The sequence below is a fragment of the Sphingomonas sp. genome (assembly GCF_041661885.1).
Lineage (GTDB): Bacteria > Pseudomonadota > Alphaproteobacteria > Sphingomonadales > Sphingomonadaceae > Sphingomonas.
On sequence record NZ_JBAZTL010000009.1, the window covers coordinates 1 to 84620 of the forward strand.

The following is an 84620-nucleotide window of genomic DNA, read 5'->3' on the forward strand; positions in this document are numbered from 1 at the left end:
CATCGCCAAGATCGCCGACAACTGGCCCGCTGCCCGCTGGGATGAACTCATGCCGTGGAACTGGCGACCAGATCAGCAACCGATCGCCGAAGCCGCCTGATCTGCGGCCTCCAGCCCACGCTTACGGTTGATCGCATCGTACAGCTTCTGCACCGTCTTGACGTCCACCGTCGCGGTAGAAGTGGTCGCGACGATATCCTCCTGTTCGACCGCAGCGACACCGTCGCCATAGGGAATCGTCGCCAGGACTGCGGAATCGGGCTGCAGGCGGGGACATTTGCGGAAGGAGTAGCGGTCCCCCCGTGCCGCATCGCTGTTGAAGAGATAGCGCTCGGCATTGGGCGCGGCTTTGGTCACCAGCAACACCGTGCCCGCCGGGCTGAGATCGACGATCTTGCCGCACGTGTTCCACAGCCGGTCGTCCCAACGCGGCTCAAACTCTGGCTGGTTGGGGTTCTGGGTCCAGGACAGCACGGTCAGCGGCGGCACCGGGTCCGGTCCGCCACTCTGGCCCTCGCCAACGATGTCCATAAAACCATAGGCCGCACCGACAGTGGTGGTTCCATAACGGCAGCCCAAGGTCTGATTGAAGATGTAATTTGCCTCAGCGGTGGTCAACGGCATAACGGCTTCCCTTCGCAGTCCAGTCGCGGACGGAATGCCCCTCGCGACATCGGTAGCCAAAGATGAGCCATCCGACCGGTGCGCAAAAGCGAAGACGCCTCCATAATGGCTCAAGCGCGATCCCAGTCTGCCTGGCGATTGGGTGCAGCGATGGGGAAGGTGCCTCTATCCCAAACCCGCCGGTCCGCTCACCCCATCCGCACCACGCGCGTGCCCAATCGTTCGGCTTCTTCGGGATCGTGCGTCACCATCAGGATCGGCAGGCGCAGCACGTCGCGGATATGTTCGATCGCCTGCATCACCTCCTCCCGACGCGGACGGTCGAGCGAGGATAAGGGTTCGTCGAGCAACAGGAAGCGCGGGTCGCTGAGCAACACCCGCCCGATCGCCACACGCCGTGCCTCTCCGCCCGAAAGCGTGCGCGGCCAGCGATCGAGCAGGTCACCAATACCCAGAAAATCCAGGCGGTTGCCAATCTCCGCCCCCCGCCCCGCGCCGTATAACACGTTCCCACGCACGCGCAGATGCGGAAACAGCCGCGGCTCCTGAAACACATAACCCGCGCGGCGGCGCTCGGGCGGCACGTCCACGCCGTCGCCGAACAGCGTCTCGCTGCCGACCCGCACATGCCCGCTATCAGGGCGCAGCAACCCTGCCACCATGTTGAGCACACTGGTCTTGCCCACACCCGACCGGCCGAACAGAATCGTCGCGCCGACGCCGGGTTCGAGCCTCACGGCGATCTCGGTCGCGCCGATTCGCTTGGTCAGCGCGACATCAAAGGACATGGTGCCCCTTTCCCAGCCGCCGCGCGAGCAGCTCGGATGCGACCAACGCCGCCAGCGACAGCGCGATCGATATGCCCGACAGCCGCCACGCCATCGCCTCGCCGCCCGGTTGCTGCAACGCGCTATAGATTGCCAGCGGTAGCGTCCGCGTTTGCCCCGGCACGTTGGAAACGAAGGTGATCGTCGCGCCGAACTCGCCGATCGAGCGTGCGAAGCCCAGCACCGCGCCCGCCAGGATGCCGGGCACGCTCAGCGGCAGCGTGATCGTCCAGAACACCCGCGCGCGCCCCGCCCCCAGCGTCCGCGCAGCACTTTCCAGCCGCTGGTCGACCGCCTCGATCGACAGCCGCATCGCCCGCACTGTCAGTGGCAACGCCATCACCGCCGCCGCAATCGCCGCCCCGGTCCAGCGGAACAGCACCGACACGCCGAATAACGCATCAAGCGGCGCGCCGATCACCCCGTGCGGGGCAAAGGCCAGCAACAGCACCCAGCCCGTCACCACCGGCGGCACCACCAGCGGCAAATGCACCACCGCATCGAGCAGCACCTTCCCCGGAAATGTGGTGCGTGCCAGCACCCAGGCGAGCGCAAACCCGACCGGCAGCGTCACCACCATCGCCACCGCGCCGACCTGCAGCGACAGCAGCACGATGCCCCATTCCTCAGGCGCGAACATTACCGCGCGTCGAAGCCGAAGCGCGCGAAGATCGCCCGCCCGCTGCGCGACAGCAGGAAGCGGCGAAACCCTTCCGCCTCGCGGTTGGTCGAGCTTTTCAACCGCGCCAGCGGATAGGTGATCGCAGGATAGCTGCGCGGCGGAAACACACCCGCAATACGCACGGCGGGCGCGGCGCGGGCATCGGTTGCATAGACGATGCCGAGCGGGGCTGCCCCGCGCTCAACCAGCGCCAATGCCGCGCGCACGCTCTCTGCGGCGACGACATGCGGTCGCGCCTGCGCCCACACGCCGAGCGCGGTGAGCGCGGCCTTGCCATAGCGTCCGGCCGGCACGCTGTCGGGGTCAGCCATCGCCAGCGGCCCCGCCGCCAGCAACCGCGCCAGCGCTGCCGGGGCCAGCGGCACCTTCACCGGGTTGCGCACGCCCGAGACGATCACCAGCCGATTGCCGAGGAAGGGCGCGCGCGTGCCCGGCACGAGCAGCCCCCTGGCGGCGACATCATCCATCCACGCCTGATCGGCGGAGACGAACAAGTCGGCGGGCGCCCCTGCCGCGATCTGCCGCGCAAGCGCCGAGGATGCGGCGAAGGACAGCACCGGTTCGGCATGGCCCTGTGCGGCCCAGGCATGGCCCGCCGCGGTCATCGCCTCCTGCAAGCTGGCGGCGGCCAGCACCAGCGGCCCTTGCGGCGCAGGCTTTGCCGCCGCCGGGGGGATTCCGGCGAGGAGCAGCAACAGAAGCAAAACACGTTTCATAGCGCGTCCATACGATAGCCGTATCGACGGGCATATAGCCAAACCCGCTTGCCCGCGCCTTAGCCCGTCTGCACGCGCCCGGTGCGCACCAATTTGCCCCAGCCGACGCGCGGACCGCGCAAGGCCTGCGCAATCGCCTTGATGACGACATAATACATGATCTGTCGATAACCGATGCGCTGCGGGATCAGCAGCCACAACAGCCGCCAATTTTCGCGCCGCTCCAGGGCGAAGGCAACCGTCGCGGCGAGCAAATCGATCGCGGTGAACACGAGCCAATAAAGCAGCATTTTCTCGACATCGTGCTGCGTCTGCTCCCAGCCATGCGCCTGCACCGCCAGATAGGTCGTCACGAAGCTGACGAGCAGCGCGAGATCAATGATCGGCGAGATCGCGGCGAACACGATCTGGAACAGGATCGCCTGCGGCAGCCCGACCCGCGCCAGCCCGCGCGGCTTGCCCGTCGCCATAATGATTCCGTGCTTCCACAGGCATTGCAGCGTGCCGAACGCCCAGCGGAAGCGCTGCTTGGCGAGCCCCTTGATGCTCTCGGGCGATTCGGTCCAGGCGACGGCATATTGGTCATAGGTCACCTTCCAGCGCGCGCGCTGAATCGCGATCGTCAGGTCCTGATCTTCCGCAAGCGTGTCGTCCGGGTAGCCGCCGACTTGCTGGATCGCGGCCAGCCGCCAGGCACCGACTGCACCCGGCACCACCGTCACCGCATCCAGCCGCGCCAGCGCCCGCCGCTCAAGATTCTGTGCCGTGATATATTCGACCGCCTGGAATTTGGTCAGCAGGTTGACGCGGTTGCCAACCTTGGCGTTGCCCGCCACGGCACCGATCTTCGGGTCCACAAACCACCGCGCCAGCCGCGCAATGGTGGTCGGTTCGAATTGGGTATCGGCATCGAGCGCAATGACGATCTCGCCCGTCGCCAGCGCGAGCGCGTGGTTGAGCGCGCGCGCCTTGCCGCCATTTTCGAGCGTCAACAGCTTTACCCGCGGGTCCTGTGCAAAGGCGGACGCGACGACTTCGCTGGTTTCGTCGCTGGAGCCATCGTCGATCACGATCACTTCAACGCGCACGTCGGTCGAGGCGAGCACACCGCGCACCGCCCGCTCGATCACCAGTTCCTCGTTAAACGCAGGGATCATGACGGTGACGAAGCGAGTCGGGTCGATCTCGGGGAAGATCGTCCGGCTCTCACGCCGTGCCTGAATCAACGCCAGCGCCGACAAGATCACCGCACGCGCGATACCGATGGCGATGGCAAAGAAGAAAATCCACCCCAGGGCGATAACGATCCCGCCGAGTGCGCTGAAGATGAACAGGTCGGTTGCCGCCGCTGCCTGGTCACTCGCGGACAGCTTCGGCATCACGATATCGCGCGGGAGGCCAGCCAGCGTCGACACCGGCACGAAGGTATAGCCCTTGCCGCGCAATTGATCGATGATTTGTGGCAAAGCCTCGACCGTTTGAGAGCGCTCCCCGCCGGCGTCGTGGAGCAGCACGATATTGCGACTGCATTGCGGTTCGGGATTGCTCAGGTCGCACTTTGCCGCAGGATCGGTTACCTGCGCCACCGTCGAATCGATGATATTCTGGACGCCCGGGCGCTTCCAATCACCCGGATCGACGTGCAACCCGACCGAGATATAGCCGCGGTCCTGCGCTTGCAGCGCCGGTTCGATTTCGTCCGCCGTGGTCGGTTCGGCATCGCCAAAATAGGGGGCACGGAACAGCCGGAGCGAATGGCCGGTAAAGGCCTGAAACAAGCGTTGCGTGGTGTTGAGCTGGAAGGTCGTCTCGGCAAGCGACGCGCCCGCCAGATTGGGGTGGGTGTAAGTGTGGCTGCCGATTTCGTGGCCCTCGCGGACCATGCGTTCCAGCAACGGGCGCTGGGTCAGCGCATTTTCGCCGACGATGAAGAAGGTTCCCGGCACCTTCTTTTCCTTCAGGATGTCGAGCACCTTCGGGGTCCAGGTCGGATCGGGGCCGTCATCGAAGGTCAGCGCGACAAGTCCGGGCTTATAGCCCGTGCGCGCCACGATATAGGGTGAGGGCAAGGTTTCGAACACGGTATTGGCAATCGCGCCGCCCTTGGTGGTCTGGACGCGGCGCACGCCTTGCACGGGCACGCCTGCAATCTTCAGGATCTCGCCACTGCCGTCGATGTCCACATCGGTGCCAGCCGGAATTTTTTCGATCGAGGACGCGGGCGGCAAGGTGCGGTGCGAGCGGCCAAAGATCGACCAAAGCCCCGGATCCTCCGATCCCAATCGCCACACGGCAACCCCGTCCAGCCCCGACCGCTCCAGGAAGCGCAACTGGTTGTAGGCGGATGCGGCATCCAGCATCCACACCTCATGACGACTGCCGTTTTCCTCATAGGCAAAGCCGGAATTGCCGCTGGCCTTGTCGAACACCGGCATCGCGTTCGATTGGCGCGCCGTCTCCCACGCTTCATCGACGGCGAGGGGCTCGCCGGTATGGTCGTGCCAATTATAGGCATAGCTGCCGATCGCCACCACGATCTTGCTGCGGGGCAAACCGTGCGCCGCGCGGGCGACGGATTGTTCGAACCACGCCTGCGACGCAATCGGCCCAGCGTCGCCGCCAACTTCATGCTCGTCATAGGCCATCAGAAAAATACGATCGACCACCGGGGCGAAGGCCCGCAGGTTCCAGCCATTCTGCCCATCGGCCTCGCCAATCGGCACCGCGATCGCGATGACCCAATTATGCTTTGCAAAGCGCGCGCGCGCTTCGGCCAGAAAGGTGCGGAAATCGGCCTGCCCCTTTGCCGACAATTCCTCGAAATCAAAAAATGCGCCGCCAGCCCGGTTTGCCACCAGCCACGGTTCGAGCTTGTCGAGAAGGGCCTTGCGCTGCGTAGGGGTGCGCAGCAACGCCTCCATGCCCCGCGCGTCCCAATCGCCGTTCACCGCATTTTGGATCATCGGCAACAGCAACGGACGGTGCGGCGAGTGGTTGATGATCTCCCGCCCCGCGACATCGCGGAACACGGTAACCTTATGATTGGGCCCGGTGACCGAAACCCAGCCAGGAATCAGCCAGTCAAGCTCGGCGATATTGCGGCGCAGCGACGCTGAAGAGGATTCGTCCCACGGCACATGAAAGGCAATGGCCAGCGGCTGGTCAACGCCAACGCCGCGCGGGCGGGCACCAAGCAGCCGCGCATAATCGGTCAGGTCACCGCGCGCGCTCTTCAACAGCGGTTCGTGTGGCGGCGGAAGCCTGGTCAATGCGGGGTGTTCGGCTTCGACCGGCAGCAACGGCGCGCGCGGAACCGCGCCGATCGATATGCCAAGGGCGACTACAGCCACCACGATCAACAAAATAAACGCTGCCACCGCGATCGCGAAGCGGCGGCGGCGCCGCCCCGAAGCATCGTAGAATACGGGGGCACTGCTCATCGGGTTAGGTGTCCTCGGGGTAAAATCTCATGATCGCATCGGCCCTTTCGCATGGCCGAAACACGACGCCAACATGACATTCATTTCATTCGGGACTGTACCTTCATCGTGACACACAAGGCTAGGGGTGAACGCGTGCTTGCCCCTGCCAAGCCCGACGCTAGGATATGGCCAACAGGAGGGCCCCCATGCGTCACATCGCCATCATTGGCTCCGGCCCGGCGGGATATTATACGGCGGAGGGTTGCCAAAAAACGTTCGGCGATACCGCGCGAATCGACATTCTCGATCGCTTGCCCGTCCCCTACGGCCTCATCCGCAGCGGTGTCGCACCCGACCATCAATCGATCAAAAACGTGGCACGGCGGTATGAAACGGTTGCCTTGAGCGACACGGTCCGTTTTGTCGGCAATGTTACCGTGGGAACCGATATTTCGATTTCCGAATTGCTCGATCGCTACGATGCCGTCGTCCTTGCCACCGGCGCGCCCGCCGACAAATCGCTGGGCGTGGCGGGCGACGATCTTCCAGGCGTCATCGGCTCTGCCGCCTTCGTCGGCTGGTACAACGGCCATCCCGACTTTGCCGACCTTGCCCCCCCACTTGGCGGCGGCGATGCGGTGGTGATCGGCGCGGGCAACGTCGCGCTCGATGTCGCCCGCATCCTGGCCAAGGCGGAGGACGAATTTGCGGGGTCCGACATCGCCGCCCACGCGCTGGGGCGATTGCGCGACACACACACCTCCACGATCACCTTGCTCGCGCGGCGCGGGCCACAGCAAATCGCGATGACCCCAAAGGAGCTTGGCGAGCTTGCCCATCTCTCGCGCGCGCTGCCCGTGGTCGATCCCGCCGACTTGCCGCCGCCGGAGAGCGATGCCGCACTGGAACCCGGTTTGCGAAAATCGGTCTCGCATTTGCGCGCCTTCGCCGAACGCCGCGACGACAAGCCGATTCGCATCGCCTTCGATTTCTTTGCCCGACCGCTGCGGATTGAAGGCGACGGCCAAGTCGAGCGCGTCATCGTCGCCCGTACCGCGATCGACGATGCGGGAGAGGTGCGGGACACAGGCGAAACCTATGCGGTGCCTGCCAGCCTTGTCGTCAGTTGCATCGGCTATCGCACGCCGCCGATCGCGGGTGTGCCCTATGACGAAAAGCGCGGGCGCTTCGCCAATGTCGATGGACGGATCGCGCCGGGATTATACGCGGTGGGCTGGGCACGGCGTGGGCCAACCGGCACGATCGGCACCAACCGCCCCGATGGCTTCGCCATTGCGGAGTTGATCGCTGCGGATATCCCGCCGAACAGCGGCAAGCGCGGGCGCGCCGATCTCGACGTGCTCCTGGCGGAACGCGGCGTTGCGGTGGTCACCTTCCGCGATTGGCAAAAGATCGAAGCTGCGGAAATCGCGCGCGCGCGCAGCGGGGCTCCGCGCGAAAAATTCGCGACGATCGATGCGATGCTCGCCGTGCTCCGGTGACAAAGCGAGCCGTGCCGCCAACACCGCGCGCGATCACTACGTTTTTTTGACTTGCTACCGCCGCGCCCTGCGGCTACGCGCTGCGCCCTGCAATGTGTCGGGGCGTGGCGCAGTCTGGTAGCGCACTGGTCTCGGGGTCCAGGGGTCGTAGGTTCGAATCCTATCGCCCCGACCATTGCTGGGCTGAATCGAGGATGTGCGCTCCAGGCGCTGCTCGATAATGAAAGCGGGTTGTCGCGATGGCATGTCGCCGCGACACACTATGCCGCTCCAGTCATCCCCGCATCGTTGAGAACGTGCTGAGCCGCTCAGCGGCCACCGCGTGACGCGGCGCTTCCCCCTCACAGTCCGGACCAACGTTGCAAAACCGCAACATATCACCATTATCTTGAATTATTACAAAATATAGCCGTTTCGGCCTCGATGGGCCTTGAGCTTTTTGCGCCCCATATTTAGCGTCTACGGCACGATGGCGCGGCAGGGGCAGCCCCATCTGGGGGGAATATCGATGATCACATTTCGCACTCGTGCATTTGCGGCACGCTCGACGCTTTTGGCGTCTGCTGCGACATGGTCGCTCTTGGCCAGTGGCGCGGTACAGGCCACGACGCTCAACGACACGCCCGTTGCCGGCAGCAATGGGGCCTATGTGCTTGAGGCGCAGACCAACAAAACCACGCTCCCGGCATCCGACCCCAGCATCGTCATCGCGCCCCCCGGAACCTCGGTAACCGATCGCGATCCGGTCAACGTTACCGGCATCGGGCAAATGATCATCGACCAGAGAAATGGTTTCATCGGCCTGTGTACCGGTACGCTCATCAACCCGCGCACGGTGATCTTTGCGGCGCACTGCGTGAACGAAAGCCCGACCGGTTCCGCGATGAATCCGTGGGGTTATGGCACTGGCGCGGGCCAATTGCCGATCGCATTTGGATTTCAGGCCAACAACAATCTCGCGGGGAATTCAGCCTTCGGCCATTGGCTCAACGGCACGGCGGGCGGGGCCAAATATCTGACCTCGGTTTCGGAATATCTCTACAACGTCAACCAGGTTCAATATAACGCGCACTCGCTCGACCTCGGTCTTGCCAACAATTTCCTGCAGGCCGATGTCGCGATCGCATCGCTCGATACACCTGCGGCGAACGTGCCGACCTGGGCGTTGCTCTTCTCCGCACTGCCTGCGCCAGGATCGATTAGTGATACGACCGGCACCGGTTATCACGTTGCGCTTGCCGGCTATGGCAACACCGGAACGGCGACCAGCGGCACCAATGTCGGCGTCGATTACCGCCGTCGGCTTGCTGAAAACTATCTTGGCCTGCTGGGCTCGCTGGATGACATCGACATCGGCCTGTTCGGCATCACGCCGCGCGGTCGCCCACAGAATCTTTACCAGATCGACTTCGACAGCAGCGGTGCTCCAAATGCACGCAGTAACCGTTTCGATTTCAATATCTTCAAGGATAACGCGCTCCCCGGGGAGGGCATTACCGGCCCCGGCGATTCGGGTGGCCCGCTGATTCTCGACCGCACCTACGCCAAACAATTGGTGATCGCCGTGCTCTCCGGCGGCACCCGCTATTTCGGCGCGCAGCCCTCGGGCAGCTACGGCACCAGCGCCTTCTATCAGCCGCTATATCTATATTGGGATTATATCGCCGCTGCGAACCCGTATCGCTACGTCAGCACGCTGGCGGGTGACGGCAATTGGACCGACCCGACACACTGGGTGACCAATATCGATCCAGCGTACAACATCATCGTCAACGGTGCGCTGGTCAACGGTGTGCCGACCACGCCCGGTGAAGGTATAGCGGGCACTGCAGGCAAATTCGGGCAAATCTGCGATCAGGAACCCAATTTCGCCTCCGATGTCTGCTACGATGTAAGGACCGGTGTTTATTACGACCACGGCGTCGCGGTCACCGACCCAGTTCCCGGCACTGCCGCTGGCTCGGCTGTTCTGCCTGCAGCCACGCTCGCCAATGGTTTGCCCGGCGCAACCAACTTCGTCCCCAACAACATCAACCCCGATTCGGTAAACCAGATCAACGCACGTTATTTCGACGTGACGCTGGCCGCCGCTGGCACCACCACGCTTGGCACATCTGTGACTATCGACCGGCTGACGCTCAACGGCACCGCCGCCAAATTGACCGTCAATAGCGGGGCATCGCTGACCAGCCTCATCAACATCAACCATTTGCAGGGCCTTGTTACCAACAACGGCACCATCACCTCGGTCGGCGATTATTTGTTGCTGACGGGCGGCATCACCGGTTCCGGGCGGTTCAACGCCCCGTATTTCACCAGCGTGAGCGGCATGATCCTACCGGGAACCGCCGGGACGCTGGGCACCATCACCTTCGGCGGCAATCTGGTCCTCTCGTCGGGAACGGTGCAATTCATCGACCTCGGCCCGGCGGGCACGTCCGACAGGCTCGCCGTCACGGGTGTCGCAAGCGTTGGCGGTGTGGTGGGCTTTGCGCCGGTTGCTGGTCACACCATTCGCTATGGCGATCTCTACACGATCCTGACCGCGCAAGGCGGCGTGACCGGGACCTATGCCGCCCCGATTCCGCTCAGCGCGATCCTGACGCCGCGCTTCGTCTATTCGGCCAATGCGGTACAGGTGGCAATCGACGCCGGACTGTACGCAAACGTCGTCGGCAGTTCGCCGGTACAGCGCGCTTATGCGCAACTGCTCGACCAGAACCGGACGATCTACAACACCTTTGCCGATGTTTATGGTCCGCTCGATCTGCAGAATGCCGCCACCATTCAAGGTACGCTCGACAGTCTTGCGCCGCGTGAGCAGACGCTGAAGCGCGCGCTTGGCACGGTGGCGGTGGACAATATTCAGCGCTTCAACGCCGCTCGCCTGGCCAATCTCGATCATGGGGATGCCGACGGGACGCTCGCGATCATCGGCAATCCGCTTCTCTTCGCCGCAAGCCGCGCGTCGGGAGAGGTCGCCGCGGGTGGCGCTGGCCTTGCCACCAACGACACGACACTGCGCCCAGGCAAGTTGCCCGACACGATCAACGGCTTCATCGCCGCTGGCTATCTCAACGGTAGCAGCCGCCCCATGCCAACCGCCGTTCCCCTTGGCGCGCGGGACCGTTTTGACGGCTTTTATGTCGCAGGCGGCATTGAGGGCGAGCTTAGCCGCCGCACCCTTGCCGGCCTGTCCTTCTCCTACACCAATGCCAGCGGTTCGACGACGGGCGGCCAATATGCCCGCGCCGACCTGTTCCAGACCAGCGCCTATGGCAAGGTTACGCTTGCTGGCCCGCTCACGCTCGACGGCCAGGCCAATTTGGGTTTTCTCGATACCACAACGCGCCGCAACGTCGGGCTGGTGGGAACGCCCTTCACGCTGCGCGGGCATGAAAGCTCGCTCACCTATTCAGGCCAAATCGGGCTCGGCTATGCGGTCGGCGTGGGCGGTGGCGTGACGGTGACGCCACGGGCAGCGCTCCGTGCCGGGCGGATCGACTGGGCGGGTGCGAACGAGACCGGTCACGGAACCGCGCTGCGGATTGCTCCCCTTCCGGCGGACAGTGTCCAGGCATTGACCGGGCTTAACCTGAGCGGGGGCAAGGCGATCAAGCCGTACCTTTCCGCTTATTATGTCCACGATTTCGTCGACCACCCGACCTCTTTCGGTGCCAATTTCGTCGGCGGCGTCGGGCCGAACGCGCTGTTCGCACTGGGCGCGCAGGACAAGGACTGGGGCGAAATTGGCGGTGGCCTGTCTTATACCACCAAGGACGTCACACTCTCGGTTGGGGCCGACACCACGGTTGGTCGTGGCGATATCTCAAACCAGAGCTACCGCGCGGCGATCAAGATCGCTTTCTAAACCACGCGCCGCGCAAACACACGGGGCCGTCCGGACAACCGGGCAGCCCTTTGTGCATCGATGCTCGACGCGCGGCGGCGCACCCTGCTACCGCTCCGCACCATGACCGTTCTCGAAATCGTTGCGTTCCTGCTTGGCCTCGCCAACGTCACGCTGGTCGTGCTGCGCAGCATTTGGAACTATATCTTCGGCCTCGCGATGGTTGCGCTTTACGCGATCATCTTTCTTGACGCGCGGCTGTACAGCGATGCGCTGCTGCAGGTGTTTTTCTTCGTCGTGCAAATCTATGGCTGGTGGAACTGGTCCCGCGTCCGCGCGCAAGCAGGCGAAGTGACGATCGGGCTTCTGACCAACCGCACCCGCTTGCGCTGGGCGATCGGATGCCTGATTGCGGCCGCCCTGTGGGGATTTGGGATGCACCGCTTTACCAATGCGGCCCTACCCTGGGCCGATGCGACGCTCGCGGTGATGAGTATCGCAGCGCAGACGTTGCAATCGCGCCGCACGGTTGAAAGCTGGTGGTTGTGGATCGCGGTCGATATCGGCTCGCTTGGCCTTTATGCCGCCAAGGGATTATGGCTGACAATGCTGCTCTACGCCATCTTCCTGGGGCTGGCGATTTGGGGCCTGCTCGACTGGCAACGCGTTGCGCGACGGACCGTTGCGGCATGACCGTGATTTGCCTGCACGGGCCCGAAAGCACAGGCAAGTCGACGCTGATCGAACAGCTCGCCACGCACTATGCGACGGTGTTCGTCCCCGAATATGGCCGCACGTTCGCCGAACAGCATGGGACCGATTTTACAATGGCCGATCTGGTTGAGATCGCGCAGACGCATGATGCGATGACGCAAGCCGCGCTCAGCACCGGTGCCGACCCCGTGTTGCTCGATACCGACCCGCTGATGACGGCGGTGTGGGCCGACATGCTGTTCGGCACGCGCGACCCGTGGTTCGACGCATGGCACAATACCGCCGACCTGTACCTGCTGCTCGACATCGATTTGCCGTGGATCGATGACGGCACGCGCCTGTTCGGCAGCACAGCGGAGCGACAGCGCTTCTTCGACCTGTCGCGCGCCGAGTTGGAGCGGCGCCACCTGCCCTACACAATCGTCGCCGGTCGCGGCCCCGCTCGCCTTGCCGCCGCATGTACGGCGATCAGGGCGGCGGGGTTCGGCCTTGGTTAGCGGCTTCAGCCCTTATGCTTGGCGCGCCAATCCTTGACCGCCTGCAACGTTGCCTCGACATGCCCAACCGGGTTGTTCTGCGTCAATTCGTAGATAACCGTGCCATCGGGCGCGATGACGTAAGAGGTGCGGCTGGTGATCGAGGCACCCGCTTTATACGGCACGCCATAACCCGTAATCATCGCAGGCGTTGCGGCCGCGACCGGAAACTTATTGCGACATTCTTCCTTGGAGAAGGCGGCGATCTTGTCGACATTACCCGCCGTCAGCCCGATCAGGGTCGCGCCGTTCTTGGCATAATCCGCCGCCGCTTCGGCAAAATTATGCGCCTCGATCGTGCAGCCGGTCGTGAAGGCGGCTGGGAAGAAATAGACGACGACCGGCCCCTTTTTCAGCGCCTTGGCCAGCGTGAAGCTGAAAGGCGCTCCGGCAAGCGCCCCCTGCGTGGTGAAATCGGGAGCCTTCGCTCCAACCTTGAGCGCAGCGGTGGCGGGCGTCGCCATCGCGAGGGCGAGGCCGACGACGACAAGCGGGGTGGCGAACTTCATGGCACTGTCTCCTAAATCGGAGGATCACCCTAGCCCGTCGCCGCTATCGCCGCCAGCCCGCTCCTCCGCTCCGTTACCGTGACGGCGCGAGCTTGGTGTTGAGCACCCAGCCGACATTGTCATTCTCGTCAGCGACTTCCCACCACAGGCCGTTCTTGTTGCCGGTGGGGTAAACGATCGCCCCGGCAGGCAAGGTCCGCAACACGCGACCGGTTGCGCTCGCACTCGTGCGCAAGGCGAGCGGGCCTTGCGCCGTGAAGGTCTTGGCGGGAGCGGCTTCGGCGGTGCCGGTGTCACCCGGCGTCACGTAACCGAGATCGTTGACGAGCTTGGCATAGGCCTGAATGAACGCCAGCGTTACGATCCGGCCAATATCGGTATTGTCATAACCGCCACCGATTACGCCGCCACCGACACCCCCGCCAAACACGCCGCCACCACCGCCAAAGCTGAGGCTGTTCTTCGCAGCATAGCCATCTTCGGTTGCCAGCGTCTCCGTGGTACGCACATTGGTGATCGACAGCACGACATTGGCTTCCATCTTTCGGCTGCGCACGCCGCCGACGATCCCGCCGATCGGTCCGCCGATCAAGCCACCGAGCCCCGCCGCAACGCCGCTGCCGCTGGCGTTGCTGTTGGCACCCTGCACTTCGGCCTGCAGGACATAGTCGGCGGCCTTGATCTGGCCCTGGCCGACATTGGAACCGCGCTGCAGCCCCAAATTCCCGCCAATATCGCGCTCACGCTGCGCTGCCTGCAGACCGCTGCCGCGATCGACGATGTTGAAACAGCCCGAACGCTGCACCAGCACCTTGAGCAATTTCTGGGGCGGCGCGAGGTTATATTGCGTCCAGCCGCGCGAATCGTCGCCATCGACAATCGAGATCGTGCCATGTTTGCGCGCGCAATGTGGCACGTCGTTCATGGTCGCTTCCTGCAACTTCTGCGTACCCGACGGCTTCGCCAGTCGCTGCGCCTCAACCTGCACCGGCACGCTACCGATGATCGCCGCCATCGCCATTCCGGTCGCGAATTTCGACATACTCTGCCCCCCCGCTTAGAGTCGTTACACTGGCTGGATATCCGATTTGCGGCGAGTGGCATAGGCCATCGCGACGATGATGACGGGCTTTGTGCCCACGCGCTGGCGATGCTATGGGCCGCTTTTCCTTTCCGCAGCATTCATCCGGGCGAATTCGTGACCCCTCTCCAAAACATCCGCAATTTCAGCATCATCGCCCATATCGATCATGGCAAGTCGACGCTTGCCGATCGCCTGATCCAGGCGACCGGTGGCCTCAGCGACCGTGAAATGTCCGAACAAGTTCTTGATAACATGGACATTGAGAAAGAACGCGGCATCACCATCAAGGCACAGACGGTGCGGCTGCGCTATACCGCCAAGGACGGGATCGAATATGCCCTCAACTTGATGGACACGCCGGGCCATGTCGACTTCGCCTATGAAGTCAGCCGCAGCCTCGCCGCGTGTGAAGGCGCGCTGCTGGTGGTCGATGCGGCGCAAGGCGTCGAGGCGCAGACGCTCGCCAACGTCTATCAGTCGATCGAGCATGACCATGAGATCGTGCCCGTCATCAACAAAATCGACCTCCCCGCCGCCGACCCGGACAAGGTGAAGGCCGAGATCGAGGAAGTGATCGGCCTCGATGCCAGCCAGGCGGTGCTGACCAGCGCCAAGGCCGGCATCGGCATTGCCGAAGTCCTCGAAGCGATCGTCACGCGCATCCCGCCGCCCAAGGGCGATGCCGATGCGCCGCTCAAAGCCATGCTGGTCGATAGCTGGTACGACCCCTATCTCGGCGTCGTCATCCTCGTCCGCGTGATGGCGGGCGTGCTGAAAAAGGGCCAGCAGATCAAGTTCATGCAAGCGGGCACGCTGCATCTGGTCGACCGCGTCGGCTGCTTCCGCCCCAAGATCGAGCAATTGACCGATCTCGGCCCCGGCGAGATCGGCTTCATTACGGCGCAGATCAAGGAAGTCGCGCAGACCCGCGTCGGCGACACCATCACCGACGCCAAGCGCCCCGCCGCCGAGCCGCTGCCGGGCTTCAAGGAAGTTCAACCGGTGGTGTTTTGCGGCCTGTTCCCGGTCGATGCGAACGATTTCGAGAAACTGCGCGAAAGCATCAGCAAGCTGCGCCTCAACGACGCGTCGTTCAGCTTCGAGATGGAAACCTCGGCCGCGCTCGGTTTCGGCTTCCGCTGCGGTTTCCTCGGCCTGCTCCACCTCGAAATCATCCAGGAGCGCCTCACGCGCGAATATGATCTCGACCTCATCACCACAGCGCCGTCGGTGGTCTATGAAATCGAGCTGACGCATGGCGGTGGGCAAATCGAGCTGCACAACCCCGCCGACATGCCCGATCCCAACAAGATCGAGAGCATTTCCGAACCGTGGATCGAAGCGGTGATCTACGTTCCCGACGAATATCTCGGCAGCATCCTGAAGCTGTGCCAGGACCGGCGCGGCATCCAGAAGGACCTGACCTATGTCGGCGGGCGCGCGCAGGCGACCTATGAGCTGCCGCTCAACGAAGTGGTGTTCGACTTCTATGACCGGCTGAAGAGCATTTCGCGCGGCTATGCCTCGTTTGATTATCACCAGATCGGCTATCGCGAGGGCGACCTCGTCAAGATGAGTATCCTCGTCAACAACGAGCCTGTCGATGCGCTGTCGATGATCGTCCACCGCGGCACCGCCGAGACGCGCGGGCGTGGGATGTGCGAGCGCCTCAAGGATCTGATCCCGCGCCATCTGTTCAAAATCCCGATCCAGGCGGCGATCGGCGGCAAGGTGATCGCGCGCGAGACGATCGCGGCGATGCGCAAGGACGTGACCGCGAAATGTTACGGGGGCGACGCCAGCCGCAAGCGCAAGCTGCTCGACAAGCAGAAAGAGGGCAAGAAGCGGATGCGCGAATATGGCTCGGTCAGCATCCCGCAGGAGGCGTTTATCGCGGCGCTGCGGATGGGGGATGAGGGGTAGCGCTGGACTGGACGGCGGCGGCTACGGCGGACACCGGGCGATGGGGATTTGATGGGCCGCTATGCGCCTCAAATTTGGTGATTTGGATCGGTAAATTTCCGGTCGAGGGACGCCAAGATTGCGGGTTGTTACCCGAGCGCCGCGCAACGCACTTCATCGCGGCTCCATGCGAGGAAGGCGGCTTCGTCCATTGGCTGGGCGATCACATAGCCCTGGATCACGTCGCAGCCGATGACGCGCAGAATGTCGGCCTGGGCGTGGGTTTCGACGCCTTCGCCAACGGCTTCGCAACCAAGGCCGTGGATCAGCCCGATCACTGCATGGGCAATCGTGCGTGCGGCGGCATCGTCGACGATATGTTCGACCAGGCTGCGGTCGAGCTTGATCCGGTCGAGCGGGAGCGCGCGCAGCCGGGCGATGTTCGAATAGCCGGTGCCGAAATCGTCGATCGCGATCGTCGCGCCATCGGCACGCAACAGCGCAATCGCCTCCAGCACGTCGTCGCTGCAATGCATCGCCAGCGTTTCAGTGATTTCGAGTTCGAGCAGGCGCGCGGGTGCGTCGGCGCGGTGCATCGCCTCGCGCAGGCGGCGGAAGAAGCTGGCATGGTCGAGCTGACGCGGCGAGACATTGACGGCGAGCCGCTGCTCGATCCCCATCCGGCTCCAGCGCGCGATCGTCTCGGCAACACTGTGGACGACCCATTCGCCGATCTCAACGATCAGCCCGGTTTCCTCGGCGCGCTCAAGGAAGGTGCCGGGCAGGCGCAGCCCGTCACGCGGATGGCGCCAGCGCAGCAGCGCCTCGGCGGCGACGATCTGGCCCTTGCCGGTGCTCACCTGCGGTTGAAAGACGAGGGTAAATTCATCGCGGTCAATCGCCTCGCGCAAATCGCTTTCGAGGCCGGCGCGCTCCTCGATCTGCGCGGCCAGTTCCGCCGAGAAATGCTCGGTCCGACCGCGACCACTGCCCTTAGCGTGATACATGGCGGCGTCGGCAGCGCGCATCAGGTCAGTCAGCGTCTCGCCGTGGTCAGGCCGCAACGCAACCCCGATCGACGCGCCGATCGTGACTTGCGTGCCCGCCAGATCGAACGGCTCGGCCAGCGCGAACAAAACCGCGCGCCCGATCCGCGCCGCCTCGACCGTGTCGACATGCGCGAAGAACATCGTAAATTCATCCCCCGCCAGGCGACCGATCAGCGGCGCCGGCCCCGCGTCGGGAATTGCGACGCCATCGGCAACCGCGCGCAGCCGGTTGGCAACCATCCCCAGCAGCATGTCGCCGCAGGCATGGCCCATCGTATCGTTGACGCTCTTGAAGCGATCGAGGTCGATGAAGAACAACGCCCCGCCAATGCCCGGCTGGACAATCGACAACAGACGCTCGCACGTCCGGCGGAAATTGGTGCGGTTGGCGAGCCCGGTCACCGGATCAAACATGGCCAGCCGTTGCACGCTGTCGAGATTGGCGTTCAACTGCGCGAACAGGCCGTGCATGGCGGCGGCGAGTTGCGGTACATTGTCGCCGATTTCCGCGGGAATCTGGTCGCTGAGGTCGCCATGCGCGGCTTGCGACAAGCGCGCAATGGCCGCGTCGATCGCCGAGGCGATGCCCGAAATGCTGCGCTCGGCCGACGCCCAGCACATGATCGCGCACACGATTGCCGGGATCAGCGCGCGCGAAATGTTGCTGATATCGACGCCGCCGGACGAGGTGGCGGCCAAAGCGAGGATGAACGCCACCGCACCGGCGCTGATCGCAAAGACGATCGCGCGGCTCTTGAGCGTTACCCCTTCCATTGCGATGTCGCAAACTCCCCCTAGCCGGATGCAAAACGCACCGGCGCGAGAGGAACATGGCAGCGAAAGGTTAAGACTTTCGCGAGGCCCGCGCGCGTTTCAGCACGATGTAGAGCGCGCCACTGCCGCCGTGACGCGGATGCGCCGCGCGCACCGCCGCGATTGCATCGGCGTGGCGCGATCCGGCGAGCCAGTCTCCCGTCGCCGCGCGGATTGCACCGCGTGCGTGCGGCCGCTCGCTGGTCGGGCGCGGCGGTTTGCCGGTCACCAGCAGGATCGTACGATCGCCCGCCCGGATCGCGGCATCCAGGGCACCGTCCAGCACAGTATAGGCCGATTGCAGCGTGTGCCCGTGCAAATCGATCGTGCGATCGGGCGACACCAGCCCGCGCGCAATCTGCTTGTCCCATGTGCCGTCGAGCGTGTTGGCAGGGGGTTTTGGCGCGGCGAGCGGTCGCACGGTTCTGGTGGCGACCGGAACAGCGGCGGAAGGGCGGATGGCGGGGCGTTTGGCCGGTTCCACGCGGGCAGCCTCGGGCACGGCAACCGGCTTGGCTGCGCTTGCTGTGGCGGGCTTGGGCGGGGCGGGCTTGGCCAACGGGCGTACCCCCGCCATCACCCGCGCCCATAGCGCCGCTTCATCAGAACTGAGGCGACGCGTTCCCATCGGGCCTCTCACCAAACCGACGGGCGCCCGTCAGCCGCTGAATCGTGCCCGTCGGCAGCAGCAGAAAGGCGGTTCCGCGCGCCGCCATGCCGCCGGCGATCGCCTCTGCATCTGGCCCCGCGCCCCAAAAGGTGTCGATGCGATTGGCACCCTTGATCGCGCCCCCGGTATCCTGCGCAATCCACAGGCGGCTGGCATCGGTACGGTCCATCGACAACAGCACCGGCGCGCCCAGCGGCACGAAATGCGGATCGGCGGCGGCACTGACTCCGCCTGTTACCACAATCCCGAGCGCACCAAGCGGCGGCCCGGACAGTTCGCGGAAGAACACATAGCTCTTATTCTCGCGCATGATGTCGCGGCCCTGCTCGGGATGATCGTGCAGCCATTGCGACAGGCCCTGCATTGAACTTTGGCCGGGTGCGAGCAGCCCGCGCTTCTTCATCAGTGCGCCAATGCCCGTGTAATCACGCCCGTTCTGATTGTCATAGCCGATCCGCAGGATCGAGCCGTCGGGCAAGCGCAACCGCCCCGAGCCCTGCACTTGCAGGAAGAACAAATCGACCGGGTCCGCCGCCCAGGCCAGCACCGTCGCGCGCCCGGCAAGTGTACCGGTCTCGATCGCGGTACGATCATCATAGGGTATGAAATTGCGACCATCGACGCGGCCACGAATCTTCTTGCCCTTCAGCGTATCGTTGAACTGCCCGAGATCAACCTCGATCAGATCGTTCGGCCGGGCATAAACCGGCACTTCATACCCGCGCCGCCGCTCGCGCGCACCGCGGATTTCGGGTTCGTAATAACCGGTGGCAAAGGCCTTGCCGTCGCCGATTTGCGCCGTTTCGAAATACTCGGCGAAGAAAGCACGCGCTTCGCCGGCACGCACGCTTTTCGCCGCGCTGCACGCCGGGGCCCAATCCTCGCCCCGCGTCAGCCCGGACACATCGGGACGGCGCATCAGGGACGGGCACGACGCCTGAAAGGCAAGGAGCGCACGCGCCGCCGCATCGTCATCAATCGGTAGCGTGTAAACCGGCGGGCCAGCCACAACCCCGGCACCGACGGCGGTTGCGGTGCCGGGCGCAATCGGCGCGGCTGGGAGCGGCGTAATCGGGGTTGCCGCCACGGGTTTGCGAACCGGAACCGGACGATTGCCGACAGGGCGCGGACGCTCGACCTGGCCACCACAGGCAGCAAGCAACATGGTGAGCACCCCCGCCAGCAGGATCCGCCCCGACCGAAAACCACCGGAACGGCGGGAAACCGCCGACCGTGCCCCGTCCCTCGCCGCTACCGACGCGAACGCAAGATCGTCGATGCTTCTGCCCCCCAGCATTGGCGTTATGCCTCGTCGGTGTCGGCGAGTTTCCAATTCGGGTCGCTGCTCTTGAGCGTGCGCACGAAGGTCCACACATCATGCGTTTCGACCGCATCGGTCATCGAGCCCGCAATCACCGTGCCATCGGCATCGCGCGTCACCGCAGCAATATCGGCATCGAAGCGCACCGTGACCCGCGCGACCTTGCCCTCAAGCGAAGCGTCGGAGATGATCGCGCGTTCGATCGAAATGAGCCGGTTGTCGAGCACATGGCCCGCCGTGTTGCGCGCCAGAATTGCGGTGGTGAAGGCATCGCGCACCGAATCCTCGGCCAGCCAGCCAAGCTGTTCCTCGTCGCCCTTCCAGAACGCCTCCAAGATCATGCGATAGGCGGCCTGTGCCCCCCCCAGAAAGCGCGTGACGTCGAAGGTGGAATCGGCGGCGATGATCGCGCGGATACCGGCCTCCGCCTTGGGTTCGATGTTGCGGATAACAGGTTCGCGTACCTCGCCGATTGCCTCAACCTGGCGCGGGACCACCGTCAACGGCGCGCGTTCTTCGGCGGGCTTTGGCATGGGCTGTTCATGCCCCGTGCGCTTGCCCAGCACCCGGTACAGGTTGAGCGCGAGGAACGCGGTCAGCATTACGAGAATAACGGTCAGGAACACGCGGCCTCCGGGGCTTTCAATAGAGGGGACACATAGGCCGATCGCGCCCAGGATTCAAATCGTGCAATGAGATGACGCGTCGCACCGAGTTGAACTCGGCCCACCCCCCTGCTAGGCGCGCGCTTTCGACGAAGCCACGGAAGTGTGGCGCTTATACGATCAGGGTAAGGACGAGTTCCATGAGCGAGCAGGACGACGGCTTCATCACCACCACGGTTCCGACGACCGACCCCTATGGCAATGGCGCGGACACGACTCCTGCCGCCGGCCTCATCTCGCAATATGTGAAGGACTTGTCGTTCGAAAATCCGAACGCGCCGGCCATTTTCCAGAACCAGACCGCGCCTGCCATCGACGTGCAGTTCAATATCGCCTCGGCGCAAGTTGGCGACGATGTCTATGAAATCGTGTTGCGCATCGAGGTGAAGGCAGAGGCAGAGGGCACCGTCGCCTTCCTGGTCGATCTTTCCTTTGCCGGGCTGTTCGGCCTGCGCAATTTCCCCGCCGAGCATCTCCAGCCGTTCCTGCTGGCCGAAGCGCCGCGCCTGATCTTCCCGTTCGCGCGCCGCGTGTTGGCCGACGCGATCCGCGACGGTGGTTTCCCGCCGCTGCTGCTCGAACCGATCGATTTCGCCAGCGTCTTCCTGCAGCAGCAGGAAGCCGCCGAAGAGGCGATCGGCGAGACGGTCGGCAACGCATAAGTGGCCTTGTCATCCCCTTCCGCCACGGTTTGCGCTGAAGGGGATGTTTTTGTGAAGACAGCGCCATGAACCTCGTCAAGTCGCTTGGCTCGATCGGCGGCCTGACGCTGGCCAGCCGCGTGCTCGCTTTGGTGCGCGATTCGCTGGCGGCGCGCTATGTCGGGGCGGGCTTCGCGTCGGACGCGTTCAACGGCGTTGCCTTCCGTTTGCCCAACATGTTCCGCGCCTTGTTTGCGGAAGGCGCGTTTTCCGCTGCCTTCATCCCGATGTTCAACAAGAAGGCCGCCGGGCCCGACGGCATCGCCGGCGGCTATCAATTCGCCGAGCGCGCGCTGGCGGTGCTGCTGCCGATCCTGATCCTGTTCACAGGCGCGCTGATCCTGGCGGCCTGGCCGATCACCTGGCTGCTCTCGGGCGGTTTCGCGCGCCAGCATCCGACCCACGAGCAATTCGCCTTTGCGGTGATGCTCTCGCGGATCACGCTGCCTTATCTGGCGCTGATTTCGCTGGCGTCGCTCTTGGGGGGCATCCTCAATTCGCTCGACAAATTCTGGGTCAATGCCGCCGCCCCGATCCTGCTCAATCTCGCGATGATCGTCGGGCTGTGGTTCTTCCACGGCACCGACGTCTATCAGACCGCGCGCGTGCAGGCGATCTCGGTAACGGTCGGCGGCGTGTTGCAATTGCTGTGGCTGATATGGGCGTGCCACCGCGCTGGAGTCGACATGCGGCTGCGCTTGCCCCGCCTCGATGCCGATGTGCGCGAGATGTTGCGGTTGATCGTCCCCGCCGCCGCCGGAGCGGGTGCATCGCAGATCAATTTGCTGATCTCGACCTCGCTCGCGGGCAGCCTGCTCGCCTCGGGCTCGATCACCTATATCTATTATGCCGACCGGCTGAACCAGTTACCGCTCGGACTGATCGGGATTGGCCTGGGCACGATTCTGTTGCCGACCATCTCCCGCCTGCTCTCGACCGGGCAGGACAGTGCCGCGATGGAAACGCAGAATCGCGGGATCGAGTTGGCGCTGTTCCTCACCCTCCCCGCCACCGTCGCCTTCATGGTCGCCGCCGAGCCGATCGTGCGCGGGCTGTTCCAATATGGGCATTTCACCGCGATGGACGCGCGCCGCTGCGGCTGGGCGCTCAGCGCCTTCTCGATCGGCCTGCCATCCTATGTGCTCGTGAAGGTGCTGACGCCCGGTTATTATGCGCGCGGCGATACCAGGACGCCGGTGCGCTACGCGATGATTTCGATTGCGGTGAACATCGTCGGCAACCTCATCCTGATCCCGCTGATCGGCCATATCGGCCCGCCGCTCGCCACCGCGCTCGCCTCGACTGTGAATGTCGCGATGCTGTATCGCACACTCGTTGCGCGCGGCCATTTTACAGCGGACAGCGCTCTGCGCCGCAAGGTCCCGCGCCTGCTGCTCGCAGCATTACTGATGGGCGCCACCGTTTTCGCGTTCGAGCGCTTGCTCACTCCCTATCTCGGCGGCGCGCTGATCGTGCGCTATGCCGCCCTTGGCGTACTGGTCGGCGCGGGCAGCGCGGTCTATGGCGTGGCCTGTTTCGTCACCGGTGCTTACCGGATCGCGGACCTGAAGGCGCTGATGCGGCGGCGCGGCGCCTCCAACACCCCCAAGCCCGCCCAGGAATAAGCGTATGCGTGTCGTCTCCGGCATCCAGCCAACCGGCAACCTTCACCTCGGCAATTATCTTGGTGCGATCAAGCAGTGGGTGGCCCTTCAAGATTCAATGGGGCAGGATGCGATGCCGGAAGGCGATGATTGCCTGTTCTTCCTGGCCGATCTCCACGCGCTGTCGCAGCCGGTCATCCCGGCGGAACTCAACGCCCACACCACCGAAATGGCCGCAACCTTGCTCGCCTGCGGCATCGACCCCAAACGCGCGATCCTGTTCAACCAGGCGCGTGTGCCCGCGCACAGCGCGCTCCATTGGATTCTGGGCGGCACCGCACGCATGGGCTGGCTCGGCCGCATGACGCAGTGGAAGGACAAGGCCGGCAAGAAGGGCGAGACGCAAAGCGTCGGCCTGTTCACTTACCCCGTGCTGCAAGCCGCCGACGTGTTGCTCTATCAGGCGACGCATGTGCCGGTCGGCGAGGACCAGAAGCAGCATCTGGAACTCGCGCGCGACATCGCGGTGAAGTTCAACACCGATTATGGCGACACCTTCACCCTGCCCGAGCCGTTCATCTCCAAGGCCGCCCCGCGCATCATGAGCTTGCGCGATGCGAGCGCGAAAATGTCCAAGTCCGATCCGTCGGACGCCAGCCGAATCAATCTGGTCGATGACGACGACACGATCGCGGGCAAGATCCGCAAGGCCAAGAGCGATGCCGATGGCTTGCCGGGCGAAGTTGCCGGCCTCGCCGAACGCGCGGAGGCGCGCAATCTGGTGACGATCTACGCAGCCCTTGCCGGCGTGACGCCCGATACGGTGCTGGCGCAATTTGCGGGGCAAGGCTTCGGCGCGTTCAAACCCGCGCTGGCCGATCTGGCAGTGGCGACGCTCTCGCCGATCCGCCAGCGGCTGACGGGGTTGCTCGACGATCGCGCGGCGGTGAGCGCCGTGCTGGCCGAGGGCGCAGCGCGCGCGAGCGTGCTGGCGGCCCCGACGCTGGCGGCGGCGCAGGCGGCGGTCGGGTTGCAGGTGTAACCTCCGCCGCAGGCCGACCCACCCCCGGCCCCTCCCTTCCAGGGAGGGGAGGAAGATGGCCGCGCACGTCTCCCCTCCCTGAAAGGGAGGGGTTGGGGGTGGGTTGCTCTCCGTATCGTGAAACGCCAGCCTAACGGAAAATTCTCTCTCCCAGCGGGAGAGGGAAAACCTTACCCCTCCAGCTCGCGCAGCAAATAGCGCACGGCGGTGTCGATCTCGCGATCCTTGTCGCGCAATTCCTCGATCCGACGCACCGCGTGGATCACGGTCGAATGGTCGCGCCCACCGAACTTGCGCCCAATCTCGGGCAGCGAGCGCGTCGTCAGCCGCTTGGCGAGGTACATGGCGATCTGGCGCGGCCGTGCCACCACCACCGCGCGCCGCGCCGAGACCAGATCGACCGGCTTCAGCTCGAAATGCGCCGACACCGCCTTCTGGATCTCGTCGATCGTCACGCGACGTTCCGCCCCGCGCAGCACGTCGCCCAGCGTCGCCACCGCGAAATCCAGATCGATCTCGACCCCGGTCAGTTGTGCATAGGCCACCACGCGGTTGAGCGCGCCTTCCAGATCGCGAATGTTCGCGGTGATGCGCGACGCCAGCAAATCGAGCACCTCGCCCGGCACCTTGGCCCCCGGCATGTCGACCAGCTTGCGCGCCAGCACCGCGCGGCGCAGCGCCAGATCGGGTGCCTTGATGTCGGCCACCAGCCCGCACGACAGCCGCGAAGTGATCCGCGCCTCCACGCCGTCCAGCCCCTGCGGGCAGCGATCGGCCGAGATGACCAGCCGCTTGCCCGCCCCCATCACTTCGTTGATCGTGTGGAAGAACTCTTCCTGCGTCGAATCCTTGCCCGCGATGAACTGCAGATCGTCGACCAGCAGCAGATCAGCCGAGCGCAGCCGCGTCTTGAAGCTGTGCGTGTCGCGGTTGCGCAGCGCCTGCACGAAATCGAACATGAAGCGTTCCGCCGACATCAGCAGCACGCGCGCACCGGGCACCGCCGCAAGATAGGCAGCACCAATCGCATGCATCAGATGCGTCTTGCCCTGCCCGGTGCCGCTGTGGAGGAACAGCGGGCTGAAGCGCGGCACGCCGGGCTCGGCCAACGCGCGCGCGGCATTGTACGCGACCATGTTGGACGCATCGACCACGAAACGATCGAAGGTGAAGCGCGGGTCGAGCGCGGGGCGATCGGCCACGACCACCGGCGTTTCGACCGGCGCGGGGAGCGTATCGACCGTCAGCACCGCCGGGGCCGCAACCGTGGCGGCTCCCGTCTCGATCGACACGGCGCGCACGCCCGGCAATACCGCGCGGAATTCCTGCAGCAGCCGGTCGGCATAATGGTTGCGGACCCAATTGGTCATAAACGCCGACGGCAACGCCAGCCGCACCACACCGCCACCGCTGGACGGCAACAGCGCCATCGGCTTCAGCCACTGATCGAACAACCGCGCCCCGGCTGATTCGCGCAAATGCGCGCGCACGGTGTTCCAGGCCTGCACGACGGAATCATCGCCGCGCACGCCATCCACGTTTGTGCCGTTCGCGCTCGCCCCCCCGTTCAACGTCACGACCACACCAAAAACCTTTGTTTCGCCGCGATGGCTTTCGCCCCGCCGCCGGAATTACACAGACAAAGCCCCCCACAGCCGGAATCACCGCCTGCATGACGTTGCCATTCGAATTGAGTCGCGAGACGCTCGGTCTGCGCGTTGGGAGGTCAGTTATGAAGATCGCAGCGAGTCGATCAAGGCCTCGCCCTGTCAGATTATTGAAATAATCTGGATTGACTCGGTTTCTGCCACGGATTCGCGTCGAATTTCTTATAAGTGATTGTTATATAACAATTTCACTCGTGACACTTTCGTGTCGGTTTTGCGAATCGCGGTGAATCCGTGGGTTGTGATCTTTTGCGGTGCGCGCGGTCCCGGAACGTTCCATGCACGCGCGATCGGGATCGGATAAAAGCGACACCAACGACAAAAAGCCCGCCAGATTTGCATCCAGCGGGCGTTTTTACCGCAAAATCGGCGAGAATCAGGCCAGCGCGGAGAGGCGCTTGGTCAGGCGCGAGAACTTGCGGCTCGCAGTGTTCTTGTGCAGCACGCCCTTGGCAACGCCACGCATCAGCTCGGGCTGGACCAGCGCCATCGCAGCGGTGGCTGCGGCCTTGTCACCCGCTTCCAGTGCATTCTCGACCTTCTTGACGAAAGTCCGGATGCGACCGGTACGGTTGCCGTTTACCAGTGTCCGCGCGGCGTTACGACGGATACGCTTTTTCGCCTGTGGCGTGTTCGCCATGAAGCCCTCTGATTCTGCAAATAAGAAAGGGCGGGAGAAAGCTCCCGACCCCGGAAGCCGTGCGCCTTAGCGAGAACACGCGTGCCGGTCAATCACCGCTGGCATTTTGGACACCAAAATGTCGAGCGTCCGCCCTCGGCGTAGCGCGCCACCGTCCCGCCACAGCCACAGGCCTGCCCTTCACGGCCATAGACCGCGAATTGCTTGGAGAAATAGCCGAGTTCCCCATCGGGCCGCGCATAATCGCGCAAGGTTGATCCGCCCGCCTCGATCGCTGACTGCAACACCGCGCGAATCGCCGCGATGAGTCGCTCCAGCTCTGTATGCGACAGCTCGCCCCCGCCCCGCTTGGGTGAAATGCCGGCGAGATGAAGTGCCTCGCACACATAGATGTTGCCGAGCCCGGCGACGATTCGCTGGTCGAGCAGCAACAGCTTGATCGAGGCCACCCGCCCGGCGAGCGCGGCTTGCAGCGAAGCCACGGTCAAATCCGGACCGAGCGGTTCCGGCCCCAAGGCCTTGAAGGCCGGAAAATCGGGGAGCGCGGTCGTCGCCAGCAAATCGACCGAGCCGAAGCGCCGCGCGTCGTTGAGCGCGAGCCGCCGTGTCGCGGTTTCGAGAATCAGGTGATCGTGCGGCAGCACCTCGCCAGGGTCGATGCGCCAGCGCCCCGACATGCCGAGGTGGAACACCACCGTGTCACCGCGATCGGTTTCGATCAGCCCATATTTGGCGCGCCGCGAAAGGCCCGTAACCGTCGCCCCGGTCAGGCGCTGGCCGAGATCAGCCGGAAAGGGTCGCCGCAAATCGGGGCGGCGGAGCTGGACCAATATGATGCGCTGACCCTCCAGCACGGGCCGCAGCCCGCGCACGGTGGTTTCGACTTCGGGTAATTCGGGCATTCCCCGCTTTTGCCCGAACGGTGCCAGGGGTCAACGTGCCTACCGTGCTATTGCGTCTCTGCGTCCTCTGCGCCTCTGCGCGAACCAATTTTGTTCGCGCAGAGGCGCAGAGGACGCGGAGAAGAAGAGATTCCTCGGCCACGCGCGGAGCAATTTGACGGAGCAGCAACGCGATGGTTTGCGCCGCCGCTTCGCTCGGCTAGAGCGTGCGGCATGACCGACACCCATTCCGGCTCCGATAGCGCCCCCGGCACCGTCACCTTCGGCTACGAAGACATTCCCGCCACCGAAAAAACCGCGCGCGTCGGCGGGGTGTTTTCCAGCGTGGCGCGCAGCTATGACATCATGAACGACGCGATGTCGGGCGGGATGCACCGCCTGTGGAAGGATCGCTTCGTCCGCCGCGTGAAGCCACGCGCGGGCGAGCAGATCCTCGATATGGCAGGCGGCACCGGCGACATCGCCTTCCGCCTGGCCGAATCGGGCGCGAGCGTGACCGTCGCCGACATCAACCCGCAAATGCTCGAAGTCGGCATGGAACGCGCCGCCAAGCGCGGCATTGACGGCCTGGTATGGACCGAGGCCAATGCCGAGACGCTGGTCTTCCCCGACCGATTCTTCGATGCCTATACGATCGCCTTTGGCATCCGCAACGTAACCGACATCCCCAAGGCACTGCGTGAGGCGCACCGCGTGCTGCGTCGCGGTGGGCGGTTCTATTGCCTGGAATTCTCGACCACGCTGTGGCCCGGTTTCGCCGATGTTTATGACGTTTATTCGCACAAGGTGGTGCCGCAACTCGGCAAGCTGCTGGCGCAGGATGCCGACAGCTATCGCTACCTGATCGAATCGATTCGCCGCTTTCCCGATATGCCGACGTTCGAGGGCATGATCTGCGATGCCGGCTTCGTGCAGACCGGAGTCGAGCCGATGCTCGGCGGGCTGGTCGCGATCCACCACGGGTGGAAGATTTGATGGGCAGCGCCGTTATTCTCCCCTCCCTGGAAGGGAGGGGTTGGGGGTGGGTTGGCCCGTTGCTGACCGCTGTCCTCTCCACGGGCCGACCCACCCCCTACCCCCTCCCTTCCAGGGAGGGGAGAAGGCAGTGACCGCCCCCGTTATCCACCTGTGGCGCCTGCTCAAATGGGGTCGCATCCTCGCGCGGCACGGCGCGCTCTCGGGCATCGAGCGCGATCCCAATACGCCGACGCCGGTGCGTCGCCTCGCGCGGATCGCACGGATCGGCGCGCGCGTCCCCGCCGTGCCGCGCTATGCCGATGCGTTTCAGGCGATCGGCCCCGCCGCGATCAAGCTCGGCCAGACGCTGGCGACGCGTCCCGACATTGTCGGCGAAGCGGCGTCCGACGATCTGATGCGGCTGCAGGACGCGCTGCCCCCCGTGCCGTACGACACGATCCACGCCGCGATGACGCGCGCGTTCCAGCGTGATCCGGCAGACTTGTTCGCCTCGATCGATCCCGTCCCGGTCGGCGCGGCGTCGATCGCGCAAGTCCATCGCGGGGTTACCACCGATGGCCGCACCGTCGCAATCAAGGTGCTGCGCCCCGGCGTCGAGGAGGACTTCACCCGCGCGATCGACACCTATGAATGGGCGGCGGCGCAAGTCGAGGCGATGGGCGGCGAACTGTCGCGGCTGCGCCCACGGCTGGTGATCGAGACGTTCAAGCGCTGGACCGCGCGCGAGCTCGATTTGCGGCGCGAAGCCGCCTCGGCTTCCGAACTGGCCGATGCGATGATGGCCGAGCCCGATTTTCTCGTGCCCAGGATCGATTGGCAGCGCACCACCGGCCGTGTGCTGACGCTCGAATGGATCGACGGAATCAAGCTGTCCAACCGCGCGGCGCTGGTCGAAGCCGGCTATGACATGCAGGCGCTGGCCAACACGCTCGTCCACGCTTTCCTGCGCCAGGCGATCGCCGAAGGCTTCTTCCATGCCGACATGCACCAGGGCAATCTGTTCGCGCTGCCGGGTGGCAAGATCGCTGCGATCGACTTTGGCATCATGGGCCGGATCGACCGGCGCGCGCGGGTGTGGCTCGCCGAAATTCTCTACGGGCTCATCACCGGCAACTACCGGCGCGTCGCCGAGATTCATTTCGAGGCGGGCTATGTGCCGCCGCACCACAATGTCGCCGAGTTCGCGACGGCGCTGCGCGCGGTTGGCGAACCGATGCGCGGCATGGCGGTGAAGGACATGTCGATCGGCATGATGCTCGACGGCCTGTTCAACATCACCCGCGATTTTGACATGCAGACGCAGCCGCATTTGCTGCTGCTGCAAAAGACGATGGTGATGGTGGAGGGCGTGGCGACCAGCCTCGACCCCGAGATCAATTTGTGGGACGCCGCCGCCCCGTTCGTGCGCGAATGGATCCGCACCGAACTCGGCCCCGAAGCGGCGGTGGCCGACCGGCTGGTCGAGGGCTTCCGGACGCTGTCGCGCTTGCCCGATCTGGTGCGCAACATCGAACGGCGCTTCCCCAATCCGCCCGGCGCACCGCCCGAGCCGCCGCTCAAGCATATCGAGGTGCTGCGTTTTGGCGGCGGCTGGCGTTATGCGTTGGTCGCGCTGCTGAGCTCCGGCGCGAGCCTCGGCCTGGGGTGGATGCTCTGGGGGTGAAGGACACCGCGCCCCTCTGGCTCACGGCGCCCTCGCGCTTTGCCGTGTTGAAGCCGCAGGGGGCTCGCCTTGGCCTTGCGCTGCTCGCGCTGCTGCTGCTCGCAACGTTGCTCGCGCTGGCCAGCCCGGGGCCGCCGCCGACCAGCCATGATCCGGCCCACCGTGCCGACGATCAAGCCGATGTCGTGCTCTACGAAACCATCGTCCAGGGCATTCGTGGTGGTGGCAGTTACTATCCGGTCGCCGCGCAAGCGTTGCGCGGCGGGGATTATCCGATGCGTCCGTTCGTAACCTTCCGGCTGCCGACGCTCGCGGTCGTGCAGGCGACACTGCCGCCGACGACGATGCTGATCCTCCTCTATGCGCTGGTGGCGGGTGTCGTATTCGCCTGGTATCGGCGGTTGCGCGGGGCTTTTATCCGCCCCGCACCGCAGGGGATTGCGATGGCCTTGCTCGCGGGCGGCCTGGTCGCCTTCGTCCAAAGCGAGCTGGCCAGCTTTCATGAGATTTGGGCGGGTCTGCTCGTCGCGCTGTCGCTCGCCGTGCGTCGCGACGGCAAATGGGTGGAAGCGGTCGCCATCGGCCTTATCGCGATGCTGATCCGCGAAACCGCCGCGCTTTATGTCGCGATCATGGCGGTGTTCGCCTTTGCCGAGGGCAATCGCAAGGAAGCGATCGGCTGGGCCGCGACGTTGGGCGTGTTCGCGATCGTGATCGCCGCACATGCCCATGCCGTCTCGCTCGTGGTGCGCGAAACCGATCCCGTGTCGCCGGGCTGGGCCGGGCTGCTGGGCTTCGGCTTCTTCGTGAAGACGATGCAGCTTTCGACCGCGTTGGCAATGGCACCCCTGTGGCTCGCCGCCCCGTTGGTTGGCCTTGCGCTGTTCGGCTGGTCGGCGTGGAACAGCGCGCTTGCCCTGCGCACGCTTGCGACCCTGGTGGCCTATGCGGTGCTGCTGGCCCTGTTCGGGCGCGCCGACACCTTCTATTGGGGGCTGATGATCGCGCCCACGCTCCTGATCGGCCTTGCCTTCGCGCCCGATGGCGTGCGCGATTTGATCGCGCGCGCGCAGGACCCGCGCCGCAAGATCACCGTGACGCGGGTGGTGCGATGAAGATCCTGCTGATCGTCGGCGGCGGCATTGCCGCCTACAAGGCGTGCGAGCTGATCCGGCTGTGCCGCAAGGGGGGCATTGCGGTGAAGTGCGTGCTGACCGATGGCGGCGCGCATTTCGTCACGTCGATGACGCTGGCGGCTTTGTCCGAAAATCAGGTCCATACCAGCCTGTGGGACCTGAAGGATGAAGTCGAGATGGGCCATATCCAGCTCAGCCGCGAGGCCGACCTGATTGTGATCGCGCCCGCCACCGCCGATTTGATGGCAAAGATGGCCGCCGGTATCGCCGATGACCTGGCAACCACCCTGTTGCTGGCGACCGACAAGCCCGTGCTTGCGGCGCCCGCGATGAACGTGCGCATGTGGCAACACCCCGCGACGCGGCGCAACGTCGCCACGCTGCGCGGCGATGGCGTGACGGTGCTGGAACCCGATGACGGCGCGATGGCGTGCGGCGAATACGGCCCGGGCCGCCTGCCCGAGCCCCCGGCGATTTTCGCGGCGATCCTGGCGGCGTTGGCGGGGTGACCCGCCCCCACATCCTCGTCACCGCCGGCCCGACCCATGAACCGATCGACCCGGTGCGGTATCTCGCCAATCGCTCATCGGGCAAACAGGGCTTTGCGATCGCCGCCGCGCTGGCCGAACGCGGCGCGCGGGTGACGCTGGTGGCGGGGCCGGTCACCCTTCCCACGCCGCCAGGCGTGACGCGCATCGATGTCGAGACTGCGCGGGAGATGGCCGCAGCGGTCGACGCCGCGCTCCCGGTCGATGCTGCGGTGATGGTCGCCGCCGTCGCCGACTGGCGCGTCGAAAGCGCTGGCCAGAAGATCAAGAAAGGCGCGGGCGGACCGCCGACGCTGCGGCTCGTCGAAAACCCCGACATTCTCGCCACGCTCGGTGCCAGTACGCAGCGCCCGCGTTTGCTGATTGGCTTCGCAGCGGAAACCGAACGCGTGATCGAGCACGCCACCGCCAAGCGCGCGCGCAAAGGCGCCGACTGGATCGTCGCCAACGATGTGTCGGGCGACGTGATGGGCGGTGCAGCCAACACCGTCCACATCGTGACTGCGGCAGGGGTCGAAAGCTGGGAACGCCTGCCCAAGGACGCCGTCGCTGCGCGGCTGGCCGACCGCATCATGATGGCGCTCGCCACGGGGTAACCATTGCGCGGACGAATCCGGCGGCATAGGCTCGCACCGGTTGCCGCGTACCGATCAGCAGGGAAGGTTTGCACGGGATGGTCCGAATTCTGATCGCGTCGGGGGTGCTCGCCGGATCGCTCGCGCTTGGTGGATGTGTGGCGGGCGTGGCCGTGGGTGCGGTCGATCTTGCGGCGCGCTCCGCCAAGGGGCGGCCCGTCCCGAACGCCTATCTGCAGCCGACCGCCACCAACGACTGCACCAGCTATGCCACGCGCTATGGCACCGTCCACATCATCGACGTCGAACAACATACCCCGTCCAGGATCATCGTGTGGGGCACGGTCGATGACGGCAAGGAAAAGCGGTCGTTCCAGTGCAATTACGGCTCCAAGATCACCGGTTTCAAACTGCGCGCGATCAAGACCCGCGACTGACGCCCCCTTCGACAGGCCGGATGCGCCTTGCTATGAGCGCATCATGACTGCCCCGATCACGATCGCGCTGAAACGCCTGCCACATGGCGCGGGCCTGCCCCTGCCCGCTTATGCCACCGCGGGCGCGGCGGGCATGGATGTCGTCGCCGCCGAGGATTGCGTGCTGGCCCCAGGCGGGCGGGCCGCGATTGCAAGCGGCTTCGCCATCGCCATTCCCGAAGGTTATGAGGTGCAGGTACGCCCACGCTCGGGCCTGGCGCTGAAGCACGGCGTCACCTGCCTCAACACGCCGGGCACGATCGACAGCGATTATCGCGGCGAAGTGAAGGTGATTCTCGCCAATCTGGGGCAGGACCCATTCCCGATTGCGCGCGGCGACCGGATCGCACAGCTTGTCCCCGCCCCCGTACAACGCGCGATGCTGGAGGTGGTGGAGACGCTCGACGACACGGTGCGCGGCTCCGGGGGCTTTGGATCGACCGGACGATGATCGCGCTGCTTTTGCTTCAGGCGGCAGAATTGCCCGCCCTCCCCGCCGACTGGTCGGCGCTCGCGCCGATTCCCTATGTTGCGGCCCCCAAGGTGACGCCCGAACTGTCAGGCTTCGTCGCGAATGAGATCACCGCCGGACGTTGCACCGTGCCCAAGCCCGCCGACGGCCATTATGTCGTCCGCGTCGATGTCGCCACGCTGGTCGCCGCCGACGGGACGGTCCGCCGCACGATGCCGCACGCCATCGCCTGCCCGACGGTCGAGCAATATGCGGCGGGCCTCGTCACCGGTTTCGCGCGCGGCAATTTGCCGATGCGGCCCGGCGCAGTCGATGCCTGGTATCGCGCGACGATCGTGTTCGAATGGAACGCCTGAGACCCTTGGTGACGCTCTCCGACGAGGAACTGAACCGTTACGCCCGCCACATCGTGCTGCGCGAGGTTGGCGGCGCGGGGCAGATGCGGCTGAAAGCCGCGTCGATCGCGTTTGTCGGCGCAGGCGGCATTGGTAGCCCGGCGATTCAATATCTGGCCGCCGTAGGCGTCGGGCGGCTGGTGCTGATCGACGATGACACGGTCGATCTGTCCAACCTGCAACGCCAGACGTTGTTCGGCGATGCCGATATCGGCGCGGGCAAGGTCGCAGCGGCGGCGCAAGCCGCACGCCGGATCAACCCGCACGTCCTGATCGACCAACGCGCAGAACGGTTGACCCCGGACAATGCCGCGTGCCTGCTTGGCGGAGCGGACGTCGTGATCGACGGCACCGACAGTTTCGCGACACGTCTGGCCGTCGCCGACGCCGCACACGGCCTGCGCATCCCGCTTGTCTCGTCCGCAGTCGGGCAGTTCGAGGGGCAGCTCGGCGTGTTTCGCGGCTGGGAGGCGGACAAGCCGTGCTATCGCTGCTTCGTCGGCGGCGCGGTCGATCAGGCGGGCGACAGTTGCGCCGAACAGGGCGTGCTGGGCGCGATGACCGGGGTGATGGGCAGCCTCGCCGCGCTGGAGGCGATGCGCAGCGTGGTGGGGTTCGGTGATGACAGCGCGGGTAAGCTGCTGCTGATCGATGCGCTCGCCTTTCGCTTCCGCACGATCGCATTGCCCAAGGATCCGGGATGCAAGGGATGCGGTTAGCGGGGTTTTAAGGGAGCGCGCGCTATGCGCCTGCCATGACCTCTCCGCGCATCCTCGTTATCTTCGGCACCCGGCCCGAAGCGATCAAACTCTTTCCCGTGGTTGCGGCGCTCAAGGCGCAGGGTGGCCTTGATGTGCGCACCTGCGTGACCGCGCAGCATCGCGGGCTGCTCGACCAAGTGCTCAGCATCGCCAATCTGCGCCCCGATATCGATCTCGACCTGATGGAGCCGGGCCAGACGCTCGACCGCCTGACCGCGCGGCTGCTGATCGGGCTTGGCGATGTGATGGATGCCGAAAAGCCCGACCGGGTGATGGTGCAGGGCGACACCGCCACTGCGATGGTCGGTGCGCTGGCGGCATATTATCGCAAGGTGCCGGTCAGCCATGTCGAGGCGGGCTTGCGCTCGGGCGACATTTACCAGCCCTGGCCCGAGGAAGTGAACCGCCGGATCGTCGCGCCGATCGCAGACCAGCATTTCGCGCCGACCGAGACCGCCGCCGACGCACTGCGCCGCGAAAATATCGCCCCCGCGACGATCCACGTCACCGGCAACACCGTGATCGATGCGCTCTACGCAACACGCGCCAAGCTCGCCGCCGACCCCACGCTCGCCAGCGGGCTCGACGGTATTGCGCAGCGTTTCGCGGGCAAGCGCATCATCCTGGTCACCACCCACCGGCGCGAGAATTTCGGTGGCGGCATGGACAATATCGCGCACGCGCTCGCCCGCATCGCCGCGCGCGATGACGTGGCGATCCTGTTCCCGATGCACCCCAACCCCAATGTGGTGGAGGCGATGAACCGCGTGCTGGGCGACCGGTCCAACATCGCGCGGATCGATCCGCTCGATTACCCCCACTTTATCCGCGCGCTGGAGCTGTGCGACATCGCGCTGACCGATTCGGGCGGCGTGCAGGAGGAAGCGCCCGCGCTTGCCAAGCCCGTGCTTGTGATGCGCGAGACGACCGAACGCCCCGAAGGCGTAGCGGCAGGCACCGCCAAGCTGATTGGCACCGATCCCGAGCGGATCGTTTCCGAAATATCAACCCTCCTCGACGACAAGGGCGCGTACCAGGACATGGCACGCGCCCACAATCCGTTCGGCGACGGCCATGCGTCCGGCAGGATCGCAAAGGTAATCGCCGATGGTTTCGGATGCTGAACTGAAGGTTGTCGTGGTCGGGCTGGGCTATATCGGCCTGCCGACCGCCGCCGTGATCGCGCGCACGGGTGCCAAGGTGCTCGGCATCGACGTGTCGGAACATGTCGTCGAAACGGTCAATTCGGGCAAAATCCATATCGAGGAAGTCGATCTCGACGGCCTCGTCTCGGGCGTGGTCGCGCGTGGCACCTTGCGTGCGGCGACACAGATCGAACCCGCCGATGTGTTCGTCATCGCAGTGCCGACGCCCTTTGCCGACGATCATGCGCCCAATATCGGCTATGTCCTGCGCGCCGCGACCACCATTGCCGCCGTGCTGAAGGCAGGCGATGTCATCATCCTCGAATCGACCTCCCCCGTCGGCACGACCGAGAAGGTGCGCGACTTGCTCGCGCAATTGCGGCCCGATCTGAAGGTGCCCGGCAAGACCGGCGAGAGCGCCGACATTGCCATCGCCTATTGCCCCGAGCGCGTTTTGCCGGGGCGCATTCTGGTCGAGCTGATCGACAATGACCGTGTGATCGGCGGCATCACCCCGCGTTGTGCGCGGAAAGCGCTGCAATTCTACCGCCGCTTCGTGCGCGGCGCGTGCGTCACCACCACCGCGCGCGCGGCGGAGATGACCAAGCTGACCGAAAACGCGTTTCGCGACGTCAACATCGCCTTCGCCAATGAACTGAGCCGCGTCGCCGACACGATGGAGGTCGATGTGTGGGAGGTGATCCGCCTCGCCAACCGCCACCCGCGCGTCAACATCCTCTCGCCCGGCCCCGGCGTCGGCGGGCATTGCATCGCGGTCGATCCGTGGTTCCTGGTTCATGCCGATCGCGACAACACCCCGCTGATCCGCACCGCGCGCGAAGTGAATGACGCCAAGATCGACTATGTCGTCGAGCGCGCCGAGGCGATGGTCGCGGCGCATCCGGGCGCGCGCGTCGCCTGTCTGGGCCTCGCCTTCAAGGCCAATATCGACGATTTCCGCGAGAGCCCCGCACTCAAGGTGGCGACCGCACTCGCGCAGCGCTTCGGCGATCGGCTCGACGTGGTCGAGCCTTATACCCGCGCCCTGCCCGCTGCGTTTGACGGCACTGGTGCGACGCTGACCGACATCGATACCGCGATCGAGACATGCGGTATCATGATCGTGCTGGTCGACCATGATGTGTTCAAATCGGTGCCGGTCGATGAGCGCGCCGACAAGATCGTCTATGACACGCGCGGCATCTGGCCCGATCAGCCGCGCGCGCCTGCTCGCACGGAAGCGTTGCGCCTCGCCAGCTAAGGCCTGATAGGGAACGCCATGTCGACCGATCCCATCCTCGTCACCGGTGTCGCCGGGTTCATCGGTATGCACGTCGCGCGCGCGCTGCTGGCGCGGGGTGAGCACGTCATCGGCATCGATAATTTCAACGATTATTATCCCGTCAGCCTGAAGGAAGCGCGCGTCGCGGCGATTGCGGCAGAGGCAGACGGCCGCTTCACGCTGCACCGCGTCGATTTCGCCGATCATGCCGTGCTCGATGCCGCGCTCGGGTCGGCGCACTTTTCCCGCATCGTCCATCTCGGGGCCCAAGCCGGGGTGCGCTATTCGATCGACAATCCGCGGGCCTATATCCATTCGAACATCGCAGGGCACCTCAACCTGCTCGAACTCGGGCGGCAGCGCGGCGTCGCGCATCTCGTTTATGCGTCGTCCTCCTCCATCTATGGCGGCGATGCGAACGTCCCGTTCAAGGTCGATGACCGCGCCGACCGACCCTTGTCGCTCTATGCAGCAACCAAGCGCGCCGACGAGTTGATGAGCGAAACCTACGCGCATCTCTATCGCCTGCCGCAAACGGGGTTGCGCTTCTTCACGGTCTACGGGCCGTGGGGGCGGCCCGACATGGCAATGTGGCTGTTCACCAGCGCGATCCTCGAAGGTCGCCCGATTCAGGTGTTCAACAACGGCGATATGCGGCGCGATTTTACCTATATCGACGATATCGTCGCCGGGATCATCGCCTGCCTCGACCATCCGCCTGCGGACGACGGCAGCATCAAGGCCGGCGGCAGCCCGGCCCCGCACCGGCTCTACAATATCGGCAACCACCGCTCGGAGCGGCTCGACCGGCTGATCGACCTGATCGAGGCGGCGTGCGGCAAGCCCGCGATCCGCATCAACGCGCCGATGCAGCCGGGCGACATGCAGGATACCTTCGCCGACATCAGCGCGATCCAGCACGACCTTGGCTTCGCGCCGACCACGCCGATCGATGTCGGCGTACCGCGCTTTGTGGAATGGTATCGCGGTTACAAAGAGCACGGATCTTCGCAAACGCAGCACTGGACTGGCTAGGACAGGCTGCTATGGCTCGGGCTTCATATGCCGGGGACATGTAGATGACGAAGACCGCGCTGATCACCGGGATCACCGGGCAGGACGGGGCCTATCTTGCCGAACTGCTGCTCGCCAAGGGCTATGAAGTCCACGGCATCAAGCGACGTTCGTCCTCGTTCAATACCGGCCGGATCGACCATCTCTATCAGGACCCGCACGAACTCGGCGCGCGGTTGCACCTGCATTATGGCGACATGACCGATTCGATGAATTTGACGCGGATCGTCCAGGAAACCCGGCCCGACGAAATCTACAATCTGGCGGCGATGAGCCATGTTCAAGTCAGTTTCGAAACCCCCGAATATACCGCCAATGCCGACGGCATCGGTACGCTGCGCCTGCTCGAGGCGATCCGGCTGCTGAAGATGACCGAGACCACGCGCATCTATCAGGCGTCGACGTCGGAGCTGTACGGGCTGGTGCAGGAAGTGCCGCAGTCGGAAACCACGCCCTTCTACCCGCGCTCACCTTATGCCGCCGCCAAGATGTACGCCTATTGGATCACGGTGAATTACCGTGAGGCCTATGGAATGCACGCCTCCAACGGCATCCTGTTCAACCATGAAAGCCCGCTGCGCGGCGAGACCTTCGTCACCCGCAAGATCACCCGCGCCGTCGCGGCGATCCACCTTGGCCATCAGGATATGCTGTGGCTCGGCAATCTTGACGCCAAGCGCGACTGGGGCCATGCGCGCGATTATGTCGAGGGCATGTGGCGGATCGTGCAACAGCCTAAGGGCGACGATTTCGTGCTGGCGACGGGCGTTACGCAAACCGTGCGCTCGTTCGTCGAACTCGCCTTTGCCGAGGTCGACACGCAGATTTCGTGGAGCGGCGAAGGCGTCGATGAGGTCGGCGTCTGCGCCAAGACCGGCAAGACGCTGGTCAAGGTTGATCCGCGCTATTTCCGCCCGACCGAAGTCGATTTGCTGATCGGCAATCCCGCCAAGGCCAAGCGCGTGCTCGGCTGGGAAGCGACCACCACGCTCGGCGAATTGTGCGCGGAAATGGTGCGCGAGGATTTGAAGGTCATCGCGCGCGAGGCCGCGCAGCGCCGCCCCGACGAAGAGCGCCCCGCCTCGCTTTATGCGATCAAGGGCTGAACCGCATGACCGTCCCCTTCTCCCTTGAGAACAAGCGCGTCTGGGTTGCGGGCGAGCGCGGCATGGTCGGGCGCGCGATCGTGCGGCGGCTGGCCGGGGAAGGCTGCACGATCGTCTCGCCCGAGCGCCGGATCGATTTGCGCGACCAGGCAGCGACCTTCGCCTGGCTGGACGAAGCGAAAATCGACCTGATCTTCCTCGCCGCCGCCAAGGTCGGCGGGATTGCCGCGAACAACGCGTTTCCGGGTGAGTTCCTCTACGACAATCTGATGATCGAGGCCAACGTGATCGAAGGCGCGCGCCGCGCCAGGGTCGCCAAGCTGGTGTTCCTCGGCTCGTCGTGCATCTTCCCCAAGATGGCGCCGCAACCGATCCCCGAAAGCGCGCTGCTGACCGGGCCGCTCGAGCCGACCAACGAATGGTATGCCATCGCCAAGATCGCCGGGTTGAAGCTGTGCGCCGCCTATCGCCGCCAATATGGCTGTGACTTCATTTCCGCGCAGCCGACCAACCTGTACGGCCCATTCGACAATTTCGATCTCGAATCGAGCCATGTCCTGCCCGCGCTGCTGCGCAAGGCGCATGAAGCGAAGCTGGCGGGCGCCGCCGAGATGACGGTATGGGGCAGCGGCACGCCACTGCGCGAATTCCTGCATGTCGACGATCTCGCCGACGCGCTGGTGTTCCTGGCGCAGACCTATTCGGCCGAAGATTTCGTCAATATCGGCACGGGCGAGGAATTCAGCATCGCCGAGCTTGCGCATATGGTGAGCGCGGCGGTCGGCTTTCCGGGCACGCTGGTGTTCGACGCGACGCGCCCCGACGGCACGCCGCGCAAGCTGATCGACACCACGCGGCTGCAGGGCCTGGGCTGGAAACCGTCAATCCCGATGCAGCGCGGGCTGGCGGAGGTGTATGACTGGTTCCTGGAGCACCGCGCATCCGCCTGAAATACTGACGTTGCCTAAGGTCATGCCCTCATTTTTCTACGGATGCCCTTCATGAAAAAAGCCCTAAAACGCAGTGCCCGTTTCCTGCAGCGTGTCACCGGCCTTGACCCGAAGGCCTTGGCCAATGCCCGCTATTTCCCGCGTTATTGGCGCGAATTGCAGGCGTTTCGGGCGCAAGGCGGCACGGTCGAGCGACTATGGCCGATTCTGGGGGATTATCACGACAGTTCGGGCTCGGCCTCGGGCCATTATTTCCATCAGGATTTGCTGGTGGCGCAATTCATCTATACCGCCAATCCCGACGCGCATCTGGACGTAGCCTCGCGCATCGACGGGTTCGTTGCACATGTCGCCACGTTCCGGGCGATCGACGTGCTCGACATCCGCCCGCTGCCACCGACCGCGCACGCCAATATCCGCTTCGTCCAGGCCGATCTCATGCAGCCGCAACCCGAATTGCAGGCGCGCTATCCCTCGGTCAGTTGCCTGCACGCGCTCGAACATTTCGGGCTGGGCCGCTATACCGACAGCATCGACGTCAACGGTCACCGCAAGGGCTTCGACGCGATCGCCGCCTTGGTTGCGCCGGGCGGCGTATTCTATCTAAGCTTCCCGGTCGGGCGATCCCGCGTCGAATTCAACGCGCACCGCGTCTTCGCGCCGGGCGAACCGCTGGAATGGGCGGACGGTCGCTTTACACTCGAGCGCTTCGACTATGTCGATGACGCTGGCGCGTTGCACGTCTCCGCCAAGGTCGAGGATGCCGCCGCGCTCGATTATGGTTGCGGCATTTATACGCTGCGCAAGGCTGACCAATAGTCAGCCTTGCGCGAAGCCTCAGGCTTCCAGAGTGAAGATCGTATTGATCGAATCGGCGTAAAACTCGCGATAGCCGTTCGCCAGCAGGCTGGCGCGCACTTCACGATGCGATGTCTGCAACGACGCGTCGCCTTCAAAATCGCTGTGCCGATCGATCAGCTCGACGATCATCACGCGTGGACGCCACGCGCTTTGCAGCAACGTCGCGACAATCGCTTGCTCGCCCCCCTCGACATCGATCACCATCAAATCGAAACGGTGCGGGATCGCATTGCGTTGAAAAACCGTCTCCAGTCGGTCGGTACGGATTGACTGCGACGTTGCGGCCCGAGACGCGTCCTGCGCCCAACTGATGGTGTTATAGAGTTCCGCAGTCGGCGCGTTCATGGTCGAAAGCGGGCCCATCACGCTGATCTCTGCGGTGCCAGCGGTGTCGGCAATACCGACATTCTCGGCAACCACGCGATTGAACAGGTGGCGCGCCCGCGCGCGCGCGTGATAAGCGGGGATCGGTTCAACATAGACGCCGCGCCACCCCTGATCCGCAAGAAACGACGTGTTCGACCAGGTTTCCCCGTCAAATGCGCCGACTTCCACGAAAACACCCGTATCGGGTGCCAGGCCCAGCGCGCTGTATTTCTCCCGAAGCTGCGGGATTTGGCACGTCGCCGAAATCGTTGCTTGCCCCGACAATTTCGCCTGAAGGCCGCGCGAAACGGCGAAGCCCAAGGAGCGGCCAAGCTCCAAAACACTTTTGGCCTGCTTACGCATCACGTGTCTCCAAGATGATAGCGCGCCGGCTCACGCCGTTGCGCCGCGCTGTAGCGCCGAGAAAAAGGTTTCTTCGGCCGCGCGGGGATGGAAAAGTTGGTCGCCGACCGCTTTTGCTCGTTCCGCCAGCGCGAGCGTCCGTGGGCGATCCTCGAACAGGCGCGTGACTGCCGTCCTCAGCGCTTCCGGCGTTTCGTCGGTGATGACCGCCGCGACGCCGGGGTAGCTCCGTTCCCACTGCACTGCCGAGCAATAATCGGGGCCAGTGGCGAGGATCGGCAAGCCGACATTGCAATAATCGGTCAACTTGCTGGGAAAGGAGAGGCGCATATTGTCGTGATATTTCGGTTCCGACCACATCGGCAGGAACAGATAATCAATCTCCGTGCGCAAGGCATCGCTTAGCGCATTGGGTGTCAGCAAACCGCGAAATTCGATATTGGGCAAGTCGAGTTCGGGCTGCGTCTCGCGCGTTGCCGGGCCATAGATCACCAACTTGCCCCCCAACGGGGCGAGCACGGCAGCGAGCCGGGCGTTGGCCGCGACCATGCCGATGGTGTTCATCGACCCTGCAAAGGCGAAAGTGCGCCCACCCGCCCCCGACATCAGCCGGGGCGAAACCCCGCGATAGACCGGAGCCTGATAAGATCGAGCGGGATACAGAATCGTTCCAGGCGCACCGTAAAGAGCGCTATAATCATCGGCCATCGCCGGGGAAACGCACAGGCGGGTGCTGGCCTGGCGATAAAGGCGCGCGAACACCTTTTGCTTCCAGGGCTCCAATTGCGGCAGCGTCAGTTGCGTTCGCGCCCATTCGTCATGGCAGATGAGGTGCAGCGGAAGCCCCCGCTCCCGCGCAATCGTCGCGGCGTTAATCCACGCATTGCCGTGCGTCACGGTCAACACCGCATCCGCTTCGAACGGGCCGATCGCCTTGCGTACCGCGCCAACGCGCCAGGTCTCCGTCAACAACGCCACGCTGCCCGCAATTTGCGCCCAGCGTGTACGCTTGATCCGCGACAGCGTTTCCGGCGCGTACCGATAATCAACCCCTGCAAGCCTGCGTTCGGGAAGCGAAGCGTGCGCCACCTCGACAATCCGTAGCCGTTCGACGGGATAGTTCAACAGCAGGCGATATAGCAGACTGGAACCGTGATAGCTGTTCTCGATCGGCACCTCGCCAACATAGAGCAGGCGCGGCAGACGCGCGGGATCGACGTGCTTCCCGTCGACCATATCCTGAACTGTTTCGCTCGATAGCATATCGCCGACAGCCGCCGTCACCCGCGCCGCGCTTGCGCTTCGTGGATTTCCTGGATCGTCACGCCGACCGATTTGGTAATCTCCCACCCCGGATAATGCGCCTTGATCTTGGCGAGGTCGGAATAATAGCAAATGTGGTCGCCCGCGCGGTTCTGGTCGACATATTCGGACACCATCGCCTTGCCGCTCACCGCCTCGGCGATCTTGAATGCCTCCAGGATCGACACCGAATTGTCCTTGCCGCCGCCGAGATTGTACACCTCCCCGCTGCGCGGCTTGTCGATGAAGCGGACAATGAATTCGCCCACGTCAAAACTGTGGATGTTGTCGCGGACCTGTTTGCCCTTGTAGCCGAAGATCCGGTACAATTTGCCCTCAGCATTGGCGCGCACGAGATAGCTGAGAAAGCCGTGCAGCTCGACGCCGCTATGGCTCGGGCCGGTCAGACAGCCCCCACGCAGCGCGCAGGTCGGCATACCGAAATAGCGGCCATATTCCTGTACCATTACGTCGGCGGCGACCTTGGACGCGCCGAAGATCGAATGCTTGCTGCGATCGATGCGGAAATCCTCGGCAATACCCTCGGCATAGGCCGGGTCGGCATAGTCCCAGCGCGTTTCCAATTCGGTCAGCGCGATCTCGTTGGGCGCATCACCATACACCTTGTTGGTGCTCATGTGGACGAACGGGCTTTCCGCGCAATGCTGGCGCGCGGCCTCCAGCAGGTTGAGCGTGCCGACCGCATTGGTATCAAAATCGTCAAACGGACGCGAGGCGGCGAGATCGTGGCTCGGCTGTGCCGCGCAATGTACGATCGCATCGGGCTTGAGCGCGGCGATCAACGTATCAACGCCCTTGCGATCCCGAATGTCGAGCTCGGCATGTTCGAATGAGGCATAAGTGTCGATCAGCCGCGCCTGGTTCCAGCGCGTGTCGCCACCGGGACCAAAGAAATCCGCCCGCATATTGTTGTCGACCCCGACAACGCGCCATCCATCGGCCGCGAGCCGCGAGACGACCTCCGAGCCGATGAGACCAGAAGAACCGGTGACGAGCGCTTTTTTCATGGGAACCTACGGTCTGGATGAAGCTGTCAAAGCTATTGCTGCTGCGCAACAACAACACAAGGCGATTCGAGCACCGCAAATTGCTGCAACAGGACCGCGGGATTTGCCCGCGCGCCGGATGCGCGGTTGAATTGCCCCAAGCTGCCCCTAAAGCACGGAAGCTTGCATCCGGGGGGCCAATGGATCACCGTTCCTATCGTCGCGATATCGATGGCCTGCGCGCGGTCGCTATCATCCCCGTCGTGCTGTTCCATGCAGGTGCCACGCTCTTCCTGGGCGGGTTCGCCGGGGTTGACGTATTTTTTGTCATCTCCGGTTTTCTCATTACCGGCACGTTATTTACCGAATTGGAAGCGAGTGGGCAGATCAGCATTCTGCGCTTTTATGGCCGCCGGATCGCGCGGATTTTCCCGGCATTGTTGCTGGTTGTGGCCATCACCTTGCTGGCTGGCCTGCTGCTGCTCTCGCCCGCCTTGTACGAGATTCACAGTCTTGCCAAATCGGTAATCGCGAGCGTCGGCTTTGTCGCCAACCTCTATTTCCTGTTCGTCACCGACACTTACTTCGCGCCCGATACCGCCACGCTGCCGTTGTTGCACATGTGGTCGCTCGCGGTGGAAGAGCAATATTATCTGGTGTGGCCCTTGCTGATGATCGCGGCGATGCGCTTGCCGGATCGCTTCGCCTCGCTGCGCAGTCGCTGCCTCGCGGCGGTGCTGGCGATTACGGTTGCGTCCTTGCTGAGCTGCATCGCGATCAACGCCTCGCACCCCGCCGCGGCCTTTTATTTGCCCTTCACGCGCGCGTGGGAATTGGGCCTTGGGTCTGCGCTGGCCTTGCTGCGACCGCGCGATGTCGCACGCGTGTGGCTCGGGCTTGCCGGGTTCGTCGGGGTGGCATTGGTATTGGTTGGCTATGTCGTGATCCGCGAGAGCGGCAGCTTCCCCTTCCCCCTCGCCTTGCTGCCAACGATCGGTACGTGCCTGTTGATCTGGGGGGGGGGGGGAGATTCCCGCACGCCGGTGGCGCGCGTACTGGCGACGGCACCGCTCATATCGATCGGTCGTGTCTCCTATGCGTGGTATCTATGGCACTGGCCATTACTCGCCTTTGCCAATATCCTTTCCGTAGGCACACCCTCCCCGGAGTTGCGCGCGGCGTGTGTGCTGGGATCGCTCCTGCTGTCCTACCCCACCGTAGCATGGGTGGAAAAGCCGGTCCGATTCGGCTTCTCCCGCCGGGTGGGCCCGGCAAAATCCGTTATCGCCGGGCTGGCCGCAGGGTTCGCGCTGATTCTTTTGTCGGGCGGCGTATATGGGGCCGCGCGTTTCGGGCTACTGAATAGCGATCCGATGATTGCTGCCGCGCTGACCGATGTCCCGAAGCGCACGAGCACTTGCCTGCGCCTTGAAGGAAGCACCGAAAAGGTAGTGGTGCCCCCAAAATGCCTTGGCCAAGCCGGGCACCCGCGCATTGTCCTGTGGGGAGATTCCTTTGCCAATCAATGGCGCCCCGCCCTTGACCAGTGGCAAGATCGGCACCACGACTGGCGTATTGAACAGCTTACGGTCGCCAATTGTCCTCCGCTGCTGAGCGTGCGGCCAGGAGCAGTTAATGAACGAACCGCGCCCTATGCCGAATGCGTTGCGCTCAACGCCGCCGTCGCACAGCGACTTGCCCAGCAGGACAGCCCGTCAACCGTTGTCATCCTTGCCGCCAATTGGCTGGCACGCGAGGGGGGCGATACGCCGACAGGGTTGCCGCCAACGCCGCTGACTTTCGACGTTAGCGCAAAGGACATCCCCGCCTCGCTTGCGGCATTGGCGCGCGGCCTCGACAACAGTTTGACGATGCTCGACCACTGGAAGCTACGCTCGATCGTGGTCCTGCAATCGCCGCGCTTCGTGCGCTCGCCCGCCGCGTGCGTGCAGCGGTTGGGTGCGACCGTCTGCGCCATGCGCCGCGACGACTTCGACAGGATGGCAAGCCGAGTTAACGCCATCCTTCGCGACACGGTTGCGCGACATCCGACGGCGACTGTGCTCGACCCACGCGATATCTTGTGCTCCGCGACGATCTGCCCCGTTGTGAGCGATAGCCGGATCGCTTATTCCGATACCGTCCACGTTGCCGCATCGACCGCAGCCGCGCCGCGCTCCGTAAAGGTTTGGGGCAGCCTGCTGGATCGATCGGTTACCGAGCACTGAGCACACTCACTCCAACCCGCACGCCGCAAACAATTGCTGGAAGCGGTTTTCCCAGCGATGGTCGCGACGTGCACGCCGCCAGCCGGCCTCGCGCAAGGCCTCGGCGGCGTCGGGGTGGCTCAGGTAAAAGCGCGTCTTGTCGACCAGTTCCTCCGCCGAGCGATAGCAATCGATCTCGCGACCGACCTCGAAGAAATGCTCGATCTCGTCGGTATAGCCCGTCAGATAGCAGGCACGCGACATCGGCCCTTCGAAATCGCGCAAGCGTACATGCGGGATCAGCGTCGAGCCGGGCTTGCCGTCGCTCCACACATTGCTGAAATTGAGCACCACCGCGTGGCCTGCGAACGCCTGCGCGACATCGGCGGCATACCCGCCATAATGGGCCGATAACGCGGCGCGCATCGGCCCCGCCGTTCGCCGCTCACGCACGCGATCCACAATCCGTGCCGCGCCACCCACGATGCCCTGCTCCCGAAAAATCCGCCCGAATTCGGTGAGGTAGGCGGCCATGCTCCCCGGAGGCGCCACCGGTCGCCCAAGGCTTACACTGCTGCCCTGATCGGTCCCGGACCGATGCGTCGCGAGCATATCCGACCAGCCGCGCCCGTGCAGCGTGAGCGGCACGCCGGCATGGTGCAGCGCATAGAGCAGCCGGTCGCGATCGGCATAGCGTTGCCCGACGAAACACGCGTCCGCAGCTTGGGTAATCTCGGGATAAGGGCGATAGACATCTGGGTCGGCGGCCATCTGCACCCACACCGGATTGGCCCCGACCGCGCGATAGGCTGCCGCTGCGTGCATTTCGGCATGCCAGGCAAAATCGACCGCCGGGGCAATCGCCGCGACCAAATCGAACTGATACATGCTGTTACAGTAAAAATTGACGGTGGGGATGCCCAGCGCACGGATATCCGCAAAGCCCGCCGGATCGAAATGCGCATTGTAAAAATAGCTGAGAAACAGGTCGATCGGCTTTTCGCGATGCGCCGCGCGCACCTCATCGAGGATCGCTTGCGTGATCCCCGCGCGGGTTTCAGCTTCTTCCGCCGTGAAATTCCCTGCCACCTGCATGAAGTCGCTCGCAGGGAGCAGATCGACTTGCGATTCGACCAGATCGTGCCCCATGCGCCGCAGCGCCGGGTAGAAATTGCTGGTCCATAAATCCGAAAAATACTGTTTCGGATCTTTGGCGTGACGGATGGCGACGAAGATCCGCAGCCTGCGCCCGCTCGACGGAACGGTGACCGACAAACCTGCGCCCTTACGCGGCAACGACGGGTTGCACGTCGTCGATTCGCTTGATCACAATCTCACCGACGGGAGGCAGCGCCAAACTGCCATAACCTGACGATTGCTGGAAATTGTACGCGCCCCCTGCAGGGTTCGACCAGTTCACTTCGAACTCCAGCGCCTGCAAAATCTCGTGGTCCCAATTGTTATTGATGACCGCAGTGTACAAATCGAGAAAATATCCACCTGCGGCGAGCTGGAGCTGCCCCAGCGACACGCGCATCGTGTAACGCCCGGCCTCGCGTGGCAGCGCCTGGTCGGCGAAATGGCTGAGCGAGAACATCCCGATCCGCAAACATTGCGCGTCGGTGAGCATTACCTCCAGCGACAAACGCGGCGACCCGTCGGTTTCGAACTCAACTTCGAGAACCAGCGGATCATTGGGGTCGTAAATCTTGATAGCCTGCCCCGCAGAGCCGACCAGCCGCGCCGAAACCAGCCGGGTATGCTGGCCACGCCCCTTGAACACCGCACCCGCCGGCGCGACACTACCCGCCGCCTGATACACCGCGATCGCCTCTTCGGTCGGGCCGCTGAACACCACACGCCCCGCGTCCAGCACCACGCATTTGGTGGTCAGGCTCTTCACCGCCGCCATATTGTGGCTCACGAACAACACGGTACGGCCCTCGCCAGCGATGTCGTGCATACGGCCAAGGCATTTGCGCTGGAACTCGGCATCGCCCACCGCCAGAACTTCATCGACGACCAGAATCTCCGAATCGAGATGCGCGGCCACCGCAAAGGCAAGCCGCGTGTACATGCCACTCGAATAGCGTTTCACCGGCGTATCGAGAAAACGCTCCACACCGGCGAAGGTGACGATTTCGTCGAAGCGCTGCTTGATCTCGGCCCGCTTCATGCCAAGGATCGTGCCGTTGAGGAAGATATTCTCGCGGCCGGTCAGCTCGGGATGGAAGCCGGTGCCGACTTCCAGCAAGCTCGACACACGCCCGGCGACGCGGATTTCACCGGCACTTGGCTCGGTGATCCGCGACAGGACCTTCAGGAAGGTGCTCTTGCCCGCCCCGTTGCGACCGATGACGCCAATCGCATCGCCGCGCGCGACGTCGAACGTCAGGTCGCGCAGCGCCCAAAATTCCTCGTGCGTCGGTCGCCCGGAGCGATTGAACAGCCCCATCGGGCCGCGCATGATCGCATCGCGCAGCGAGGTGTAGCTCTCACGCTGGCCGTTATGGTTGATATTGTACTTCTTGCCCAAGCCCTGGACGCGGATCGCGTAATCGGTCGCGCTCATATGATGTCCGCAAAGCTGCGCTCGGTCTTGCGGAAATATCCGACGCCGATGACGAGGAAAATAACGACCACGACGAGATTGATCGCCAAGCCCAACGGATTGAGGGGGTTGGCCCCGCGCAACAGGCACCAGCGGAACCCCTCAATCGCGCCGACGGCGGGGTTGAGGTACATCAGCAACTGCCACTTCGCCGGAAGCACGCTCAGCGAAAAACCGACCGGCGAAACATAAACGCCAAATTGGATGACGAACGGGATGATGTAGCGGAAATCGCGATATTTCACGTTCATCGCCGTCACCAACAAGGCTGGCCCAAGGCTCGCCAGCAACCCCAGCAGCGTGAAAATCGGCAACGCCAAAATCTGCGGCCCCGGCACGAAGCCGTACCAGACGAACAAAACCGCCAACAGCAGCAGGTTGATGCCGAGATCGACCATTGCCACCATCGCCGCAGCCACCGGCACGATCAGGCGCGGGAAATACACCTTGCTGATAAGGTTTGCGTTGCCGATCAAGCTCGCCGAAGCTTCGCCCAGAATGGTGGTGAACAAGAACCACGGAAGCAACGCCGAAAACACCATCAGCGAATAGGGCACGCCGACCATCGTCGGCAGTTTCGCAACACGACCGAACACGAAGGCAAGCACCACCATCGTCAGCAGCGGGCGGATAATCGCCCAGGCAACGCCGATCGCGGTCTGTTTGTACCGCACCGCAATATCGCGCCATGCCAGCACCGCGAACAATTCGCGATACCGCCACAGATCGCGCCAATATTGCCCGCCCGAACGCCCGGGGGCCAATATCAATATGTCGGACGTTCGGTGGTGATCGATCGTATGGTCACTCATGTGATGTCATCGCGATATGCGCCCCCAGGCAAATCCCGCCTTGGGCCAGCGGATAGCCGATCCCCAAGGGGGGGACAAGGCAACGCCCGTAATGCCTCATAGCTGGACCGGCCCGCTCTTCTTCAACCGACGGTACAGGCGATAGGTCTGCCGCGATACCGGTTTGCGCTTGGTGCGCGGCAATAGCCGATAGCCGTCAAGCAAGGCCCCCGCGCGCACCTTCAGCCGCGGCCATAGACGCGTGTGCAGCAAAGCCTTTACGGTCGAAACGAACAGCGTCGGCACCATGTCCGGCATCGGTACGTTCTGCCAGGCGAACAGCACGAGATTGCGGCTGCCATAATAATCCATCCGCCGATGATCGCGCTTGGGCGATTCGTAGTGCAGGATCGGGTCGCTGACGCCGAGCTCGACCCTGTACCCGGCATCGATCAGGCGGAGGGTATAATCCCCTTCCTCCCCCTGATGAATCAACGCCTCGCGATACCCGCCCAGCGCCAAAAACAGGTCCCGCCGGAGCGCATGGGCGGTGCCAATGAAGCTATAGGTGGCCCAGCCGGCCTCAGGCGTTGGCGGCTGCTGGAACAACAGATCACCCGTCTTGTGGGGTTCCTTGAACGGAATGGCGATCGCCCCGACCTGCTCATCGGCAAAACCGCGTAACGCTTGCTCGACCACATGCGGTGTGGAAAATTCCGCATCGTCGTCAATCGACACGATGATCGGCGCCCGCGCCAAGCGCGCACCCAAATTGCGCCGGACAATAAGCCCCGCCGATTCCGCCTGCTGTTCCAGCCTGACCATCGGAAACCGCGTGCGCACCATTTCCGATGTACCGTCATCGGAGCCATCATCGATGACGATGACTTCGACCGGAGCCGATTGCGCAATCGCGGAGGCGAGCGCGATGGCAAGCTCATCCTTGCGATTTTTCGTGGTGATGACGATGGTGGCCGCCGGATTTTGCGTTTCAATTCGCATCGTGGCGCCGCTCCCGTGCTTTGGCCGGCACCCCGACGACAACCTCTCCGGTCGCTACCGGACGCGACACAACCGCGCCTGCCGCAACAACGGCACCGTTGCCGATGGTCACTCCCTTCAAGATGATCGCGCCAGCCCCGATCCAGACATTGTCTCCAATCCGGGTCGGAGCCCCCTGGAGCGGCTGATCCTTGATCAGGATACCGGGCGCGAAGCCGTGGTCGTGATCGGTCAGGTAACAATGCGGCCCGATCATGCAATCGCGCCCGATTTCGATCGCGATCGAGGCATCAATCATCGAAAAGCGATTGATATACGTGCCTTCGCCGATACGGATAATGTCGGCTCGCCCATCGCCTGTGCAAAGCAACACGACATGGTCATCGAGCATAACCCCACGCCCGAGCGTTATACTGGCGAAATCGCGCGGGATCGACACCCGGCGGAGCCAGGCATAACCCTCAATCTTCACCCCCAATTGGCGAAACCACACATTGCGCCAGCGGGACGCGAGCCCCGCCGAAAGACGCAGCCAACCGAGCGCCAGCGTCCTCACCGCCGCGCACCCCGCATCACGCCCGCCACCATCACCGCAGGCGCAGCCAGCACGAATTTCCACCGCCTCGCCGCCACGTTCAAACCAATCGCGCGGCGGTACAGCGCGAAGCTGTCGCGCAGCAGGCCATTACGCGCCAAAGACACCACCGCAGACCGCACATGGCTGCCGACCATATCCCCCGCGATCCGCCGCGCTCGCGCGCTCGTCCCATAGAACCCAGCCTCGAAATGGGCCAACAGCGCGGTACATCCCGGGCCCATCAAGGAAAGCGATTTGGAGATCGATCCGGCATGGTCGTGCTTGACGTAGGTCGGTGGCGCGGCGACGTGGACGAATCCCGGCCGCTCGCCCAGACGCAGCATCAGGTCATGGTCCTCGGCGACCTTGATCGCCGGGTCGAAACCGCCGCTCGCCAGAAACACACGGCGCTTGACCGCAATCATTCCACCCGCCGCATACAGGCCGGTCTCGGCCGCCGCGAGATAGTCTCGATATGGGACAATTTTCGACTCGCACCATGCGATCGCTGGCGGTACATCGACAAATTCAACGAAATTCCCGCAAACGATGTCGGGGTCTTCCCCAGCTTCGATCGCCGCCGCGAAGCACTGCAGCGTCCACGGCAACGCCAGATCATCACTATCAAGAAAGAAGATATATCGCCCGCGCGCCGCCGCTACCCCGAAGTTGCGCGCGCTGGATGGACCGCCATTGGCCTTGGTCAACACCCGTACATCGGCTTCGCCAACGAACGAATCGCACGTCCCATCGGTCGATCCGTCGTCGACCACGATGAGTTCGAAATCCCGAAATGTTTGCGCCCGCAGGCTTGCAACACACGCAGCCAACTGCACGACCCGGTTGTACACCGGGATAATCACCGAAAAGGTGAAGTCCGCAGTTTCGGAGGAAACCGTGGCTTCCAAGATCGATCCTCTAAAAAACCGTGGCACCGGGTGCGGATGTGGGCCTCCTAGGGACCCTTTCCGTCGCTCGTCAATTCGATTGTGTCAGCTTACGATCAAAAGCGGGTATTGCGCAGCGGAGACGATGAGGAACCGACAGTACGCGCTCGCCGCACCCTTTGCTGCACCACCGCCTTGCAATTTGCAGCAAGCGATGGATGTGTTACGGCACCGCAGCATCGATCCAACGGTCAGGCGCGACGGTGCGTGGCCGAACGGACGTCGGCGAAACCGCTGAATGGGGGCAAATCATGATGAATGTCAGCCAGGCAGCAAATCTCGGCAAAGCAACGATCAGCCGAAAATCGATCATCGGCAACAGCCTGATTCAGGTGTCTGTGGCGCTTGTACTGGCCTTTTCGGTGCCGACCGCCTTGTTCTGGCTCAGCGGGTGGATCCTGCTCGAGGACGCGCGAATCAACGTTTATATCGGCATTGCCGCTGCGGTGATCGTTGGCCATTATTTCTTCCGGCGCTTGATCGCCTTTCCCGGTGCGCGCAGCTCATCCTATGTCATGCCGATTTTCAGCACGACCTTTCTGTGCGTCGTGACGGGCTTCTTTTTCCTGCGCGTCGATTACAACCGCACCTTCATCGTCGCGGCTTATGCCTCGGGTGTGACGTGGTATTTTGCCTGCCATTTCATCGGTTCACGGGCGCGCCAGCGACGGCTCGCGGTGGTGCCGCTGGGCAAGGCACGCAAGGTCAACCGCATTCCCAACATCGATTGGATGTGGCTGCACGATAGCGCGCATATGCTGCCCGAATGCGATGGCATCGTCGTGGATTTGCACGCCAACCTGCCCGATCAATGGGAGCGTTTCATCGCGGAGCAGGCGATTTCCGGCACGCCGGTCTATCACGTCAAACAGATCGAAGAATCGGTGACCGGGCGCGTCGATATCGAGCATCTGTCGGAAAACAGCTTCGGTTCGCTGATCCCGGGGCTTGCCTATATCAAGATCAAACAGTGGATTGACGTCAGCGCGGCGCTTGTCGCGGGCGTCATTCTGTTGCCGGCGCTCATTCTGATCGCCCTCGCGGTCAAACTCGATTCGCCCGGCCCCGCTTTCTTTTGGCAGCGGCGCGTGGGCTATCGGGCCTATCCCTTCCCGATCTTCAAATTTCGCACGATGCATCACCGCCCGGTCGAAAGCCATGACGCGCGGCACAGCGCGATCACGCGCGACGGGGACGATCGCATCACAGGTCTGGGCCGTTTTCTCCGCCGCAGCCGCATCGACGAACTGCCGCAGATTCTGAACATCCTGCGCGGCGAAATGAGCTGGATCGGCCCGCGCCCGGAAGCCTGCGCCCTGTCCGAATGGTATGAGGCGGAGATCCCCTTCTATCGCTATCGTCACATCGTCCGGCCCGGCATCACCGGGTGGGCGCAAGTCAATCAGGGGCATGTCGCGACCGTCGAAGACGTCAACGACAAGCTGCAATATGACTTTTATTACATCAAATATTTTTCGCCCTGGCTCGATATGCTGATCGTTTTTCGCACGATCCGCACGATGCTGACCGGCTTCGGATCGAAATAAAGCAGCCGAGGCTTACTTGGTGGGCAATTCCCGAAACAGGGCGTCCCATCGGGTGAACGCAGCGCCACGCCCATAATCGCGTTCCAGCACGCCCCGCGCGCGCGCGCCCATTGCGTCACTTTTACTCGCGTCCGCTGCCAGTGCCACAATCGCCTCGGCCAGCCCGGCACAATCGCCAGGTTCCACCACCACCCCGCATTTTTCGCGCGTTACGATTCGCGCAATCTCGCCATCGGGGTCGGTGATGGCGATCACGGGGCGGCCGGCCGCGGCGATACCGTAGAATTTGCTCGGCACGATCAGCCCCTCCAACGCAGGGCGCAGCGACAGCCAATGCACGTCAGCCACCGCGAGGGACTGGCCTAGCTGCGCCCGCGGTTGATACGGTCGGAACTGAAAACGATCCGCCAAGCCCGCCGCAGCGACGCGCTCGGCCAGCCGGGTGCTCTCATGCCCGCTGCCGATCATCAGAAAAACGATATCGGCGCGCTCACGCAACAAGGCCGCCGCGCCGAGGATGGTTTCTGGTTCGTGCGCGCGGCCCAAATTGCCCGAATAGCCAATCACGAAGGCCTCGCTCAGCCCCCACTCCTTACGCAAGCTGGCCTGCTCACGGGGAATGGGGCGGACCGCACTCTCGTCGCTCCAATTGGGCATCACCGCCACCCTTGCCGACGCGACGCCCTCGGCCCGCAAACGCTCCGCCATCCGCTCGCCGATCGCGACGTTCATCACGGCGGCCCGCAGCGAAATGTTGCGCAGCACGCGCAAGGCCGTTCCAACCGGGCCGCGCAAAGCCTCCACGCCCAGTTCGACGGCGACCTCGGGGTAAAGGTCCTGCAGCCAGTTGACCAGCCGCGCCCCGCGCAGCTTTGCCGCAACCACTACCATCACCGAAACCAGCGGCGGGTCGGTTTTGGCAACGACCAAATCCCCGCGCCGCGCTGTGGCGAGCAACGCAAAAAACGCGCTGCCGTAAAACGACAGGTAATCGAGCAAGCGACCAGCCAGCCCTGCCCGCCCGAAATGCGTCGTCGCCACACGACGGATGGTAACGCCGTGATGAACTTCGGCGGGGGCCAGGCTGGCAGAAGGTTCGTCATAGCGCAAACGGCTGGTGACGATCGTAACATCCCATCCAAGCACCGCCAGCGCTTCGGCGAGATCGGTCAGAATCTGCGCCGTGGCGCTATGGTCGGGATGGTAGAAGCGGTTGACGAAGACGATGCGGCGCGACGGCTGGGTCATCATCCCTCCCGGTGCGCGTGGCTGCGCGGCGGCGTAGCCGGGGCGCCGAAGCGCAGATGCTGCTCGATCCAGCGGCGGACGATTGGCGTGTTCCGCTCGAACAACCACCATATGCTGCCCGCATAGGCCAGCACACCCACCAGGATAAGCGCGAGCATCGCGAACGACGACGCGCTGGGGGCCCATTGGACCGGCGCGAAGAACACGAAATAAATCCAGGCGAGCAGCGGAAAGTGGACGAGGTAGAGCGTGTAGGACATTTCCGACAAGGCGAACCCGGCCTTGCGATACCAGCCGAATCCCGTCCGCCCCCGCGCCAGCCACGGCAACGTCGCCGCGAACAAGGCACCGATGATGAAATCGTCAAATTGCCCAGGATAGGCCCGGCTATAGACCAGGAACGCGGCCAGCACCGCCAACCCGGCCAGTCCAGCCCAGCCCCGCGCCATAATCCCTGCCAATGCGGGATGATCGACCAACACGAACGCCGCGACACCGAACAACCAGACAATCCCGAGAAGAACAATTTCACGTGGGAGCACGATCATCACCCCGGTCGCAAGCAGCGCCCCGGCAACCCGCCGACGCCAGGATCCGCCGCCAAGTGCGAGCGGTGCCGCAAGCGGGAACAGGATATAATACCAAAATTCGTTGGCCAGGCTCCAAAGCGGCCCGTTCGATCCAAAGGAAGGCACCAGGATCGTTTGCAAAAAAGCGATATTGCCAAGACCCGTCGACAGCGAAAGATCGTAATCCGTGGCCGGCCCACTCGCCAATTGCGTGTGATACAAGCCGGTATAAGCGGCCGGATTGATCTGTGCGCCCCACACATCCCAAAAGACGGTCAACGTCAACGCGGGGACGATCACGATCCAGAGGCGGCAAAGCCTCCGCAGCAAATAGGGGCCCCAGAGAAACCGACCGCCCCGACATTGGCGTACAACGCTGCCACCAACCAGAAAACCGCTCAAAACGAAGAACACCATCACCGCCTGGTGATGCAGCCCTGACAGCAGGTAGATACCCTTGATCGCCAGGCTATGGCTCGTTTGCGCGTAATCGACCATGAAGAAGGCGCGCATATGCCCCAGCACAACCGCAACCGCTGCGAGGCCACGGATCATGTCGAGATGTTCCATGCGACCATCAGCAACAGCATGGCCTGACGTGCCTCGCGCCGTGGGGATCACCGCCATTTTGCCGCAGGGTGATAAGCAGCGAGCGAGTTCACGCACGGTTCCAAGCTTGAAGTGGCGGCACCGACATTCCGGACATCGTACGCTCCTGACGCGCCGGGCTGTGACACATCGCCTTGGTCGCTGGCAAATCCAAAAAAAGCTCTCCGATCGCGGGCGTTCTCCTTTTTGAGGCGGGCAAAATAAAGTGTTCGGTTGACCGTTTGTGGACTATGCGCAACGGCCAGCCTGTTACCGTCGACCATATAAGGGGGAAAAATGGCGCGCTCTTACGATTCTACCAAACGCATTCTGGTAACCGGTGGTGCCGGGTTCGTCGGCTCGCATCTGATCGATTATCTTCTGGGTCAGGGCCATGACGTGTTGTGCGTGGACAATCTGTTCACCGGGTCCAAGCGCAACATCGCGCACCTGCACAACCACCCGCGCCTGGAATTCCTGCGCCACGACGTGTGCTTTCCGCTCTATGTGGAAGTCGACGAAATCTACAACATGGCTTGCCCGGCCTCCCCGGTGCATTACCAATATGATCCGGTGCAGACGACCAAAACGTCGGTGCATGGCGCGATCAACATGCTCGGTCTGGCCAAGCGCCTGAAAGCGCGCATCCTGCAGGCTTCGACCAGCGAAGTGTATGGCGATCCGTCGGTGCATCCGCAGACCGAAGACTATTGGGGCAACGTGAACCCGATCGGCATTCGCTCGTGTTATGACGAGGGCAAGCGCTGCGCGGAAACGCTGTTCTTCGATTATCACCGCCAACACGGTGTCGAGATCAAGGTTGCGCGCATCTTCAATACCTATGGTCCGCGTATGCACCCCTCCGATGGGCGCGTGGTTTCCAACTTTATCGTCCAGGCGCTCGCCGGCGAGCCGATCACGATTTACGGCAATGGCGCGCAGACGCGCTCCTTCTGCTATGTCGAGGATCTGGTGCGCGGGCTGGTCGCGTTGATGGAAAGTCCGGCTGAGGTGACCGGTCCGGTCAATCTCGGCAATCCGGTCGAATTTACCATCCGTCAGTTGGCCGAACAGGTGCTGGAGCTGACCAATTCGAAGTCCGAGCTGATCGAACTGCCTTTGCCGCAGGACGATCCGCGCCAGCGGCAACCCAATATTACCCAGGCAAAGACCAAGCTCGGCTGGGAACCGAAATTTCCGCTCGCGCAGGGGCTGCCCGCGACCATCGAGTATTTCGCGGCGTTGATGAACAAATGACGTTTCGCCGCCGTGCGTCCAAGGGGCGCACGGCGGTATGTCTCACGATCACGCGGTGCGTCGAGCGCCCGGCAACGCAGGCGTTACTTCAGACGTCGGCCTGAATCATCTTGCCACGTCCCGATCGCCCACCTTCCGAGAAGGGTTGTGCGGTTACGGTCGCCAACGGCCGCGCAACCATCGCGCAGCACGCCGCGAACAACGTCGCAATTGCGGCGGTCCGCATCGGATAATCCATCAGACTGTGCGCCATGACCAGCGCCGACGCGATGCTCGCTGCTCGTGCAAAGCGCGCGCGCGGCCCGCCATCACGCCAGGCGAAAAATGTCTGCCGCGCCCACCAAACCAGGAACAGCACGACAAGCACCGCCCCTGCCACGCCCGTTTCGAGCAGGAATTCGAGATAGTCGCTATGCGCGTGGTTGACGTAAACGGCGGTCGCCAGACCATTCGGCGCGAAACCAGGATAAACGAGCAGGAACGACCCAAGCCCCGAACCAGTCGGCGCGAACGCCCTGACTGCATTCCACGTCGTTTTATAGATGTCCGGACGCGAGCCGGTGCCAACGCCAAGATCGGTTTGGCCGAATCCATTCAAAAGCGGGCTGTAAAAGGCGATCACCACGAACAACGCCAAGGCGGCCACCACGACCCCGACCACAACCGGCAAGGCGATGCCCGCCCGTTCGGTCCGCAGCAACACAAAGCAGCCAATCAGCGAAGGCACCAGCAACAGGATGCCGGCGACCGACCCATCGGCCACGACGCCCAAAATGATAAATCCGGTCAGGCAGGCAAGCGCCGCAAATTTCCCGGCATTGTGGGTCAACTCCTGCCGCCGCCCATCATCGCGCCCCGACAGGGCCACCACAAAGGGCAAGGCCATTACGCCCAGGGTCGCCATGTGGTTGCTGTTGGCAAACCACCCGACCAGTTGATCGCGATTGGTGTAGTGATAAAAATAAAAGGGTGATTGCTGCCCGCCCGCAAGCTGTACGAACCCCACCAGGAACCCCGCTGCAGTCAAGATCACGAGAGTCCACGCAAAAACCTTCAAACTCTCCACACCGCCAAAGGCAAGCAGCACGATGATCGTCAGCGGTGGGAGCAAAGCAACCAACGCTGATACCGTCGCCGCCGGCCACAAGGAAACCGGCAACCACGGCAGCGGCGCTTTCATCAGCGCGAACCCATGAACAATATCCGCCCGACCGCCGAGATGCGTCCAAACTGCGGGCGGCAGCGGAATGAGCTGGACAAGCCCCACCAGCAACAACGCGACACCGAACAGAATCAGGTGCCGCTCGCTGCGCACGATCTTTAGCGTCCGCCCCGAAGCGAACACTATGACCATCAGACCGACACCAAGCAGTTGCAACGCCATAGTGGCGAGAACCCCTGCGTTGCTCGCCCCGCCCAAAAGCAGGCACAGCGCGAGATACGCGCTCGGCAAAATTTCACGCACGCGCGGCATCATCGTCCCCCGTCACTTCGCGTGATCGACACCGCTTTGATCTGTACGTCAGCCGATGCGGGATATTCGGACGGCGTCCCGTCGAGGCTAAGCTTTTGTGCTGGGCAATTGGCCGGCACCGTAAACATCACGCCATGCGCCTGCGACGCGGGGGCCACGGGGATATCGACGCGTCCCAACGTCGCCGCCGTACCGCCAATGCAGGAAATGCTCCACGCCACGTGATTGGCATCGCGATCGCTGGCATTGGTCGAGCGCGCGACGAATTTGAAACGGCCCCGCGGTAGTGTCAGCGTCTGCTCCAGCAAATGCACGGTGCCATCGCCATAATAGGAAATCTGGACGCCGCCCTCTTTCAGGAAATCGACCGACGCCATGTCGGATGAGGACAGATTCCAGTTGAACGGCAGCGCACCGGGCAACTGCCGAAAATTGCTGTCGTAAACATACCCGACCGCGCCAAGCGCCGATTGCGGCAGCGACGATACCCAGGCGAGATAGGCCGCATCATATTGCTGGCGCGCGACCAGCGATGCCACCAGCCCCGATTTACCCACCTCGCTCGCGTCCTCGCGCGCACTCGTGCCGCCCAGCAGGCGAAACACGAATGCGGGATCGCCACCGGGCTGCATCATGCCATCGGCAACGCCCTGCAGCCAGATTGGCTTGCGCGCAGCAAACGCCTCGAACGCGGGTTGCGCTTGCGGAATTTTGGCCAGCGCGACCATCAACGGCGTAATTGCCGGGCGAGCAGATTCTCCAACAGCGAACAACCAGTCGAACTGACGAACCGCTTCGGGATAGCGCCCCTCCCGCACGGCATCGTTCGCCAGCCACAAGCGCGCCTCAAACAATTGCGGATCGCGGCGCACCGCTTCGCGAACCAGGGCCCTGGCCCCCGCCGCGTTTCCGGCCTTGGCCTGCCGCTCCCCCTCCTCGAACAGCGGGAAACCTGCAAGCGGAGCACTCGCGAGCTGATCGGCCGGCGTCGCCGCTTTATGCAACAGCTTCGGCAACGGGCCGAGCACGTCGCCCGCATAATGCGGGAAATGCCCCGCGCGGCCATAATCGAAAGCGGCCGACTCGACGACGACCGCCGCCACCGCCAATCCCAGCCCAATCGCGGTCAGGCGCCGGACGGTGCTTACCCGAGGTTTACCCTGGTGGCGGGACGGTGCCATCTTACCCTACCAGCTCGATCCTGCGCTTGCTGTTGCCGGTGTCGTCTTCGCCGCCATAGCTATAGGCCTTATTGCCGTACCCATAGCCATAGCCATAACCGTAGCCATAGCCATAGCCATAGCCCGTGCTCTTCGCGTTGACCTTGGTCAGAATCGCACCAATCACCACTCCGCCCGAACCACGCAAGCGCTCGACCGCGCTGACCATCGCCGGACGCCGCACTGCGGACGCTTGAATAATGAAGACCGTCGCCTGACACATCGAACTCAACAACGGCGTGTCGGCCAGGCCGAGCACCGGTGGTGCATCGACAATCACCACATCAAATTCCGCCTCGCACTCGGCAATGATGTCGCGCATTCTGCTACTCGACAGAAGTTCGGCCGGGTTTGGCGGGACGTGTCCGCCCGGCATCAACCACAAATTGGGGAAGCGGGTACCGACGACATGCGCGCGCAATTTGGTATCGGATGTGAGCAAATTCGCCAGTCCGACGATATCGGCACCTTCCTCCGGCGTAATGCGGAAGGTCGGCTTGCGCATATCGGCATCGATCAACAGCACGGACATGCCGCGCCGCGCGAAATTGTTGGCAATCGCAAAGGCCGAGCTCGATTTGCCTTCCGCCGCGCGCGAACTCGCCATCACGATCGACTTCGGCACGCCATGCGCGGTTGCGAATTCGATCGCGGTACAGGCCGAGAAATAAGCCTCCGACACCGCTCCCTTGGGGTCCGAAATCGCCTCGTAGAGTGAGACACCCTTGCTGGCCGATGGAATCGCGCCGAGCGGCGTGATGTTGATCTTCTTGCGAATGTCGTCGGGCGACTTGATCGTATCGTCGATAAATTCGACCAGAAAGGCAAGACCAATCCCGAGGGCCGCGCCAATCACCAACGCGAGCGCCAAATTCGTCGACAGGCGCGGGCTATAGGGTCCGCCGGGTGGGTCTGCCCGATCGACGATCGACGCGACGCTGGCACCAACACCGCTTGCTACGCCAATGCCCTTGTAGCGCTGAAGCAGCGCGTCATACAGGGTGCGGTTGGTATCCACCTCACGCTGCAAAATGTTGTACTGAATACCGCGACCGCGCGTATCCAAAACCGACGATTTCAATTGCGCAACCTTGGCGCGCAACTCGTTCTCGCGCGATACCGCCGCCTGATATTCGGACTTCGCAGCCGATACCACGCCGCCGCGCTGACGCTGCAATTGTGCATCGATCGCGGTAATGTGCGAGCGCAATTGCTGCATCAACGGAAAATCGGGCTTATAGAGGCTCAGCTTCTGGTCATATTCCGACTGTGCCTTTGCCCGTTCCGCAACCAGGCCCTGAACCGTCGGGTCGCCGATAATTTGGGCGGTGTGGTCGTTGCTGGCGTTCTGCTTGTATTTCTCTTCCGCCAAAATGCGCGCGTTGATCGCCTCAGCCAACGAGGCGTTGATCGCCGTCAACGATGCGGTATCGAGGGAAGTACTGTCGGAGCTGGATCCCTTGCCTTCCCCGCCACCAATCTGAACCAGCCCCTGCGCCTGCGCATATTGCACGAGCGCACGCTCAGAAGCTTCTAGCGCGACTTTCGTGCTGCTGATCCGGTTGAGCAAAAATTTTCGCGCATTGGCCGTCGCATCATATTTCCGCTGCAAATCGGATGCGATGAAGCTGTCCGCAAAACCGTTAACCACCATCGCCGCAGTGGCAGGATTACCGCTTTCGAAGCTGATCGTCACCAGGCGACTGCTGGCGACCGGCAGCACGCTGAACCCGCCAACCGCCGTACCGGTCGCAATTTTCTCCCGCGTGGCGGGGTCCGCACTTTGCGGAGCGAACGCCGGATTTTTAGCGAGGTTCAAGTCCCGAACCACCCGCTCCGCCAGCGATCGGCTGCGCAAAAGGCCAAATTGCGTGGTCAGAAATTGCGGGTCGCGCACCGCCATCGGCTGAATGCCGCTCCCCTCAATCAGCTCCGCCTGGGGTTGGGTGATTTCGAGCGATGCCATCGCGCGATACCGTGGCGGGGTCAGCAGGGTCAGCACCACCGCGACAATCCCGGCGGCAAGGACGCAAACCAGGATCAGCCAGCGCCACCGATAAAGAACTCGAAAAATTTCGCGTGGATTGAAAGCCGCCTCGTGATGCTCGGGCACCGCGAATTCACCGGGGATCGCCCTACCATTGGGAAACGCCACCGCTCCCGCCCCGGCGGACACCACTCGCTGTGGACCGCCTTGCGCTCGATCCGAATCAACTATTGTGTTCATGTGTTCCATACCCTTGCGATGCCGCCGCACCCCGCAGCGCGCATCACATCAGAAACGAGTAAAAAGACCGACCAGCGGAACAGTCTGCAACGCCGTTTGGAGCAACTTGGCATTTTGATTGCCATCCACCACCACAATGTCGTTAGCGAAAATCTCGGGATCTTTTCCGGCGCCACGGCGAATGTCCGTAAGATCGAACGCCGCTGCCATGCGCTGGCCGTTGATCGTCCGGAAAATGACCGTGCGGCGCGGATTTGCGGAATCGTTCGTCCCGTGCGCCAGCGCGATTGCCTGCAACAACGTGGATTTACCCGCGATCGCATAAACCCCCGGGGCGCCGACCGCACCATCCACCGTAATGCGTTGGCTGGAAGCCGATTTGAGCTGCACCTGAACCTTCGGGTTGCGAAGATAGCTGCGCTCAAGCGCGACGGTGACATCGTGCGCGGCATCGTCAGGCGACCGGCCCGACAACACCAGACTGCCGATCAACGGCAATTGGACCCGACCAAGTTCGTCGACGGCATAATCGCCCGAATATTCGGGCACCCCGAAGACGCTGATCGTCAGCACGTCGGACGGCCCGATCTTGTAAGCCTCGGTCACGGGAATGGCGGCAGGCGCGTCGGGTGCCACAAAGCCTGACGGATTATAAGGCACCTTTCCGCCGCGGGTAGCGCACCCGGTCAGCGACACCAATGCCAACAGCCCCGCAGTCATCCAGCCAAGAGATGCGCGCATTCTCATCTGTATCCTCACATCATGCGCCGGCAAAAGTCACCGCTCTGCCCAAGCCTCTAACGTGCAGGGGATTAGCGTCAAGCATCGACGTGTCGCTTCGAGGCAATGATCGTGTCGCCAACGACCGCTCCTTTGCGTCGCGGCCATCTCGCGCCAGTTAATGCGAAGCGACCTCGGCAATTGACATCACGTCGCAACGCCGAGCAAGGGTTGGCGGATTCGGGGGGCCCAAATGACCAGTGCACAACCTACAGTGCTCGTGACCGGTGGTGCCGGCTACATCGGCAGCCATGCCTGCAAGGCGCTGGCCGCCGCTGGATATCTGCCGGTTGCGCTCGACAGCCTGGTTTATGGTCATGAATGGGCCGTGCAATGGGGACCGCTGGAGCAAGGCGACATTCTCGATCGTGCCTGGCTCGACCGGATCCTCCAGCAATATCGCCCGGCGGCGATCATGCATTTTGCGGCCTTCGCTTATGTGGGGGAATCGGTCACCAATCCCGGAAAATACTATCGCAACAACGTCGCGGGCACCCTGACGCTGCTCGAGGCGATGCGCGACAATGGCGTCGGTCGCTTTGTATTTTCGAGCACCTGCGCGACTTATGGTATCCCCGACACGGTCCCGATCGTCGAATCCACCATCCAGCAACCAATCAATCCCTATGGCGCCTCCAAGCTGATGGTGGAACGGATGTTGGCAGATTTCGAGGCCGCCCACGCGCTGCGCTGGATCGCGTTGCGCTATTTCAACGCCGCCGGCGCTGACCCGCACAACATGATCGGCGAAGCGCATGATCCCGAGACGCACCTCATTCCGCTGGCGCTCGATGCGGCGGCAGGGCGCGGCCCTGCGCTAACCGTGTTCGGGGACGATTATAACACCCGCGACGGCACCTGCATTCGCGATTATATTCACGTTACCGACCTTGCCCAGGCGCACGTGCTGGCGCTGACCGCGCTGGAGCGCGGCGAGGCATCGCAACCAATTAACCTGGGCAACGGAGCCGGGTTCACCGTGCGGGAAGTAATTGCCGCAGTCGAACGCGTAACCGGGCTTTCCGTACCCCACACCATCGGCCCCCGTCGTGCCGGGGACCCGCCTTCGCTCATCAGCGATGCCGAACGAGCCCGGACGACACTAGGTTGGCGACCGGCTTATGCCGACCTCGACCAGATCATCGCGACAGCGTGGGCCTGGCATCAGCGACGAATGTAACGCGGGCTACAAGCGTTACAAAGCTTCTCAGTCTGCGGTCACCCGGTCAACCCGACACTCGACGCTCGGAAGTCGGGGCGAGCCGCGCGATGCCGACTGAAGTATTCAGCTATAATAACAAGAATATAAGCCAATGCCATTGGCCACAGCACGAACATGGTGATGTTGCGCCCGAGATTGAATGTCAGGCCGATACCGAACAGAAACAGGCAAGCTCGTAAAATCGTACCTTGCGCCCACAAGCGAGCCAGAAAAGCGCACCAAAGCCCCATCAACGCCGCAGAAAAAATAGGGCCAAAGATAAAGCCAAACTCCAGCACCCCTTGACCAATCATTCCTGTCGAAATGGTCGCCACCACACCAATATCGCCGGAACCTCCACTAAATCCACGGGCGATCGCATAATCGATACCTATCAACGGTTTGTCGGCCCAAATTGCTCGTGGAATGATGTTGCCGAGCTCCTGCAAAATTCCCACACCAAAGGTCTGATTTAATATACCAGTCCTGATGAATCCAATACAATACGTTAATTCAGACGCCATATTTAGACCGGCGTGGCCTTTATCCTGCAAATTCTGCACCGTATCGAATCCAAAATTTCGGAATGTCACAATAAGTCGCATAGCTCTTTCAATAAAAATCCACGATGAAATAAGTAAAAATACCTTCCATACAGGACTAATTTTAGAAAAAATGAGATATGAAAAAATCATAGGCACAAATACGGCCAATGTTACGTTTCTGCTTCCTTGCAGAAAAGCGTATGGCCATGAAATTAAAATAACAAGGATGCATATTATTTGCATTCTTCGCTTTTTTAGCAAAGGCAGAAGCATTCCAAATGCTGCCAGAACCAAAATATAAAAATACCCGGCTAACGATACCGCGAAACCCAACGATCCCGCATCTGCGCCAGCCGCCCTTAACCACATTGAGTTCCCATTACGCGCCTCTACGGGAAAAAGGGCTGTAATAATATCTCCATTCAGCCTAAAAATACCAATAGAAAGGAGAGTCAACCAAAAAAAGATGATATACTTCAAAATACTGTCTGCAGGCAAATTATCCGATTCAATTTTATTTATCTTTTTAGGAGTCATCATTGAATAAAATAAAGTGGCCATGAAACGAAATGCTATTAAGAAAATCATTACCGCAACAAAGCTTGTACTAATCTCATCCGCAGAAAATGTATTCATCATGTCGACCGATTCAATCGGTTCTAGCATGTACCAACCAAGAACTGTCGCATAGATCATGAGCGCGGGCGCTGCCCATTTTTCACGCCACCGCAGACCCGCTTCAAAAACCAACGCAGCCAGAACCGCCAGGGCAAGCCAATAGCCGTCTGGTAGCGACCAAATAATCCCCAGATCACTCATCGCGACGCGATTCCCTTCTGATGCGAATCCGTGCCGAGCGCCCCGCGCAGAGACCGGTCGTTGATTTCAATCGCCAACATGAGTTCCGCCAGCACGCGTTGGAAACAATAATAGAGTCCCGCCCGACCGTCCCACACATATCCGCGCCAGAATAGCGTGTAGCCCAGCATGATGAAGGGAGCAGGCCAGCCGCGCTTCCGAAGACGGTCGATCCGCTTCAAGGTGGTGCGTTCGACCGACAACAGATGTTCAGCCTCCGCCTGTGCATAGCGAATCTGGCTTTGAAACCAGCGTCCGATCGGTTTGCGATCGTCATGCGCGATCTTGCCGGCAAGGGCATCCACCCTCCCCTCGACAAGCACGCGATGCCCGTGGCCGTCATTACGGTATCGCGCCAGCGAACGGCGATACAATACCGTGCGCGCTGGATATAGCGTGCTGCGCAATGGCGTGCCGAACACACAATAAACGAAATCGGCCATGAAACCTGCCACCGCGCTTGGCGGATCGAGCCGCGCGATTTCCCGTTGCAACGCCTCGCTCAGAACATAGTCGGCGTCGAGCGAAAGCACCCACTCGGTTTCAATTTGATCGAGTCCAAAATTGCATTGCTCTGCGAAACTGTCGAACGCGCGGTGGACGACCCGAACGCGCGGATGCGCGGCAAGAATGTCCAGCGTGCCATCGGTACTACCGCTATCGACCACCACGATCGAGCGCGCCCACGCCAGGGAATCAAGCGTGCGCGCGATGTTTTCCTTCTCGTTGAAGGTCAAAATAAGCGGCGTCACGAGCTGCGAGAAAGGGCCAGGATCAAGCAGATCGGTCATATTACGACCGTATCGGGCCTCGGCCCCTCCCGCAACAACCAGGCATAAACGTCGCGCATCTGCCGCGCGATCTGATCCCACGTATAATGTTGCGCAACCAACGCCCGGCCACACCGCCCGATCGCGCGGCGCGCTTGCTCGTCCAGACCGAAAAGATCACCCAACCCGCCCGCGATCGAATCCGCCGACGGGCCAACCTCGACCGCTGCACCTGCCTCGAACGGGGCGTGCAAATTGCAGGCACGCGTCATCGCCACCGGCAGTTCGTAGGCAAGCGCCTCCAGCACCGCCATCGGGAACCCCTCGCTGTGCGAGGCAAGCACGAAGGCATCGCTCGCCGCAAGCATCGCGGTCTTCTCGCGATCGTAGAGCGGGCCCGCAAACACCACGCGATCGGCGAAAGGGGAAGCGGCGGCGCGCGCCTTCAACGTGGCGAGATAGTCCTCCGGCCCCCAGCCAGCGATGACGAAACACCAATCGGGATGATGCGCCGCCGCCGCCAGGAAACCATCGAGGGTGGCCAGAACGTTCTTCTTGGGATGAATTCTGCTGAGATAGAGCAAAATCCGGCGCCCCTGGGCCTTTGCCGCGCGTGCGGCGGCGGGAGCATCCTGCAGGTCAATGCTGGTCAGATCGGGCAACGTCACCCCATTTGGAATAATACAGACCGGACCGTTGACGCCGAACGCCCGCGCAGATTGCAACTCCGCCTCGGTATTGACGTGCAAACACGCGGCATCGCGCAACGCGGCGCGTTCGTAGAAAAAGGCCGCAGCCCGCTTCTTCAGTTGCGCATTGCCGACCGCCCACGGTTCCAACATGCCGTTTGCCGTCGTTACATATGGGCCGCCCGTCCGCCGATGCCACTGGTGCGCGAGCACCGATGTGTACATCCACAGCGCGTGCAAATGCACGATGTCGGCATCGGCGGCGCGGAAAATGTCGCGCAATTGCGGCGAATAGCCAAAGCCGTGCGGCCCCCGCAACGCGCCCACATGCACCGGAATTTGGCGCCAGGCGGGCAAATCCTTGGCTGTTTCGCGGTCTATTACGCCATAGGCCGACACCGTCGTCTCGGGAATCTGGTCGAGCGCCAGCGCGAGTTCGCGCTCGATCTCGAAAATACCCCCGGCAATGCGCGAAAGCGACGGCGATAGGAAGGCGACCTTCATCGCAGCATCGCCGACAGCAACCCGCGGCCCACCAGCGTCGGGCGCGCCGGTGTTGCCACGGCAGCCACAACCGCTGTCCGCAGCCCGGTGCCGAATCGGTCGGGCGCGAACCCGGCAACGATCTCGGTGCTCCGTTGCCCCATTGTCGAAAGATCCTCTTTATGGGCAATGTCATAAAGGCGCTGAACCAGTGTTGGCCGGTTGGTCGGATCGAAGGTGAACCCGTTGCCGCCATCGACCACCAGATCGGCGCTACAACCGCAGCGTTCGGACACCAGTACCGGCAACCCCGCCGCCATCGCTTCGTTCACCACGAGCCCCCATTGTTCGGTTGTGCTGGGCAGCACGAAGGCACTGGCGAGGCCGTAATAAGTCGGCAACGCGTCATATTGTGCAAAACCGGCAAAGTGGACCGCGTCGGCAATCCCCAAATTACGGGCCTGCTCCTCCAACCCCGCGCGGAGCGGACCGTCGCCCGCAATAACCAGCGACCAGGCGGCCCCGGTCGGCGCCCGCCGCCGATACTCGGCCAGCGCATCCAGCAGGAAGGCGATGTTCTTTTTGTCGATCAGGCGACAACACGTCAGGAAAAAGCGTTCCGGCAGGCCAAGCGCGGCGCGCGCAACGCTCGGGTCGCCTCGTATCGCCGCCGCGCCTTGACGAAAATAGCCATTGTCAATCACGTCATAGCCGATGGAGATGCGCTCCGCTGGCATACCCAGCGCCGCCAAATATGCCGCCGCCCGGCTGCCCCCGGCAAGCCCGGCGGAACACAGCCCGACGATGTGGCGCTTTATCAACTCGCGCCACACATTTCTGCCGTGATCGGCTTCGTTGCTTTCGCTCATTACAACCACGGGCACCGCGTTGCGCAGCCCCCAGCGCAGCGCGGCAAGCCCAGCCTTGTCCGCCCAACCGGGTATCGCGATCGCATCCGGGGCGGCGCGTTCCAGCGCCTGCTCCATCGCTGCGGTGATGCTTGCCTGTTTCAACCCGCGGCTCGCCCCCGGGAACAGCGCGACGCGGTGCAAACCATGACTGTCAGGACGGTCCCACGCATAGTCTTCGGACTGGCCGCCCACTTCGATTGCGGTGACATCCATCCCGCACGCCGCAGCCGCCGACAAGCGCGCGATATGATATGGCCCAAAATTGTCGAAGATAATCGCCACGCGCGGGACGTTCGCTATGGCCGACATCGTCTCACCATCAGACATGGTCGCAATTCCGCATCGCTGCTCCAGTATGCACTATGAGACGGCAAATGCCGCGAAGGTTGCCTGGCACCGCCTCAAGCACGTCGCCCCCGCCAGCGCAACTCTCAAAACCGGTCGAGGGCGGGCCTGCAGGGGATGATTGCGTTGCGCCGCACAGGCTCTACAGCGCAGTCTACGCGGGGACAAACTGGTGCTCTATTGATGCTCGACCGACCGACAGCGCGAAACTGGATTTTTGCCCAGATTGGTGCCCGGCAGCGGTACTTCATCCCCCGTGCGCTGGACGCGGTCGGCGCGCTGGACCTGTTGATTACGGACGCATGGTATGCCCCGGGCCATCCGCTGGCGCGCACCGGGCGAATGCAGGGGCGCTTCAGCCCCGCGCTGCCTGCGACGCGCGTCTGGGCTCCCAATCTTGGTGGATTGATGTTCGAGGCGGGGCAACGAATCAACGGTGCCAGCGCGATCGAGCACATGATGGCGCGCAACGCCTGGTTTCAGCGGGTGGCGGTGAAACGATTGATGCGCGTTGCAAACGGGCCGCCCCGCGTCGTTTCCGGGTTCAGTTATGCGTCTCGCGATCTCTTTGCCTATGCCAAATCGCGCGGCTGGACGACCGTGCTCAACCAAATCGATCCCGGGCCGTTCGAAGAGGATCTCGTCGCCTCGCTGCACCCCGATACCGAAGTGCCGACCTGGCCCGCCCGATATTGGGCGGAGTGGCGCGCCGAAACCGAGCTGGCCGATGTTATCGTCGTCAATTCGGAATGGTCGCGCACGGCGTTGGTCGCGCGCGGCGTGCCGGATGCCAAAATCCGGATCATTCCGCTGGTCTATGACGGGATCGAACGCGCGCGAGTAAACCGCGCTTATCCCGCGGCTTTCTCGGCGGAGCGCCCCTTGCACGTTCTGTTCCTGGGGCAAGTGATCGTGCGCAAGGGCGTATTGCCGCTGTTCGAAGCGATCCGTTGGATCGACCCGACGACGCCGATCCATTTCGACTTTGTCGGCCCGGTCGATATGCCGATTCCCGATGATATTGCAGCCGACTCGCGCGTGTCGCTGCATGGATCGGTTCCGCAGGCCGAAGCCGATCATTATTATGATCGGGCCGACGTCTTCATCCTGCCAACCTATTCGGATGGCTTTGGCGTGACGCAAGTCGAAGCGAGGGCGCGGCAACTCCCGGTGATCGCATCGCGCAATTGCGGCGACGTGGTCCGCGACGGGGTCAATGGCCTGTTGCTGGACGACGTTACACCGGAGGCGATTCGCAAAGCCTTGCTGTGTTGCGTCGCAGACCCCGCGATGCTGCGCCGCATGGCAATGGCGGAGGACGATTCCGCCGATGAGGAAAGCATCGGCAAGGATTGGCTCGCGGTGCTCGATCCGCCCGCTTCCGCAGGGTAATTCACGCGTATCGCACCGTGAGGACTGGTTTTTGTCCTGTCACATCCGCTAAAGGCCACCTGTGGGTATTTTTAGCAGACTCTTCCAAATTACGCCGCGCAAAACGGACTTTGCAGTGCCGCCCAATACCCGTGCGTACGCCATTGGCGACGTGCACGGACGGCTGGACTTGCTGCGCGCGCTGCTCGACACGATCGAGCAAGACAGCCGCGATCGGCCGTGCCAGCGCGAATATATCGTCTTTCTGGGCGATCTGATTGACCGTGGGCCCGATAGCCGGGGCGTGCTGGACTTCCTGATCAAGGCAAAGGAATTTCTGCCCAACCCGATTTTCCTCGCAGGCAATCACGAGGAAATGCTGCTGCGCATCCTTGGCGCACACCCCGAAAAAATTCAGGACTGGCTCGCCTTTGGCGGGCAGGAGTGCATCGAAAGCTATGGCCTCGACGCAGACGAGATTCGCGATCTGGATTCGAAGCGCGCACAGGCACGGATTCAAGCGGTCATTCCCAAAGAACATCTGTCCTTCATCGAAGAGTTTGCCGACAGCTTCCTGCTCGGCGACTATCTGTTCGTCCATGCCGGCATCCGGCCCGGCGTGCCGATCGAGGAACAAACCGTGCAGGACCTGCACTGGATACGCGAAGACTTCCTCGACAGCCCTGCGCGCTTCCCCCACATGGTGGTTCACGGACACACCATTTCGACGGTGCCGGATCAGCAGGCCAACCGAATCGGGATCGATACCGGGGCCTATAACGGCGGCGCGCTGACCGCCCTGTGCGTCGAGGGCACCGATCGTCGGTTTCTGGAGGCTCGGCTCTAGCGCCGAAGGTCAACGCGTTCGATTTCCCATCGGGCGCGCGGCAAGACGATGCGCTCGCGGTCGCAGCAATTGTGTCATATTTTGGCGCTAGTGTCGGTGCTGCAACATGAAGATCGCGGCACCGATCGCGGCGCAGCGATTTTTTAACGATATTTTTCTACCCGCATCAACGCGTTGTACAAATAGCGCCTCGAAACACCCGGCCTGCTTCGTCCGCTTTGCGCAGACCGCATTTCGGAAAAGATGGAGGGAACTAAGGCCGCACTTTTGCGCTATTATCGATACAGCGCGTTGTGCAGGTGCGAGCGTTTATAGGGTGGACAAATTACGTAAGGAAAGCTATCCGCAAAGGGGTGAGCCTACTTCCACGCGGTTCAGGAGGAGACTGTATAATGAAATTTTCAAAGGTGACCGCCGCCATCGTGATGGCAAGCCTTTCCACTCCGCTGTTCGCGGCGTCGGAGCAGGCCGCTGGCACGCTGACCGCGGCTTCGCAGGGCACCGTCATTGCCCGCGACGGCAAGCTGATCCCGGCGCAGGCTGGTCAGGCTCTGTTCGCTGGCGATCGCGTTATCACGCGTGGTTCGGCCAAGGCTTCGGTTGCGATGCAGGGCTGCAAGGTTGCTCTGGCTCCGACCTCGATCCTTTCGGTTGGCACCACCGGCTGTGCAGCAGCGCAGTCGTTCACCGCAGCTCAGGATGGCGAAACCGCTGCCGGTGAAGCCGCTGGCGGTGGTTCGACCGGTTACATCATCGGTGGCCTGGCTCTTCTGGCAATTGGCGGCGGCGTTGCCGCTGCGACCAGCAACACCAGCACCAAGTCGGTTAGCCCCTAGTCTCTAGGGCCTGACGGCACAGTCTCGGGGGGTCGGACGCAAGTCCGGCCCCTTTTTGCATCGGTGCTTTGCTCGCGTGCGGATGGATGATGTGACTGACGGTGCGGGCGGTGCCGCGCCCTTTAACCAGCGCTACCGCGGGCGCGCTCAAGATACCAATCAACCGTTGTCGCCAAGCCCCGCGCAAAATCGATCTCGGCACGCCAGCCCAGTTCACGCTCGATCCGGCTTGGATCGATCGCGTAGCGCCGGTCATGGCCGGGTCGATCGGCAACCATCCGAATCAGTGCGCGATGCGGCGTGCCGTCGGGCAGCGGCATCTTACTGTCGAGCAAGTCGCAGATCCGGGTTACGACCGCGATGTTGCTGCATTCGGTGCGTCCACCGATTACATAGGTTTCCCCGACCACACCACAGCGCAACACCGTCTCCAGCGCCCGCGCATGATCCTCCACATGCAGCCAGTCGCGTACATTTTCGCCCGTGCCATAAACCGGTAACGTCTGCCCCGCCGCCGCTCGCATGATCGTCAGCGGAATCAGCTTTTCGGGGAATTGGTGCGGACCATAATTGTTGCTGCAGTTCGAAAGCACCACCGGCAACCCGTAAGTATGGTGCCAGGCACGGACGAGATGATCGGACGCCGCCTTGGACGCCGAATACGGGGATGACGGCCGATAGGGCGATGCTTCGTCAAACCGCGATGAATCGAACGGTAAATCGCCGAATACCTCGTCGGTCGAGACGTGGTGAAAGCGAAAGCGCGCTTTTGCTTCCCCGGTCAGGGTTCGCCAATGGTCGAGCGCCATTTCGAGCAGATGAAAGGTGCCGGTTACATTGGTTTCGACAAACACCGACGGCCCATCGATCGAGCGATCGACATGACTTTCGGCCGCCAGATGCATGACGCCATCGACCCGTTCCTCCGCCAGTATCCGCCCGACCAGCGCGCGGTCGCCAATGTCGCCCTGCACGAAGCGATAGCATGGCGACTGTTCGACCTCAGCCAGTGCGGAGAGCGACGCGGCATAGGTCAGCTTGTCGAGATTGATCACGCGCGTCCGCCCGCCGCGAACCAGATGGCGACAAACCGCCGAGCCGATGAAACCTGCCCCCCCGGTTACGAGTATGCAGCGATCATAGCCATCCGCCACAGCCGCAGGCGGCCTGCTCACGGCATTGCCCTGGCGCAGGCGCGCAGATAGGTGGCGTAGGCGGTCTTGCCCATCATGTCGGCGCGCGCCAGCACTTGCTCGGCATCGAGCCATCCCAGATCAAGCGCAACTTCCTCGGGACAGGCGATCTTGATCCCCTGCCGCCGTTCAATCGTCCGCACAAAGGAGGACGCATCGTGCAACGAATCATGCGTCCCCGTGTCGAGCCACGCATAACCGCGCCCAAGGCGGGTAACGGTCAGCGCATCCCGCGCGAGATAAGCCTTCAGGACGTCGACGATTTCAAGCTCACCCCGTGCCGACGGTTTCAACCCGCGTGCAATTTCGACCACGTCGGCATCACAGAAATACAACCCCGTCACCGCCCAATTGGTCTCGGGTAGGCGCGGCTTTTCCTCGATCCGTGTCACACGCCCGTCCGCCGGGTCGAATGACACGACGCCGTAGCGATCAGGATCATCGACGTGATATGCGAACACCGTCGCCCCCCCGGCCTGCGCTGCCTGGGCTGCGGCGCGGCACTTCGCCCCCAGCGCATCCCCGTGGAAGATATTGTCGCCAAGGATCAGTGCACACCCCTCCCCGGCCAGAAATTCGGCCCCAAGAATATAGGCTTGCGGCAGACCACCCGGTTCGGGTTGTTCGAGGTACGAAAGCGTGATGCCGAAGGCCGACCCATCGCCCAACAAAAGTTGAAACATCGGCAAATCGCGTGGTGTCGAAATAATCAGAATATCGCGAATACCCGCCAGCATCAGGACGGATAGCGGATAATAAATCATCGGCTTGTCGAACACGGGCAGCAATTGCTTCGACAGCGCCAACGTCGCGGGATAGAGGCGCGTGCCCGCACCTCCCGCCAGAATGATGCCCTTCATGCGCCCCTAGCCCATACCATTGCGCACTCGGTTTAATGCGCAATGGTTAAGGCTCTTTACCGCACGCATCGCGTCTATTTAAGCACATCCACGGCGAAGGCGCGGACGGTGTCGCCAATGTCGGCGCGGCCAAGCGCCACTGCGAGATTGGCCGTAACATACCCTGCTTTGTCCCCGCAGTCATAACGCTTGCCGTCGAAGGTCAGGCCGTGAAACGGTTGCTCTCCGATCATCCCCGCCATCGCGTCGGTCAACTGGATTTCGCCACCCGCTCCCTTGCCCTGCGTTTCGAGCACACGCATCACTTCGGGCTGGAGGATATAGCGACCGATGACCGACAGGTTGGACGGAGCCGTGCCCGCCGCCGGCTTTTCGACCAATCCGGTAACCTCGGTCAAAGCGCCCATTCGGGCACCGGGTGTGATGATGCCATACATGTGCGTCTGGTCATCGGGCACTTCCTGAGCGCAAATGACGTTACCGCCGACCTGCATATAGGCATCGACCATCTGCTTCAGGCAACCGGGCTTTCCGACCATGAAATCATCGGCGAGCAAAACCGCGAAAGGTTCGTCGCCGACAATATCACGCGCGCACCACACCGCGTGGCCAAGGCCCATCGGTTCTTGCTGCCGCACATAAGCGACTGCGCCGGGTTTGAGACGCGTGGCATCCAGGATCGACAGCGATTTGCCGCGCGCGGTCATCGTCGCTTCGAGTTCGTAGGCGATATCGAAATGGTCCTCGATCGCCGATTTGCCGCGACCGGTGACGAAAATCATTTGCTCGATTCCGGCTTCGAGCGCCTCATCCACCGCATATTGAATAAGCGGTCGATCGACGACCGGTAACATTTCCTTCGGCATCGCCTTGGTTGCGGGCAGAAAGCGGGTACCGAGGCCACCCACAGGGAAGACGGCTTTACGCAACGGGCGAACGGTCATTTTTCCTCCGAGATGACATCAGCAACCAAGGAATGGTTGTTACGCAGATAGCGCCCGCGCCAGATATTGCATCTGCTTAAATTGCGCCCCTGCGGCGTCAACGCGCCACCACAGCCCGTCACTGCCCCGGCGGAGCGGCCTTTGCCTGTTCGGGGTCAGCGCGTTGCTGCTGCCGCATTTGTTCAAACGTCGCTCGCGAAACGAAATCGATCAAATCGATGTCGAAGACCAGCACCGAGCCCGGTGGGATCGGCCCCGCGCCCGCCTCGCCATATCCCAGACTCGGTTTGATCCATACCCGATAGTGCGCGCCGCGCGGCATCGCTTTCAACGCCTCGGCAAAACCGGGCACCACCCCCGCGACCGGCAAGGGCGTGGGTTGCGCGCTCCGGTCGAAGATGGTGCCGTTGGTCAACTTGCCGACATAATTGATCAAGGTGACGTCCCCGTCCCCCGGCTTTTCGGTCCCGGCCCCGGGCTTTACCACCCGATATTGCAGGCCCGATGCGGTTTGGATGACGCCGCGAACGCGCGCGTTGGCAGCAAGGAACGCCTCCGCCGAAAGCGGGGCTGATGCCGCAGGTGCCGCGCGCCGCGGGAGCGGTTTGCGGGCTCGACCCTGTGCAACCCCGCCCGTCAGAACAACCGCCGCCAGGCCGACAGCAAATACGAACGAGCGCATCTCAGTGGCCAGTTGGCGGACCGCCAGCACCCGGGGGTATCATACCCTGCTGCTGCATCATCTGCTGCATTTGCTTGTATTTCAGTACCGGCATCGCATCGAGCAACTCGACATCAAAGACCAGCACGGCGTTGGCGGGAATCGGGCCGCCCGGCGGCACATGATCGCCATAACCCAGGCTTGGCTTGAGCCACAGGCGATATTTGCCGCCCTTGTTCATCAGCTTCAGCGCCTCGCTGAACCCGGGTACAACACCACCAACTTCGATCGGGGTCGGCTGTGGCGATTTGTCGAAGACCGTCCCGTTGAGCAGACGGCCCTCATAGAGGATCAGGACCACGTCCGCGTCGGTCGGGCTCGTTCCGGTGCCGGGCGTCAACACCTGATATTGCAGGCCCGACGGAGTCGTCACCACACCCTTTGCCCGCGCATTATGCGCGAGGAAGGCGGTGGCCGGATCGCTCGGGGTCTGGAACGCCAGCGCAACCGCCGCGACCAGCGCAACGGCGATGCCAAGCCACAGATACACCAAAATGCTCCGCTTCACGGGCTTTAGCGGGACAGCGGTGATCGACATGGTGGCTCCCGGGCAGGGGGTCGAGAAAGATAGGCAGGCAAAATCAGGTCGTGGCGGGCATCAGCGCCCGCCCGATCATGATCTTACCGTGCGCCGTCGCGTTCCATACGCTTGCGCTCGAGCTTGCGCGCGCGGCGAACGGCGGCGGCACGCTCACGAGCGCGCTTCTCGCTCGGCTTCTCATAGTGACGGCGCAGCTTCATCTCGCGATAGACGCCCTCACGCTGCAGCTTCTTCTTGAGCGCGCGCAGCGCCTGGTCGACATTGTTGTCGCGTACGATGATTTGCATAAACCCGAACAGCTCCGAATCGATAGAAAAGCGCCGCCGCGAACATGAGGTCCGCGTCGCAAGGCGTGCGCCCTACACGGCGAAGCCCGAAGTTTCAAGGCATACCGCACCTTTTACGTGACTTTGGGCCGGGGCGGTCTGTAAGCGGGCACAATGAGCAGCAGCCCCCTCACCTTCTATAACAGCCTCACGCGCTCGCTGGAGCCGTTCGTCCCGATCGATCCACGCCTGGTGCGGATCTACACCTGCGGGCCGACGGTCTATAACTATCAGCATATCGGCAACATGCGCGCCTTCCTGTTTGCCGATACGCTCGGGCGCGTGCTGCGCTGGAAGGGTTTCCCGACCAAGCATGTCATTAACATCACCGATGTCGGGCATTTGACCTCGGACGCCGATGCCGGTGACGACAAGATGGAAAAGGCCGCCGCCGCGCAGGCCAAGTCGATCTGGGAAATCGCCGCGCATTATACAGCGGCGTTCAAGGGAGACGTAGCGCGGCTCAACATCGACCCGCCCGCCGAATGGACCGTCGCCACCGACCACATCCCGCAAATGATCGAATTCGCCAGGCGAATCGAGCAGGATTGCTATCTCATCGAGGGCGGTCTGTATTTCGACACCACCCGCGTGCCCGATTATGGCAGCCTCGCGCGCGCGGTCTCCGATGCGGGCGAAAGCCGGATCGATCCGGTCTCGGGCAAGCGCCATCCGCACGATTTCGCGATCTGGCGGCGTTCTCCCCCCGGCGAACAACGGCAGATGGAATGGGATTCGCCGTGGGGCAAGGGCGCGCCCGGCTGGCATCTCGAATGCTCGGTGATGAGCCTGCAGCATCTTGGCCACCCGTTCGACATCCACACCGGCGGGATCGACCACCGCGAGATCCACCATCCCAACGAAATCGCGCAGAATCAGGCGTTTTGCCGTTGCGACGATACCGGCGCGCGGCTGTGGATGCACAATAACTTCCTGGTGGATCGCGGCGGCAAGATGTCCAAGTCTACGGGTCAGTTCCTGCGCTTGCAGACGCTGGTCGATGCGGGCTTTCATCCGCTCGCCTACCGCATGATGTGCCTGCAGGCGCACTATCGCAGCGAGTTGGAATTTACGTGGGAGAACCTTGCCGCCGCCTTCACGCGGCTGAAGCGGCTGGTGATCGCGCGCGATGGCTTGCGCGCGCGCGATGACGGCACGCGGGAGGGCGATGCCGAACCGTATCTGGCGCGACTGGAGGAAGCGGTCGGCGATGATCTGGGCACCCCGCGTGCGCTGCCGGTGCTGGATGAGCTGCTGGCGGACAAGCGCCTGTCGCCCGCGACTCGGTTGCAGGCGCTCGGCGATTTCGATGCGGTGCTTGGCCTCAATCTCACCACGCTGACCCGCACCGAATTGCGCGTGCGCCCGGTGACCGCGATCGTGACCGAAGCCGAAATCGACGCGCAGCTCGCCGCCCGAAAAGAAGCGCGTGCGGCGAAGAACTTCGCCCGATCAGACGAAATTCGCGATGCGCTTGCCGCTGCCGGAGTCGAGGTGATGGATGGTGATGCGCTGGCCTGGGACTGGAAATTGGCGCTCTGAACACCCCCCTTTTCTTCCGCCCGGCGCGCGTTAAGCTTGCCCGCACATCAGGCGGGGGAATAGATCATGCAGGGACGCGTGCTGGGTTTCGACACCCATTCGGGCGAAGGGATGATTTCATCGGAGAATGGCCAGCGTTATCCCTTTCGCACCGAGGATTGGCGTCAGCGCGTACCGCCACAACCCGGACAGAGGGTCGATTTCGAAGCCTTTCAAGATCATGCGAAGGCAATTTATGTCATCGGCGGCGGCAGCACGATGGTGGCCGACAAGAACCGCATCGTTGCCGCGCTGCTTGCCTTTTTCCTTGGCGGATTCGGCATTCACAAATTCTATCTGGGCAAGACCACTGCCGGCGTCATCATGCTGCTGTGCGGCACGATCGGCTGGTTCCTGATTTTGCCCGGAGCCATCAACGCGCTGGTCGCCTTTGTCGAATTCATCATTTACCTCATCACCCCGGATGAAGCGTTCCAGCACAAATATGTCGAGGGCGACGCATCCTGGTTCTGATTGCCCCAAGTGATGGTACTGGAGAGGAAAATTCCATGAAGGCCGTTCTCCCCGCCCTAGCGCGCGCTTTGCTGGAGCCGCGTCTGCCAGCGGGGCTGGACGTGACCTGGGTCATGACGCGCGAGGAAGCGACGACCGCAATGGCCGATGCCGAAATCGGCTGGGTCGACCTCTATCCCCACGGGCTGACCCCGGAAGCCGTGGCGGCGGGCGCATCGCTCAAATGGCTGTTCACCGCGATCGCCGGGGTCGAGTCGCTCGATTTGCCGACACTCGCCGCGCGCGGGACGGTGGTCACCAACGGTGCCGGCATCAATGCCATCGCGGTTGCCGAATATGCCGTGCTCGGCATTCTTGCCGCCGCTAAGCGCTTCGACAGGGTGGTGCGCAGCGCCGACCGCCACGAATGGCCCGATTATGCGCCGGGGCGCCTCGAACTGTTCGACACAGCCGCGCTGATCGTCGGCTATGGTGCGATCGGGCGCTTGATCGGCGAACGGCTGGCCGCCTTCGGTGTCGCGGTCACGGGGGTAACCCGCTCGGGCCAGGGCGGCACGCTGACGCCCGATGCGTGGAAAGCGCGGCTCGGCGATTTCGACTGGGTGGTCCTCGCCGCCCCCTCGACCGACGCGACCAAGACGCTGATCGGCGCGGACGAGCTCGCCGCGATGAAACCCGACGCCTGGCTCATCAACATCGCGCGCGGCGACATGGTCGATCAGGACGCGCTGCTCGAAGCGCTGACCAAAAAGACGATCGCCGGGGCGTTCCTCGACACCGTCACGCCCGAGCCGCTGCCCGCCGACCACCCCTTATGGTCCGCGCCCAACACGATCCACAGCATGCACCTGTCGGGCCGCAGCCAGACCAAAATGTTCCAGCGCGCCGCCGCCTTGTTCCTGCGCAACCTCGATGCATTCCTGGCGGGCAAGCCAATGGAGAATGTCGTGGATTTGGGGGCTGGGTATTAAGGGGCCTGATTCATAGCGTCAGGAAGAAATTGCCCAATAGCGGTCGCGACAATAACGTGCTTAGTCGCACCGATGCGCCATTGGACCACCCGCTTTATTGTACTCGCTACGCTTGCGGCGACGACACTGCTCGGCGGTTGCCATCGGCCCGTTTCTAATTTAGCGACGTTGCAGACGGTTGAAACCGAAGCCAGATTATTGATGGCGACACACCCCGCCGAGTCTTCGCGGTATTATACCCAAGTTCCGCAGAACCAATGGCCTGCTGCCATCGCGAGCCTTCACCCAGAGAGCGTGACGGTCCATACGTGGGGCGTCGATGTCCTTATCAAATCCTATTTCGACGGAGGATGGGGCTATCACGTTGCCAAGCAACGCCGTGATCTGCCGATGCTCGGTGAATGCTATTCAGCGGTCAGCAAGGGCGTGTTCTGGCATGGTCCATGTTGATAAATTCGACGACCGCTTCCCACCAACTCGCGACACGGCCGCCCCGCCGCACCCGCCCAGTTGCGGTCGGTAGCCATGACGGATAATCTGGATTTGGTAGATGTATATTAAAGGGGCGTCGAATGACTTGGCGTAGAGCCGCGTTGCTAGCGATTATCCCGTGGGTAATCCTCGTCGCGACGATATTTGCCTACCATGTCTGGGATGGGATGCAGGCATATTATGGCTGGCAAAATTATGCGTGGCGCATGACCCAAGTTGCCATCGTACTCTACGCAGGTTGCACATGGGCGCTTCGTTCCAGCCGCCCATACACCCCGAAGGTGCGCACTACTCCATAGGTGCGATACGTGGAACGGCAGCTTCCCACCAATCCCTCTCGCCCCACTTCATCCCAAATCCCAATTTACCCCGTCCAGGAAAATTCCCGCTTGCCGCACTTACCCCAATTGGGTAATGGGCCGCCCATGACGACGATGGCCGGCCTCAAGATCAAGCACTTTCGCGAAGAGCGCGCGCTCAGCCGGGCGGCGTTCGGGGCGTGGTACGGCGCACCCGGCTCCACCGTCCAGGGCTGGGAAGAAGAGGGCAAGCGCGCCAGCGGCCCGGTCGTCAATCAGATCGCGGCCAATGGCATCGCCACCCATGCCGATTGGTACATTTCGATTCGCACGGAGAATGACATGAGCAGTTGGGCCCCCGATAGCTGGACGCGCGCCGATGCCCGCCAGATGCCCACTTATCCCGACGCGGCGGCGCTGGACGCGGCGACCGACACGCTCGCCAGCTTCCCGCCTTTGGTGTTTGCGGGCGAAGCGCGCAACCTCACCGCGGATCTCGCGCGCGTCGCCGAGGGCAAGGCATTCCTGCTGCAAGGCGGGGATTGCGCCGAGAGCTTTGCCGAGCACAGCGCCAACACCATCCGCGACACCTTCCGCGTCATTCTGCAAATGGCGGTGGTGCTGACCTTCGCGTCGAAGCTGCCGACGGTGAAGCTGGGCCGCATGGCGGGGCAATTCGCCAAGCCGCGCTCGTCCGATGTCGAAGTGCAGAACGGCGTGGAATTGCCCGCCTATCGTGGTGACATCGTCAACGATATCGAGTTCACGCCCGAAGGTCGCCTGCCCGATCCGCAGCGGATGATCCGCGCGTACAGCCAGTCGGCGGCGACGCTCAATCTGCTGCGTGCCTTTGCTGGCGGCGGCTATGCTAATCTCGCGCAAGTGCATCGCTGGACGCTCGATTATATGGGCCGCAGCCCGTGGGCCAAGAAATATGCCGAAACCGCCGATCGTATCGGCGAAGCACTCGACTTCATGGCGGCGTGCGGGATCAGCCCCGAAACCGTCCCGCAACTGGCGCAGACGCGCTTCTACACCAGCCATGAGGCGCTGCTGCTGCGCTACGAACAGGCGCTGACGCGGCAGGATTCGCTGACGGGTGACTGGTACGACACCAGCGCGCACTTCCTGTGGATCGGCGATCGCACGCGCTTCGAAGGCAGCGCGCATGTCGAATATCTGCGCGGCATCGGCAATCCGATCGGCATGAAGTGCGGCCCGAGCCTTGAGCCCGACGCGCTGTTGCGCCTGCTCGACACGCTCAACCCCAACCGCGTGCCCGGCCGCATGACGCTGATTACGCGCTATGGCCATGATAAGATCGAGGCGGGCCTGCCCAAATTGGTGCGCGCGGTGCTGCGCGAAGGGCATCCGGTGGTGTGGAGCTGCGATCCGATGCACGGCAATACGGTGAAGGCAGCGACGGGCTATAAGACGCGCCCGTTCGACCGCATCCTGGCCGAAGTGCGCGGCTTCTTTGCGGTTCACCGCGCGGAAGGCTCAATCGCGGGCGGTATTCATGCCGAGATGACCGGGCAGAATGTCACCGAATGCACCGGCGGCGCGGTCGACGTGACCGAGCAATCGCTCGCCGATCGCTATCACACGCATTGCGATCCGCGGCTCAACGCGGGCCAGTCGATCGAGCTCGCTTTCCTGCTTGCGGAAATGCTGAACGTGGAAATGGCGGAACGGCGGCGCGCGGCGGCGTGAGCCCCCGCGCGCTCCGCGCCCGTTAAAGCGCGCTGCGTCCCTGAAGCAGGCGCACCACCACCACGACGACGATGGTCCACAGCATCGGAAATCCTCCCATTACGCCACTCCGCAGATGCAGGCGGTATCGGCTAGGGAAACGCCCGCTCGCCGGGCAGGTTCCGCCGACATGGCACGTCGCTTGACGCAAGGGAACGGGATCGGTAAGGCCGCTCCTCCGCCTCACGGCCCCTTCGTCTAGCGGTTAGGACGTCGCCCTCTCACGGCGAAAGCACGAGTTCGATTCTCGTAGGGGTCACCATAGCAATCAGCTGTGGCGTTTTTACGCGCGTTCTCAGTGACTTAGGGTTCGATCGCTCCTTTTGCCTTTAAACGCCTCTTCTGCCTCCATCATAAACATCTGAAATCACTGTATTTTTCTGGGTGAGCAGTTCGATTCCTGTAAGTCCCTTGTAGATAATCCTTCCTACGGATTTTCCTTGGGATGCACGCGCCCTCCCCTGGCAAAATGATGTGTATGAGGCTGATCGTTCGCCTCGTGCGCTACAATCTCAGCCATGGTTATGAACCGAATTGGCATCACATTCACCCATCTACCGTCAGCTCTTGGCGTTGTTTTATCTTCCCGAGGAATCGCCGCACTCTTCGTAAAAGCAAAGTGACCCATCTGGTTTTTGCCCGCAATAGGTAGGGCACTCTAGTGCCGACGCATGCACTATAGAGCCCAAATCGGCATTGAGATGCCGGTGACGCACCAGAATTGCTGAGCGCCTACCATGCCTGACAACGCCCCCTTTCGGCCACGCTGTCAATCGGGGTCCAAAAAGAGACCCCCTTCGTCGAGCGGCGTGACGGTTATGATGGGCGCACCATTCGCGCTGTTTGCGGCGTAGGGCGGGCGTAGCCCGACCGGAGCGCAACCAGCGCGAAGCGTTCTCTGTCGGATGCTCCCGGCGTCAGCTGCGGTGCTTGAAGCGCCAGCTGTCGTTGCCGGTTTCGACGATGGCCACGCAGCAGGGATCCACTGCAAGGGACCCAGGATTCGGCCGTCATCGAGTATTTCTCGAAACATTTCGCACCGAAGGCATGACAGATCGCGCCGATTTGTCGCGTAGCAGAGGAATGAATGACCAAGGATCTCGGGGAAGCCTCATAAACGTTGCAAAAGGCTCTTGATGGAAATCATGCAAAACTCGATCGCCCATGAGGTTTGAACCGGCGTAAGTTGGGGCTGCGGGGCGGCACCTGCGCCGTGCGCGTCTGGATTGCGGACGTCTGCGAAGAAACGTTTCAGCATCTCCGCTTCCCACGGCTCGATAAACCGACCGTTTCGTGCACTGACCAGTGTATCGATCACGTTTGCCGCTCCGCGTTCGCGACCTGTAAGCCAGCCCTTCTGGCCGCTAATGATCTTCACCGTACTTTCGAGAGCGCGCGCGGCGTAAAGTGCGGGATTGGGGCCACCATTGTCGCGAAGTGCGAGGGCTTGTTGCATGTCAGTTCGGACATTATCCCAGCGAGCATCGACGATGAGATCCCAGAAGGGGTCATGGACGGCCTGTTCCACGGCCGGACCATCCGACGGGTCGAACCTGCCATTGCGATAGATGAGGCGTAGTGACTGGGCCTGGAGCATGTCGGAGATTGTCGCCGCGACTGGCGCCAGGCGCGGCCCGAACCGCGGCTCAGCCGCACACAGGAGTAACTCGAGGAAACTCAATCGCTCGACGGCGGGCTGGCGCCGGTTTGTCAGATAGTTGAGCGCGTCCTCGGCGTAGCAGTCATCATCGTCGATGATGTGGCGCGTGTATGAGAATAAGGCCTGGCGTCCCAACGCCATCGCCGCGGCATCATGTGCTTCGATGACGATCTCGTTCATCGCGCTAAAGCGCATGAAGTTGTAGCCTGACATCAACGGCTCGAACACGGCGCGCTTCATCAGCACCGCTGCGGACGAGAGAAAACGCTCGATCGCGTCGGCGGGGGAACCGGAAAAAGGGTCGATCCCGCGAACCCGGTTGGCAAAACAGCTAGTCTCGAACTGCAATTGAATGCTCCGGTCGGTTGGTCGGGCAACTTCTGGGCGGTTTGAACGGTCAGGCTGCATCTGGCGGATGAAGCCGGAGTTCCAGCGCCTGGTGATAGTCGTCGATCTCGTGCTGGAGTATGTCATCCGCAGTGCCGAGCAGTGCGGCGAGCCTGTTCCAATAGCCTATGTCGGCGTCGCTATGCCCGCCGCCGAGAAGAGCGTCGACAAGATACCTCCGCATGCGCCCGATCTCACCGCCATCGTCATGAAGATCGCGGATCGCGCGGATCGTGACCTCATGGAGCGTCTCGATGACACCGGGATCGATGCGCTGGGAATTGACCACGGTAGCCAGAACGCTGCCGAGCGCGAGCGCAGCCGCGTGCGGGATCGTGCCCGGAAACCGCTCTCGCTCCGGAAAATTGCGATGCGGCGACTGGTCGGGCAAATGCTCGAAAAGCGAAACCCAGCCTTTCAGGTGCTGGACGAGTTCATAGAGCAAGCGGGCCGCGCGGATCGGAAATTCCGCGGTTCGGTCGATCCCCTCTGACCTGCCCCCCGTTGGTTCCCTCGATCTGATGTAGAGTCTGCCCGCTGGAAGGAGCAGACGAATGAGGAAGAGCCGTTTCACCGAGGAACAGATCATCGGGATGATCAAGGAGCAGGAAGCCGG

General features: G+C 62.8%; 73 protein-coding genes, 2 tRNA genes and 2 pseudogenes. 36 read left to right on the top strand and 41 right to left on the bottom strand.

The genetic code is table 11. The features are described from left to right. Window positions 1–72: 72 nt before the first annotated feature. The 5 genes from WC704_RS15685 to WC704_RS15705 all read right to left on the bottom strand — a co-directional run bounded on the left by WC704_RS15685 (window position 73) and on the right by WC704_RS15705 (window position 6289). Window positions 73–624 carry a hypothetical protein gene (locus WC704_RS15685; protein ID WP_372891570.1) on the bottom strand — a complete coding sequence of 184 codons (552 nt, stop codon included), beginning with the start codon at window positions 622–624 and terminating at the stop codon, window positions 73–75. Between the two features lie 188 nt (window positions 625–812). Next, complete coding sequence (locus tag WC704_RS15690) at window positions 813–1412, bottom strand: ATP-binding cassette domain-containing protein (RefSeq protein WP_372891572.1); 600 nt, start codon at window positions 1410–1412, stop codon at window positions 813–815. Further along, window positions 1402–2091: a molybdate ABC transporter permease subunit gene (gene modB, locus WC704_RS15695; protein WP_372891574.1), complete on the bottom strand. Its 690-nt coding sequence runs from the start codon at window positions 2089–2091 to the stop codon at window positions 1402–1404. Before modB ends, WC704_RS15690 begins: the two co-directional genes overlap by 11 nt. Then, window positions 2091–2849, bottom strand: coding sequence for a molybdate ABC transporter substrate-binding protein (modA, locus tag WC704_RS15700; RefSeq protein ID WP_372891576.1), 759 nt, complete (start codon window positions 2847–2849; stop codon window positions 2091–2093). Before modA ends, modB begins: the two co-directional genes overlap by 1 nt. Before the next feature lie 59 nt (window positions 2850–2908). Then, window positions 2909–6289 carry a polysaccharide deacetylase family protein gene (locus WC704_RS15705; protein ID WP_372891578.1) on the bottom strand — a complete coding sequence of 1127 codons (3381 nt, stop codon included), beginning with the start codon at window positions 6287–6289 and terminating at the stop codon, window positions 2909–2911. Between the two features lie 188 nt (window positions 6290–6477). Here WC704_RS15705 and WC704_RS15710 point away from each other — a divergent pair, with 188 nt between their 5' ends. From WC704_RS15710 to WC704_RS15730, 5 genes are all read left to right on the top strand, one after another. After that, window positions 6478–7773: an FAD-dependent oxidoreductase gene (locus WC704_RS15710; protein ID WP_372891580.1), complete on the top strand. Its 1296-nt coding sequence runs from the start codon at window positions 6478–6480 to the stop codon at window positions 7771–7773. A 98-nt stretch (window positions 7774–7871) separates the two neighbouring features. After that, window positions 7872–7948: transfer RNA gene (locus WC704_RS15715), tRNA-Pro, on the top strand. Window positions 7949–8281: 333 nt separating this feature from the next. Beyond that, window positions 8282–11644: an autotransporter domain-containing protein gene (locus WC704_RS15720; protein ID WP_372891582.1), complete on the top strand. Its 3363-nt coding sequence runs from the start codon at window positions 8282–8284 to the stop codon at window positions 11642–11644. Window positions 11645–11746: 102 nt separating this feature from the next. After that, window positions 11747–12316 (top strand): nicotinamide riboside transporter PnuC, encoded by a 570-nt coding sequence (gene pnuC, locus WC704_RS15725; RefSeq protein WP_372891585.1) that lies wholly within the window; start codon window positions 11747–11749, stop codon window positions 12314–12316. Next, on the top strand, window positions 12313–12834 hold the full coding sequence (locus WC704_RS15730; protein WP_372891587.1) for an AAA family ATPase: 522 nt from the start codon (window positions 12313–12315) through the stop codon (window positions 12832–12834). The genes pnuC and WC704_RS15730 overlap by 4 nt, the downstream gene beginning before the upstream one ends. A gap of 5 nt (window positions 12835–12839) precedes the next feature. Here WC704_RS15730 and WC704_RS15735 read toward each other — a convergent pair whose 3' ends face one another. Both WC704_RS15735 and WC704_RS15740 read right to left on the bottom strand, forming a co-directional pair. After that, window positions 12840–13382 (bottom strand): peroxiredoxin, encoded by a 543-nt coding sequence (locus WC704_RS15735; RefSeq protein WP_372891589.1) that lies wholly within the window; start codon window positions 13380–13382, stop codon window positions 12840–12842. A 73-nt stretch (window positions 13383–13455) separates the two neighbouring features. Continuing rightward, window positions 13456–14424: a CsgG/HfaB family protein gene (locus WC704_RS15740; protein WP_372891591.1), complete on the bottom strand. Its 969-nt coding sequence runs from the start codon at window positions 14422–14424 to the stop codon at window positions 13456–13458. A 108-nt stretch (window positions 14425–14532) separates the two neighbouring features. Here WC704_RS15740 and lepA point away from each other — a divergent pair, with 108 nt between their 5' ends. Then, window positions 14533–16389 carry a translation elongation factor 4 gene (lepA, locus tag WC704_RS15745; protein ID WP_372891593.1) on the top strand — a complete coding sequence of 619 codons (1857 nt, stop codon included), beginning with the start codon at window positions 14533–14535 and terminating at the stop codon, window positions 16387–16389. Between the two features lie 128 nt (window positions 16390–16517). Here lepA and WC704_RS15750 read toward each other — a convergent pair whose 3' ends face one another. From WC704_RS15750 to WC704_RS15765, 4 genes are all read right to left on the bottom strand, one after another. Further along, a complete protein-coding gene (locus tag WC704_RS15750; protein ID WP_372891595.1) occupies window positions 16518–18191 on the bottom strand; it encodes a putative bifunctional diguanylate cyclase/phosphodiesterase in 1674 nt (557 codons plus the stop codon). 70 nt (window positions 18192–18261) lie between these two features. Further along, window positions 18262–18858 (bottom strand): Smr/MutS family protein, encoded by a 597-nt coding sequence (locus WC704_RS15755; RefSeq protein ID WP_372891597.1) that lies wholly within the window; start codon window positions 18856–18858, stop codon window positions 18262–18264. Next, window positions 18833–20065 carry a murein transglycosylase A gene (locus WC704_RS15760; RefSeq protein WP_372891715.1) on the bottom strand — a complete coding sequence of 411 codons (1233 nt, stop codon included), beginning with the start codon at window positions 20063–20065 and terminating at the stop codon, window positions 18833–18835. Before WC704_RS15760 ends, WC704_RS15755 begins: the two co-directional genes overlap by 26 nt. A 137-nt stretch (window positions 20066–20202) precedes the next feature. Then, entirely contained in the window at window positions 20203–20847 is a 645-nt protein-coding gene (locus tag WC704_RS15765; protein WP_372891599.1) for a Tim44/TimA family putative adaptor protein, read from the bottom strand. Window positions 20848–21026: 179 nt separating this feature from the next. Here WC704_RS15765 and secB point away from each other — a divergent pair, with 179 nt between their 5' ends. From secB to trpS, 3 genes are all read left to right on the top strand, one after another. Next, on the top strand, window positions 21027–21548 hold the full coding sequence (gene secB, locus WC704_RS15770; protein ID WP_372891601.1) for a protein-export chaperone SecB: 522 nt from the start codon (window positions 21027–21029) through the stop codon (window positions 21546–21548). 65 nt (window positions 21549–21613) lie between these two features. Next, on the top strand, window positions 21614–23212 hold the full coding sequence (murJ, locus tag WC704_RS15775) for a murein biosynthesis integral membrane protein MurJ (protein ID WP_372891603.1): 1599 nt from the start codon (window positions 21614–21616) through the stop codon (window positions 23210–23212). 4 nt (window positions 23213–23216) lie between these two features. After that, the gene (gene trpS / locus WC704_RS15780; RefSeq protein ID WP_372891605.1) at window positions 23217–24233 is read left to right on the top strand and encodes a tryptophan--tRNA ligase; all 1017 of its coding nucleotides are present in this window, start codon (window positions 23217–23219) and stop codon (window positions 24231–24233) included. 170 nt (window positions 24234–24403) lie between these two features. On the opposite strand, the gene dnaA is transcribed toward trpS, so the two are convergent. The 3 genes from dnaA to mutM form a co-directional block, all read right to left on the bottom strand. Further along, window positions 24404–25771 carry a chromosomal replication initiator protein DnaA gene (dnaA, locus tag WC704_RS15785; protein WP_372891717.1) on the bottom strand — a complete coding sequence of 456 codons (1368 nt, stop codon included), beginning with the start codon at window positions 25769–25771 and terminating at the stop codon, window positions 24404–24406. A gap of 505 nt (window positions 25772–26276) precedes the next feature. Then, a complete protein-coding gene (gene rpsT / locus WC704_RS15790; protein WP_033966658.1) occupies window positions 26277–26540 on the bottom strand; it encodes a 30S ribosomal protein S20 in 264 nt (87 codons plus the stop codon). A gap of 92 nt (window positions 26541–26632) precedes the next feature. Then, the gene (mutM, locus tag WC704_RS15795) at window positions 26633–27442 is read right to left on the bottom strand and encodes a bifunctional DNA-formamidopyrimidine glycosylase/DNA-(apurinic or apyrimidinic site) lyase (RefSeq protein WP_372891608.1); all 810 of its coding nucleotides are present in this window, start codon (window positions 27440–27442) and stop codon (window positions 26633–26635) included. Between the two features lie 213 nt (window positions 27443–27655). Between mutM and WC704_RS15800 the strand changes: the two genes are divergently transcribed. From WC704_RS15800 to WC704_RS15865, 14 genes and pseudogenes are all read left to right on the top strand, one after another. Then, a complete protein-coding gene (locus tag WC704_RS15800) occupies window positions 27656–28417 on the top strand; it encodes a class I SAM-dependent methyltransferase (protein ID WP_372891610.1) in 762 nt (253 codons plus the stop codon). Between the two features lie 130 nt (window positions 28418–28547). Further along, entirely contained in the window at window positions 28548–30083 is a 1536-nt protein-coding gene (ubiB, locus tag WC704_RS15805) for a 2-polyprenylphenol 6-hydroxylase (RefSeq protein WP_372891612.1), read from the top strand. Beyond that, complete coding sequence (locus WC704_RS15810) at window positions 30080–31198, top strand: hypothetical protein (RefSeq protein ID WP_372891614.1); 1119 nt, start codon at window positions 30080–30082, stop codon at window positions 31196–31198. Before ubiB ends, WC704_RS15810 begins: the two co-directional genes overlap by 4 nt. Further along, window positions 31195–32363: pseudogene (coaBC, locus tag WC704_RS15815) on the top strand (bifunctional phosphopantothenoylcysteine decarboxylase/phosphopantothenate--cysteine ligase CoaBC). The gene WC704_RS15810 and the pseudogene coaBC overlap by 4 nt, the downstream one beginning before the upstream one ends. A 77-nt stretch (window positions 32364–32440) precedes the next feature. Beyond that, window positions 32441–32779 (top strand): hypothetical protein, encoded by a 339-nt coding sequence (locus tag WC704_RS15820; protein ID WP_372891616.1) that lies wholly within the window; start codon window positions 32441–32443, stop codon window positions 32777–32779. 43 nt (window positions 32780–32822) lie between these two features. After that, window positions 32823–33269, top strand: coding sequence for a dUTP diphosphatase (gene dut / locus WC704_RS15825; protein ID WP_372891618.1), 447 nt, complete (start codon window positions 32823–32825; stop codon window positions 33267–33269). Then, window positions 33266–33646, top strand: a complete 381-nt coding sequence (locus WC704_RS15830) for a hypothetical protein (protein WP_372891620.1) — start codon at window positions 33266–33268, stop codon at window positions 33644–33646. The genes dut and WC704_RS15830 overlap by 4 nt, the downstream gene beginning before the upstream one ends. An 8-nt stretch (window positions 33647–33654) precedes the next feature. Continuing rightward, on the top strand, window positions 33655–34404 hold the full coding sequence (locus tag WC704_RS15835) for a ThiF family adenylyltransferase (protein ID WP_372891622.1): 750 nt from the start codon (window positions 33655–33657) through the stop codon (window positions 34402–34404). 35 nt (window positions 34405–34439) lie between these two features. After that, complete coding sequence (gene wecB / locus WC704_RS15840; protein WP_372891624.1) at window positions 34440–35570, top strand: non-hydrolyzing UDP-N-acetylglucosamine 2-epimerase; 1131 nt, start codon at window positions 34440–34442, stop codon at window positions 35568–35570. Next, window positions 35554–36852, top strand: a complete 1299-nt coding sequence (gene wecC / locus WC704_RS15845; RefSeq protein ID WP_372891626.1) for a UDP-N-acetyl-D-mannosamine dehydrogenase — start codon at window positions 35554–35556, stop codon at window positions 36850–36852. Before wecB ends, wecC begins: the two co-directional genes overlap by 17 nt. A gap of 18 nt (window positions 36853–36870) precedes the next feature. After that, window positions 36871–37908, top strand: coding sequence for an NAD-dependent epimerase/dehydratase family protein (locus WC704_RS15850; RefSeq protein ID WP_372891628.1), 1038 nt, complete (start codon window positions 36871–36873; stop codon window positions 37906–37908). 44 nt (window positions 37909–37952) lie between these two features. Further along, complete coding sequence (gmd, locus tag WC704_RS15855) at window positions 37953–39053, top strand: GDP-mannose 4,6-dehydratase (protein ID WP_372891630.1); 1101 nt, start codon at window positions 37953–37955, stop codon at window positions 39051–39053. Between the two features lie 5 nt (window positions 39054–39058). Then, complete coding sequence (locus WC704_RS15860) at window positions 39059–40003, top strand: GDP-L-fucose synthase family protein (protein WP_372891632.1); 945 nt, start codon at window positions 39059–39061, stop codon at window positions 40001–40003. A 51-nt stretch (window positions 40004–40054) separates the two neighbouring features. After that, complete coding sequence (locus WC704_RS15865; RefSeq protein WP_372891634.1) at window positions 40055–40822, top strand: DUF268 domain-containing protein; 768 nt, start codon at window positions 40055–40057, stop codon at window positions 40820–40822. A gap of 18 nt (window positions 40823–40840) precedes the next feature. Here WC704_RS15865 and WC704_RS15870 read toward each other — a convergent pair whose 3' ends face one another. Genes WC704_RS15870 through WC704_RS15880 form a run of 3 tightly spaced genes read right to left on the bottom strand, consistent with a single transcriptional unit; the run spans window position 40841 to window position 43923 of the window. After that, complete coding sequence (locus tag WC704_RS15870; RefSeq protein ID WP_372891636.1) at window positions 40841–41593, bottom strand: FkbM family methyltransferase; 753 nt, start codon at window positions 41591–41593, stop codon at window positions 40841–40843. Window positions 41594–41623: 30 nt separating this feature from the next. Then, window positions 41624–42877 (bottom strand): glycosyltransferase, encoded by a 1254-nt coding sequence (locus WC704_RS15875; RefSeq protein ID WP_372891638.1) that lies wholly within the window; start codon window positions 42875–42877, stop codon window positions 41624–41626. Continuing rightward, window positions 42874–43923, bottom strand: a complete 1050-nt coding sequence (locus WC704_RS15880) for an NAD-dependent epimerase/dehydratase family protein (RefSeq protein WP_372891641.1) — start codon at window positions 43921–43923, stop codon at window positions 42874–42876. The genes WC704_RS15875 and WC704_RS15880 overlap by 4 nt, the downstream gene beginning before the upstream one ends. Window positions 43924–44102: 179 nt before the next feature. Here WC704_RS15880 and WC704_RS15885 point away from each other — a divergent pair, with 179 nt between their 5' ends. After that, complete coding sequence (locus WC704_RS15885) at window positions 44103–46130, top strand: acyltransferase family protein (RefSeq protein ID WP_372891643.1); 2028 nt, start codon at window positions 44103–44105, stop codon at window positions 46128–46130. 6 nt (window positions 46131–46136) lie between these two features. Here the strand turns inward: WC704_RS15885 and WC704_RS15890 are convergent, their stop codons facing one another. The 6 genes from WC704_RS15890 to WC704_RS15915 form a co-directional block, all read right to left on the bottom strand. After that, window positions 46137–47384, bottom strand: coding sequence for a glycosyltransferase (locus WC704_RS15890; protein ID WP_372891645.1), 1248 nt, complete (start codon window positions 47382–47384; stop codon window positions 46137–46139). 10 nt (window positions 47385–47394) lie between these two features. Next, complete coding sequence (locus tag WC704_RS15895) at window positions 47395–48681, bottom strand: polysaccharide ABC transporter ATP-binding protein (RefSeq protein ID WP_372891647.1); 1287 nt, start codon at window positions 48679–48681, stop codon at window positions 47395–47397. After that, window positions 48678–49532, bottom strand: coding sequence for an ABC transporter permease (locus WC704_RS15900; RefSeq protein WP_372891649.1), 855 nt, complete (start codon window positions 49530–49532; stop codon window positions 48678–48680). Before WC704_RS15900 ends, WC704_RS15895 begins: the two co-directional genes overlap by 4 nt. Window positions 49533–49628: 96 nt before the next feature. Then, window positions 49629–50513: a glycosyltransferase family 2 protein gene (locus tag WC704_RS15905; protein ID WP_372891651.1), complete on the bottom strand. Its 885-nt coding sequence runs from the start codon at window positions 50511–50513 to the stop codon at window positions 49629–49631. Further along, complete coding sequence (locus WC704_RS15910) at window positions 50503–51069, bottom strand: DapH/DapD/GlmU-related protein (RefSeq protein ID WP_372891653.1); 567 nt, start codon at window positions 51067–51069, stop codon at window positions 50503–50505. Before WC704_RS15910 ends, WC704_RS15905 begins: the two co-directional genes overlap by 11 nt. Next, window positions 51066–51998 carry a glycosyltransferase family 2 protein gene (locus WC704_RS15915; protein WP_372891655.1) on the bottom strand — a complete coding sequence of 311 codons (933 nt, stop codon included), beginning with the start codon at window positions 51996–51998 and terminating at the stop codon, window positions 51066–51068. The genes WC704_RS15910 and WC704_RS15915 overlap by 4 nt, the downstream gene beginning before the upstream one ends. Window positions 51999–52288: 290 nt before the next feature. Here WC704_RS15915 and WC704_RS15920 point away from each other — a divergent pair, with 290 nt between their 5' ends. Beyond that, window positions 52289–53584 carry a sugar transferase gene (locus WC704_RS15920; protein ID WP_372891657.1) on the top strand — a complete coding sequence of 432 codons (1296 nt, stop codon included), beginning with the start codon at window positions 52289–52291 and terminating at the stop codon, window positions 53582–53584. 12 nt (window positions 53585–53596) lie between these two features. Here the strand turns inward: WC704_RS15920 and WC704_RS15925 are convergent, their stop codons facing one another. Together WC704_RS15925 and WC704_RS15930 are read right to left on the bottom strand one after the other, a co-directional pair. Then, a complete protein-coding gene (locus WC704_RS15925; RefSeq protein WP_372891659.1) occupies window positions 53597–54832 on the bottom strand; it encodes a glycosyltransferase family 4 protein in 1236 nt (411 codons plus the stop codon). Then, window positions 54832–55971: an acyltransferase family protein gene (locus WC704_RS15930; RefSeq protein ID WP_372891661.1), complete on the bottom strand. Its 1140-nt coding sequence runs from the start codon at window positions 55969–55971 to the stop codon at window positions 54832–54834. Before WC704_RS15930 ends, WC704_RS15925 begins: the two co-directional genes overlap by 1 nt. A 315-nt stretch (window positions 55972–56286) precedes the next feature. Here WC704_RS15930 and WC704_RS15935 point away from each other — a divergent pair, with 315 nt between their 5' ends. Further along, window positions 56287–57246, top strand: a complete 960-nt coding sequence (locus WC704_RS15935; RefSeq protein WP_372891663.1) for a UDP-glucuronic acid decarboxylase family protein — start codon at window positions 56287–56289, stop codon at window positions 57244–57246. Between the two features lie 88 nt (window positions 57247–57334). On the opposite strand, the gene WC704_RS15940 is transcribed toward WC704_RS15935, so the two are convergent. From WC704_RS15940 to WC704_RS15955, 4 genes are read right to left on the bottom strand one after another with little or no spacing between them, the layout of a single operon-like run. Then, window positions 57335–58711, bottom strand: coding sequence for an O-antigen ligase family protein (locus WC704_RS15940; RefSeq protein WP_372891665.1), 1377 nt, complete (start codon window positions 58709–58711; stop codon window positions 57335–57337). Between the two features lie 8 nt (window positions 58712–58719). Next, window positions 58720–59901: a tetratricopeptide repeat protein gene (locus WC704_RS15945; RefSeq protein WP_372891667.1), complete on the bottom strand. Its 1182-nt coding sequence runs from the start codon at window positions 59899–59901 to the stop codon at window positions 58720–58722. A 1-nt stretch (window position 59902) separates the two neighbouring features. Next, on the bottom strand, window positions 59903–62167 hold the full coding sequence (locus WC704_RS15950; protein ID WP_372891670.1) for a GumC family protein: 2265 nt from the start codon (window positions 62165–62167) through the stop codon (window positions 59903–59905). A 48-nt stretch (window positions 62168–62215) separates the two neighbouring features. Then, complete coding sequence (locus WC704_RS15955) at window positions 62216–62908, bottom strand: polysaccharide biosynthesis/export family protein (RefSeq protein ID WP_372891672.1); 693 nt, start codon at window positions 62906–62908, stop codon at window positions 62216–62218. A 232-nt stretch (window positions 62909–63140) separates the two neighbouring features. Here WC704_RS15955 and galE point away from each other — a divergent pair, with 232 nt between their 5' ends. Beyond that, on the top strand, window positions 63141–64127 hold the full coding sequence (galE, locus tag WC704_RS15960; protein WP_372891674.1) for a UDP-glucose 4-epimerase GalE: 987 nt from the start codon (window positions 63141–63143) through the stop codon (window positions 64125–64127). 38 nt (window positions 64128–64165) lie between these two features. On the opposite strand, the gene WC704_RS15965 is transcribed toward galE, so the two are convergent. From WC704_RS15965 to WC704_RS15980, 4 genes are read right to left on the bottom strand one after another with little or no spacing between them, the layout of a single operon-like run. Beyond that, window positions 64166–65512: a hypothetical protein gene (locus WC704_RS15965; RefSeq protein ID WP_372891676.1), complete on the bottom strand. Its 1347-nt coding sequence runs from the start codon at window positions 65510–65512 to the stop codon at window positions 64166–64168. Continuing rightward, on the bottom strand, window positions 65509–66342 hold the full coding sequence (locus tag WC704_RS15970) for a glycosyltransferase family 2 protein (RefSeq protein WP_372891678.1): 834 nt from the start codon (window positions 66340–66342) through the stop codon (window positions 65509–65511). Before WC704_RS15970 ends, WC704_RS15965 begins: the two co-directional genes overlap by 4 nt. Continuing rightward, complete coding sequence (locus WC704_RS15975) at window positions 66339–67514, bottom strand: glycosyltransferase (protein ID WP_372891680.1); 1176 nt, start codon at window positions 67512–67514, stop codon at window positions 66339–66341. Before WC704_RS15975 ends, WC704_RS15970 begins: the two co-directional genes overlap by 4 nt. Next, the gene (locus WC704_RS15980; protein WP_372891682.1) at window positions 67511–68713 is read right to left on the bottom strand and encodes a glycosyltransferase; all 1203 of its coding nucleotides are present in this window, start codon (window positions 68711–68713) and stop codon (window positions 67511–67513) included. The genes WC704_RS15975 and WC704_RS15980 overlap by 4 nt, the downstream gene beginning before the upstream one ends. Window positions 68714–68932: 219 nt before the next feature. On the opposite strand from WC704_RS15980, the gene WC704_RS15985 reads away from it, so the two are divergent. From WC704_RS15985 to WC704_RS15995, 3 genes are all read left to right on the top strand, one after another. Beyond that, entirely contained in the window at window positions 68933–70141 is a 1209-nt protein-coding gene (locus tag WC704_RS15985) for a glycosyltransferase family 4 protein (protein WP_372891686.1), read from the top strand. Window positions 70142–70256: 115 nt separating this feature from the next. Then, window positions 70257–70967: a metallophosphoesterase gene (locus WC704_RS15990; protein WP_372891688.1), complete on the top strand. Its 711-nt coding sequence runs from the start codon at window positions 70257–70259 to the stop codon at window positions 70965–70967. A gap of 392 nt (window positions 70968–71359) precedes the next feature. Continuing rightward, entirely contained in the window at window positions 71360–71803 is a 444-nt protein-coding gene (locus WC704_RS15995; protein ID WP_372891690.1) for a hypothetical protein, read from the top strand. Between the two features lie 122 nt (window positions 71804–71925). Here WC704_RS15995 and rfbB read toward each other — a convergent pair whose 3' ends face one another. From rfbB to rpsU, 6 genes are all read right to left on the bottom strand, one after another. Then, window positions 71926–72978 carry a dTDP-glucose 4,6-dehydratase gene (gene rfbB, locus WC704_RS16000; RefSeq protein ID WP_372891692.1) on the bottom strand — a complete coding sequence of 351 codons (1053 nt, stop codon included), beginning with the start codon at window positions 72976–72978 and terminating at the stop codon, window positions 71926–71928. Continuing rightward, complete coding sequence (gene rfbA, locus WC704_RS16005) at window positions 72975–73856, bottom strand: glucose-1-phosphate thymidylyltransferase RfbA (protein ID WP_372891694.1); 882 nt, start codon at window positions 73854–73856, stop codon at window positions 72975–72977. Before rfbA ends, rfbB begins: the two co-directional genes overlap by 4 nt. Window positions 73857–73930: 74 nt before the next feature. Beyond that, a complete protein-coding gene (gene galU / locus WC704_RS16010) occupies window positions 73931–74800 on the bottom strand; it encodes a UTP--glucose-1-phosphate uridylyltransferase GalU (protein WP_372891696.1) in 870 nt (289 codons plus the stop codon). Window positions 74801–74918: 118 nt separating this feature from the next. Next, the gene (locus WC704_RS16015; RefSeq protein ID WP_372891698.1) at window positions 74919–75482 is read right to left on the bottom strand and encodes an FKBP-type peptidyl-prolyl cis-trans isomerase; all 564 of its coding nucleotides are present in this window, start codon (window positions 75480–75482) and stop codon (window positions 74919–74921) included. Window position 75483: 1 nt separating this feature from the next. Beyond that, a complete protein-coding gene (locus WC704_RS16020; RefSeq protein WP_372891700.1) occupies window positions 75484–76059 on the bottom strand; it encodes an FKBP-type peptidyl-prolyl cis-trans isomerase in 576 nt (191 codons plus the stop codon). A gap of 83 nt (window positions 76060–76142) precedes the next feature. After that, window positions 76143–76349 (bottom strand): 30S ribosomal protein S21, encoded by a 207-nt coding sequence (gene rpsU, locus WC704_RS16025; protein ID WP_010162663.1) that lies wholly within the window; start codon window positions 76347–76349, stop codon window positions 76143–76145. Window positions 76350–76502: 153 nt separating this feature from the next. Here rpsU and cysS point away from each other — a divergent pair, with 153 nt between their 5' ends. The 6 genes from cysS to WC704_RS16055 all read left to right on the top strand — a co-directional run bounded on the left by cysS (window position 76503) and on the right by WC704_RS16055 (window position 82219). Then, window positions 76503–77930 (top strand): cysteine--tRNA ligase, encoded by a 1428-nt coding sequence (gene cysS / locus WC704_RS16030; RefSeq protein WP_372891703.1) that lies wholly within the window; start codon window positions 76503–76505, stop codon window positions 77928–77930. 66 nt (window positions 77931–77996) lie between these two features. Beyond that, window positions 77997–78443 carry a TM2 domain-containing protein gene (locus WC704_RS16035; protein ID WP_372891705.1) on the top strand — a complete coding sequence of 149 codons (447 nt, stop codon included), beginning with the start codon at window positions 77997–77999 and terminating at the stop codon, window positions 78441–78443. Between the two features lie 35 nt (window positions 78444–78478). Next, window positions 78479–79414 (top strand): D-2-hydroxyacid dehydrogenase, encoded by a 936-nt coding sequence (locus WC704_RS16040; protein WP_372891707.1) that lies wholly within the window; start codon window positions 78479–78481, stop codon window positions 79412–79414. Between the two features lie 72 nt (window positions 79415–79486). After that, window positions 79487–79864: a hypothetical protein gene (locus WC704_RS16045; protein WP_372891709.1), complete on the top strand. Its 378-nt coding sequence runs from the start codon at window positions 79487–79489 to the stop codon at window positions 79862–79864. A gap of 467 nt (window positions 79865–80331) precedes the next feature. After that, a complete protein-coding gene (locus tag WC704_RS16050; RefSeq protein WP_372891711.1) occupies window positions 80332–81918 on the top strand; it encodes a class II 3-deoxy-7-phosphoheptulonate synthase in 1587 nt (528 codons plus the stop codon). Window positions 81919–82144: 226 nt separating this feature from the next. Beyond that, window positions 82145–82219 (top strand) — tRNA-Glu (locus tag WC704_RS16055). Between the two features lie 849 nt (window positions 82220–83068). On the opposite strand, the gene WC704_RS16060 is transcribed toward WC704_RS16055, so the two are convergent. Beyond that, complete coding sequence (locus WC704_RS16060; protein WP_372891713.1) at window positions 83069–83965, bottom strand: hypothetical protein; 897 nt, start codon at window positions 83963–83965, stop codon at window positions 83069–83071. A 49-nt stretch (window positions 83966–84014) separates the two neighbouring features. Beyond that, window positions 84015–84620: pseudogene (locus WC704_RS16065) on the bottom strand (hypothetical protein); the annotation flags it as partial.

Coding starts and splice junctions, on each gene's coding strand:
- WC704_RS15685 (WP_372891570.1), bottom strand. CDS start 624: ATGCCGTTGACCACCGCTGAGGCAAATTACATCTTCAATCAGACCTTG.
- WC704_RS15690 (WP_372891572.1), bottom strand. CDS start 1,412: ATGTCCTTTGATGTCGCGCTGACCAAGCGAATCGGCGCGACCGAGATC.
- modB (WP_372891574.1), bottom strand. CDS start 2,091: ATGTTCGCGCCTGAGGAATGGGGCATCGTGCTGCTGTCGCTGCAGGTC.
- modA (WP_372891576.1), bottom strand. CDS start 2,849: ATGAAACGTGTTTTGCTTCTGTTGCTGCTCCTCGCCGGAATCCCCCCG.
- WC704_RS15705 (WP_372891578.1), bottom strand. CDS start 6,289: ATGAGCAGTGCCCCCGTATTCTACGATGCTTCGGGGCGGCGCCGCCGC.
- WC704_RS15710 (WP_372891580.1), top strand. CDS start 6,478: ATGCGTCACATCGCCATCATTGGCTCCGGCCCGGCGGGATATTATACG.
- WC704_RS15720 (WP_372891582.1), top strand. CDS start 8,282: ATGATCACATTTCGCACTCGTGCATTTGCGGCACGCTCGACGCTTTTG.
- pnuC (WP_372891585.1), top strand. CDS start 11,747: ATGACCGTTCTCGAAATCGTTGCGTTCCTGCTTGGCCTCGCCAACGTC.
- WC704_RS15730 (WP_372891587.1), top strand. CDS start 12,313: ATGACCGTGATTTGCCTGCACGGGCCCGAAAGCACAGGCAAGTCGACG.
- WC704_RS15735 (WP_372891589.1), bottom strand. CDS start 13,382: ATGAAGTTCGCCACCCCGCTTGTCGTCGTCGGCCTCGCCCTCGCGATG.
- WC704_RS15740 (WP_372891591.1), bottom strand. CDS start 14,424: ATGTCGAAATTCGCGACCGGAATGGCGATGGCGGCGATCATCGGTAGC.
- lepA (WP_372891593.1), top strand. CDS start 14,533: ATGCTATGGGCCGCTTTTCCTTTCCGCAGCATTCATCCGGGCGAATTC.
- WC704_RS15750 (WP_372891595.1), bottom strand. CDS start 18,191: ATGGAAGGGGTAACGCTCAAGAGCCGCGCGATCGTCTTTGCGATCAGC.
- WC704_RS15755 (WP_372891597.1), bottom strand. CDS start 18,858: ATGGGAACGCGTCGCCTCAGTTCTGATGAAGCGGCGCTATGGGCGCGG.
- WC704_RS15760 (WP_372891715.1), bottom strand. CDS start 20,065: ATGTTGCTTGCTGCCTGTGGTGGCCAGGTCGAGCGTCCGCGCCCTGTC.
- secB (WP_372891601.1), top strand. CDS start 21,027: ATGAGCGAGCAGGACGACGGCTTCATCACCACCACGGTTCCGACGACC.
- murJ (WP_372891603.1), top strand. CDS start 21,614: ATGAACCTCGTCAAGTCGCTTGGCTCGATCGGCGGCCTGACGCTGGCC.
- trpS (WP_372891605.1), top strand. CDS start 23,217: ATGCGTGTCGTCTCCGGCATCCAGCCAACCGGCAACCTTCACCTCGGC.
- rpsT (WP_033966658.1), bottom strand. CDS start 26,540: ATGGCGAACACGCCACAGGCGAAAAAGCGTATCCGTCGTAACGCCGCG.
- mutM (WP_372891608.1), bottom strand. CDS start 27,442: ATGCCCGAATTACCCGAAGTCGAAACCACCGTGCGCGGGCTGCGGCCC.
- WC704_RS15800 (WP_372891610.1), top strand. CDS start 27,656: ATGACCGACACCCATTCCGGCTCCGATAGCGCCCCCGGCACCGTCACC.
- WC704_RS15820 (WP_372891616.1), top strand. CDS start 32,441: ATGGTCCGAATTCTGATCGCGTCGGGGGTGCTCGCCGGATCGCTCGCG.
- dut (WP_372891618.1), top strand. CDS start 32,823: ATGACTGCCCCGATCACGATCGCGCTGAAACGCCTGCCACATGGCGCG.
- WC704_RS15830 (WP_372891620.1), top strand. CDS start 33,266: ATGATCGCGCTGCTTTTGCTTCAGGCGGCAGAATTGCCCGCCCTCCCC.
- wecB (WP_372891624.1), top strand. CDS start 34,440: ATGACCTCTCCGCGCATCCTCGTTATCTTCGGCACCCGGCCCGAAGCG.
- wecC (WP_372891626.1), top strand. CDS start 35,554: ATGGTTTCGGATGCTGAACTGAAGGTTGTCGTGGTCGGGCTGGGCTAT.
- WC704_RS15850 (WP_372891628.1), top strand. CDS start 36,871: ATGTCGACCGATCCCATCCTCGTCACCGGTGTCGCCGGGTTCATCGGT.
- gmd (WP_372891630.1), top strand. CDS start 37,953: ATGACGAAGACCGCGCTGATCACCGGGATCACCGGGCAGGACGGGGCC.
- WC704_RS15860 (WP_372891632.1), top strand. CDS start 39,059: ATGACCGTCCCCTTCTCCCTTGAGAACAAGCGCGTCTGGGTTGCGGGC.
- WC704_RS15865 (WP_372891634.1), top strand. CDS start 40,055: ATGAAAAAAGCCCTAAAACGCAGTGCCCGTTTCCTGCAGCGTGTCACC.
- WC704_RS15870 (WP_372891636.1), bottom strand. CDS start 41,593: ATGCGTAAGCAGGCCAAAAGTGTTTTGGAGCTTGGCCGCTCCTTGGGC.
- WC704_RS15880 (WP_372891641.1), bottom strand. CDS start 43,923: ATGAAAAAAGCGCTCGTCACCGGTTCTTCTGGTCTCATCGGCTCGGAG.
- WC704_RS15885 (WP_372891643.1), top strand. CDS start 44,103: ATGGATCACCGTTCCTATCGTCGCGATATCGATGGCCTGCGCGCGGTC.
- WC704_RS15895 (WP_372891647.1), bottom strand. CDS start 48,681: ATGAGCGCGACCGATTACGCGATCCGCGTCCAGGGCTTGGGCAAGAAG.
- WC704_RS15900 (WP_372891649.1), bottom strand. CDS start 49,532: ATGAGTGACCATACGATCGATCACCACCGAACGTCCGACATATTGATA.
- WC704_RS15905 (WP_372891651.1), bottom strand. CDS start 50,513: ATGCGAATTGAAACGCAAAATCCGGCGGCCACCATCGTCATCACCACG.
- WC704_RS15920 (WP_372891657.1), top strand. CDS start 52,289: ATGATGAATGTCAGCCAGGCAGCAAATCTCGGCAAAGCAACGATCAGC.
- WC704_RS15925 (WP_372891659.1), bottom strand. CDS start 54,832: ATGACCCAGCCGTCGCGCCGCATCGTCTTCGTCAACCGCTTCTACCAT.
- WC704_RS15930 (WP_372891661.1), bottom strand. CDS start 55,971: ATGGAACATCTCGACATGATCCGTGGCCTCGCAGCGGTTGCGGTTGTG.
- WC704_RS15935 (WP_372891663.1), top strand. CDS start 56,287: ATGGCGCGCTCTTACGATTCTACCAAACGCATTCTGGTAACCGGTGGT.
- WC704_RS15945 (WP_372891667.1), bottom strand. CDS start 59,901: ATGGCACCGTCCCGCCACCAGGGTAAACCTCGGGTAAGCACCGTCCGG.
- WC704_RS15950 (WP_372891670.1), bottom strand. CDS start 62,167: ATGAACACAATAGTTGATTCGGATCGAGCGCAAGGCGGTCCACAGCGA.
- WC704_RS15955 (WP_372891672.1), bottom strand. CDS start 62,908: ATGCGCGCATCTCTTGGCTGGATGACTGCGGGGCTGTTGGCATTGGTG.
- galE (WP_372891674.1), top strand. CDS start 63,141: ATGACCAGTGCACAACCTACAGTGCTCGTGACCGGTGGTGCCGGCTAC.
- WC704_RS15965 (WP_372891676.1), bottom strand. CDS start 65,512: ATGAGTGATCTGGGGATTATTTGGTCGCTACCAGACGGCTATTGGCTT.
- WC704_RS15970 (WP_372891678.1), bottom strand. CDS start 66,342: ATGACCGATCTGCTTGATCCTGGCCCTTTCTCGCAGCTCGTGACGCCG.
- WC704_RS15975 (WP_372891680.1), bottom strand. CDS start 67,514: ATGAAGGTCGCCTTCCTATCGCCGTCGCTTTCGCGCATTGCCGGGGGT.
- WC704_RS15980 (WP_372891682.1), bottom strand. CDS start 68,713: ATGTCGGCCATAGCGAACGTCCCGCGCGTGGCGATTATCTTCGACAAT.
- WC704_RS15985 (WP_372891686.1), top strand. CDS start 68,933: ATGCTCGACCGACCGACAGCGCGAAACTGGATTTTTGCCCAGATTGGT.
- WC704_RS15995 (WP_372891690.1), top strand. CDS start 71,360: ATGAAATTTTCAAAGGTGACCGCCGCCATCGTGATGGCAAGCCTTTCC.
- rfbA (WP_372891694.1), bottom strand. CDS start 73,856: ATGAAGGGCATCATTCTGGCGGGAGGTGCGGGCACGCGCCTCTATCCC.
- galU (WP_372891696.1), bottom strand. CDS start 74,800: ATGACCGTTCGCCCGTTGCGTAAAGCCGTCTTCCCTGTGGGTGGCCTC.
- WC704_RS16015 (WP_372891698.1), bottom strand. CDS start 75,482: ATGCGCTCGTTCGTATTTGCTGTCGGCCTGGCGGCGGTTGTTCTGACG.
- WC704_RS16020 (WP_372891700.1), bottom strand. CDS start 76,059: ATGTCGATCACCGCTGTCCCGCTAAAGCCCGTGAAGCGGAGCATTTTG.
- rpsU (WP_010162663.1), bottom strand. CDS start 76,349: ATGCAAATCATCGTACGCGACAACAATGTCGACCAGGCGCTGCGCGCG.
- cysS (WP_372891703.1), top strand. CDS start 76,503: ATGAGCAGCAGCCCCCTCACCTTCTATAACAGCCTCACGCGCTCGCTG.
- WC704_RS16035 (WP_372891705.1), top strand. CDS start 77,997: ATGCAGGGACGCGTGCTGGGTTTCGACACCCATTCGGGCGAAGGGATG.
- WC704_RS16040 (WP_372891707.1), top strand. CDS start 78,479: ATGAAGGCCGTTCTCCCCGCCCTAGCGCGCGCTTTGCTGGAGCCGCGT.
- WC704_RS16045 (WP_372891709.1), top strand. CDS start 79,487: ATGCGCCATTGGACCACCCGCTTTATTGTACTCGCTACGCTTGCGGCG.
- WC704_RS16050 (WP_372891711.1), top strand. CDS start 80,332: ATGACGACGATGGCCGGCCTCAAGATCAAGCACTTTCGCGAAGAGCGC.